This is a genomic window from Lysinibacillus sp. FSL M8-0134 (genome assembly GCF_038069745.1).
Lineage (GTDB): Bacteria > Bacillota > Bacilli > Bacillales_A > Planococcaceae > Lysinibacillus > Lysinibacillus irui.
Map to the genome: position 1 here is coordinate 2,303,628 of NZ_JBBPAJ010000001.1, position 115,343 is coordinate 2,418,970.

A 115,343-nucleotide genomic window follows, 5' to 3' on the forward strand; every position below is an offset into this window, starting at 1 on the left:
TTGTTGCAATCACTTCATCTAAAATGGAAAGGGCTTTAATTAACCCATCCACGATATGGGAACGATCCTTCGCCTTTTGTAAATCGTAAATGGAACGGTTCGTGACTACTTCTTTTTGATGGGCAATATAGGCATCCAATAATAATGGTAAGGTCATCATTGTTGGACGACGATTATGAATGGCAATCATATTAAAATTATAAGCTACCTGTAAATCCGTTGTTTTAAATAAGTATTGGAGAATTCCTTGTCCTGGTACATCCTTTTTCAGTTCAATGACAACACGTAAGCCAGTTCTATCAGATTCATCACGAATTTCCGCAATCCCCTCAAGACGTTTATCTACGCGTTGCTCATCAATTTTTTTCACAAGATTCGCCTTATTGACATCGTATGGTAATTCTGTGATAACAATTTGCTCTTTACCACCCTTAATAGGCTCCACAACCGCTTGTGCACGGACAATAATTTTACCGCGACCCGTTTCATATGCTTTTTTAATGCCGTCAACGCCTTGGATAATACCACCTGTTGGGAAATCTGGCCCTTTAATGACCGTCATTAATTCATCCACTGTCGCAGTAGGCTTATCTAAGCGCATTAATACGGCATCTAGCACTTCATCTAAAGCATGTGGCGGAATATCTGTCGCATACCCCGCCGAAATCCCTGTAGACCCATTCACTAGTAAGTTAGGGAAACGTGCTGGTAAAACAGTTGGCTCCATATCCTGGTCATCAAAGTTCGGTACAAACTCAACTGTTTTCTTGCCGATATCTCGTAGCATTTCACCAGCAATCGCAGATAATCGTGCCTCCGTATAACGCATGGCAGCTGGTGGATCTCCATCGACCGAACCATTGTTCCCATGCATCTCAATAAGCATATGACGTGCTTTCCAGTCCTGACTCATACGCACCATCGCTTCATAGACAGAGCTATCTCCGTGTGGATGGTAATTACCGATTACATTACCGACTGTTTTCGCAGATTTTCGGAACGGCTTATCATGGGTATTTCCTTCTGTAAACATCGCATATAAAATACGGCGCTGTACTGGTTTAAGACCGTCACGTGCATCAGGCAACGCGCGGTCTTGAATAATATATTTACTATAGCGACCAAAGCGGTCACCCATTACTTCTTCTAAAGGTAAATCTTGAAACTTTTCCGTACTACTCATGCTTGGTCCTCCTCTTGTTGGATGAATTCATTCTCTAAAATATTGGCATCATCCTCCATACCGAAGTCTACATTGGCTTCGATCCATTTACGACGGGGTTCTACCTTATCACCCATTAACGTCGTGACACGTCTCTCTGCACGTGCACCATCCTCGATTGTGACACGAATTAATGTCCGTGTCTCAGGGTTCATCGTTGTATCCCAAAGCTGGTCTGCATTCATCTCTCCAAGACCTTTATAACGCTGTAATATGTAACCCTTTCCAACTTTTTTGATGGCCTTTTGTAGATCGCTTTCTGTCCAAGCATATTCAATGACTTCTTTTTTTCCAGTACCCTTAGAAACTTTATAAAGTGGTGGTAGCGCGATATAGACTTTTCCTGCTTCAATAAGTGGGCGCATATATCGATAGAAGAACGTTAATAGCAATACTTGAATATGAGCTCCGTCCGTATCAGCATCGGTCATGATTACTACTTTATTATAAGCGGAATCTTCTACAGCAAAGTCTGTACCAACACCTGCGCCAATCGCATGGATAATCGTTGAGATTTCTTCATTTTTCATAATATCCTGTAGCTTGGCTTTTTCCGTGTTAATGACTTTCCCGCGCAGTGGCAGAATCGCTTGGAATGTACGGTCGCGCCCTTGTTTCGCAGAGCCCCCAGCAGAATCACCTTCGACTAAGTATAATTCATTTTTTGCGGCATTCCGAGACTGTGCAGGCGTTAGTTTACCAGACAGAATGGTACTACCTTTTTTGTTTTTCTTGCCGTTTCGTGCATCTTCACGCGCTTTACGAGCAGCTTCACGTACTTGCTGCGCACGAATGGCTTTACGCACAAGAGAAGCTGATAACTCCGCATTTTCCTCTAGTACATACAAAATTTGCTCAGACACTACACTATCTACTGCAGAACGAGCCTCACTTGTCCCAAGCTTGCCCTTTGTTTGTCCTTCAAATTGCAATAAATGCTCCGGAATACGAACAGAGACGATGGCCGCTAAGCCTTCACGAATATCAGTCCCCTCAAGGTTTTTATCCTTATCCTTTAACAAGCCAATTTTTCGTGCATATTCATTAAATACACGCGTTAATGCTGCTTTCGCACCTGTTTCATGTGTTCCACCGTCACGTGTACGAACATTATTAACAAAGGATAAAATCGTTTCCGAATAACCATCATTATATTGGAAGGCGAACTCTACCTCGATTTCATCCTGGATACCTTCTACATACTTCACCGGATGAAGGACGTCTTTTTCCTCATTCAAATACGCAACGAAAGCTTCAATGCCATTCTCATAAAAGAACACATCACTTTTGCCTTCCTCGCGCTCATCAATTAATTCAATTTTTAACCCTTTTAGTAAAAAGGCTGACTCACGTAAACGCTCTGCTAACGTATCATAATTGAATTTTGTGACAGAGAAAATACTGTCATCCGGTAGGAAATGAACAAGAGTACCTGTTTGCTTTGTTTGTCCTATTTCTTCTAGCGTTGTAACAGGATGTCCACCGTTCTCAAAACGCTGACGATATTTTTTACCGTCACGATGAATGGTAACCTCTAAAAACGTTGAGAGTGCATTGACTACAGAAGAACCTACACCATGTAAGCCACCACTTGTTTTATAGCCCCCTTGTCCAAATTTACCGCCTGCATGCAGCACAGTAAAAATAATTTCAGGGGTTGGTTTGCCCATTTTATGCATACCTGTTGGCATACCACGGCCAAAGTCTCGCACGCTGATACTCTGATCCTGATGAATCTTGACAATAATATGAGATCCAAAGCCAGCCAGTGCTTCATCTACCGCATTATCTACGATTTCATACACAAGGTGATGAAGTCCACGGCCATCCGTCGAACCGATATACATGCCGGGTCGTTTGCGTACCGCTTCTAATCCTTCTAATACTTGTATAGCGTCATCATTATAGACGCTAGGTGACTGTTTATTCGTCAAAAAAATTCCCCTCCAAAAAACAAACACATGTTCTATTTATGTTCTCATCCTAATAATAATAGCATTTCCTGTCAATAGCTAGCGACAGGTCCAATAAAATTTTAAAAATTGCTCACAGTTTTGATTCTTTTTATAGTAAACATCTTCAACAGTTGCTTAAATTTGGAATTTAAGCAAGACAGACTGCTACTACTATCCATTATCGTTTGACGCATAGTAGCCTATTTAGTTTCACTTCCATTTGTTTGGCTACCCATCTCGAGCGATGAAAGTGCTACGATGTATCTCGCGATTAACTGGATAAAGTTAGACTTCTATTCTACCAAAGGAATGAACGATTGACAAAATTGCCTTTATGCCTATATTTTTAAAAAGGCTTTTTTCCACAACTGATCCTCTCATGTCTAAAAGACTACCCTATGGTAATTGAATTCAAGACCCATAATGAAATCTCCTTCATAACATTGTAGATTAGCAAGAAAAAGTGTAAAATACTTGTTACAAACTATTAGTACCAAGTATTGACTATGAATGAAAGGAGTCCAGCTATGATCAATGGACTTATTATTTTATGTGCTTATCTAATTGGCTCTATACCTTCTGGATTATGGATAGGCAAAATTTTTTATAACACAGATATTCGTGAACACGGGAGCGGTAATCTAGGTGCAACCAATACCTTCCGCACGTTAGGAAAAAAAGCTGGTATCGTGGTGACCGTGATGGATGTTTTAAAAGGAACTGCCGCAGTGTTACTCGTGACACTTCCTATTTTCTCTGACAGTATGCTCCATCCTTTACTACTCGGCCTAGTTGCCGTAATCGGCCATATGTTTCCGATTTTCGCCAACTTCCGTGGTGGGAAGGCAGTGGCAACCTCTGCGGGTGTTTTATTAGGCTATTCATGGCCACTGTTTGTCCTATTATTTATTGCCTTTATTGTGACATTAAAAATTACTAAAATCGTTAGTTTAACATCTATGATAGCCGCTTTAGTAGCACTTATTTATGCAATCGTTTATTATTTTGTTACAGGTGACTTTGCATTAGGCATTTTGGTAGCCTTTTTATTCACTTTTATTATTTATCGTCACCGTGCCAATATTTCACGGATTAAAAACGGCACCGAGCCAAAGGTAAAATGGCTGTAGGAAGAGAGGAGCATTCGAAATGAACATTGCATTAACAGATGAAGCCCTACAATGGTTCAAGCAGGAAATGGAAGTAGAATCAGGTGATACCATTCGCTTTTATGCACGCTATGGTGGTTCTAGTCCTTTTCACGAAGGCTTTTCACTTGGCATGACTCGTGAAGAACCGATCGCTATAGGTGTTCAAACAGAAATTGATGGTGTAACCTATTACATTGAAGAGAAAGACCTCTGGTTCTTTAACGATCACAATCTACATGTTGACGTTGATGCAAGTAAAGATGAATTACAATATGATTATCGTACATAAAGCAGTGTTTCCTTTCAGCATATGAAAGGAAACATTGTTTTTTATTTCGCTTCATGGTCCAAGGTTGTTACGTTGAAGTAATCTTTAGCGGTACCCGAAGCTGAGAAGACATCCAGTAGAAATCCATGGCAGATTTTCATGCCTTCTTCGTTTATCTGGTAAAAAATTTGTCCACTCTAATGGTAATGAACGTCCATTTGAGGAGGAAAACACATGTCCACGTCTAACAATATTGATACCTCCCCATCCCATACTATGAACGATTTGTTATACACGTCCCTTGCTAAAAATTTAAAAATCATTCAGAACTCACTCGGTCATAGCAATGACATCATTATACGAAAAATTACTATTGGTGAAACTGAACCTCATCACCTAGCCATTATATCGATTGATGGTTTATCAGATAAAACAACCATTTCCGATTCTGTTATTGATAAACTGATGGCTAACATTGAGGAAGAACAAGATATTGAAATTACAACCATTAATGAATATGTCCGAAATTCCTATTTAACAGTTGGTGATGTAAAAAATATTGAGCACTTTAAAACGCTCTACCAAGCTATTCTCAATGGTGAAACGGTTATATTATTAGATGGCTTTGCTGAAGGGATAGTGACCAGCACAAGAAGTGCGAAAGATCGAGCAGTAACAGAACCATCGACGGAATCGGTTATACGAGGACCTAGGGAATCCTTTACGGAAACACTTCGTACCAATACAGCCCTAATCCGTCGTAAAATAAAAAGTCCAAACCTCTGGATTAAATCACGTATTATCGGTGATGTCACACAAACAGATGTAGCAGTCATGTATATTAATGGCATCGCGAACGACAAAATTGTCGCAGAGGTATTAGCTCGTTTAGACCGCATCAATATTGATGGCATATTGGAAAGTGGTTATATTGAGGATTTCATTCAGGATTCTAAAAATACCATGTTTCCAACTATCTACAACTCCGAACGTCCCGATGTCATTGCTGGTGAATTATTAGATGGGAAAGTAGCGATTTTAGTAGATGGAACACCCTTTGTCTTAGTGGTGCCAGCGTTATTTACATCTTTTTTACAGTCAGCAGAAGATTATTATCAGCATTGGATGATAAGCTCCCTGATCCGCATATTGCGCTTTTTTGGTATTAGTCTAGCATTAGTAGCACCATCACTGTATGTAGCCATTACAACCTTTCACCAAGAAATGCTGCCAACACCAATGTTAATCAGTATTGCATCGCAAAGGGAGGGCGTCCCCTTCCCAGCTGTAGTAGAGGCACTCATAATGGAGATTGCCTTTGAGGTTTTGAGGGAAGCTGGACTTCGTATGCCAAGAACAATCGGTCCTGCTGTGTCGATTGTAGGTACCTTAGTTATTGGTCAAGCAGCGGTTGAAGCAGGCATTGTTTCTGCTGTAATGGTCATCATTGTCGCCTTAACAGCCATTTGTAGTTTCCTCTTCCCTGCTTATGGCCTATCGAATACTATTCGTGTGCTACGGTTTCCATTAATGATTTGTGCTGCGATGTTTGGTTTATTTGGTGTAATGTTTGGCATTATGTTGATTATTCTACATTTATGTAGTATTCGATCATTTGGTGTACCTTATTTAAGCCCTTTTGCACCGTTAGTCCTGAAGGATCAAAAAGATGCCTTTCTATTATTCCCACGTAGAAAGTTACTAACACGACCTCGTTTAGTTAACCAGAAAAACATTGTCAGAGGCCATCAATATAAAGATGTAAAAAAGAGGTAATCACTACTGAATAAATGAGGAAATTAAATATGGCGAAAATAAAAGTGATCGGCTTACTTTGCATCCTCACTTTATTATTAAGTGGTTGCTGGAGTAAGCGTGAATTAAATGAATTAGCCATTGTCGTTGCACTTGGAATAGATAAAATAGACGATGCATATGAGGTCACTGTGCAGATTGTCGATCCTAGTGAAGTGTCGATGAAACAAGCCTCCACACAACGCTCCCCTGTTATTAGCTATCATGCGAGGGGTGAGACTATCTTTGAGGCTATTCGCAAAATGACAACACTTGCAGCACGGAAACCCTATTTTGCTCATCTGCAAGTAGTCGTCTTAGGAGAAGAGCTCGCAAAAGAAGGAATCAGTGAATCACTTGATTTAATTTCGAGGGATCATGAATTTCGAAAAGATTTCGATGTCATTATGTCTTATGAGGCTGCAGCAAAGGATGTGTTAAATGTACTAACACCCATCGAAAAGGTGCCTGCTAATAAAATGTTAAATTCACTTGAGGTTTCTGAAAAGGCTTGGGGCTCCACAATCGCTATTAATATAGATGAATTAGTTAACACATTAAGTAGTAAGGATAAAGGAGCATTAATTTCTGCGATTGAAATTCACGGCGATAAAAAATTAGGCGTCGATCAAGCCAATGTTCAGCGCGTCAAAACACCCGTTTTATTACAATACGCAGGTCTAGCTGTCTTTAAAAAGGATAAATTCATCGGATTACTGACAGAGGAAGAAAGTAAAAGTGTTAGTTTTCTCAGTGACAAAATTAAAAGTACCATTGAAATCATCGCTTGTCCGAAGAAAGGTACTTTATCTACAGAAATCACACATTCCAAAACAAAAGTAAAAGGCTCCTTTCAACATGGAGAGCCAGCAATCGATGTTCAAATAGAAGTGGAGCAGAACGTGGGAGAAGTAGAATGTGATATCGACCTTTCAAAACCTAAATCTATTGATTATGTGAATCAAAAAACAGCTCAAGGTATCAAAGGGCGAATCGAAGAAGCATTAGAGAAAATACAACAACAATATGAAGTTGATGTTCTAGGATTTGGTGATACACTCCATCGGGCAGATGCAAAACAGTGGAAAAAAATCAAAAATGATTGGCCAACTATCTTTCCAGAATTGCCGATTCATGTTCATGTGAAGGTGAAAACGCAAGGTTTAGGTACAATGCAAAACTCATTACTAAACAAACCAAAGGAGGAGTAACGAAGTGGTTCTAGCCGTTGCGATCTTGATCATCTCGGTCATCGTAGGCATTATTTTTATTCCAAAACTAAAAAAACAACAGGATACAAAGGGCATTGTTGTGTTCTCCATTTTGTTACTTATTGGTACAGCTTTAAATATGGCAATTGCCCTTAAAATCCATATTCCGAGCCCATTAGATTTAATAACATTTATATTTACACCGATTAGAGATTATATTTTGTCATTAAGCAAATAGAGAGAATGACTAAAAAAGGAAGGGATTCGATGGAAAAGGAAATCATTAGCTCAAGACAGTTTACAATTATTACCCTCCTTTATTCAATCGGTACAGCTATTTTAATTATTCCCGCTAGCATCACAAGTGCCGCTAAGCAAGATTCGTGGATTGCTGCCAGCATTGGGGTCATCCTCAGTTTACTGGTTATTAAATTATTTATGACGCTAGCCAACCAAACACCTTCTCTTAATTTTATTGAGGCAAACGAAAAAATACTCGGTCCCTTTTTGGGGAAATTCACAGCCATTTGTTTCCTGATTCTAACCTTTCTTTCCGCTGGAGAATTACTCTATTTTATCGGGATATTCATGAAAACAGAAGTGATGCCGGAAACACCGACCATGGCGATTGCCTTGCTATTTATTATTATCATTATGTATGCTGCCTATTTAGGCATTGAAACTTTTGCGCGGTCTGCAGAAATCCTCTTTCCGTTATTTGTCTTTATTTTTATTTTTTTTGTTGTCTGTATTACCCCTCAGATTACGTTTGAAAATATTCAACCTGTACTCGAGGCAACAAAATCATCAATGTTTTATAGTATTATTCGTTTTATGAGTATTTTTTCCTTTCCATTAATTGTGTTATTAATGCTTTACCCTGCTGCGGTTAATGTACAGCAATCCGCGCAGAAAGGGTTTTATATTGGGACCATCTTAGGTGGATTTGTTTTAGTGACATTGATTGTGCTATCAATTCTTGTACTAGGTCCTGAAAATACGGCTTCTAGAACCTTTCCAAGCTATGCCTTAGCACAAAGAATATCGATAGGGAATTTTTTGCAGCGGATTGAGATTATAATGGCCTTTATGTGGATCTCATCCATTTATATTCGAACTTTTATGTATTTCTATACGACCGTTGTCGGCCTTGCCCAGATTTTAAAAATCAAGGATCATCGGCCTCTCATTATACCGATGGGACTAATTGTTATTGGGCTTTCTCAAATAGTTCACCCAAACATTGTCCATTCGAACAAATATAATAATGAAATTTGGCCAATCTTTTCTTTTTTCATCACCATTCTATTACCGATCCTTTTACTGATTGTGGCGATTATTCGCAATCGCAAAGCGAAAGCTGAAACGAGCGAAATGCCCAAAGCAGAAACAAGCAATGACAATCAAAAAGTCTAATTTCTTTTAAATTAGCAAGAAATTAGACTTTTTATTTGAATTAAATATGATACTCAATTTCGTCAACAAAATCCCATTCATATGGTGTTTCTTGGTATACATAGTAGTTCAACCAGTTCGAGAATAATAAATGGGTGTGGGCACGCCATGTATTAATAGGCTCTTTAGTTGGATCATCGTTTGGAAAGTAGTTTACGGGAACGGCGATATCAAGGCCCTTAGCCACATCACGACTGTATTCATCGGCTAGTGTTGTTGCATCATATTCCAGGTGACCTGTAATCATAATGTTTTTATTATCTTTTGATTGTACGATAAATACCCCTGCATCCTCCGAATAAGATAATAAGCGTAAGTCTGGATGATTGCGTACATCGTCAATTGACACAGACGTATGGCGAGAATGAGGAGCGGTAAATAAATCACTAAAGCCCCGCACTAAATCTACCGTTAAATCGGTAATGACATGGGAATAGACACCAGAACATTTAGCTGAAAGCTCTATCTTTCCAATTCCATAGTGGTGATACAAAGCAGCCTGTGCTCCCCAACAAATATGTAATACGGATGTCACATTCTCTTTGGACCAATCCATAATTTCTGAAATTTCTTGCCAATAGTTGACCTCTTCAAAAGCCAATTTTTCTACTGGCGCCCCTGTAATAATCATGCCATCATAGCGTCGATGACGAATTTGGTTGAATGTCGTATAAAATAGCTGTAAATGAGATTTACTAACATTTTTTGATTCATGTGTGGCAGTGTTTAAAAACGTAATATTGACCTGTAACGGTGTATTCCCTAATAACCGTAATAATTGGAGTTCTGTTTTTTCTTTTTCCGGCATTAAATTTAAAATTAATATATTTAACGGACGAATTTGCTGTGTTTTCGCACGATCCTCTTCCATCACGAAGATTTTTTCCTCACGTAAATGTTCTCCAGCTGGTAAATTTTTCGGAATATTAATTGGCATCTTGCGTTCCCCTCTCTGTTTTCGCTCTCTTTTTCTAAAAATTAAAAAATCCCCCTCATTCCATACGAGATAGAATGAGAAGGATTTTTTTCACGTCCACTCTTATCTCTCAAAGGAATATCCTTTGTTGGAATTAGCACCTTTCTAACACATGTTAGAGGTTGCTGAAGCGTCATAGGGCCATATCCCTCAGCTTCTCTTGATAAGATTATTTAATTACCTTGAATTGTAACATGAACTAGTTAGAATATCAATAATTCATAGAATATTTTGTGATTCGCTATGCATGTTCTTTGTCCATTTGAAGTACACTAAGCTTGCTGTTAGTGGCTTTTCGATATTTAAAATTTATGGTAAACATGCCGTATTTATGTTACCATATAGCTTTAGTAAGAGAGAGGAACGTGAATAGTTTGATTAAAATTGAATTTCCAAAACCAGATGTAGTTATCCGTCAACGCGAACAAGAAGTAAAACCAGGTGATGTGCCAATCACACCTTATTTTGGCTTTATTGATTTCCATAAAATCACACGTGATAAAGGCGGCATTTTCTTATTCTATAATGACAAGAATGAGCTATTATTCGTTGGGAAAGCTCGTAAAATCCGTCAACGTATTAAAAAGCACTTTGAGGATAATGTATCACCGATGAAAAACCACCGTGATGAAGTGTTCAAAATTGAAGTCTATGAAGTAGAAGATCCAATGGAACGTGAAATTTACGAAACATATGCCATTAATACTTTCCGCTCCAAATACAATGTTGATAAAGTCTTTTATTAAGACAAATTACAAAAAGCCGAAATCTCATCAAAGTGAGATTTCGGTTTCTTTTTTCACAGGATGGTCATACGATCGATGGGTGTGTTTTGCTTGTTGATGAAGACCTCAATAAGGTTCTGTTCAGGGCTTTTCGATATTTTAAAAACATATGGTTGGGCCTCTTTTCGTTGCTCGCTGCCTTCATTAAGATGAATGATAAGTCTATTTTCCCCTACTTCGATACTTGCTAGTACATTCCCCTTTGAATAATAGACGAGATAATACGTCGCGTCATCTTCATACAATAATTGAATATTGTCCTGAGAAACGATGTTTTTCTGCACATGTTCTGGGACGATAGGTAGTTCACGAATGCTGAGTGGAGTGGTAGGTGGCGTAGCATTACATGCTGCTAACATTAGTAGACACCCTAAACCTAGCAACACTAATTTATTCAGAATGCTCCCCTTTTCTCATCTTTATTCTAAGAAAAAACCTTTTCGCTCTTTCGCAATCCAATCCTCAAGCTCCTGATCATCGCGTTTTACTAGTCTATTGATAAGGACATCATGCCAAATATAATCCTCTAACAAATAGATATGGACAGGGTCATTAGTGATGAAGGCGGTTTCTTGCGCGGATGGCGAGTGACCATAAATCATTTCCTGACCATCTACCGATAAAATAAACCAATGTGGAGTAGACGTTTTTTTCGTATAGTGTGTGGCCCTATGGCGGTCAATAGTCGCTAAGTGTTCGTCTACATACAGTGTAATGCCATGCACAGGAATACGCTGTGACACTTCTTGAAGGTCTTGCCGTAGCGCATCGTACATATCTTCCCACATCGACAGAATCACTTTTTTCTTTGCATTTCTTAAAAGTGACTGACAGTAATTGAGGATGGACTCCTTACCCTTTAGCATCACGACTTTATGCTCCACTTCCTGAACATTTTCCTCTAGCTTTTCTAATTTCATACTTATCGACGAAAAATTTGTTTGCCAGCGCTGCTCCATTTGCTGTAAAAATACGGACACGGGCATGGCTGAATAGGTCGTTTGTTCTGCGGTCTCTTCTTTCAACACGATCCCTTTTTCTACAAGGATATTTAAAATATCATACACTCTTGCACGCGGTATGCCAGAATTTTTGCTGACCTGATAGGCACTAACATGACTTTGTTGAACGAGTGCCGTATAGGCTTTTGCTTCATATTCTGTAAAACCCATATCTTTCAACTGGGTGATTAATTCCTCCATGTAATCCCTCCATTATCTTTATTATAGGCTACTGTTGTGAAGATTTGCCAATAAAAAAGTTAGGGTTTACAGCAGTAAATAAATTAGTTACTATTTCAGTAGTAACTAATTTAGAAGAGGTGTAATCATGGTTTTTGATGTCGATGTACATATTATCATTCTATTAATATCATTTGGATTTCTGGCAGCTTTTGTCGACTCGGTAGTTGGAGGAGGCGGATTAATTTCATTGCCAGCTCTACTGTTTGTTGGTCTTAACCCAGCGGCTGCTGTTGCCACTAATAAACTAGCAGGGGCAATGGGCTCACTAACATCCTCTATTTCCTTCTACCGTTCTGGTCAGCTGGAAATTCGCTCTGTCCTTAAATATTTTCCTCTAGCATTTATCGGATCATTATGTGGTGCATGGACTGTCCATCTCATCAACCCAGCATTACTAAAGCCACTAATGTTAGTCATGCTTGCAGCAGTGGGGATTTATACAATCTTTAAAAAGGATTGGGGTGCTGTCTCTACTGTAAAAAATTTATCTAAAACTCATTTATTTTTATTTATGCTGCTGTTATTTGCTATTGGTTTTTATGATGGCTTTCTTGGTCCTGGAACAGGCTCCTTTTTAATCTTTAGCTTCCTGCTGATAGGCTTTGATTTTTTAAAGGCAGCAGGCAATGCGAAATTTTTAAATTTAGCGAGTAATGTAGCTGGTGTGTGTATGTTTGCTTACTTAGGGCAAATTCATTATGTATATGGTTTAGTCATGGGGATCGCTCAAATTGGTGGAGCAATGCTCGGCTCAAAAATGGCGATTCAAAAAGGAAGCGGCTTTGTTCGTACGCTTTTTATCGTGGTGACGATGACATTATTAGCGAAAAACGCCTATGATTTTATGATGCATTAAATTAAAACACGCCACAGAATTGTAATCTGTGGCGTGTTTACTTTAAATCATTAATTGTTCATTTTTAAATTTATGACTAGTGGCAAGACTCACCATAACAAAAATAATGAAGGATGCTACAATTGGCAGCGTGACTGTATGCATACCAAAGATGGAAGGATAGAAGCGATCAATGACAATGTACAGGGACATGCCTGTAATCATCGAAGCAATTGCACCATATTTGTTCGCCTTCTTCCAATACAATCCTAGGACCACGGTCCAAATAAAGACTGCCTCCAGCCCACCAAAGGCAAATAAATTCAACCATACTAATAAGTCTGGTGGATTTAGGGCAAAGATAATGACTGCTAATCCAATGACCGTTGTGACAATAAAGCTTGCACGCTTAATTTCTGCATCACTTGCTTTTGGCTTCATGTAATTTAAATAGATGTCTTTCACAACTGTGGAGCTAACAAGCATGAGCAGTGCATTAACAGTAGACATCGTAGCGGCCATTGGTGCAGCTAATACAATCCCTGCTAAAAATGGCGGTAATACCTTCAACGTTAGAAGTGGCATCACTTTATCCCCAATATCAATACCAGGTAGGACAGGTCGAGCTAATACACCAATTAAATGCATACCAAACATGATTGTCCCAATCGCAATCGTACCGATAATGATGGCTAAATGCATACTTTTTGAATCTTTATAGCTCATCGCACGAACTGCAATTTGTGGGAGTCCTACGACACCCACACCGATTAAAATCCAAAATGTCGAGACATAAAGTGGTGTTAAATCTCCCTGTGCGCCAAAGGGTGATACAAAATCCGGATTTTCAGCGACTAGTGAGGTCATAATATTATCGATACCACCACCTGCAATAATTGTGCCAATTAATAAAATAACTGTACCAATAACCATAATCGTGCCCTGGACTGTATCCGTTAAAGCTACTGCTCGGAAGCCTCCAATAATAACATACACTAACACCGAAATAGCAAAAATAAACAGTGCCGTTGTGTAGCTTAAGCCTGTCAAAGATTCAATTAAACGTGCGCCCCCGACCCATTGTGCCATCATCGCAGAAAATAAAAAGACAATAATACTGATGGCGGATAAAATCACTATGACATGGCTTTTGTAGCGCTCTCGTAAAAAGTCAATTAATGTGATGGCCTGGTAACGACGAGCAATGATAGCGAATTTTTTACCTAAAATCATGAGGACAAAATAACCCGCCGGAAGCTGTGCCATCGCGAGTAATACCCAGCCAAGGCCTTTTGTATAGGCAACACCTGGCCCACCGATAAAACTACTTGCACTACCATATGTAGCAATCATCGTCATCGCTAGAATGAAGCCACCCATTTCACGACCACCAAGGAAATACTCCTGAAGGAACGAATTAGAGGAACGGATATGCTTATTAGCCCAAATACCAATCCCAAAAATAATAATTAGAAATAATAGCAAAGGAAATACAACTTGCCAATGCATTAATGATCCCCCTCCTCATCATCAAATGGTACCTCTTTGAAAAAGAGTTTCATGACAATCCAGATGAGCAGGATCATAAAGCCTGTCCCTGCGATACAGCTATAGAAAAACCAGGCAGGAAAACCGAATACATACGAATAATTAGCTGGATCTCCTCCGCCTAATCCATAGGCAAAGCCAAACCAAATCGCAAAGTTGACAATGACTAGTCCAATCCCAATAAGCGCCTCTCGATGCGCTATTTTAAAGCGTTGATCTTTCACATGACAATCCCCCTAACCTACTCTATTTTACTGATATGTTGGTCTGATGGGAAGTGTAAGAAACGTTTTTTATCCTATGTAGTCTCGAAGCTATCAATACTTTTGGATTTTTCAATAGGGTTCTAGCAAACACCCAATCGTCAATAACGAAATTCAATCGCTCTAAAAAATAAAAACCCTCGTCCATCGAATGAGACGAAGGTTTTTAGGAATGGTATTTGCTTATGACGGACGTTTTTCCCAAGGCTCCATCGTTCCCACAGTATGGAGTAACCGATCATGCTGAATGGAATCAATGACACCTTGTGATATTTCCTCATTTGTAAGCCACCGTGAATGACTATCTTCAATTTTAAAGCCAAGTTGAACTTGATGGTATTGTAGGGCATCAAGTTTATCGATTTGCCCTTTAACTTCAGTAAGATTTGCACGACTCCCCAAGACATGAAACAGTTTCCATGATCCGCCTTGCCATTGTGAAATTTCACTTGCTATGCGCTCTAATGTACTATCAGCATATGAATGAATCCAAGCAATTACTAATTCAATAGGTCCATTTTGCTGCATCGTTTCTCGTATTTTCTTTAATAATAAGGATTCATCACGATAATCCACTAACAAAGGGGTTCATGGATGAGTTATTTGCCTTGTTTAGCAAACGTTCCATCCGATTGGCATTCCGTCCAATGACTGAAACATGATAACCATTATTTACTAACCATAGGGATGTGTTAGCTAACATCCCTGTTCCACCAATAACTAATGCGTGTGTCATCCATTTATCCCTCACTTCATTTAGATTTAAAGAAATGTGAGAGTCGCTAAGCTACTTATTTACTTAACAGTTCGGCGTATCGACAAGTAGTTGCAATACCTTTTTATCAATTTTACCAACACTTGTTTTTGGTAATTCATCTAGGAAAATGATATGTTTTGGAATTTTATAGCGTCCTAATTGCTGGTGACATAGCTCATTGAGTTCATCTAAAACAGCAGTAGTTTGGTTTTGACAGACAATAAAAGCTGTTACAATCTCACCCCAATAGTCATCCTCTACTCCAATCACGGCAACCTCCTGTACATGCGGATGCTGTAATAGGCATTGCTCCACTTCCTGCGGATAAATATTTTCGCCGCCCGAAATGATCATTTCCTTTCTACGTCCCACGATATAGAAGTCACCATCTTCATCCATCATGGCTAAATCGCCTGTTTTTAACCAGCCATCTTGCAGGATATTGGCAGTTTCCTGCTTGTTATTCCAGTAAAATCGAAACATATGCTTTCCTTTTACGAAGAGCTCTCCGACTTCACGAGGTGCACAGCTTTGCCCTGCGGGGTTGATGATTTTAGCCTCGTTAAATTGCATGCTCTTTCCGACAGCCCCTTTTTTCGCGTAAGCATGCTCTCTAGCTATATAAAAATTATTAGGTCCTGCTTCGGTTAAACCGTAGCCTTCTTTAAAAAATAGCCCCTTCTTGTAAAAGGCATCATAAATAGGATGAGGACATGGTGCACCGCCTGATAAAAATACTTTCATCGAAGGAAATTGATTTTCCTGAAAGTACTTCGTAGCAATCATCGCTTGATACATCGTTGGCACAAAAAGGGAAATGGTCGTTTTGTATTGATTCGTTGCTTGCAGCGCTGTTTCTGCTTCAAATTTATCGCCAATGATGACCGTCCCACCAGCCATGAGTAATGGTATACATAATGCATTTAAACCACCTGTATGAAACATCGGCATATAATTTAATGTACGGTCTTGAGCATGTAAACCCCAGCTAATAATTGTATTCATGGCGTTCCAATTCACCGATTGAAAGGAAAGCACAACCCCTTTTGGTCGCCCTGTAGTACCTCCCGTATAAATCATTAACCATGGATCGTCCATGTCCACTGCTTGCCTACTTGGTACCGTATCCTTCTCTTGCTCGATGCTCTGAAGAGGAAACATCTTTTCTAGTGTCAAGGGACAAGAACCTTCCTCATCATACAACAGAATAGAAGGGGTAGCATCCTTCAAAATTTGTGTTAATTCCTCTTTACTCAAACGCCAATTTAACGGCACATAGATAAGTCCACGTAGCCCACAAGCAAATAAAACAGCAAACAATTGAATGTGATTTTTTGCAAAAACAGCGACTCTACTTCCTTTTTGTAGCTGCTGACGCTCAAAAAAATGACTCCATTTACCAATTTCCTCAGATAATTGCTGATAGGTCCACTGCTCTTCTGTTGCTAAATTAATTAACGCGATGTGATGAGGCGTTAAGGCGGCACGTTTTAAAATCCAAGCTTGCTCGACAAACATCTTAACACCCCCCGATCACATCATGATGGCTCCATCCACATGTAGCGTATGACCGTGGACGTAGGAAGCCTCATCAGATGCTAAAAACAAGTAGGCATTGGCAATATCCCGTGGTGTCCCTAATCGTTGTAAGGGAACGATTGAGCGCATTTGAGCCACAATATTTTCAGGCATCTTTTTGACCATATCCGTTTCTGTAAACCCAGGTGCCACTGCATTGACGTTGATTCCCTTACGCCCTAATTCCTTTGCCCACGTTTTCGTCATTCCTACAATGGCTGCTTTTGTAGCTGCGTAATTCGTTTGACCAACATTACCGTAAACCCCACTTACCGATGATGTATTAATTATTTTGCCACCACCAGCTGCCACCATATGGGGGATAACCTCCTGAGTACAATGAAAAACCCCAGTCAGATTAACATCGATAACCTGCTGAAATTGGTCCTCTGTCATCTTCGTCAGCATTGCATCTCTTGTAATCCCTGCATTATTCACTAGGATATCAATGCGACCTTTCTGTTCGATTACCGCTGCTACTAGTTGTTGAACGCTCTCTCTACTTGCTACATCTACTTGTATAAAGGCCACGTTGTCCCCTAGTTGTTCGGCAGCTTGAATCCCTGCCTGTTCATCAAAATCGGCGATAAACACAAATGCTCCTTCTTCAATAAAACGTTCGGTAGCCGCATAACCAATCCCATTTGCAGCGCCAGTGATAATCGCAACCTTATTGTTTAATAGCATGATTTCTCCCCCCAATTTCTAAAAAAGCCACGATTTCGGCTGTTAGCTGTGCTAAATCATCGATCAGTGGGGAATGCCCACAATTTTTTAAACTAACGAACTGTGTCTCCTTGCCTAAATCATGTAGCAATTCTGCATTCATTTCCTCTGTAATGACCAAATCCCGATCCCCTCGCAATACTAAAATCGGAATATGGAGTAGGAGGGCTTCTTGAGAGCCTTTTGCAATCTCATTGTCAATAGCACTCATATTAAACGTATTGAGTGCGTGGTACACTTCTGCTAAATTCCTTTGTGTCAGCATATCCTCTATATATTCTTGATATTTTTCTGCGTTCGGCTGTTGATGGGTATAAATTAATGCATTCCATATAGACTGTAAGCCTTCACCATTTTTTGTATCATAGAAGCCTTGCACAAGCTTTGTTTTGGATGTATCAATCAACACTTCTTCATAGCTATAGGCTCTTTTAAAGGATGCTGGATTGCCTGTTCCTAAATCCGTGTAGAATGGATAACCACGTGTTGAAGCGGAAGCTAGTAAAATCAGTCGTTGACAATGCCCTGGATAATTAGCGGCAAACTGCATACAGACGGCTCCTCCTGTTGACCAGCCAATCATATCGAAGGTTTGCAACTGCATAGCATCGATAAATAGCTTGACATCATCGCTAAAATCTTTAATGGCAGAGATAGGCTTATGATACGATGATCCACCAAAACCTCGTAAATCGATAGCATAAATTGTATATTTGTCATCTAAAGCATCCATAAGAATATCCCAATGCTTAGAAGATGTCATATTACCATGAACCAATAGTAAAAGTTGGGCTCCCCCTGAGCGCTTACGATAAGCCATCGTTTCACCATTTGCGAGCTGAATTGTTTTTAACATTCCATTTCCCCCTTATCCCCAACGTATTGTGATAGCCCCCCACACATAGCCAATACCTGCACTAACCAATGTAACAATATTACCTTCTTGAATACGCTTTTGCTCCAATGCTAGCTGTAACGACAATAGTTGATCAATCTGCCCGATATGCCCATATTCTTGCAAATAAATCGATTGCTCCTGCTGTAAACCAAGGTCTGCTAAAATATAATCATGGGCAGACCTCTTCATATGCAGCATCGCTAAATAGTCAAGCTGTGCTTCACTGTATCCACTTTTCGCTAAAGAGCTACGAATGACCTTCAAAAAATTCCTTAAAGATTTCTGTTCTAAGCGCTCTTTCATACCAATTGGGTCTAATACGTCAAGCTTATATAAGTTTTCAGTTAAATGGGATGGGGTTAACGGTGTTTTCGTTCCCCCAACTGGAACGACAACATCCTCCGAGAAAGAGCCATCCGTCATAATATCAGCCTCTAAAAGCTGGTTTTTACCCTCATTTTTCCGTAATACTATGGCCCCTCCACCAGCAGCCAAATTGTACATAAAACGTGTCCTAGGGTTGCTATAATCGATAAAATCCACATTCCGATATCCGCCCGCTAGAAGAATAGTTTGAATACTTTCATCTGAGGCCATTAAGCTTTTTGCTACCTTTAATGCCATAATCGTTGTGCCACAGCGCAATTGCACATCAAAGGCCCAAGCATTGACCGCACCAAGCTCCTCCTGCATTTTGATGGAGGCTGTCCAGAGTGGATATTCCTTATGCTCCTCCCCTATATAAATAACAACATCAATATCTTTTGGATCTATATTTGCCTTTTGAATCGCTTCCTGTGCAGCCCATATCCCCATTTGCACTGTATGATCATGTGCGCCAGGAATTGGCTTTTCATGAATGCCCATTTTTTGACGAATAATATCCTCAGGAATATTCGAAAGAGCAGCTATTTCTTGCGCTGTCATTTTATTTTGAGGTAGATAAATACCTGTACTAACAATACCGATTGTCATTCAAATCGCTCCTTTTCCTGTGGCAGGGCAACCGTCGCTTTCTTTTGTTTTAGCTTTCTTCGCCATTTCCAAAACAGTAGTTTTAGTGAGCCAATAATGCCCTTTGGGAAAAAGATGACAGCTAAAATATAAAGAATGCCAAAGAAGATAATCCAGCGTTCAAAAATTGGATAATCTCGTGCCAAGCCGGATAGAGCGTGCTGAGCATATTCAATGACTGTCGCTCCTAATAATGGCCCGACTAACGTGCCGACCCCACCAATTATCGTCATTAAGAGGGCATCGAGTGTAATATCCATTGCCATCACACTTGTATTGACGAAACGCAATGACACTGCATATAAGGAGCCTGCAAAGCTTGCCACTATGCCCGCAACAACGGAGGCTATAACTTTATAGTGCAACGTATTAAAGCCTAATGATTTCGTCCGTAGTTCATTTTCTCGTACAGCAATTAAAATGCGACCTGTCGGCGAGTTCACAAAACGATAAAGTGCTAAGAAGATGAGCACTAGGCTTGCTAGCACAAAGAAATAAAATGTCATCCGATCTCTAAACATATCGGGTGCTCGAAAAGTAAAGCCATCATTGCCATACGTGACAGAGCGCCACTTTTCAGCTAATACTAAAAATAATCCTGAAAAAGCAAGCGTAAGCATCGCAAAGAAATGACTTTTCAGACGCAAGGTCAATAACCCTACTAAAAAACTAATGAACCCTGCCAGAACCATGCCCATCACTATGGACAGCACAAAGATTAACAGTGTGTTATCGATTTGCTTGAGCATGACTGCTGTCGTATAGGCACCGATACCAAAAAACATAGCGTGCCCAAATGAAACAATTCCTGTATAGCCTAGTAAAATATCATAGCTCATTGCTAATATCCCAAAAATAAAGATTTGCGTTAGTAAAATGAGCAAAGTTCTCGAATCATTGACAAAAGGAAGAACAATAAAAATTGCTAGTAAAAGGAAAAAGGCTATATAACGCAAGGATATTTTATTGTTCATGATGTTCGCTCCCTTCGCATCGCAAACAGCCCCTGTGGACGGAAAATTAACACAATGGCCATGAGAATCATATTGACTGCTAGTGACAAGACAGGCACATAATAAGCCATAAAACTACCCGCAAGCCCTACTAAAATAGCTGCAAGCAAAGAGCCCGAAAAACTACCCATACCGCCAATGACCACTACAATAAAGCCTAAAATGGCATACTCCATGCCCATTTCTGCGTAAATAACTCCAGAATAGGGCGCCATCAACATCCCACTAAGTGCCGCCAACGCTGCGCCCACCATAAAAACATATAAAAATACACGCTTAATATGAATACCAAGGGCCTGTGCCATTTCCTTATCCTGTACACCTGCACGAACGATTAATCCAATCTTTGTACGCTTCAGCATGTATTGGAAAATACCAAAAATAACGAAACCTATCACAATGATAAATAAACGATATTTAATAATAATAACGTCGCCAATTTCCCAGCTACCCGCTAAATAACTAGGTGTTTTTACCGCAACACCATTTGGGCCAAAGACCACTTTAATGAGTTCCTGTAGCACAAGCATTAGCCCCAGGGTAATTAAAATTTGCTGAATATGATTGCCATAAACGGGCGTAATAATAATTTTCTCTGTGATTAATCCAAGTAACGCACCCGTCACAATCGTCCCAAGAATTCCAATAAGGAAACTTTCCGTAAACATATAAATAAAAATTCCCGCATAGGCGCCCCAAACAAATAACCCACCATGCGCAAAGTTCAACACATCCATTAAGCCAAAAATTAACGTCAAGCCTGCTGCTAGTAAAAAAATCAGCATCCCCGTTGCCAAGCCATTAATGATTAAATTGACGAAAAGCTCCAAAGATGGTCACCCCCTTCATCCAATTCCAAGATATTTCCGCTTTAGTTCTTCATTATGAATGAGATCCTTCATATGGCCCGAATGCACGGTCCTGCCATCATCTATTAAGGTGTAGGTATCACCAATCCGACTAGCCATGATAAAGTTTTGCTCCACGAGGACAATGGACGTTTTCTTTTTCATTTCCACAATGGCTTCCATTACCTTCTCCACTACAATGGGCGCAAGTCCCTTAGACGGCTCATCAATCAAAATTAATTGACTATCATTGATAAAGGCTCTTGCCATGGACAGCATTTGCTTTTGACCACCAGACAAATGCCCTCCTGCCTTTTTCCAAAACTTCTTTAAGTCCGGAAATAGCTCAAGCACATACTGCTGCCGCTCTAATGTCGCAGAATCCTCCTTACGCATTGCTACTTTCATATTTTCCTCAACTGTTAAATCCGCAAAGATTCCTTGATTTTCTGGCACATAGCCAATCCCTAATTTGGCTACTTTATAGGTTGGGCTTTTTTTAATTGAATGAGAGCGAAAAGCAATGTCTCCCTTTGTCGACGGCGTTAACCCCATTATCGTTTTCAGCGTGGTCGTTTTACCTGCCCCATTGCGTCCCAGCAGTACGGTAACCTGCCCCTCCTTCGCTTCAAAATTAACGCCCTGCAAAATATGATATTGACCGATATGTGTATGAACCTCATTTAATGTCAGTAAGGTGGTCATCGTACAGCCCTCCTAAATATGCATGTTGCACGGTATCATTATTCATGATTTCCTCTGGTGAACCGTCTGCTAGTAGCTGGCCATTAAACAACACCATAATGGAATCGGATACATCTAAAATCATATCCATTTTGTGTTCAATGAGCAGAATCGTTTTATTTCCTTGTTGTTTTATCGTCCGAATGACTTCTAAAATCGTAGGTACTTCCTCTAATGACATACCTGCTGTAGGTTCATCTAGCAGTAAAATTTCCGTATCTAACGCCAATAGCATGGCAATTTCAAGCTTTCTTTTTTCCCCGTGCGATAACATCGTTGTGAGGGCATCACGTTTATTGTCGAGTAAAACGAGAGATAATAATTCCTCTGCTTTAGCAGTAATCGCCTTATAGCTTTTGTAATGTCGGAATAGCTGATAACGAATTTTCTCCTTGGATTGGACGGCTAAACGTACATTTTCGAGGACCGATAAGTTTGGAAATACATTCGTAATTTGAAAGGAACGACCCAACCCCATACGAGTTCTTTCAATGGCTGACTTATTGGCCAGCGATTGTCCTTTAAAATAAACATCGCCTGTTGTTGGCTTTAGCTCTCCGCTTATCAAATTAAAAAAGGTTGTTTTACCAGCTCCATTCGGCCCAATGATCGATTTCAAATGCTTTTCTGGCATTTGAAAATTGACGCGGTCTACAGCGGTGTGTCCGCCAAAACGAATCGTTAAATTTTCGGTGTAAAGTATCGGCTCCATCTTCTACTCCCTTCATCTCTAGTGATTATGTAGAGAGACAGCGTGACGCCGCCTCTCAAAAGTCTAATTCATAACAGGAGGTGCTGTTTCCTCAGGACTTAATTCACGAATAAGTACTGGTACAGGGTAATCCACGCCATCTTGCTGCTCTAAGCGAATTGAATACATTGACTGAAGTGCCTGATGGTCCTCTTCGCGGAACGTCATCGTGCCTTTTGGTGTCTCAAATGACATCCCTTCCATAATGTCAATCAGCTTGTTAGCATCCGCATCCCCATCCGATTGTTTCAATGCCTCCACAATGGCAATCGCTGCAGACATACCACCAGGTGTAAATAAATCTGGTACTTCATTGAAGCGTTTTTGATGCTCATCAACTAACCATTTATTGACATCATTTTGTGGAAGCGTATGGTAATACACTGAGAAGCCTTCCATGCCAATCAACGGATTCATAAATTGCAGCGCAATAATATCAGGCGCCCCAGTTGAAATTTTTATGCCCTTTTCTTGAATTTTAAGATCTGCAATTTGATTCCAAGGTGAATTAGCCCCCGCCCAAACCACAAATAAATAATCAGGCTTCGCATCAATTACCTTTTGTAAATTGGACGTAAAATCAGTTGCTGCTGGATCGGCATATTCCTCTAAGACAATCTCAGCCCCCAATTTCTCCGCTGCTGTTTTAAAGGCATTTACACCATCCCAGCCAAACGAATAATCCGGTGCAAACGTAGCAATCTTCACACCCTCTCCAGCAATGGCCGCTGCTGCTGCATAGGCATCCTGTGAGGAATTCCGACCCGTACGGAAAATATACTCATTAAATTCTGAACCCGTAATACTATCAGCCACCGCAGGCTCTACCACCATAATTTTTTCATACTCCTCAGCAAGTGGTAGGACAGCCAGCGTATCACCAGAGCTGGAAGAACCTACTAAAAAATCAACCTGATCATCTTCTAATAGCTTTGTAGCCTTCTGCACAGCCACCTCAGGCTTCGTTTCGGTATCTTCATAAACAACCTCTATTTTCTTCCCATTGACCTCCATCGTACCGCCGGTTGCATACTCAATCCCTAAATCAAATCCCCGCTGTGTTTGCTTCCCATAAGACTCAAGCGCCCCAGTTAACGAAGCAAGCACCCCAATCTTGATCGTGCCCCCTTCTGCCGTCACCGCCTTCGTCTCACCATCAGAAGTATCCGCACCCGCTCCTTCATCCTTTGCCTCTTCCCCATTACATGCCACCAACAATACAGCTACTATCACAAAAAGAAACCAATACCAATGCCTCTTCATCCCAAATCCCCCTTTAAGATAAGCTCAATAGAAAGCGCTTTCTTGCTATGACAACAATATATAAAAGTCCAGTTACAAATTAGTTACAAGCTAGATGGCTCATATTTGGGCCATCTAGCTCTGTCCCGAAAGTGCAGCGAAGCGCAACGGCAGGGACAAAATGTTCTCTTAAATCTGCCGAAATGGCAGATTTGTTTTCTGTCCCGAAAGTGGAGTGCAACGCTACGGCAGGGACAAAAAGCTCTTTTAAGATCTACCGAAATGGCAGATTTGTTTTCTGTCCCGAAAGTGCAGCGAAGCGCAACGGCAGGGACAATGGCTCTTTTATTATGTGCCCACTAAGACAATCACTTGCCTGTGACAACCATTTGCAAATGGGTATTTATGGTATTATAATTTTACGAATTAATAAAAGAAGAATGAATAGTGCAGGTTTTTTTATTTAGCAACACGAATTATCTATACTAAACACCATGTAAAAAAGAGAGGGAAATTTAATGAGTAATTACTATTCCAGTCATTTTAATCTTGAAAAAGTAAGTGAAGGCATTTATGCTGCTATTGCGAAAGATGGTGGTGGCGCGTTTGGCAATGCTGGTTTCATTGATTTAGGCGATAAAACGATTATTTTTGATACATTTAACACTCAGCAAGCTGCTGAAGATCTAAGGAATCTAGCTGAAAGTATTACGAGCAAACCCGTCTCTTGGGTAATTAATAGTCATTTCCATAGCGATCATACGAGAGGAAACCAAGTATTTAAAGATTGTCATATATTATCTAGTCAAACAACACTTCAACAAATGAAGGAAAACCATCCAGCAAAAATAGCCGAACAGAAGGCCGATTTGAAAGGGTTAAAAAAGTACATTGCCTCACTTGAACAAAATGCTCATCCAACTGATACACAGAAATTGAATGAAATAAGTTTTTTAAAGGAGATGGAAATCTCAATCCCTCGCCTGGAATTAGTTTTGCCGCAATATACTTTTACGCACGAGTTTACTATTATCGGAACCAAACGTACTGCAAGAATAATGACACTGGGAGGTGGTCATTCTCCCTGTGATTCGTTTCTTTATATTCCTGAAGATGAAATCATTTTTATGGCTGATCTTCTATTTGTCGGTATGCATCCATCATTCTTCCCATATTCCAATCCAACACAATGGGAAAATATTTTAGAAAAAGTAAATAACTTAGCCATTCAAAAGGCCATCCCTGGTCACGGATCCATAGGGACTAAAAAAGATATCATCAAGCTAAAAAACTATATTAATGAAATGAAATTGTTATCGAAAAAGGTAAGTAACATGGAAGACGTTTCAATTCCCCCCGCATATCAAGATTGGACAACGATCAATATTGATGTGATGGAGTTGTTTATTAAAAATTTAAACATACTAAAAGAATTGTAAACAGCTAAAAAGAAAGACAAAAACGTTGAATGAGCAACATTTTTGTCTTTTATAGTATTAAACTATTCATTCGGTATTCCTGATTGCATTTTGTAATTTCTCATGAGCATCCCATTGGATCTGATCATCCCAAATTTTTCATATAGAGGAATTAAATCATCGTCACAACATAAATCAATCATATAAATATTACTCAGCTCATCCAGCATTCGCTTGATTAATTCCTTGCCAATGCCTCTATTTTTATATGCTGGAAGTACTTCAAGGAATGGAATATAAGCCGATAAAACTCCATCACTAATTGCTGTTATAAATCCTACTACCTGCTTAGACTGTTCATCAACCGCAATGACGACGTTACTACTATTTTCCAATAATTTTAAGTGTGTTTGCGGGCTAGGTGGATTGGGCCAATCTACAAAAAAGCCTCTCAACATATCCGATGAAATGTCATCTAGATTGTATTTATACCGCACTAACAATCAACTCCTTTCAATGAAATAGTAATCTACGTAATATCTCGCCAAACTGTTTCATTGGCAAGTATCATTTTAACCCATCTCTCCCTCTACTCGGTCCAACCACTCACTCATTAGATTTTTAAATAAATCAGCTTGTTCAATTTGTAAATTATGACCAGCAATATCTAAAATTGCAAAGGTTGCTCTTGGATACATCTCTAGAATCGAAAACGCGTCCTTATAGCCAACTACTGAATCTTGTTTTCCCAGTAAGAAGAGGCTAGGCATGCCAAAGGACTGTTGATCAACGGCAAAGGAAAAATGATAGCTTTGCTGAATTTTTTCTAAAAAATCTTGATCTGCTCTATTACATCCTGCTAGCACCTCTGTCGTGTAGCGTTGCCAGTTATAGGCATCCAGTACAACTTGATGCGCCTTAAAATCGTCTTTCTCCTGCTGGCTTAATGTTGATAAAAATATAGGATCTTCTCTCATCACAAGATGCTCTGGCACTGTTCGATGTTGTTTCTCAGGAATAATTAGAGGACAGATAAAGGCTGCCCCCAATAGTTGTTCCATAGAGTTTCTCATAATGCCACGCGCTAAATAGCCACCATACGATTCCCCCACCAACAAGTAGGGTTCATTAGGGATAATTTCGTCTATAAATTCAATGACCGCATCTAGCATTTCATCTGAATTCTCAATAGTTAAATAATCTGTCGTTCTGCCCATACCAGGAAGATCTAAATAAATACGTTTCCACCCCTCACGCCCATCAAAAATAGGCTCCATGCATCCTTTCATCAATCGATGATCAGGAGAAAATCCATGTAGCATGATAATCGGTGTTCCTGTTCCAATTACTTCATAATAAATATTCGCTTTCTTAATCTGACAAAATGGCATTGTTGTTCCCCCGGATACATTACTTTTTATATTATTTTAGAAATGGATTATGTTTGGCTCCCTTGTTTGAGCGGTTTGACTCACGTTACGAGCGGCTCACCCTATTTACGAGCGGTTCTTGCCTTGTTATGAGCGCTTTTTCACTTTTTTGGAGCGGTTCCACCCTATTTATGAGCGACTTCTACCTACTTTGGAGCGGTTCCACCCTATTTATGAGCGACTTCTCCTTACTTTCGAGCGGTTTCACCCTATTTAGGAGCGTCTTCTCCTTACTTTGGAGCGGTTCCACCCTATTTATGAGCGACTTCTCCTTACTTTCAAGCGGTTCCACCCTATTTATGAGCGCTTTCTCACTTTTTTGGAGCGGCTTCACCCTATTTATGAGCGACTTCTCCTTACCTTCGAGCGGTTCCACCCTATTTATGAGCGCTTTCTCACTTTTTTGGAGCGGCTTCACCCTATTTATGAGCGACTTCTCCTTACTTTCGAGCGGTTCCACCCTATTTACGAGCGACTTCTCCTTAATTTCGAGCGGTTCCATCCTATTTATGAGCGACTTCTACCCACTTTGGAGCGGTTCCACCCTATTTATGAGCGACTTCTACCTACTTTGGAGCGGCTCACCCTATTTAGGAGCGACTTCTCCTTACTTTCGAGCGGTTTTGCTTATTTTTGGCTCTCTTTGCTCCTACCATTTAGAGATAGTGTAGGATTGCTCCCGTCTTCGACCATCTGGCTACCCCATAATCAAATCATAGACAGCCATGGTGGATTCCATCGGCGTTGTGTTTAATTCTTGCTGCAATTGATGGACACATTTTTCATACCATTTTAATGCAAGGGAACGATTTTGCAGTTGATAGTGACTGTACATGAGCAAGCGATACCCTTCCTCCCAAAGGGCATCCTCTCGTAGAATCTTCTCTGCGTAGTTGATAGCTTTTTTAAATTGCTGTTGTCGCGTTGCATTTTGTGCTAACCGTTCAAGCACTTCAATATATAAAAATTGTAGCTTTTCGCGATCCTGGGCAAGCCAGTCAATTTGCTTTTTTTCAGCGTACAAGGTATCCGTATAACTCGCTTCTGCTAATTGTAGCCATTCATTGGACAGCTCTGGATCAAATTCCTCCATACCTAACTGGTAATAATAGAGGAACCGCTCCACATCAATGTGGAGAAAAGAGATATGCTGTAGCTGATACATACTATTTTTTCGCTGAATAAAAAAACTATCCTGTCTTGCATTCCGCTGTGGTTCCAACACTTTTAATAATGTATTTAACACTACCTTAAAATCTCGGTCTAAGGACTCGATACTGCGTTCAGGCCATAATGCCTGGGCAATTTCCTCCTTTGGTGTAAAGCGATGACGGTGACAATACAGATAGACAAATAATTCCTTTGATTTATCGCGTTGCCATTCTTTATCTTCCAGCTTTCGTTGCCCTCTAATTAAACTTAAACTCCCAAAAAGTTTGATTTGAACTTCATCATGCGGATAACTGATGCTACCCTCCACTTGAAAATAATGTCGTAATGCTTGAATGGCTGGATGTTCCTCCTCACCATTTTGACTAAATTGCAATAGTTCGTAGAAAATCATGCGATTACTTGGACCAAGAATCATCTTCTTTTGCAAAAAATATTCATAGCTATTTGCCAAACATAATTGCGCAAATTGTTGAAAATATGGTTGAAATTGCTCGACATTCTGTTCTTGAAAAGCAATGACTGCTTGATAAAACAAAACATGCATCAAGCCATTACGATCACCGCATTCGTGAAATAAATGCTGAGCTTTTTTTAATAATTGCTTTGCTCGTTCTGTTTCTTGCTCAGAAAGAATGATTTTCACTTCTGCTATAAGAATAAGGGCCGTCATCCATGCATCTTGTACCTGCTCTGTTTCCTGTAAACCAAGCGCTAAGTATTTTTTCGCTGCGACCATATCCCCTAACGTATGTTTGACAATGGCTAACCCCATATAAGGCTCAGCTTTAACCCGTGAGATATTGATCGTATTCATTAAAGATAAGGCTTTTTCATAGGCCTTACATGCACCTTGATGATCAGGATAATCCATTAACAGCAATGCATGCGCCTTTCTGATATAGCCAACAGCCTCAATGAATATGGACTTTTCTCTTAACCCCCGCCGAATGCCGTGCTGTGCAGCATACCAAGCATCCTTCCCTTGGCCTAACAATGCATAGACAAAAGATGCAAGTAGTTCACTTTCACGATGTGTCGCCACAAGCTGGGGTGGTAATTCAAGCCGTTGCGTTAATAATTCCTTCGCCTCTTGTAATTGTCCTGTACGTAATAAAACACGTACATCAACATTGGCTCGTTGAACGACATCCTCAGGCAATGCCACATCCTCGATAAAAAGTTGAGCACCTTTCGCCTTTCCTAAATTCACTAGATTTTCTGCGTATTGTCGTTGTAGTTCTAATAATTCCTCTTTTAATAATGGTGTATGTTGAGCTAGCTCTAATGCCCGTTCTAAATAGGGCTCCGCTAAGGCAGGTTGAATGGTGTCTAAATATATATGCGCTAAGCCTGCTTGGGACTTGGTCATAAATAAATGATCCTGCTGTTGCTCGGCAATTTCTGCGCATTTCTCATATGATTGCTTTGCTTTTTCATAAAAAGCACGATAGCGATGACATTCACCTTCAAAATAATATAGCTTATAAAAATTGTTTTTCTCCTGTGCTGTAAACCGATTGATTTTTTCCAACAACCATTCAAACTGACCAGCACGTACTAATGGTTCTGCATGTTGCTGTAATAGCTCCCCACAAAAATCATGGTCATTTGTTTTAAAGGCATGATAGAGGACAGCCTGAATATTATGATGCTCCACATAATACAAAGCAGCTTGTTTATGTAGCGCTTTATACTGGCTTGGAAATTGTCTCCACTTCAATTCTAAAAATCGGCTAAACAATGCATGGAACCGATATAAACCATCAGTTGTTACTGGTTGAATAAATAAATGGCGCTGTGTTAATGGATGTAGCATTTGTGCGGTGTCAAGGCCATAAAATTGCTTCAATAGCTCCACTGAAAAGGTAGGAAAAATCGCCAACTTCAAAATCATCTCCTGCTCAGTCGAAGTCATCGTACTATACACTTCCTCGGACAAAAATGTGAAAAGGTCGTTTGTTGAAATTGTTAACCAATGTTCTAAAGACGCATGGTGCCATTGCTCAGCTAATAAAGAAATACTAATAGCCCAGCCTTCGGTAATCTCTAGCACCTTCTCCATTTCAGTAGCTGTTAAATGCACATCCACATATTCTTCAAAAAAAACGGCAATTTCCTCGGTTGAAAATGCAAGTTCTTCCTCTTTGATGATGAGCAATTTTTTTTGCAGCTTTAATTTCCTTGTAATATCCCAATTAGGTAATGTTCTAGAAGCAATAATAAAACGAACCGTGGGCGGAGCAAATTCAATCATTTTTTCCATTATATAATTAATGTGAAAAACATGATCTACATGATGAAAATCATCAATAACAATCAGTAGAGGCTCATCCATATCACATAAGCAGTTCACAAAAAGTTTGTACCAGCGATTAATTTCCTCCATTTTTGGAAAGCGAGATAATTGGTTCCACGCAGCAAATGAATGCCCAAAATTCGGTACTACTCGCTGTATACTAAAAAAAAGGTGCCTTAAGAAAGGTAATAGATTATCATCTTCATCGGAGACACTATACCAAGAAAATTTACTAGTTTCGTTATGAAGGAATTGAGTAAGGGTGGTCGTTTTACCATACCCTGCTCCACTATGAAGAATTGTGCAAGTATGCTGATGACTTTGTTTTAGTGTTTTCATCAGTGCTGCTCTATTAATGCAATGATTAGACGGGCTTGGAGCTATACATTTGGATTGAATAATAATATCTGTTGTCACGTTAAATAACCTCCATACTTTGTAAGGTTACTAAAATCTTCTCGAAAATTCAGATTTTTAAATTATTGACAGTTTACCATATTTTTAGAGAAATAATGGCTTAAAATAAAAAATCCCGATTATCAAATCAATGATAACCGGGAAATTGCCATTATGATTATAGTAATTCTTTACGTAAATCTGCAGCTGATTTTGGTGAAAGCAGTCCGAATGGGATATCAAATACTGTTTTCGCGCCTTTTTCACCTGCTTGGCTTAGACGATGTGCAGCACGCGCATAAGCTACTAATACACTCGACGTGAAGTTTGGATTACTTTCAAGTTTTAATGAGAATTCAAGAATTTGTTTGTCGTTTGCACCACTGTCACCACTGCGAATGACAAAACCACCATGTGGCATACCTGTATGGTTTTCTTTAAATTCTTGTTCAGAAATAAAGTTAACTGTTGTGTTATATTCATCGAAATAGTTAGGCATTGTGACAATTTCTTGTTCCACTTTTGCTGCATCTGCCCCCTCTTCTAACACAACCCAACATTCTCGTGCGTGCTTTTCACGAGTTGTGAGTTCAGGGTTTTCCCCATTACGTACACGTTCTACAGCTTCTTTAATTGGTAATGTGTATTGAACCGCGTTTTTAACACCTTCGATACGACGAACGGCATCTGAGTGACCTTGACTTAGACCATCTCCCCAGAATGTGTATGTTGTACCAACCGGTAAAACGGATTCCCCTAATAGGCGATTTAATGAGAATAAACCTGGGTCCCAGCCAACTGAGATAACCGATACTTTACCAGATTTTTGCGCAGCAGCGTCTACAGCATCAAAAAATTCAGGAATTTTCGCATGTGTATCAAAGCTATCGATTGTATTAAACCATTGTGCAAAGTGAGGACCTTGCTCTGGTAAATCCGTTGCAGAACCACCACATAAAATCATGACATCAATGTCGTTTTGGAATTTTTCAGCGTCATCTACTAAGTATACGCTAGCATTGCTTGCTACGTTTACCGTTGAAGGATCACGGCGTGTGAACACCGCTACTAATTCCATATCTGGATTTTGTGAAATGGCATACTCCACACCACGTCCTAAATTTCCATATCCTACAATACCTACTCGAATTGCACTCATCAAAATTCCTCCTAACGATTACGTGACTTTGTGAAAACTTTCACGTTAAATCTAACTTCAATAATACTTTGTGTTAGAAAAATTCACAATAGTTTGAGTATGAGTTTTTTTAAAAGAATTTATATCAGTTTTCTATGGTTTTTATCCCATAATGGTATGAATACGGTTACAAATTACTAATTATTCCATGAACCTTAAAGTTATTGTAAAAGCCTTGTAAATGACGGCTATTTTCCCAATGAGTCTTGTACAATAAATGTAACGACAAAAGGGGGCATGTTGAATGAAAAGTATTGGTTACTCACCAAGCACAACATTGGCACAAGGAGAACTACTTGCATTCCATATGACACAACATTTAATGAACGATGAAGCATTGCAAACCGGTAGTAAGGATGAAAAGTTTGTACCTAATCAACATTTATGTATCGGCGTTTTACCTTTTGACGTTATGGTAGATACATTAGACATTTCCATCCAAAAAAACAAGGTGCATGAGGTTGACTTTTACCAAAGTGGCAAGGAAATCGCACGCTGGCTCATTAAAAAAAGTGAATACAACAAGCCATGTCCAGACTTCTATGTGTGAAGTCTAAATAATCATTGGTCGGACTGTTTAGGTTGAGCACATTAATGAAAATTATGTGCGAGCGTTTTCTCCGGCTAAAGATTATCTTACTCCTCATTTTAAGCGTTTCCCTTCATTTATAGATCGCTTTCTCCTCTTTCTAAGCACGACTTTTTAAAGAAAATCAACAATTTCCATCATACTATTGAATTTCCTGTGCTAGCTGTGCAAGGCGCTCCTCATCAATTATATGGTAACCTGTCTTGCGCTTTTCTAGTATTTTCTCTTCGCAAAACTGTGCCAATACATATAATAAATGGCGATAGGAAACTCCTAAATACTCACAGATTTCCGTATGTTTCTCCTTATAGACACCTTGGTCGGCAGATAATTGGATAAAGGCTGCTAAACGATTTTCAAAGGGATATGCCTGATTTTGTGTATATTTAGACGTCATTTTTGTGGCTTTTTCCCCTAAAAACACACAAAGTCTGCGTAAAAATAAAGCATCCGCGAGTAACTTTTCCTTACACGACTGTGTAATCGAATAACAAATGGTTTTTGTTACGGTTTGGATCCCCTTCGTATACCTTGCCTCATTTAGTAATTCAATTTCCCCCATAAAACGTGGTGCTTCCAAATATTCAATGAGTGAAACCTTGCCGTTTTTATGCGTCATATAGAGCTTCGCCTTTCCTTCGATCATGTAATACAATGTATCTGGAAAGGAGCCCTCCTGAAAAATCCATTCTCCTTTGTCAAATTGACAGACTTCCAGATAGGGATCAATTTCAAATGAGAAAAAATCATTGATCGGATAGTTTCCAAGATAATGGTTCCGCGCTTCAGCTGTTAGTATATGCATTTTTTTATTCTCTCCTATAAAAAATATGAGATATCTCACATTATTGTAGCGGTGAACGTGCTATTATTCAACATAGTTAATGGAGGTACGGTAAATATATGAACAATCAACGATGGCTTTCTCAAAATTTCTTTACATTTTTCATTACTTGGGGCATTTTCTTACCCTATTGGACAGGATGGCTTGTTGATGCAAAACATCTGACAGTATCACAGGCGAGTGTAGTCATGGGCTGTGGTCTACTTGCTCGTGCAACATCCAATCTTTTCTTCTTCCCAACACTTGCAAAATATGTAAACAACAAACGACTCATTACGATATTAGCAGTAGGAGCTCTTCTGACGGCATTACTCTACATACCAAGTACAGGATTTATCGCATTATTAATCGTGACGATTTTATTTAGTATTTTTTATCCGGCACTGTTACCTGCTGTCGAAAGTAGTGCAGCAACACTTGTCCAGCACGGCAATATTCACTATGGCAAAAGCCGCTCCTACGGTTCCTTTGGTTTTGTCATTGCTGTATTGATCATTAGTATGCTGACTGGGGTTTTCGGTAAAAACGTGATCTTTTGGAGCATGATTATTGGTCTTATTGGCATGTTGCTCATGCAGCAATTAGCAACACCAAAGGAATTACTCGTTGTGCCAACAAAAGATCAACGCGCAAAATCTTTATCAATGAAAATGTTATGGAGTATCAAAGGCTTCCCTGTAGTATTATTCATCGTTATTTTGCTACAGGGCGCCCATGCCTCCTATTATAGCTATGGCTATATTTATTTAGAGGATTTACATGTAGACCCATTTTATATGGGGATGATTATTAACATTGCTGTTATTTGCGAAATCCTCTATTTTATGAAAGCTGATACGTTTTTGACAAAGTGGCGCTCTTCGTCTTTATTACTTTTAGCAGCAAGCGGTTCTTCCCTACGTTGGTTACTCATCTTTATGTTCCCAAATGTATGGGTATTTATTGCCTCACAAACCTTGCATGCATTATCTTTTGCTTTAGCGCATTATGCATTTATTCGTTATCTAACACAAACCTTACCAAAGGAACAAATTCCAAATGCACAGGGTCTATACTCTGCATTAGCCATGGGCTTAAGTACGGCCATCCTGACGTTTTTAGGAGGCTATTTATATGAACTATCGCCTGGACTATCCTTCGCAGCCATGCTCATATGTACAGTGCCCGCTATCGCCATTTTGCTGTTAACACGCACAAAATATCAATATTAATCAAAAAGCAGGTGAGAATTTTTTCACCTGCTTTGCTATTTCGGATAATAGGAAAAACCAGGATATTTCACCACCGGCCATTTTTCCTTTCTTAAGGCATGTAACAACTCAGGGCCGACCCGTAAATTACTTTGCACCAATTCAGTTGGCGTGAGAGCCATCCATTGATTTAAGGATACATCCTGGAACCGGTCACTTTTAAACATTTCTAAAAACCATAATTGTTCTGTGCCTGTATTTTCAATATAATGACCCGTAGCAAATGGAACATACCCAACATCTCCCGCTCGATAATCGAATGTTCGAGCTGTACCATTCCCTGTAAAAACAGTCATCCGTCCTTTTCCTTGTAAGTAATATTGCCATTCATCGTTATTAGGATGCCAATGTAATTCCCTCATCGCACCAGGCTCAATTTCTACCAGTGCAGCCGCAATATTTTTTGAAATGGGGAAATTAGTCGAATCAACTATGCGCACACTGCCTCCCGGTGTTTTCAATGGAGGCTGAGCTAACAAACGATGTTTAAAAGATTGTGGAACCTTTCCATAGGGAGATTGTACTTTTTGTGAATCTATGGGTCCTGGAACCTTATCTTGATATATATACACTTGTTCGTTCGGAATATGTTGGAAGGCACTCAGAGGAACACCAAAATTAGCCGACAATACTTCTTTTGGCGTATGGGCAAACCAATCCGAAATCGAGAGTGTATTGAGATCAGAGAAATTCCCATCATCAAACACTAATAAAAATTCACAACCGCCCCCTAGTCCCTGAATAGAATGAGGGATTCCTGGCGGGAAATACCATAAATCACCTGGTCCCACATCAGCAATAAAGTTACAGCCATTTTGATCGACTGCGGTAATGCGTGCATAACCAAGGAGCATATAAGACCATTCTGCCTGCTGATGCCAATGCAGCTCACGCACGCCTCCAGGTGTCAAACTCATATTAACACCCGCTAATGTCGTAGCAATCGGCAATTCACGAACCGTAATTTCCCGAGACCATCCCCCCTGATTTAAGGTCATATGCGTATCCGAAAACGAAAAGCGCAAATTAGGAATCAACCCCGCATCAGTCGTTGGCGGTACCAGCATATCAGGATTTTCTAAATCCCGCATAATATCTCGTGGCCCCTTATCCACCCCTCCTGCTCCATCACTCCTAACAGGCTGTGGCACCTGAAAATAACCTGGTGGCAAATTCTCCAAACGTTCACCTCTTTCCGCTATGATTCTTCTAAAATGTATGGGTGCAATGCTTTGATTATTCACTTTTCTTTATGTTGGTGAAGTGACTCAGGTTGGAATTATTAAAAGGATTTGTAGATTAATTCGTTGTTTAGAAGCTAGTTACTTCGTGCTACTCAATTTGGAGTGGTTTCCCTACATTTTAGAGCGCTTTCCCCGCGGTTTGGATCACCTTGCATCCTATTTGGAGCGGTTTCCTCTCTTTTTGGAGCACTTTCTATCGAATTGGGAGCGGTTCTCTCGCTTTTTGGATCACCTTGCATCCTTGTTGGAGCGGTTCTCTCGCTTTTTGGATCACCTTTCACTCTAGTTGGAGCGGTTTCCTCTCATTGTGGAGCGCTTCTCATCTATTTTGGAGCGGTTCTCCCGCGGTTTGGATCACCTTGCATCTTATTTGGAGCGGTTTCCCCGTTTTTTGGATCACCTTTCACTCTAGTTGGAGCGGTTTCCTCTCATTGTGGAGCGCTTTCCATCTATTTTGGAGCGGTTCTCCCGCTTTTTGGATCACCTTTTACTCTAGATGGAGCGGTTTCCTCGCTTTTTGGATCACCTTGCATCCTTGTTGGAGCGATTCTCCCGCTTTTTGGATCACCTTGCATCCTATTTGGAGCGGTTTCCTCGCTTTTTGGATCACCTTGCATCCTACTTGGAGCGGTTTCCCCGTTTTTTGGAGCGCTTCCCATCTATTTTGGAGCGGTTCTCCCGCTTTTTGGATCACCTTTCACTCTAGTTGGAGCGGTTTCCTCTCTCTTTGGAGCGCTTCTCTTCTATTTTGGAGCGGTTCTCCCGCTTTTTGGATCACCTTGCACCCTAATTGGAGCGAATCCCCCTAAAATAATACCTATTTCACTCAATATCTCACTTTCCCATCCCGTCGACGACACAGTCATGCAAGATTTGTAGGCCTTCCTGTAATTCCTCATAGGATGCATATGAGTAAGATAATCGAATATGGTGATGGTCTTGAGGATCATAAATATAGCCTGGGTTAATTAATACTTGTTGTTGCAACAGCTTTAGAAAGAACTCTTTATCTACAAGAGGCTCATGAAACTTAAGCCAAATATAGAAGCCTCCCTTTGGTTTATCCCAACTTGCGATATCCTTAAATTTTTCCTGTAAAATACGTTCTGTAAAATCGGCTCGATCTTGTAATTGTTGGCGTAAACCTACGATATGTTTGTCATATTTCCCTGATTGCAACCAATGCAATACTATTTCCTGTGAGATGGCACTTGAGCCATAGTCTGTTTGCATTTTAATATCTGCCAGTCGTTCGATGACGGTTGTTGGGCCGATAAGCCAGCCGATGCGGAGCCCAGGACTTAAGGTTTTAGAGACGCTCCCCATATAAAGGACTTGCCCGCTTCGATCCATTGCTTTAATCGGTGGAGATGTAGCTTCAAAAAGCAAATCTTGATAGACATCGTCCTCGATTATCGGAATTCGCGTTGCTTGACAGGCTTCATACAGTAGCTTTTTTTCCTGTGCTGTCCAAACATATCCAGTTGGATTATGTAAAGTAGGAATAGCGTAAAAGACGGCTTGTTTTTTTCGTTTCCGTTGAGCTAATGTTTGAGCAAGTTGATTATCACGGTGAACGCCAATCATCTGCATACCGACTGATTGAAATGGATGGACAGAGTTTAGATAGGAGGTTGGTTCCTGAAATACGATCGACCCTTGTTCTAATAAACCAACGGCAATTAACTGCAATGCCTGCAGCGCACCCGAAACAATACAGACATGCTGGGGCTCAGCATCGATTCCTCTTTTTTTAACATAGTGACAGATTGCTGCACGAAGTTGATCATTGCCCTGTGGTGAAGAATAACCTAAGCTTTTCGGCTGAAATGATAGTTCTCTAAGTGAAGACTCCATTTCCTCAGTTGGTAACAAGTCAGGAGCAAGCTCACCCGTTCCTAATCGAATGACATCATCACGCTGCTCGTATTCATTTATCAATTGGATGGTGTGGTAATTTGGCTTATGAATACTTGTTTCGATATAGGTTTGCCAATTCGGCTGTGTTTGCTGAAGTAATGCATGCCAGGAATTGTCAGTAACATAAACACCAGAGCCTATCTTTGCCTCAAGAATGCCCATAGCTTTTAATTCCTCCAAAGCCTGTTGAACTGTACTTCGATTTACTTCAAACTGCATAGCCAATTGTCGTTGGGTAGGAAGTTTTGTCCCTGCCACCCAGTCCCCTCGTTCCACTTGAGCGATTACCCAGTGAACAATTTGTTGCTGTAACGTGGAGTCACTTTGTCTATTTGGCTGCCAGCTCATGATTCATCCCCTTCCATTCTAGAAAATTGGGTGGATAAAAAACCATCCAATTGGTCGTTTTCTTTTAGTTATACCATAACTAAAATGAAGAGTGAAAGGAGGGATTGTCGTTGGAAGCTTTTCTTCATGGTATCATTTTAGCATTTGGTCTTATATTGCCATTAGGTGTACAAAATGTTTTTGTTTTTTCGCAAGGTGCTACACAACCAAATGTATTCAAAGCATTGCCTGCAAGTGTGACAGCAGCTATCTGTGATACAATGTTGATTTTACTAGCGGTATTCGGTTTATCATTAATTGTCCTACAATTTGAGTGGTTACGAATTACGTTAATGACGGTTGGTATCGTGTTCTTACTTTATATGGGCTATAGTATTTGGCGTTCAAATCCGTCATCTACCACTAATAGCGAAGCACTGCCTGTAAAAAAACAAATATTCTTTGCACTCTCTGTGTCGCTCCTCAATCCACATGCGATATTAGATACAATCGGTGTTATTGGGACGAGCGCATTAAAATATAGTGGTACAGAGCAAATCATTTTTACCCTCGCCTGTGTCTTAATTTCCTGGCTGTGGTTTTTCGGACTTACTTTGACGGGAGCCTCGTTCAAAAAACTGGATCGCTCTGGAAAACTAATGCGATTATTTAATAAATGCTCTGCCATCTTTATATGGGCAACAGCCTGTTATCTTGCAAGTGGCTTCCTGTAGCATACATAGAAAATGCTCAGGCGGTAACCTGAGCATTTTTCTTACAGCGCAACAAAAATTGTAAGCTTTTCATTAAACAGGGCTGTATCTATCGATGTTTCTTCGTCCCATTCCACACCATAATGCAGAGCTTTGACCAACACATTTGCTTGTAATAAAGTTTCGTGCTGCTGGATGATAGATAAGACTTCCGAGCTCCCATTAAAGGCAATCGACACATATTGCTCCACTGGTAGCTGCCATTTTTTACGTGCATCTTGAATTGTACGGATCAATTCTCGCATTTGCCCCTCTTGTAATAAGCTCTCCGTTAGTTGTACATTGAGCAAGACACGACAAGTGCTATCCTCTGCTTTTATATAATGCTCCTTCACGACGGATTCTGCGGCCACATGCGTTGACAGCAATGTAAGCTGTTGATCTTCAATTACGATATCTAATGCCCCTTGTTGCTGTAACTTATTTTTCTCTTCATTTGTTAATGTCGTTACATAGTCTTTTACCTGATTCACCTTTGAACCAAATGCCGCTCCTGCTGTTTTAAAGTTCAGCTTATAATAGACAAGTTCATAGGCTGAAAAGTCATGAGTCCATCTACAGAACTTGATATTTAACTCATCTTGAATGAGCTCATTATAGACTTGGTAATCTGCCAACTCACCATTTACTGCAACAATGAGTTCACTTAAAGGTTGCTTAACCTTCATCCCCTGGCTATTGCGTATACTACGTCCTAGTTCCACTACTGTTAACACCATTGTCATTTCTTGTTCCAGCCTCACATCCATTAGCTGCTCGTTACATATTGGATAGTTTTCAAGATGGACACTTTTCCCACATAATTGTCGGTAAATATCTTCTGCTATAAATGGAGTAAACGGAGCTAGTAATTGACAAATAGATGTTAGAAGCTCGTAAAGTGTACTAAATGCTCCTCGTTTATCTACAGTCAGCCCATTTGCCCAAAATCTGGCGCGAGAACGGCGAATATACCAATTGCTTAACTCCTCCACCAATTGGGCAATTTCCCTAGTCGCCTGCGTAAATTGGTAATCATCCATGGCAGCTGTCACAACTCGGATAGTGTGATGTAAGCGAGACAAAATCCAATGATCTAAATGTGACCGTGTACCAGTATTTGAGGCATCATACGTAAACCCATCGATTGTGGCATACATTTCATAAAATTTAAACGTATGATCAAGTGTATCTACTAGCTTTGATTTCGCATCCAATACAATTTTCTTGGAAAAGCGCTTCGGATTCCAAGGGGAGCTATCTACTAGAAAGGCCCAGCGTAAAGCATCCGCTCCATACTGCTCGATTAATTCAACTGGTTCTAAAGCATTGCCTTTACTTTTAGACATCTTCTGCCCATGCTCATCTAACACATGCCCTAACGATAGGACATTTTTATAAGGTGGCTTCCCTGTAAACAAGGTCGATACGGCTAATAAACTATAGAAAAAACCTCGTGTTTGGTCAATCCCTTCAATAACGACATTTGCTGGAAATTGATTGTGAAAAGTCGCCACATCTTCAAAAGGATAGTGCTGCTGCGCAAATGGCATCGAGCCACTATCAAACCAAACATCAATTACTTCAGGTGTACGCTTCATGTCTCCCTGACACTGAGGACAAGTGCAGACAATGTCATCGATAAATGGTTTATGAAGCTCTATTTGCTCATCAACAGCCCCTTTGGCTAATTTTATTAATGCTGCGATACTGTTTGGAGCCTCCTCATGACCGCAACCCTGACAAACCCATACATTGAGCGGTGTCCCCCAGTAGCGGTTTCGGCTGATGTTCCAATCCACTAAATTTTCTAGGAAGTTGCCAAATCGACCATCCTTAATATGACCTGGATACCATGTCACTTGTTGATTATTTTGTAAAAGCTGCTCCTTTAAGGATGACATCTTGATAAACCAGCTATCTGTTGCGTAATACAACAATGGTGAATCACAGCGCCAGCAATGTGGATAGCTATGCTCATATTTTTCTTTTGCAAATAACAGCTCTTTTTTTGCAAGCATTTTTATAATATCGACATCACAATCTTTCACGAATCGCCCGACAAGCTCTGGTACTTCATCTGTATAGCATCCTTTCAAGTCCACTACGTTAATAAAGGATAAACCATGGTGCTGAACTGTTTTATAATCGTCCTCGCCATAGGCAGGTGCGATATGCACAATCCCTGTACCACTGTGCTCTGTCACATAATCTGCCATGACAACAACATGCCCTTTATCGACCTTTACATAAGAAAATGGTGGGTGATAGGAAACACCCGCAAACTCATGCCCATCATGCTCACTTACTATTTCTACAGGCTCTGAAAATACCTTTGCTACAAGTGATTTAGCCAGGATGTATACGTTATTTGCATGCTTTACACGTACATATTTAAGTGCAGGATTCATTGCCAAAGCAACATTGGCAGGTAAAGTCCACGGTGTCGTCGTCCAGCCTAAGAAATATTCGTCGTGATCCTGTCGCTTAAACATGGCTGTCACAGATAAATCTTTGATATCCTTGTAGCCCTGTGCCACTTCATGAGAGCTTAAGGACGTTTGACAGCTAGGGCAATATGGTGACACCCGATGCCCTTTATATAAACGATTTTCCTTGTGAACATGACTTAAAATATGCCAGACGGACTCGATGTAATCATTACTTAGTGTAAGATAAGGATCATCCATATCGAGCCAGTAACCTAGCTGTTCTGTAAAGGATCGCCACTTCTGTTCGTAAGTAAAAACGCTATTTTTACATGCTTGGATAAAACGCTCTACCCCGTAATTTTCAATCTCTTGTTTTCCAGAGATACCTAATGTCTTTTCTACCCCTAACTCCACAGGCAATCCATGTGTATCCCACCCTGCTTTTCGTTCAACGAAAAAGCCTTGCATTGTTTTATAGCGAGCTACAACATCTTTAATTGTTCTGCCAAATGCATGGCCGACGTGTGGTAAACCATTTGCTGTCGGTGGTCCTTCGTAAAATACAAATGGCTGCTGTCCAGCTCGATTGGTTACGGATTTTGCAAAGGTATCCTCTTGTTCCCACAAAGCTCGAATCCGTGTTTCTCGTTCAACCGTTGTTTCTTTCTTTTGTTCTACCTGCATATTAGTTCCTCCTATACAATCAAATTTGTATAAAAGGCATACAAAAAACCCCGTCCCAAGAAAAGGGACGGGGTTAACCGCGAATACCACCCTAATTCTATTAACACAATGGTCAATAGCACTCAGCAACGTACAATCATACGTGTTCTTTTTAACGGTAGACACCCGGGTTAGCTTACTTTCTTCAGCTAACCTTCTCAGAGAGGATTTTCATGTAACATCTGCACACCGACTTCCACCAACTGCCGGCTCTCTGTAGAACAAAATGAAACACTACTCTTTCTCATCAACGAATTTGTATGCTTTTATTGCATGTCATCGTATCAAATTAGCCAATGTTTGTCAATCATGTTTCGCCTATGATAACTCGTTAAGACAAGTGGCGATTTGTTGATGAAGGGTCGCATATTTTGATTGATTATATGTTTGGATAAAAAAGCTTTTTAGCAATGTTTTGTAATTGAATACTGCGTTTCTGTAATGCTCTTCAGCTAATTGACTCTTTAATGTAACTACTGTTGATGGCATTTTCTGCACTAATTGAATTACCTCATCTTGCTCTAATCCTTGCTCCAGCATCGCAAAAAAATGCCATTAATTTATTCTTTAACTCATCTTCCTTCAAACGTATTGTAGCAACTGGTTGACTCCCCTTACTTAATCTTTTTGATTCTCCCAATTACTTTCTTGGTATAGCCCATCTAGCCTCCAACCATTATAAAAACGAACATATGTAAATTCCTTTTGCCAATTATCCTGATGCACAACAACCTTGCTTCGCCAAGGCAAAGTAGATGCATAAACCTGTCCCTTTCGAACCTCAGCTATATGATCAGCTACATCGAGCAGTGTGGAAGGTGCAATCGTATTGTTTATCAAATAAAGCTGACGATCCGGGCTGGCCTCGAGCTCTTGCATTACCTGCTGGTGAAAAGCAACTACCTGTTGATTTGCCAGAAAAAGTGAATACACGAGAGAGCTCGCAAATAGCGCCATTAATGCTGCCACAAAAACAACATGCTTTTTCTTCAAACCTATGTAAAACGACCAATTCTTTTCCTTTTTGTATAAATGAAGATATATTACTAGACTAATTGGCCATAAAAATAGTAGCTGCCAGCAAAGGACAACCCAAAATAGCTCTCCATCTGAAACGAAATATCGAATACTCAGGTAATTGAATAACCATAGAGGAAACGACCAACGCCAAGGAGTCTCTTGCTGCGACCTACTCTTAAAATAAATTAGTAGAAGAGGTAAGCTTAGGAAAAAGGCTGTTGTAAAATCTACTATAGCAAATAACAACCCAACACCTCCATTTAAGGAAAATATTACAACTATTGTAACGGAATTTAAATTAAAGGAAAAGGCTATGCATCCTATATTTTTGAATGGTAGCCTTTATTTTATTAATATTCTTCTACTATTCTCAAACCCACGATATCTTTAAAATCGATTATAGGTTGAGAACCATCATACCCAATTGCCTGACTATATTGTACTTCAACACGATCGCCAACTGATAATGTTTTCGGGACATCCACTAGAGGGAACCACGTACCATTGCTATGTTTTTTCACTAATTCATCTACAGATAATTGACCAATCTCGCTATCCAAGACGCCAGAGACAACTAAAAATTCATGTTCCTTGATGGCTAAGACTGTTCCACTTCTTTTCCACATCATTTGACTTTCCTTCTCTGGGATTCTATATTTTTCTTGTAAAGAAGCAACGTCTTTATGATAGTGCTGCTTTAAATAGTTCATAGCTTTTTGTTCAACGAACCACATCCGGATTGGATCACTTGTATTTTGATATTCGACTCTGCTTACCTCCATTAATAAGTTAACTGTAGCCATTTTATAAGCGATTGGCTTTGCATATTTTGCAGAAAAATCTTCTTTTGTAATTTGCAGCATTTGTAATCGTTCCTTCATCGTTGGCTGAGTTTCATTGCTAAAACCCTCCATAATCAGTTCTAACTCTTTATCTACTTGCTCCCGTGAGGGGATTAACTTCATTGATTGCGCATAAGCAAAAGTCGATTCAAGATATAAAAAACTATCAAAGCTTGCCCTATAGAGTCGATTTTTTCCATTCATATAAGCATCCTTTTGTAAGTGAAGCTCTAAAATTCGTTCATCTAATACTGGTGGTATCATAGAGGTTTGTTTTTGATGATCATTGTATTGCAAATATACAAACAATCCTATACAGACGCTCAAAATCATGGCCAAAAGCCCATATTGCCAGCGTCTAGTAGATTTTTTAACAGGACGCTGTTCTAAATGCTGAATGACATTTGCCATCACACGCTTTTTGCTTTCTGATAAATCCCGTACGACACGAATATCCACTTTACTCATGCAGAAGCACCTCCCATTCAACATGCTGTAGCTGTAGCTTTAGTAACTCTCGCCCTCGACGTAGCCTTGTTTTTACTGTACTTTCAGGAATATTTATCAGCTGCGCAATGTCGACTACAGACAATTCTTCAAAATAAAAATGAATAATGACCTCACGCTGCTTGAATGGGAGAGCTAGGATTGCATTTTCAATCAAAGTTTGTTCATCTTGCCGGACAAGCATATCCCTTCTTGTGATCGTCTGCTTGGCAGCAATTTTTTGTTGTACTTGGATTCTCCGATAAGTCCAACTTCGTAAATAATCTTTACTTCGGTTACTAACTAATTTCGATAAATAAGCCTTAAGCTCACCACGTTCCTCATAGTTCTGCTGATTATCGTAGAACTTTATAAAGACATCCTGAACGATATCTTCTGCACTTTGTAAATCTCTTACATAGTAAAAGGCAAGACGGATAAGTCTCTCTGTATGCTGTTCCATTATTTTTTCCAGTTCATGAATTAGCAACATGATTCCCCCTCTCTACCCTTTAAACGGTGCTCACGTCTTTAAGGTTTGCTTTTTTTGTCATTTATTCAAAATTATTGTCATTAAATGGTGTAATCACCTTTTTTTCCATTGAAGATAATACGATATTGGTAGAGGGAGTACCATAAGGCATAGCCGCATCTATGAATTCCTCTAATGTTTCTACTGAATAGGTTGCTAGCTTGACGATATAGCTAATTTCCCCTGCCACTCGATAACATTCAAGAACATCGGGATGGGCATTACAAAATGCAGAGAGACTTTTACAATCAATAGATTTAAATAAAATAATCGCCTGAATAGTGCGCTCCATTTTTTTGATGTTTACTTTTGCATGATACCCTTCGATTACCCCTTGTTCCTCTAGCTTTTTGACACGTTCAATAACAGCTGGAGAAGATAAATGGACAGTGGTCGCTAACTCCTTCATCGAAATTTTTGCATTGTGCTGTAACTGCTTTAAAATTTGTGTATCAATTTGATCCATCAGACTTCACCTTTCATAATCAACTTTTTTTCACATAATACCTTTTCAAATAAAGCCATATGTCTAAAATACATTATACAACTTCTGTTATCAGTCCGTCCTATTGATTACAATAGAAGCAATAAAAGGAGGATTAATAAATATGAAAAAAATATTATTACTATTAGCAAATGGCTTTGAAGCGGTAGAAGCAAGTGTTTTTACAGATGTTCTTGGCTGGAATAAATGGGAAGGTGATGGTACAACTGAGGTTGTGACTGTCGGTTTGCATGAACAGCTGCAATGCACATGGAATTTTAAAGTGACTCCTGAAAAATTGCTCCACGAAATTACATTAGAGGATTTTGATGCATTAGCGATCCCTGGTGGCTTTGAGGAAGCAGGCTTTTATGAGGATGCCTTTAGTGAGGAATTTCAAACGGTTGTACGGCATTTTGACGAACGTAAAAAACCGATTGCAACGATCTGTGTTGCTTCTCTTATATTAGGAAATTGTGGTATACTCCAACATCGTCAAGCAACGACCTTTAATCACCCAACGAGTAAACGTTTAGCACAACTGGAAAGCTTCGGTGCAACCATTGTTAATGAGCGCATTGTACAAACAGATCACTTAATCACCTCATCCAATCCAGGAACGGCCTTTGATGTTGCCTTCCGCTTACTAGAAACCCTAACGTCTAGCGAAAATACAATGAAAGTAAAAGACTTAATGGGCTTTCGCTAAACATAGAAAAAGTAGGCTTGCACTAAGCCTACTTTTTTAAGCGTTTTTATTATTTGCCTATAGGTGCTGTTTCTGTTGTGCTAAGATCTATTTCTTTTGCACTTTCTAGCACTTCTTTTGGAATGGTAATCGTTGTTACAGCATTGAAATCATGGTATTTGATCGTTGTTTGCTGTCTTGTTTTTATCGAATTACCTTCTACTTTCATACTTAACGTCATATCCATCGCAATTTCTTCTACATCAAATGTTTCTTTATTAATCAATAATTTGTATGTGAGATTGTCAAAAGACATATTGCCTAATTGTCCCTCTAAATCAGCGTCCATGCCTAAATCCATTACACCAAGCTGTTGCTTTACTAGCTCTGTGAATTTTTCACCTGAACCTTTTAGTGTTAATTCGTAGCGGCTTGCTGTTTCATTTAAAGTGAAGTCTTCAGCAAATGATTGCAGCATCTCTAATTGCTCCGCTGCATCTGGCTGCATGCCTGTTTGACTAAGTACATCATCAAATAGTTGTTTCGGGAATTTTACCCAAGCTTGTTGGTCTGCCTCATACATATACATACCATCTTTAGCTGTCATGTACATTTTAATTGGTAAATTAATTGCTTCACCACTTGTTGGATCTGTTAGGGACATTGTTCCATCCGCAAAGAACTGCATTGGCTCTGTAACAATTTCCATGTTCATATTGCCTTTAGAATCCATTTTCATGGTTTCCTTACCATCGTTAGCTTCTACTGACTGTGAAATGGTCATAGTAGCCTTCATGCTTTTTAGCTCTTTTTGCTTAGCTAATGTTTTGGTAAATAATTCCTCAAGTGCAGCACTATCCTTTGTTGTAGTAGGCTGTTCTTCACTCACCTGTTCCTCTTGAGGCTGCTCATCTTTTTCATCTGGTATAGGCATTGTATCTACCGGTAAGTCTAATGCGTTCACAATAAATGTCGCTAACTGACCACGAGTCACATTTTTATCTACACCAAATTCCGTTGCAGTAACGCCTTTTGCAATACCTGCCTCATATAATGCCGTTACGGCTTCTGCAAATGGGCTATCTTGTGGTACATCTGTAAATGGACTTTCTCCTTTAGCTGTTAAGCCTGTTGCCTGTGCCACCATTACTGCCATTTGACCACGTGTAATCGTTTCATCTGGGCGGAATGTATCATCCTCATAACCTTGTACTACGCCAAGATTAACTAATGTGACAATTGCGTTGTAATATGGGCTAGTTGCGTCTACATCCTTAAATTTCGGATTTTCAGCACTCTCTAAATTTGTTGCAAGATCAAAAGCACCTGCAATCATCTTAGCCGCTTGTCCACGTGTTACGTCTAGTGATGGCTTAAATGTGCCATCTGGAAAACCATTAATAATGCCTGCTTCATGTAGTGTTAAAATACTGCTAAAATGTGCATAATCTTTGCTTACATCTGAAAATGCACTAGCAGCCGAAACTGGTACTACTGCTAAAGCTGTAATGGCTATTGCTGTTGTGGCCGCTGTGTAAAGTTTATGTTTTCTCTTTGTCATAATCATCATCCCCCATTTATGTAATTGTAAAAAGGCTTACATTCTAATTCTATATAAATAGTTAGGAAAATGCTAGGATACTTGGAAAATAAATTAGGAATATTTACATTTATCCAATTCATTATCATATAAAAAAACCGACCTCCTAAGAGATCGGTTTTTTAAGTTGATGATTACTCAGCAGCTTTTGCGCGTAGAACCATTTGTAGGATACCACCGTGACGGTAGTAGTCTACTTCTACTTCTGAATCGAAACGAGCTAAAGCTTGGAAAGTTTTAACTGTGCCGTCTTCAGATTTAGCAGTTACTGTTAAGATTTCACGTGGTTTTACATTGTCAGTAATGTTAACAGAGATTTCTTCTTTACCAGTTAAGCCTAGTGTATCAGCAGATTCACCTGGCATGAATTGAAGTGGAAGAACACCCATCATTACTAAGTTAGAACGGTGGATACGCTCGTAAGATTGTGCGATAACAGTTTTCACGCCAAGTAGGAATGTACCTTTCGCAGCCCAGTCACGAGAAGAACCCATACCATAGTCGTTACCAGCAAGTACTACTAAGCCAGTACCTTGCTCTTGGTATTTCATACATGCGTCATAGATGTACTCTACTTCGCCTGTTGGCCAGTAAGTAGTGAATCCACCCTCTGTACCAGGAGCAACTTGGTTACGGATACGGATGTTTGCAAATGTACCACGCATCATTACTTCGTGGTTACCACGACGAGAACCATAAGAGTTGAAGTCACGGATTGCAACACCGTTTTCAATTAAATATTTACCTGCAGGTGTATCTTTACCGATTGCACCAGCTGGAGAAATATGGTCAGTTGTGATTGAGTCACCGAACTTCGCCATAATGCGTAAGCCGTCTAAGCCTTTAATAGCTTCTGGCTCTTTTGCAAGACCTTGGAAGAATGGTGGGTTTTGGATGTAAGTTGATTTTTCATCAAATGTGTATAGAGACTCAGTTGATGTTTCAATTGCATTCCATTTTTCGTTCGCTGTGAATACAGTTTTGTATTCTTTTTGGAATAATTCACGGTTAACAACAGTACCTAATACTGCGTTAACTTCTTCAGTTGATGGCCAGATATCAGCGAAGAATACTTCGTTACCATCTTTGTCTTTACCGAATGAATCTTTTTGTAGATCGATATCCACTGTACCAGCAAGTGCATAAGCAACAACAAGTGGTGGAGAAGCTAAGTAGTTAGCTTTTACAAGTGGGTGTACACGACCTTCAAAGTTACGGTTACCAGAAAGAACTGAAGTTACGAATAAGTCATTTGCTTTAATTGCATCTTCGATTTCAGGTAATAATGGACCTGAGTTACCGATACATGTTGTACAACCGTAACCTACAGTGTTGAAACCGATTTGGTCAAGGTATGTTTGTAAACCTGAATCTTCAAGGTAACCAGTTACAACTTTAGAACCTGGTGCTAAAGAAGTTTTTACCCATTTAGGCACTGTTAGACCTTTTTCTACAGCTTTTTTCGCTACTAAGCCCGCAGCAATTAATACGTATGGGTTAGATGTATTTGTACAAGAAGTGATAGCAGCAATTGCAACAGCACCTGTTGGAATTTCTACATCGCCTTCAGCGAATTTCGCTACAGAAGTTTTTGCGAATTCATCTTCTGTTAAACCGAAACCTTGTGTACCTTGTGGTGCCACTACTGCTTCTTTGTAACGAGAACGCATTTGAGATAGTGGAATTAAGTCTTGTGGACGTTTTGGACCAGAAAGGTTTGGTTCGATTTCAGCTAAGTTTACTTCTAATACGTCAGTGTAAACTGGCTCTAATGTTGGATCGAAGAACATGTGGTTTGCTTTTAAGTAAGCTTCAACAACCGCGATGTGCTCTTCGTCACGACCAGTTAAACGCATGTAGTTTAATGATTCTTCGTCAATTGCGAAGTAACCACATGTAGCACCATATTCAGGAGCCATGTTAGAGATTGTCGCACGGTCAGCTAGTGGTAATTTAGATACGCCAGGTCCGAAGAACTCAACGAATTTACCAACTACGCCACGTTGACGTAATACTTGTGTTACTTTTAATGCTAAGTCAGTAGCAGTTGTTCCGTTTGGAAGATCGCCAACTAATTTAACACCGATAACTTCTGGAATTGGGAAGTATGAAGGTTGACCAAGCATACCTGCTTCAGCTTCAATACCACCTACACCCCATCCAAGAACGCCGATACCGTTGATCATTGTTGTATGAGAGTCAGTACCAACTACTGAATCTGGGAATGTTTCGAATGTGCCATCAGCATTTTCGTTAACGTGTACAACTGGAGCTAAGTACTCTAAGTTTACTTGGTGAACGATACCTGTTGCTGGTGGTACAGCACGGAAGTTATTGTAAGCAGTTTGAGCCCATTTTAAGAAGTTATAACGCTCAGCGTTACGTTCGAATTCAAGGTCCATGTTTGCTTGTAATGCAGATGCATTACCATATTTGTCAACTTGTACAGAGTGGTCAATTACAAGGTCAACTGGAATAGCAGGGTTGATTTTGCTTGGGTCTCCACCCATTTCTTTCATTGCAGAACGAAGAGATGCAAGGTCAACAACTACTGGTACACCAGTAAAGTCTTGTAATACAACGCGAGAAGGTTTGAATGGTACTTCAGCTTCTGGATCAGCACCATTGCCCCATTTTGCTAATTCGTTTACGTGCTCTTCTTTAATTACATACGCATCATATTGACGTAAAACAGATTCTAATAATACTTTGATTGAGTAAGGAAGGTTTGAAACTTTTGCAACGCCAGCTTTTTCAATCGCAGCTAAGTCATAGTAATTGTAAGTTTTACCATTCACTTCGAATGATGCACGGCTATTGTGTAAATTACCTTGTGCCATTTGCGGATCCCCCTAATTTATCTTTTTGAAAAGGCTTTAAAAATGTGTAGCATCTTTTCTCCAATACCCATGATAGCGCATTTATATTCATAAGTAAATTACATTAATATTATCTTTTTTGATAAGCATAACTTATGACCTTGGTTTCTATCCTGATGTTTTTAATTTTTTGATGTGCATAATATCAAGGTTTTGTATTAATGAAGGTTTCTATACCTGTCTAACGAAGCCTATTTAAATGTATTTAACTGTGGTACAGATTGCGGTACGAGCTGTGGTACGCGGACTTTTTGTAAAAAGTGTACCGCAGTATTAAATATTAAATACTTCACCCGGACAGGTATATATAAAAAAGTAGAAATCATAACAAAAAAATTATGTAGAAATACTTACCTCTACTGTAGGATTATAATTAAATTCTTCGCAATTAAACAAAAAGTTTCATCATACAGATGGCAATTTAAATACAATATTAATCTACATATACAATACTGACAATACCATCCAATATTGATACAATTTTATTATTTACAACTCATACAAGGAGCAAATATTTATATGAAGAAACTCATTTTAAGTGCATCACTTATTTTTACACTAGCACTAACTGGATGCGGTGAAAGTGAATCCTCAAAACCAAAAGAAACTGTGAAGAAAGTATCATTAGAAGAACAAAGTAAACAATTTATAGATGAAAATTTAGAAGGGAAAACAATAGCGGATTTTACAAATAAACTACTAACTGTAAAAGATGATAAATTGGTGGATATGATTATTCTTGGTCATAAAAACGGAAAACAATTTGAAGATGATTTTGATTTACTTGGTAGGAAAGCAACCGCTTCTGGTGTAATCACAGAATTTGTATTTGAAAGTTCAAATATTGGTCAAAAAAGAAGAAGAGAAGGTTCAACTACTGCTGTACGTGCTGATAAGTTTATTATCTATATGGGCAATAGAGACATTGAAAACTAAGAGTTCATTGATTACGATGAGCTCTTTGATAAAGATAAGAATAAAGAAGATTTTTTTCTTGGGGTTTATCCAGAAGAAATAACAAACTTTGCAGTAATTGATTTAGATCAAGAAGCTGAACTAACAGTTGAACAACAAATAACAGTGGAAGGGATTATTTCTAACTACGTGTTAAAGAAAGACTATTCAGATGAAAGTAAAGTCGAACAATTTAATGTCTTGTTAAATGATGCTGTATTAAAATAAAAAAATTAACCAGGTACTCATTCGAGCGCCTGGTTTTAGTTTATAGCTTCTGGAACTTTATCAAAATCAAAACCCTTAGACGATACAATTCTTAATGATCCTGATGCGGTTTTCTTTAAATATTGAACTTTACAATGTAGCATTGGCTCCATCCACGTCACGTCTCGCTCAACCTTGATAACGATTTGTTTAGCGATTTCTTCTTAAATAGAATATTAACTTTTATTTCTATATACAAAACATCCTGATTTTCCTAAAATGGGAAATAGCAGATATGAGCAGAGAGGAAAATGTAATTGATAAATTGCCCTAATTGTTTAGCCAATAATTCATTTGAAGAAGTAAATAAAGATGGTTACTGTTTATATGTATGTGAATATTGCAATTCTGTAATTGAAAAAACACCAATTTCGAAGGAGAAAATTGTTGATGAGGCTTTGCCTTCACAAAAGATTTTTACAACTACACTCGAACAACCTCCAGAGTATAATCAAAAAAATATAGATACCTTTAATTTAATATTTATTGGTGTATTTATTTTTTGTTTTTTACTACTTTTATACTTCTTAATAGTATAATGTTAAACAAAAAGACCAGCTCGGCTAAATTTTAGCTTTGCTGGTTTTAGCGAATTTACGGAAACGAGCATTATTTACTACGCTGCTCAATAATAATCTTCAAACCTTCAAAATCCCCACCTGTCATAGTACCCGCATCGAATTTATCAAGCCAAGACTTATCAATCTTGCCTTTATCTACAGCTTGTTTAATGTAATCACGAACTGCTGCTTTAGTTGTCTCATTTGAGAATTGCATTTTATCATCATCCTTTTCTGTTGGTTTTCCTATTTCCATCGGATTCATTGCTTCTTCAATTCGTTTCAAAAAACTATTCCAACGATTTTCTGTCAATATACGGTGGGGACAATACTTGCTGTTCCAGTCCTGATGTTTCTTCACTCGCTCAATGCCCCAGCCGTATTGCTTCAATAATTTTGCAATGTACTGAACTGCATTTTCTTCAGCCACTCCATAACGAACACCACCACTTTTGCTGTAGCAGATTTCTATTCCAATAGAAATACGGTTGCCTTTCTTTGATGCCTTAGGATCCGAACTACCTCCACCATCTCCACAATGCCAAGCGTTACGATTAAACGGAATAGCTTGAATCACCTCTTTATCATCTACCGCAACATGATAAGATACTTGATTATTGTTATTGATCATATAAGCAATTTCGTTAGCAGCTGGTGCATCATTTGCTGTATTGTGCACAGTGATAAATTGAGGCACCATGGTGTACGGCGTCTTGATTGAATATTTGTTTGCAGGTAGAAAGGTTTGTTTGAACGTATAAGCCATTACTGTTCACCTTCTTTTTTAGCTGCCTTTAACAAATCAAATGTGCCTGACGCTGTTAGTCCTGCAATAAACCCAGCCATTAACATGACATACACTGGATATTCAGCTAACGGCCATAAAACCAAACCAATAAAAATACCAATCACTACCGATGTGATTGGCATGTACTGTGTATTAAGGTTAAATGTCTTTTTTAGTATCTCTGAAACTGCTAATACAATTGCAACCATTATTGCTGCTACAGTAAAAATGTTTGTTAAATCCATTATTCATCATCCTTCTCTTTGTTTTTATAAGTATGTTTTTCCATGCGGTCCATACGGCCTTCTAACGATGTTAAACTACGACTAATTCCCTGCATTGCAGTTGCTTGCTTACCTTGCGCTGCAGTTAAAGCTTCTAAATTTTCCGTTAGTTTTTGTTCTCTTTTTGCTGAATTCCAAAATACATAAACGACCAAACAAATACACAAGATTGACCACACCACCTGTGAGTTTGCTATATGACTTGCTGTTGTTACTGTAGATACAATATCCATTCAATCACCAATCCTTTACCCTATAATAAAAAGCCATGAGAAGTATCGAGATTCAGTAACTTGTACCGTTGCCCATCTCGATTACTCTCATAATAAAAAGCACCCTCGATCGAGAGTGCTCATTCATTCTTAACTGGTTCTTTTCCAACAAACAAAAACTTTTGCACGGTTCTTCCTGTTGCATTTAAAATTTCATTTGCAAGTTTATTTGCTATAACATTTGGATTAGTAAAATTCTGACTGACCTTTGGTGAAATGTACGTAGCTGATTTTTCTACACCTTTTCTTAAGTATGTGTAACCACACTTTAAATGTACTTTTTCATCATCCATGTACACCACTCCTTCAAACTAAATGAAATGTAATCTATTTAACTTGCATTTTCCGTTGCATTGCTATTAGCATTGTTATTAAAATCTTTATGGTCTCGGTAATTCCTGATAAGTAGCGTAGTAATAATTATTCCCAAAAGAGCACCAAAAAAGTAGAAAGTAGAGATTAGAGAATCACTATTGTATATGAGAATAAACATCAAAATAGAAAAACCTAAAAAAAGAGTTGATATTATTATTAAATTGATAGGAATCTTCCTGTTTTTTATTTCTTTTTCATCAAATAACCATGCACATGGTAATTGATCACTTCTTTCTATTATTATTTCCCTTCCTCTCCAATTTTCTAATACCATTTGAAGATTATCATTATTTTCTTTATAAATAATTAAACTGTCTTTTGGACCCATCTTAATAATTTTCCATCTATCTGTTGTACCTTCTAATTGGATAAAATAATTTATAGGTCTAGATAAGATTTTATCTAACCACATTACAAATGTCATAACTAATTGCGAGGCTACCACTACATATACCCATATAAATGCAAATGCAAAAATTAAAATATTAAGGTGCTCTTCAAAAATGTTCTTATATTCTTTGGGATTTGCGATCATATACAAAATAATAATTAAGTATATTACTATAATCACTAAAGATAATTTCAAAAAATCAACCTTAATTTTCTCAAAATCATTCATAAATTTCTTTTCGAGCTCAGATACTTTCCAATAATTAATAGCTCTGGGTACAATATAAATTACAATTGAAATAAAAATTAAAAGGTACCCATTATCTGTTACTTCTTTCAATAGATTAACCATATTGTCAACACCCTCTCACCCTACTATCATTCGACAAAAGGAAAGGATTTCCTGCTTCTTTAGACAATAAATAAAACACCCTCATAAGAGAGTGCTCATTCATTCTTTAACTGGTTCTTTTCCAACAAACAAAAACTTTTGCACGGTTCTTCCTGTTGCATTTAATATTTCATTTGCTAATTTATTCGCAATAACATTTGGATTAGTAAAATTCTGACTGACCTTTGGTGAAATGTACGTAGCTGATTTTTCTACACCTTTTCTTAAGTATGTGTAACCACACTTTAAATGCACTTTTTCATCCATATACATCACTCCTTTATTTATCTTTCGACATAAAGGTTGGTTTTCCTCTACTTAAGATTCGAATACTTTCCAAACCATATCATCTTCCTCAATTGATCCATATGATAAAAGTTCAACGATTTTGCCACTTGGGACATCCTCATATTCCGACAAAAAATTGGTAACTTCATCACTAAAAAAATACTTTTCTCTTATGAATGCTAGAAAGAATTTAGTTTCTTTAAATGTAAATTTATTTGTATAAGCCAATATTTTCTCTACATCATTAATAAAAAACTTCTCAGGGACATATTGTCCTTTATATTTCATTTCTACAATTGCAATTATTTCTTCAACGCAATTCCCCAAATAATCATTTTTTGCTTTTTCTACATCTAATTTAACAACAACTAAATCTATCTTTTGGTTAGTATCAATAGCATATTCCGTAAAAATGGCTAAATGATTATCTTTTATAAATGTATCACCCAACCGGTTTCTAATATGATAATACATTGCATTTTTTAACGTATCTTCCTTTAATAAAAAATGAAGATTGTAATCACTTTTTATATCATAACGCCATACTTCTATTATTGTCTCATGTATTTTTTTATAAATTGACTCCACTGACAAAACCCCCATTTACTTTTCTATTACTTATTATTGAGTTTAATGTAGGTAAAGTCAGTAATTTATTTTTGACAATAAAAATAACGCTAAGTCTGTGCTTGCGTTTAGTTTGTATTACTGAACAATATGGAACGATTAAACACCTTCAGTATTTTCAATTTGCTCGATATCTGCTCTAAAAGCATAAATTTGTGCAAGTACAAGATTTTCATTTTCTTCGGATAGTTTATAGCTGTTTAAAACTTCTAGTATATCCGTTTCGCCTCTTGTGTAACGTGTAATACATGCGTTTGCAATAATTCTAACTTTGTAATCAGCTAACATCATCTCCGCCAACTCCTTTTATTTAAAGTACGATTAATTCAGCAATCATTAGTTCTAAATCTGCTATACGTTGGCTCATTTTATCTACATATACATACTGGTCTTTTATATCAACGACCTCTGGAACTTCATCACCAACTACATAGGCATTTCCTGCAGCATCCTTCATTGAGTAAATTCGATGTGTATGATTTCCAATCTCCTCACCGTCATCATTTAGGATTTTCTCCACAACAATCTCCATATCTAGCGTGAGATCTTCTGTGATGATTACGCCAATTTCTTCATCTTTCCATCCTTCTACATAACCGCCATCAAATTCTAATCTGTTGCCATCTAACATTACAATATTGTCGTAAAAATCATGGATAATGTTACTTTCTTTAAGGTATAAAATTGCTACTGCCATCATTGAGCCTCCTTCCTTATAGAATCTGACCACCATGGAGGGCTCGTGTTGGTGTCGTACCCGTGATTGACGATGCCCGTCTCCTACATATTGATAATTCTACATCGATCCCAATTTTGTTACCCGAACCAGACACTGTATCTAGTACAACATTTGACCCATTATCTAGTTTGATTCCAGCACCAGATGTCTTGCTACTGTAAGTAGACATAGAAATCATACCAGATGATGCCAAGCAGTAGACCCCGTGACCATCCGTTCCATATGGGCTGTTGACATTTTGTATAGAAAAATTATTTACTACTCGTAAATCAAGACCCATTACGGCATTGAAGTCCCTTAATTGTAGATTGTCAATATGAGAGAACATAATCCAGTCTATCACTGTAGTTGCCCCAGCGCCTCTTACAGTAAGAAGCCCACCTCTATAATTAGAGAGGTTAAGGGTCGAATACGTACCTGCGGCTAGTGTTAGAGTCGTTTCATATCCTGACAATCTAGGTAATTTGCCCAATGCATACCCTAAGGTCTTATATGCATTGGCTCCATCTGACCACCCTTTACCGTCTTCGTCTACGCCATTCACTGGATCGACATAGATGTTGTACAGAGCATCAGTTACCCTAGTCCATGGGTTCCAGTTACCGTTGGCGAATCCTTGTCTGAACCATGTAACTTCTGGTTTGTTTGAAGAACGGGCGAATTGAGTGACCGAGCCTTCATTATATCCACTCCATGCTATTACTTCTACTAGATATGAGGCTGGTCCTGTTGGCGGTAGATTTTTTGCTCCCCACGATTGCGATCCGTTGTACCACCCAGATTTTCTTAGTAAATTATAGTCACCGTTGTATTCGATTGCCTTTCCATTGACTGTCATTTGTGAATCAGCTATTTCTTCCAATGCTGTTTGTAGCCCATCAATGTTTCCAATCTTATGGGCGTTGATATTACTTTCAGCCGAATGTTCAGTAAGCGCTTTTTGTACCTGTGCCACTTTCCCATCTACATAATTACGAGAGGCAATAATTACTGTAGGATCAATAGTAAGTTTCACAACATCAGCATTATTCGTTTCAATGACAAAGTGAATAATTGTTTCTTCTGACACGCCCTCGCTTAATTGAGGTTTATATTTCTCTGGATACTGTCCTATGGCTATCAAGTTATTCTTGTCATCGAAAATACCGATTTCTCTAATTGTAAATCCTCCTGCTGTTACAGGGACCACAGCATCAATAATAATTCGATTACTGTTTGTTGGATCAATTGAAAGTTCAGCAATTGGACCTCGCCAAACTTCGTGAACGAGTTTAGTTTGGTTTTGTGTAGGTACATAATGAGCACCGTTCCCATCACCAAGCGCAATGTACTCTAATCCAACCTTCGTCTGTGTGATTTGGGCATTGGCGATTTGAGCAAGCCCGATGTTTGTAATTATTGTTCCATATTGAGCCACAATATCGCTCCTTTCCTATAGTGGTGTAATGGTGATTGTTGATGATGTTTTAACACCAACCAAGTTATTACTCCTTGTTTCAGTTTCAATCTTTCCTATACTCATTGGATGTAGCGTGATTTCTGAACCTGTTGCTAGGTAGCTTGGTAAATATAATTTAGTCAATAAACGTCTTGCCACTTTTAATCCCATGTTTAAAGGAATAATTCGCTCTAGTGTAAGATCAATTTCACGATTTAACATGGTATCTGTCGCTTCAAATGTAAATGTTGCTGTGCAGTTTTCTACATCTAAATGCTCTTCAAAATTGGAATGACCAACTAGTTCCGTTAATATTTCATGTACTTTGCGTTGAGTAATTGGCAACCTAGTTGATTGTCTCGCTATGATTCTACGTCTACGAAAATCCAATGTTTCTACAGTTGGATCAGCACGTATGTCATATCCACGTTCACGCATTCTTATAAACTTTTCACTGGCTGTCATAATAAACTGTTCAATTTCTACTTGTTTACGTGCTACATCTAAATTGTCTAATTCAACTGCTACTGTTTCTGTAAGTTCGTCTGTTTCTTTAATACCATCATAAATATCTGGTAAATTTCGTGCGACTCGATTATCAAGCATCCAAAATCACCGTCCCAAGTACCGGTACTTGATTGTGAGCTAAATTGAAATTACTATCTTGTCCATTAATTGCTGATTCCAGTACATCACTAATTCCAACAATATCTAGTAATCTTGATTCGATTTGTAGCTGCCTAATAATTAGAAAATTTGAGTTTTGCCAATCTTTTCGAAGAGAAAAGAAATAATCACTAATCGTATCTTCCACTTCATTTTGTAGCTGCCCTATCGTTACATTAGAAATGACTAGTTTTAAGGAAATATCAATAGTAACTGTTTCAATCCCACTCACCGTTACCCGATGACCGTATGGAGCAACTCCAAGTCCTTCACCACTATTCACAACTGGATCTAAAATAGTTTGCACTTCCTCGATTAATGAGGCTGTTGGAGGGTTAAAATCAGAATCAATAATGGTTATTCCAACTGTTCCTCCACCTGCTGGAGTACGATATGGCTTAACTCCTCCAACACCATGAATGCTCATAACTTTTTGAATATAATCATCCCGATTGCCACCATACGGTATTTGCTTACGAGTGAGGAAAAAACGTCTACGGAAATCCTCCGTAGGTTCTTCATCCTCACCAGGAATGAGTAGCTCTGTTAGTTCTGCTGTCTCAAGACCATCAATATATTCAATTGGAATTAAGGCACCGAACTGTGTATTACCAATAACACCTGTAGTTTCACATTGCATTTCATAAACACCTGGAGCAATTCGTTGGATGGCTATATAATCTAATTCACCAAGAGAAAATCGAAACCCAATAGGAATATCTTTGTTGAAAACACCTTTTAATATGGCATTGGTTGCTTCATAAGGATAGACACCGTATTCTTCTGCTCGTCTTATTAAATTTGGACGCGATGCTGTTTCAGGAAATGTCTCTAAAATGATACTGTCTAACGCTATATACATCTCTTGAAGTTCTTTCGCTGTCATTGCTCCTGCATCATAGATAATGGCACCTTCGCGTTTGTCTACATCATTACTGATTCGTTCTAACATACGTTCAACAATCACTTCAAAACTTTGATGCTCAAACATTATGAAACCACCACCTCATTTGTTATTTCAATTTCACCTGCTATGGTATGAGCTGTAAATTGCACATGCACTTTATTCTTTTTATGACTAAAAGAAAAAGCATCAACACTCTCGATGCGATCATCATGTGTTAATGCTTCGGTTATAAGTCGTTTTAATTCACTGTATACATACGGAATAGGCTGACCAAACAATTTTGCTATTTCAGCACCATAGTTCCATGTGTAAATTAAATGTTCATATCGCTCTGTGCTTAATGCTTTATATATAGCCTGCTCAATAGCTTCTCGTCCATCCGTATACCCCACGATGCGCTTTCTTTCCAAGTCTAATTTGTAAGTACGAGATGGTTGAGCGACCTCTTCAAAATCAGCCGTTAACTCTTCTTCAAAATTATTTTGCGGAATCATCCAACCACCTCTTTGTCTATGATTAAAAATTGTTGACCACCATGAGCACGAATCATAGTCACCCTATCACCTGCAATTAGTCCATTGTGGATTAAGAATTTTTTTCGCCCTTTGTAATCATGATTGTGCGCTTCGAATGACGCTTCACCTGAACCACCAGAGCGAACTTCTGTGACATGATCTACAGTCATATCTACTTCATAATCCATCACAGCACGAGTAAGCTTTATTTGTTCCTCTTTTAAAGTAAGTTTTTGGTCAACTTGAATCTCCAAGGGACTTACACTTAACACTGTGCCATAAACAACCGTAGAAAGCTTTTGAGCATTAATGACCCCAAGGACTAGTTTTTGAATCTCTTTTAAAATGTCCTCCATGCTACGCAATAAAATCACCGCCAATCAATTTTAAATCCATTCGATGATCAGATTCTTTGAAAACATGCTTCACTGATTCTACCATCATGAAATTTGCTACAGTCAAATCACCCACATACAACTGGACAGCTACTTGGCTGCCACCACGAACAGTTGGTACACCGAATACTTTATTAATGTGGAGTTTCCTAGATTTACGGTTGTACAGCTTTAGCATGCCATCAGCTTTTGCTTTACCATTATCTTTCTCTCCTAGTTTGTCAGTGAGTTGTAGAACGCCCCATTCGTTGATCTTACTGCTGTCTTGGGCAATATAAATTTCACGTTTACCTTTCTTTTTATCTTCACGTATCAGCTTAATTTTGTTGTACGTATTTTCGTCAATTGATGTCGTGTACTCAAATGATTCCCCTGTGCTTTCGTCAATAAGTAAGTCCGTTTTAAGTATCCTAGCTTCACGTAAATTAAGAGAGCCGAAGTCATCGTAAAGTACGTATAAACTTTTAGTATGAAGAGTGGTTTCAGCTAAGGCATTTGCCATAATGGTAAACAACTCTTGATTATCTTCAACCATAGAGGGAATGACATGCTTTGTGTTATCTATAGTGCCTGTTTTTAATCTAAAGTCCTTAGCAATCATTTGAAGTACTTGAGCAGCCGTTTTTTTAGAATACACATACGTGTCTTTATTTTTAAAGTAGCGCAGCTGATCATAGCAGGTAACAGTGATAACCCTGTTATTTGTACGTTTCTTGGTAAAGACAAAACCATAAAATATCTTATGTCCGTCATATTCAAACCGAACGGCATCTCCCTCATGAAAATTAAGTACATCATCCTTAACCACTTTGAATGTGAGCTTTCCAGGTGTGCCTTTTCGATGTGTTTCCCACTCAATCCCTTCCTCTACAGCACATTCGTATAGTTGCCCTCTACTCATGATATATAGTTTTGATTTAACCAAGTTTTATCACCTGCCCTGCTTTAATGTCGTTGGGATTGCTGATGTTATTGATTTTTGCTAGTTGGGTATACTTCGAGCCATCACCTAAATACTTTTTAGCAATCGCCCATAGTGTTTCTCCTTTTTTAACGGTATGAGTTTTCGGTGTCGTCTTACCTGTTGTTGGCCGTTTTTGCTCTACTACAGCTTTAGTTGCTGTCTTAGCAGTACTCGTTGAATTACTAGCCTTTGTAGCAGCTTTCAAATTGATCTTTTTATTACCGTAATCTTTATACTGTTTTAATTTTATTCGTACATTGACATCAAAGCCGTTTTCAGCGGATTCTAATATCTCGTAATCTTCAATTGATACGGTCATGTTGGTGTCGAAAAGCAAATTACCGTTAGGCATCATGCGATTGATGATAAACTGAAATGGTTTGGTATCAACCTTCAATTTTTCTAGTTTTTCAAGATAAAAGGTAGCTGGCTGAAAACCGTTTGGATAAACAGAAAACGGATATTTGACGTTTGGGAGTAATACCTCAAACTCAATATCCGTTAGCCCTGTTTTCTTTATTACGTTTACTTCGCCTTCATTCATTAGTACTATCGTTTCGTTACGTCCATTTATCTTTGTACTAAGTTCAGCTGGGGCAACAGGAAACTGTACACCATCTACAAAAAAGTTATACATCTTCTGTTGGCCCTCCTTCAGCTAGCATTTCTGCTACTTCTTCAACTCGTTCTCCGAATTTATCAATAACACCATCGATGTCCATTTCACTATTTATGTGGTTTTCGTTTTTCATGTCCACTTTTATTTCAGCTGTTGTGTATCGGTTAATGGCTTCTCGTTCAGCAATGTCACGAAGATATTTTAAATCCTCATTCATCATCTTAATGCCATCTGCAGCTTTCTTTGTATTGTCTGCTGTTTTCTTACCTGCTTCATTGCCTTTGTCGAGTTTGTCCCCTAAACCAAGAGAATCGTTAATAGACTTCATAAGTGCATCAGTATTACCACCTGTACTGCCTTTGTCAAAATTAAAGAGATCAGCACCCCACTTGTAACCTGTGTCCCATGCAGCACCTAGTGATTTCATTTCCATCTTTGGAGCTTCCCAGTAATCAGCTGGTGTATCACCTACCCAGTCTTTTAAACCTGATTTTAAACCTTTTAAATCACTGGTAATTGATGTTGTATGAGCGATTTCGCTACCTTTTCCAATACCAATTTTCGCTGCTATATCCGCAGGCAATAAATCAACGAACCAATTCCAAGCTTTAATTGCTCCATTTACTGCAGTAACTATTGCATTGACAAAATTGGTTGCAAAACTGTCCCAACCATTTGTCATTGAAATTATTACGTCTAATATATTCGTGGCTAAATTGTAAAACAATCTTTTCACAGAATACATCGGATGTTTCCATACATTCACAAAGAACTCTACATAGGAAGCCCACATATTCCATAGATAGGCTATTACATTATAAATGGCTGAACCTAATACCATGAATGCTCCAGCGATAATGCCTGTTGCACTGATAGACGTTCCTGCAAAGTGATTTATTGCAGCAACAGCTAAGTATATTACTGCAATTAAGGCTACAATACCCATTACTACCCATACAATTGGGTTTGCCAATTGTGCCGCATTCCATAGCCATTGAACTACGGTTATAGCTATAATCGCTGCTCTAGCAAGAGTTAAATATGTTATCAGTACACCAATGATTCCTGCTACTCCTAAAATTACTGGTTCAATTAAAGACCAATTGTCGTAAATAAAAGCTCCTACTGTAACAATTGCGTTAAAAACAAACCCTATAACTCCAGCAATTAAATACAAAGCCTGTGTTGCACTGGAGACAAATTCTTTAAATCGATCACTATTTGCAACATTATTTATTTGTTTTAACATTGGACCAAATGCACGTAAGGCTTCATTTTTAAAATAAGTCCACATTTGTGACCACGTTACTGGCATACTATCAAACTTTTTATTTATTTCATCTGTGGCCGCAAACATTGCATTTTTTACGATATCAGCTGTAATCATTCCGTCAGCAGCTAAATCACGAATAGCACCTAGAGGTTCCCCCATATAATCTGCAATGGTTGATATTAAGTTTGGTGCTTGTTCAAAAATCGAGTTCAATTCATCACCACGTAGAACTCCACTGGCTAGTGCTTGTGATAATTGGATTGTTGCATTACTTGCTTCAACTGCACTAGCTCCCGCAATACCAAATTGCTTTTGCACAAGCTCAGTAAATGCTACTACTTCACCCAAGTTGCTAAATGAATCACGAGCATTAGTACCGATTCTCGAAACCATGTCTGCGGTATCTTTAAATGACGAATATGACCTTTGCGCAGCATCATGTATAAGTTGTTGTGCCAGTTCTATGTCACTCATATCACCGAGTCCAAAATCAACTTTAGCCAACTGATTAGGAATTACAGGCATGTCTTCTACCAGCAGTTGTACGCGGGCTTTGGTATTAGTTAACTCATCAGAAATCTGAATTAAATTACCCAAACCCTGTAGTGACAAATAAGCCCCAATTAAAGCTCCTACTTTACTAAGTAAACCATCCATTTCGCTTGTACCGTCACGTATTCGGTTGTTTAATCCTAATTGCGCGTTATCAGCAGCACGAATTTGTTGTTCAATCTGATCCATAGAGTTGGCTGCAGTAGCTAGTTCTCTTCGCATCAACGCAATTGTAGAAGTGTCGAACATAGTTCCAGAAGCAGTATGCATCGCCTCCATTTGATTGACCATCATAGATACTGCATTATGCATAGCCTTGATAGGTTGGCTCAATCGATCTTCAATTTGTATCGCGGTACGAATTGTTGCCAAGAACTCACCTCATTTTTGACATAATAAAAAGCACCCATAATTGAGTGCTATTCCTTGATTCGATATGTACCATCAGCATGTTTAAAATATTTGGTTTTGCAAAATGGACATTTCACAATGTTTGTTACCATTTTTATTTTCCTGCCGCATGTTGTACATTCTTTTGATTTAGATAGTGCAACTTTTATAAAGGCGAACGGTATTATTAAAACAAATGCAATTACAAATAGTACAATAATTATTGTTATCATAAATCACCCTCCTCACCATAAATTTACATAAGATGGAGAGATATCACTATACCTTTATATTTAATTTGATGGAAAAACATACTACTTGAGTATTTTATATAAACCATCATCAAAGTATGTATACTCTTAGAAGTAAGAAGGGTCATATGTGATTTTAGCGATTCCGAAAGTTTTATCCTCTATTTCTTGAATCCACACATCATCAATCTTATCAGAGACAGGACTGTATCTTAAAGCGAAATTTGTATCTGCTACTTTCTTTATTTGATTATTATACTCTATACCAAATAAAGGGAAAATATCGTCTTTTTCTTCAAAATTAAATGTTGATTCATCATATCCCCAGTATTGCCCTGAATATACATTTAGCCTTGTAACAACATCATCAAATAATATAAATTCAAACTTATTCTTTTCGTAAATATACAATTTACCTACAATACTTTGATTAGTTTTTGGCACTGTCCATTCAAAGTCCTCAATCTTTTCAGGTTCTCCCATAATTCCAACTAATTGAGTACTATTGATTTTACTAAATTGTGTAGCATCAATTATAGGTTCAATTGGCTTATCTGAACTTGTATTCGTATTCCCCGTAGAACATGCACTAAGTAAAACCAAGATAACCAATGTCAATATTACATTTACTTTTCTCATAGAATCCCTCCTTATACACAAATATACATAATATGGAGAGTTTTCACTATAGCTGTTGGTAAAAAAACACTTATAAATCTAGTAAATGCTTTTAACCAATGGCTATAAAATGTTCATCTGGAGCATTCTCTTTACTAATAGTTCGCCATAAATGCGGATAGAACCATTCAACTCCTCTTTCGGTATCACCACTCGCTAATTTGATGCAATGGAACGTTTTAGTTTCTCTATCAAATGCAATTTCACCATCCAACTCATCGCTTTCCCGACTATATCTGTAGACAATTTGCTTTTCATTATCAGTAATTTTCTTTAGTTTCCACCACATGGTTGCACCTCTTATCCACTTCGTTAAGTTTTTTGTCATATTTAGTATAAGTTTTTAATTTTATTTATAAAGAAAAAGCACTCTTTATGCCCTCATTATCAGATTTTACAAAACTTGTTAACCAAATTGAAGTGAATGGTGTTTCCCATCTAGTTAAATGTATTAAGTGTAGAAGGTGAATTTGAATGTCCTAAGAAAACGTTTCAAGCGCCGACTGTAGTTTCGAAGTAAATTCTTTTAGTACACTATCTGTTACTGAACCCACCGATGTATCAAGTAATTCATCGTCGGGGTTTTTATCAACACAATTTAAACTTTTAATGCAACGAAGAGTTTCTTCAAGTTCATTTGTTAGAGTCTTCACCCTATTAAGGAGCTGGAGAAGCTCTTCAGCATTTTTCAACGGAACTTTAGATAACACCTTTAATCACCTCACTTTAATTAACTATCGTTTCTTCCCTTTCCTAGATCCTCGTTTTGTTTCACGTTCTTGCTTTTTATCTTCTTCAATCTTGATCTGTAGCGAAGCAATAATACAAGACTTATCTGCTAAAGATAGAGACATATATTCAGACGGTAGGCGATGCATTTTATGGACCCACCAATGCATGATATTAGCGTCACCATCACCGTCCTCAATTAGTTTTTTACTTCTTCAACCAAATCCTCCAAATCGGCTTCATAACCGTTGGCTTCTTGTGCCGCAGCTGATGCATCTGCAATTTCACCAATTGTCAGCATCTTACCAAGAAGTGCATCTGCACCCATTGCTTTATAAGAATCTTGTAACTCTTTGTCGTTCAGATTTGGAAATACAATAGATTCAACCGTTAATAAACGTTGGTATTTAAAATGGTCAAAGTCCGTGTTAAATTGTCCTTTACGTTTTCCTTGAGTAATCATTGAACGCTTTGTACATTCAAACTTTAATTCAGCATCCCGCTCTGGCGAAACTGGCGCAAACTCCCATTCAATAGGTTTTCCTTGTTCATCAACGAAACTTTTAGAAATAGCACGCTTAATATTTCCATTTTGCTTTTTATTGTGTGCAAAGAATGCAGCTAAGTTTGACATTTATAATCACCTTTTCCTTTTCAATAAAATTAAAAGAGCCCACAATGTGAGCTCTTGTCTTATAGCATTTCTGGTAAAACAGTGAACTCTTCTGGCATTTCGAATCGTTCAAATGTGAAATCAAATGAATCCTCTAAATACTCTGCATCTGCATCTAATAACGCAACTATACCGCCATCAATATTACAATCAACTAGAATTGTTGTTTGTCGTCCAACTTGAGAAGAACCATCTTCATTTGTCACCTGAATATCGAAATAAATATCCTCGCCAGTCTCTTGATAGTGCAACAACATTTTTCGGAAAATAGACGTATTAAAATGGAATGTAGCACTACCACTATATTCAAGACCAGTAGCTTTATTTCCCTTTGCTACTTGACCCATGATTGGGATTTTCGTTTTCGTTTTTTCTGATCGTGCCTCTAAGTTAATTAACTGTGCAAATTTATAACGATTCCCCTCAAGTGTGACCCATGCCACACCTTGCGCCCCATGAATAGCATCACGAGCATGCATGGTAGCTTCGGCAAAATACTGTAGATTTAGTGGAATCAATATTTTGTTTTTATTCAATTGTTTTACCTCCTTACGCTACCATCGTCGTCACGTAAAGTTGTGACATTGTTAGTGTATTTATTACTTCCTCTTGTACGACTACAGCTCTTTTCGACTCACCTTGCCCAACTAACAGCTTTTCTTTATCGTAATTTTGGATAGCTCGAATACGCTGCATTTCTCCGCGATGTTTACCAATATCATTCCACAATGAAATACGTCCATCTGTATCATTAGGCACTTTACCAAGATAACGAGTATTAAATAGATGAGCTGTATCTATTGCAAGCTGATCTAGAACCCGAATTGTTTGGTTATATGAGAAGTCCTCATTTTTATCTGTTCTGAATGATGTAAATGTATTTACATCTTCTAACACATTAAAGTCATCACCCACTCGATGGAAAACGTATTTTCCTTCGTTAAGTAATAGTGTTAATTGTGGTTGAGTCTTTGTTTCTGACATATCAAGCTCATGTTCACCATCATACGTACGGTTTGTATTTGATTGATTAACGGCTACTCCTGCTTGTACACCTGTAACCCAATATACAGCTCCAAAAACTTCCTCATCAGCACCAATTGCATCATTTTGAATATCTATAATACCTTCATGATCTGCTTTTCCAAGTTTATGGCCGATTAATTGGAACTTACCTCCTACCTCATCTCGAATACGCTTTGTATACTCCATATATAGCGATTTAATAATCGAGTCCTCTGATAGACAACCCAAGGTGTTAAAACCATATGCCTCTAATTCATCTAAGGCCATTTGGTGAGGTGTTCCTGCTGTTAATGCAGTTGCTCCGTTATTTCCGCCTGTTAGTTTTGTACCTGCTGTTGCAGCTAGGGTAGCATCCTTTTTAAAATCAACGAAATCATTATTTTTTAAATCAGCAGCTGTTGAAATAGCATTTTGTTCATCAATTAAAGTGCCAGCAATAAGTGTTTTAACGTCCCATTTTGATGGTTCATCTACATTTGCTTGAATAACAATAGTAATGTCATTTCCTCGTACACCTTTGAATTTAGCAGTAGCAAATTCATTTGCTGCCTTTGAGCCACCAAGGTTTAGTTTGTAGAAGAATACTGTAAGAGCACCTTTAAATAAATCCCTAATACCTTTTAGCTTTGGATGAGTGTAATCGTAGCCGAAGATTTTTAAAGAGTCTTTCTGCATGTCTTCCTTAGTCACTGTCATTACTGCATCGTCTACTCCCCAATCAAGAGCAATTGGCAACGCTGCATAACCTCGATCAGATAAATTTAGGTATGCTCGTGCCTTACTAATAAAATTGTGATACGTACCAGGCAACACTTTATTTTGCGTTAACCAAAAGCCTCCACCTAATGCCATTAAGCTTTCCCTCCTTCATCAAACTGTTTTAAAATGCCATCCACCTCGGTGAATGAGTACAATTTGTTGTCATGCAACAACGCATTCAAAGCATCACGCCGATGAACGTATTTTTTACTTTTGACTAGCTGTGCTTTTGTGAAAGTTTGCAATGTTGCTGTTATAGCCTCTTTTACATCTTCACTTTTTACAGATTCAATTTTTTCCTGTATCTTATTTGTCGCCATTTGGAATCACCCTTTGTTTATTGATGTATTGCTCTAATGAGCCCATGAAAATCTTTTCTTCAACTTCCTGTAGAAAGAAATTAAAATGAATAAAGTTATGTCCAATACCGTCAACAACTTCGCTGTTTGCTCCTGTACCAAGCATTAGAGAACCATTTAACAGCGTTATTTCTTTTATGGCTTGCTGTATTTTCAAAGTCATATTAGACGCCTCTGACAAGCCGTTTTTAGGGAAATATTGAACATCAAATAATGTTGTTATTTTCCACCGTTTACCGATTTGTCTGATCTGCTCTAGGTTTAAAAATTGAATAAAAAAAGCAGGAGTCACGAACCCCTGCGGTACTTCATCGATATATTTTTTGTAATCTGCTCCGAAAGCTTCATGGAGCTTAACTGATATTGCATTCTGAATATCATTAATTTCCATCGAAAGCCTCCTTTAACATATTGAATAGCTTTCGTTCTAGAATAGCTGGTGCTTGCTGATCAACTTCATCTGCTGAAATCGTCATCATAAATCGGCCAGCTATCCATCCTTCGTGATTTCTCGTCCTATGTCCAAACTCAACATATTGTGCATACTCTACTGGGTTTATTACTGATAATTCATAAACATTACCTTGTTTTTGAACACTTAAAGACTCTGCGTATTCTTTAGCATTTTTCCCTGAACCTGATTCTGCCTCTGCATGTGTTTTAGCTGTCCATCCACGTCGTAAAGTTCCTCCATCCACTTTTGCTACTGGAGTACGTCTAATTACTTTACCTAACAACCTAGCTGCTAATTCCTTGGCGGCTGCCTCACAGAACTTTTCGAAATCACCCCTTGCTAGTTTAGCTAACTTTCGCTCAAATGCCTTCAATTGCTGAAAATTAACACTCATTATGCATACCTCTCGAATGCTTCAAGCATTATTTCTTGATGGTCTGTATAGATAGCTGGTTTGCCACTTCTGGCAAATTCAGAGGTTTTACCATGTTGAGTCACTATGATTTTAGAACCGGCTGGAATATCTAATTCAGGTGCGATAAATAGTTTGGTAGTCTGAGCAATCAATGCAGGACCACCAGCTGGCGTTGTTGATGTTTGTTTTTCATATGACAGTTTGCACTTTTGATTAGTGAAAAGTGGTACTTCTTTATGTTCTGTGGCATGAGTAACAGGATTTTCTACCTCTGCCCATACAGTCAATGTACATAATCCTGTGTACAACAACTCTACAGCCTTTCTACGAGCACTTACCATGTGAGTACCCTATACTTCGAAAAGTCTGTATTACCGTGCTGTAGATATAAGATGAAAGCATCAAACTGAGCTTCAGGTGTTCTATTTGCCTCAACAGCAAACACTACATTCGTGTCACCATCCTGCACTTGTTTAGTAACTGCTTCAAAGTTCAGTTTTTCAACATCCAATAAGCCCATTGCTTTTTTGGTAAGTAAGAACTCTCCAACTACCATATCGATAGCAATTTCATTTAAACCTGCTGGAATTACCGTTAAATTAGTTTGGTTATTAACATGGTTAGTTACTTTATCGATAGCAAATTTGAGTAACATATCATCAGGACTACTTGGAGCACTAGATAACGTCACTCCAAGCGCAGATAAACGCATTACTACATCGAGATACATGCGCATCACTCACTTTCCGACGTTTTACTAGATTGGGCTGCCTTCTTCGGTTCCTCTAATCGTTCCATCATTGATTTATTTAAATGTTTTTCGTCGATTGTCAATTCTTCACCAACTAAATAACGCTCTCCCTTATAACGTATAGGGAAAGCGCCGTTTTTCACTTTTACTTTAATGTTCGCCATTTCAAATAGCCTCCTTATGCAATTGGTTGCGCTTGGAATACATTTTGCGCTTCTGGGAAAGAAGGGATTGCTGTAGCTGCTGCTTTTGCCCATGTTGAAACAGGATCTTTTCCTTCTTCATACACCATACCGATTACCTTTCCGATGGAAGTCATTTCAACATCAGAACCACCACGAATAAGGCGTGACTCTTCTGGTGTTGGACCGTATAACGATTCACCAAGTGCTCCATCACCAAACATAACGAATTTATTGTCTGGGAAGTAACTCTTCGTTGTATATGTTCCATCAGCGTTTTGCTCACGATATTTGGTATTAGAAGTTGATTCATATACAGCAATAGTAGGTAATCCCTGTTGTGCAAAGAAGGCGTTTAAATCTGTTAAATTCGCCACACGAGCAGAACCAGCGCCGTATAGGTAACCGATAATCTTCGGATTGCGTAAAATAAGAGCTGCAATTTTTTTGGAGGTTAACGCACGTGTTGGCGTAATATCTAACGCATCAGACCATCGTTCTAAATCTCCAAGAATATCCTCTGTACCTGTTCCCCATTGGTCAGTTCCAGCAAGTGCCTCTTTATGATCTGCTGGTACTCCATATCCAACCGTAAGAGTCTTAGGTGTACCATCTGCTGTATTCAAAGCTAATTTCAATTCACCTGTACTAAGTGCTTGCATACGCATTAATTCAACGCTAGCACGAACATCATTTGCTGCTTTGTCGATTAAATTAAATACTCGTTGCATTAAATATTGTTGCTCCTGTGCTGTTCGTGGGAATTGTAATGCAATTAGATCCTTTTCGGTAATCTGATATTTCTTCTTGATATAAGCTGCCTCTAACACCTGTTTAGCAGCATCTAACGAGCCAATTTCTGCCTCTGTATCAAATGAATGCACCTTTGCGATGACAGGTAATTCGTTAGCCCCTACAAGATACTCAAATTCAAGCGTGTTATGCTTCGTTTCTGGGAAAAGCGCTTCACCAATACCGTAAGATTGGTACTTTCGCTCTTTCATATAATCTAATACAGTTTTTTGATTAAATAACTCTAAAACATCTGGCATATTGATTTCCCTCCAATTATCGGAATTTAATTTCTTTTAGTGCTGTTTTCGCTGCTGCATCTGGTGCAGTAGGTAGACGATCTTCTAAAATGTAAGCTTCAACAATCAATGAACCTGGTTGTGGTCCATTTGTTACATCAGTATCGGTGTACAAGATGCCCTCTGCAGTAGCGTCATTCACCGGTAAGATGGTACCTGCCTTTACGATTTTCTTTCCATTCGCATCAGCTGCTACACCCACATCACTCACTAAATACGTAAATGCTTGTACCTTAGATGATGCTAAAAAGTTTACTCGTTGGAATTTTTCAATTGGTTTTACATACGGCATATATAGCCCTCCTTTTATTTAGTCCCAAGGGTTGTTGTTTGTATCACTCGACCCTTTTTCATTAGCCATTTTTGCGAAGTTAGATCCCACATCACTTGCACCTGCACCATTGTCAGCACCACCAGCAGGAACCCAACCTTTGAATGTCGGTTGTTGCTTTTCTGGCACAAATAAAAAGGACTTTGATTCTTGCAACATTTTTCGTTGCTCATCAAGTCCTTTTGTGATATTTCCCTTTTCATCAAGCTCAATCTGTTCTTTGTCAATAAGGCTGACAACTAAATCAACATCATGTACTTTACCTGTAAATTCTAATTTCAATGCAGTAGTTAAACGCTCGTTTTTCAACTGCTGTTCGTACTGTTCTGTCGCTTGTTTATGGGATTCTTGTAGTTTTGTGATTTCAGCCTGTAACTCCTCATTGCCTTTTGCCTTGTCTTGCAAATCCTTTAACTGTGTTTCATGATTTTTCACTTGATCTTCAAGTGTTTTCTTCGCCTTGTTGACCTCGTCAAAGCGTTCTTTAGGAATCATTGTTCCGTATTTACCAACAACAGCATCAGCCTGTTCCTCACTTAATCCCATAGCAATTAAATCTTCTTTTTTCATCTAAGTAGCCTCCTAATTCGTTTTTTACAGGTAACGACCTGTTAGGTATTAAATACTTGTTCTTTAACGTCTGCAAGTGCTAAAAAGACGAAACTATAAAATATAACATATCCACCAAATATTTAATTATCACTCTCCCTCCTTTATAATAATTTCAAGGAGGTGATAGTTATGTTTGAAGTAGAAGTTGAAATCTCTTTTTCTAATGGAGAAAAGATAACAATAGGTAAAGATACTTTAATTTTTCCAATTAGGTTAACAGAACATAATGGAGAAAGATTTTGCTCAAAAGTTGCTCCAATAGTATTGGATGATTACTTTCATATCCATGATGGATACATTCCAGAACTAACAACAACTTTTGCATTAAATGACTTCTTTACAATAAATGACGAAGATTCGTATGATACAAAGGTATATAAAACTAGTTCTATAGTTTCTATGAGACAGTACGAAAAATAGTTTTAAATGATTTGGCAGTTATACAGAATAGTAGACTGCCTTTTTTATGCCACAAACCTTTCTTCCCACTCAGGATATTTAATTTTTGAATCAATGTAATACACCTTACCATCACGATCACGAGCAATACGTTGACTGTAATCATCTTCAAAGTATGGTGCTGTAGTTGTTCGACAATTCGGATGAAACGGATTAGCAGTCACCCCAGGCATGAAGTCAGCTAGTTTGAACACCTTACCGTCCATTGACTGACAGATGCTGCTTGTACGACTGTCTAATGTAGCGATAATCTCATACTTTTCAACATCAAGCTCACTGAATGCATCCTTTTGAGCAGAAGCACTAAAAAACGCTGATTCGGTTAAAACAAGCCGAGTAGCGTTAGAACGTGAGGTATTCATTTTTCTAGCTATCGTACTAATCATACGGTCAGGAGCTTCACCGCGAGCCATTGATTGTATTAGTTCAGTATGCAATGTATCTAGCAAGAGGTTACGATCACGCCATATCTTTTGACTAAATGTTTGACCATCAGCAGTCCATGGTTTACTGATTATTTTAGTTAGCTTCGTTTCGTCTAGCGCTTGAAGTGTGAAACCAATTTCAAAAGCTTTTTGTACCTCAAATGCTGTGTGATAGTACTGCTTCTGATATGCAGCTTTCATCAATCGCTCAAAGCCCTCAATTTGCTCACCATACAGTTTTTCTACATGTTGCTGTAATTGTAACTGTAAACTCTCTAAACGGCTTATATGAACACGAGAAGAGGCATTTTCAAGTTGTTTCATCCACTTTTGATTAACAGCGTTCTTTTTGCCATATTCGATGTATTCCTCTACTGTCCACCTGAACTCTCGCAGTTCATCAGTTTTAAGTAACTGTTTAGCTTCATCAAGACTGATTTCGTTGTTTTCAGCAAAGCGTTGATACCATCGAGCTATATCCTTCTCAATTTCTTGCATGGTTCTGATATAGGCTCTTTCAAGATCTCTGTAGTATGCCTCACTTTTCTCATGCTGTGCTTGCTCCAACATCTCGAAACGTCCGCGCCAGTAATCTCTACTCTTGGCCATTATCATCACCAGACTTTGCATTCATTGCTTTAAAATGGTCATCAAAGCCGTCAAACTCATTCAAACGTTCCTGACGCTCCTTCTTATTTCGCTGCATCTCTTGTTGAACATCTTTCACATATGGATGTTGTGCAATCTTTGTTTCTTCAGACAAGTAAGGTGATTTATTTAATACATCAACAACTTCCATCTCATTAATAAGAATGTCACGGTTAAAAATGATATTTACACTTTCACCTTCAAAATCACCTTGACCTGAGTTAGCTAAATGCACATTGATAAACCATAGCAATTCCTCAAATGAAGCCTGAAACTCTGTTTCAATACCATCTGCATCGAGATCAATCTCGCTGTACATCGCTCTAATATTTAACTGATTTGGGTTATTTGCCATACGTTCGTCTTTAGCGTCATAACCACGCCCATTTTCAATAAGAGCCTTTTTAAATAGCGATAAGATAGATTTGTAGTTGTCTGCGTTGACTTCAATTGTTAGTGTTTCAACGCCACCCTTTGCCCCATCCGCTGATCTTACTTTAACGGTGCCGTATATAGATAAATTACGTCTAAACTCACCTAAGTCCTGCCCATCATAGTTATGGAGAACGAGAATTGTATTTCTGGCGTCCTCCTGCATGTTGTTTTCAAAGTCACTTAACATGACGTTAATGCCGTCTTGTAGTGATTTCACACGCTTGATAAGAGGGATTTCCTTGTTATTGAATTTAAACGGAATTAATGGTGTTCGCTGCCAGTTCATAGCTAATTCATTTTCACCATCACGTATAGTTATATAAGAGGTTTGGGATCTTGTTACATCCTTTACAAGATGTCCAGCGAACCACTGATAATGTTCCACGCCATTGGCACTATAAACTTCTGCTTTCTCCACTACAACTTCTCTATCACCCTCGTACTCTTTTACAGCATATAAGCGAATTGCGAAGTCTAGAATTGTTTGTTCTGAATCCTTCCAGAACGGTATGATTTCATATGGAGGAAAACGTTTGATAGCAAACTTACCATTTTCATCATAATACGGATAAAGCCAGCCAAGCCCACCATTCAATGCATCCTGTCCAACACTTTTTAACGTGCGGTGGAAACGTTTATTGAAAATGTCCTGTAATTTTTTTAGATACTCTTCGCTTTTAGTTTCAATTGTTATTGGTTTACCTAGTTGATAGTTAACCTTTTGATCTACAAGTTTGGCATACTGGTTATCTAGTATCTTGTTATTTGGGAGGTTTCTATTTACCTCTAGCCTTCCACCTTTACCAATGACCCATCGTTCACGTTTTAATATGTCTTGTTCACCTTCATAATAAGCCTCGCCTATCAGTATCCACTTACGTTTCTCCGACTTTTTAAACTTATTGATTTCGTTTTCAAGCCATTTGATATCTGTTATGACATTGTTTGCACCAGCTGTTATGTTTTCATTGATGACGTCTGTGTCTGTAACAGCACCTTGGTACGGAAAAAAACTCATGTTCTCACCTCTTTCTAATCAAAACTGTATGTGCTGCCACGCATATCTTCTTCGAACGCATAGCGTGTGGCATCGATAGTGTGGTTATCCTTATCCTCTAAACGAGCAAGAGGATTACCGTCTTTATCAGTCTGGTAGTCAATATTTTCGAACTCTCGTGCTACGTCTGGTGTACGTAGAGGATCGATGCAAATGAAGTCTAAATCATCTAGCCATTCCTCACCATATTCAACACTATCAGGACCCTTTTTAACACCATAAATACGTGGTACACCTTGTTCATCACGTAATTCAGCTATTGACTTTGGTTCGGCTGAATCAGCTGCTATACGGTCAGATTGATAACCTTTGGCTTTCAATTTCTCTGCTAACTTTCGGTTACTGATTTTCACACCATAGATTTCATCAATAGCGTAGATACCATTCTTCTTTTTGTCGTAATGCCATCGAACAAATGCCAGTGGATCAGTCGCATAACCGAAGTCGACTCCATTGCGGATATTGTCAAAGGATTTAACCATTTCATCAGTGATTGAGCCTTTTTTAATTTGTAAGTTATCAAATGGCACAACACCACTGCCTATTGCTTCACCAAGGTATTCCCAACGGTATTTTAATGGCTTATTTTTCTTTACATTTTCTGCTTCTTCTATAAACTTTTTCGAAAGAAAAGGATTACCTAAATAAGTCGAATGATGTACGTAAGTATTGGCATCAATCATCGAACTCTCATATTTCTTATTCACCCACGATTGCTTACGTTTCGGTGGATTGTAGGAATAATAAAAAGAGTAGTCAAAAGGGTACGCTTGCTGTCTGTCAGCTTGCGAGAATATCTTCCCTTCCAACTCCTCACGTAGGATCGAGTTTTCAATTGTAGTTACTTCATCTTCTGACTTAAACTCTGCTAATTCCTCGAACCATACGATGGCTAATGGGAAATCAGCATCTTTGATAGATTTAATTTTCTCTGGATCATCGGCACCAGCAAAATAAATCTTGTTTCCTCTGCCTAAGTGAGTGATCTCTAGTTTCGAATCTACAAAACGGAATTGATCACGTACTCCCATTATATTTGCGGCAGCTTTAAAGTTAGCGTACACGGACTTTAAGATGGTGTTCTGCACTTTCCTGATGCCAAGTGCTGACACCGGATATTCCATGATGTCTAACAGGATACGCATAGGAATGTGAAACGATTTTCCAGAACCACGACCACCCTTTAGTACATACCGTAAATGTTCCTTTGCTCTAGATGCTCGCCAAAACGGTTTGAACTGCTCTGTAATGATACTAGCTAAGCTGATACGTTGTTCTGCCATTACACATCATCCACAATAACCACTTTAGTTTCACCATTCGTTTCCACCTTATCAACCCACATTCGATAACGCTTACCAAGTAATTCAGCAGCCTTAATTCGCTCGGCAGTAGTTGGAGGCATATCTTCGTCAATTGTTTGAGCACCTTCTCCGATGCCACGTAAAGTTGCTGAAGTTGTTTCGCCCCTTGCAATAGCAGTTAGTAGCTCTAATATTTCTTGCTGATCTGCTACCTTTCGGGACTTCAACTCCTCCATACGGTCGTCTATATAAGATTTAACGCTAACATTTGTTAACATGCGACTTCCTGCTGCCCTCGCTGTCGCTTCTTTCTTCACATTCGGATATGCCTTTAAATAAGCTTCTGTGGCATTTCCTAATTCGATATAGTAATCAGCAAAAGCTTGTTGCTTCACTGTTAACTTAGGTTCAATCAATGGCATCACCCCATTACGCTAGTTGCTTTGTAAAATAAAAAGCATTCGTCTATAAAAACGAATGCTTAAAAATCATTTGAAGCTATCTATAAACAAATGTTTTAACAATAAATCAATACTCTCTTCTGTCACATCTTCAGGAGAAGAATCGCCATATTGAATTTTTCCACCATTTTTACTTAGAAGAAATTTGACTGATAACTCTTCTTCCTGAGTTTCTACATTCCTTTTCGAAATACGTAAAGTATCAATATTTCGTCCTGGAAGTTCAAATTCAGTGAAGATTACTATCTCAATATTCCCTACACGAACTATTGAATAATCTTCAATGTTGTATAAATTATCGTCAATTCGATTTAGTGGTAACAAAACTTCCTCAAATTTCTCAATTAAATATTTTTTTGCCAGAATAAAATTAGACATAGAATTTTTTAAACTATAGTCTTTTGCCGATTCATATAAAAAGCTTTTCCAATTTTCCATAACCTCACCTCCCAATCTATCATAGAACATAATTGATATACAAAACCTCAATAATTTTTTGCTCTCAAAAGTAAGTACCGTTGCCCTATCTGTTAAAGGTGATACTGCTCGTTACTTACTTTTGAGGGGAAAAGAAAAACACCCCTGAAGGATGAGTTTCATCTCCTTTTGTCCACCATGTGTAGTTGTAATCTTAAACCATATTTAGCTATAAAATTCTTAAGTTCAGTGTATTTAATTTCATTATCATCATAAAAGTCAACTGTTAATATATCTTTTATTAAATTATAAGAAATACCTCTCACATTAAATTCATTATTAAAATCTTTAATAAACGTAGGTATCTCATTTTGATATTTTATAGGGGCAAATATTTTTAAAGTGTTTTTCATTCCATTAGACATCTCTTTGATATAGTAATCTTCTAAATCTTGATTAATTGAGTTAAACTTTTCATTAATTTTTGAATTAATTTCATCTATTACTTGAGGATTTACTTGAGACTCTACATTATTAATAATCTTTTTGATTTCTTCTTTTAATTGATCTTCAACTGGTTCAGTTACAGTTCTAGGATCCAATCTATCGATTTTACTATCCATCCCTTCTATTTTACCAGTAATAGCATTAAGTAATATTGAAGTTTCTTTTGAGATAGCACGACTATCCCTGTCTTGTTTCAAAGCAATATATATCGCGATAATTGCTAAGGCTATTGAAATAGAACTTGATATAAATGAAAACAAATTAATTACTTCTAAATTATCACTTAACCTAAAGGTTACAACACCATAAATACTAGCTAATAAAATAAATGTAAGCCAAAACCAATCTCGATTACTCCAATTTTTAAACATTTGTACAACCTCCCACTCAATAATAATCTGTGAGATAACAAATTGGAACAATTTTCTACAAATTCCACTCTCAAAACCACACCAAACTCTGCCCTCTCAACTCGTAGCGTTTTGGCTGTTTGATGCAGTTTTCAAAGCAAAATAAAAACACCTCGATAAGAGATGCTTTAAGGGGGCAAGTCGTCAGTAGCTTCTTCAAATCTTAATACAACACCCTCATTTTTCACTTTTTCTAGTTCTTCAATATAGTCTTTTTTACGTTCATCGAGTCTGGAATCTAGGGAGTCTTGATAGGCTGGAAATAGATTGTAATCTACTGGTTTATCACCTCAAATTATCAAATTTTTACTCATTATAGAATATATTGATATTTTCTGACAATTCTTTTAGATACATTTGATTATTAGGGCTGACAAGACAAATAAACTTTTTTCTTATAAAAAAATCTAAACATACCTCATTACCTATGTATAGTAAAAAACGGATAAAGAAAAAGCCTCATCACATTGATGCAGGCTTGATTTCTTAAACTAGACAAACAATATCAGTAGCATCTCCTAAATATAATTCTTTAGGTAGCCCATATTCTTCCGAGTCATTGCATAGAAAAATACTTCCGTTAGTCTCTTTAAAAACTATTTGCTCCCAATACCAATTGTCTTTCCCTGTAAACTGCAGGACTTGTTGAATTTTTGATTGTAACATTTTATCAGCAAAATCTGGTGGTATATTATATTTTTCCTTCAAATGACTAATGGCACTTTCACTAAAATACGCTTTTTCTGGTTTTAAAAGCTGCATGTAATCACCTCTCTTTTACTTTATGATAAAGCGAAAGGTATTTCTTGCATAATAAAAGCCTCTCTTGTAACGTTTGGCTCTTATTTCTTTTTCTCAACGGACTCACAAATTGCAATTACAGCAATGGCAATCCATATTGACGATAGAGCATAAACATCACGCTCATACCCTAGTAATAGAGAAAGTACATAATTGAACATGTTTCCTATTACATATAGTCATAACAATCTTTTTGCCATTAATACACCACCTCTATAAGTAAAAGCAAAAGCCCTGTGAAGGGCTCTTAATTACGTGCAATTGAAGCGTTTGCCCACATAACAGCAGTTTCAAGATTAGTCATAGCTACTGACTTCTCACGGCTGTTTGGACACTCTGCATCGATTAAATAAGCAAACTCTTTCGCCTTTTCACGAATAGCCTCATACTTCTGTGGTTGCCCCTCTTTTGGTGCATGGTGCATAAAGTTGTTTTCGATTTGTGGATTCACTGGACGAGGCTTAAAACCACCATTTGCTAAACACTCTGGACAAAATTCTGTTTCTGCTTGGTTATTGCATTCAGTTGAAAAGCATTTGTTTTTGTTACCCATTAATTACATCCTTCCTTTTCTTTAACATAAGAAAAAGCCTCCATCCGAAGATGAAAGCTTTGATATTGTGGTAAATTGTCGAGTGCTCTTTTCCGACTCGTGGTAGAGCGACACCACGTTGTTTTGTAATGAATTGTGTTCTATTTTTATAGTGCATTTCCGTGCACTTTGTTGATGTAGTAAGTTTGACTGAAATTATGGAAAGTGGACGAAGATCACATGATAACACTCCTTCAGTTTTATTAGCCTTTTATATTAATTAAGATACCTAATCTCTTAAAAAAATATGGGCCGGCCATGTATGTCGTGCTCCGAACAAGTTTGCTCAGCGCAGGTCGGTCGTCGGTCTGTCTTTCCCTAATATTTAGGATTTTATAAATACCAAGAGAGGAAAACCTTACCGCGCCGACCTACCTCCGAGTTTACATCATATTTTTTCTATCACAAAACATGCTACATGTTTTACATTTGTTCCTTTTGTTACATCTGTTCCTTTTGTTCCTCAATCGCGCCCGATTGTTGAAGATTGTTTTCCAACTAAAGCCCTCTTTAGTGAAAAAAATCATTTCTGTTCATTTTCCTCTTTAGCCTTTTGTAATACATTCTGGATAAATGGAGCTTTATTTGTTGTATAGGAAGCTCTATCAAAACGAAACTTTTCTGCCAAATTAATCTTTAATTTTTGATATTCTTTTAGAACATCAGGATTCACTCTTAAATAATTTCTGAACAAAATTTGATTGTTCCAATGTTCTCCATGATATTGATAAAAATGTATATGATGAGTCCCAGATCCCCATTGTTCCTTTCTAAAGAAACTCCTTTGAGGAAATTCTTTATGATATACAAATTCATACCCAATTTGTTTTAAAGGCTCAATGAATTCACTCACAATTTCTAAATCATTTACTCCAATAGCGATATCTAAAATTGGTTTTGCACATAAACCTTCAACAGATGTACTTCCTATATGTTCAATTGATATATATTTGTCAGTTAATATTTCCTTTAGTTTTTCTTTTTCTTCATCAAATTGTTTGGACCAATTCGGGTTGTAATCTTCGATTGTTATTTCCTTTTTCATACTATGTCTCTCCAACTATTATTTCTAATGTTCAATAGAATTTCTCTTATATTTCAAGTGTACTCTTTAAAAATCTTGAATGCACTATATAAATATGTGTTTATTTACTCCACAATCTGGTCTTTAAATGTAAAAAAGACCCTTTCCTTTTTCAAGGAAAGCGCCCGATTGTTGAAAATCGTTATTAAAGTAAAGCACCCATTAGTTTAATAAGGGATAGCGAAAAATATAACTTGCGAAATTACTATGTCTATTTTATAGTTGAAGTACTATTTTATTAAAGGGTGAACTTTTTGTTACTGTAGAATTCTAATCTAAATCAACGTTATAGCTTAATTTTGTTGAACAAAACCACCTTATATGGGTGTTATTTGTTGTGCAAAAAAAAAAGCAAGATTAGAATTAGTAGGCTAGTATAAACCTTTAGCGCGACTAATTTTAGTCGCGCTTTTTCTATTCGTTGATTTAGACAATTTTAATTTTTTACTTATTAAAATTGAGAGGACGAATCTACAATGCAAAAACTATTACAACAAATTACAGCTGATATGCAGCTTGAAGAACATTATCATACATTAGAGAAAGCTCTACTTGCTTTATATTTCCATAATAATTGTACAACTAAATCTTTAGCTTATATGACAGCCTTACCAATACCTATCGTTTCAGCTATGAAAAAAGAATTTGCCAAACAAGGTTGGGGTAAACATAGCTTAACGAAAAAAGGCCAGCTAGCCGTTATGCAATATTTCCAACTCTCAGGTGCCGATGCCGAACTCTACCTACAATTAACGACAGATGATACAGTTCGAATAGAATGGATTTCACAAAATATAAGCGAATTAACCACTATTTATGAGGCTAGACCTTCAGCTGACGTGGCAATTGATCAAGCAAAATGTACAATTGAGACAGCCTTAAAACGTGCATTGCTCGCACTAGACTATACGATGCTACTCAATAAGCATATTTTGTGTTTAGGCGATGATGATTTCATCAGTATTGCATTAGCATTTTTAATAAAGAAAATCGCTCCACACTCTGCAACTAAAATTGTTGTATTAGATATTGATAGACGAGTTTTAAATACTATTAGCAAAATAGCTAAAGACTATGAGCTTCCGATTACAACAGATTATTATAACGTTCAGGAGCCTTTGCCCGAAACATATGCTGACCAGTTTGATTGCGTATATACAGATACACCGTATACCTTGATTGGCGCACAGCTCTTTTTATCACGTGCAATTAATGCACTAAAGCCAGAAGCAATGCGGCATGTGTTTTTTTCCTATGCCAAACGTAGCTATCAAAAGCAGTTGGAGCTACAGCAAAGCTTATATGCAATGGGCTTCGTGATTAATAATATTCATTACGACCTAAACAACTATGAAGGTGCGCAGATTTTAGGTGCTACAAGTCAGTTATTCGTATTACAAACTACAGAGCAAATGAATCCATATATTCCTAATCAGCGTAAATTTACGCGACCAATTTACACAGGAGAGGTTAAGAAGAAATCTGTTGTTTATCAGTGTAATCATTGTAAGAACTCACTTACAGTAGGCACTGGCAACGAATACACTACGATTACACAGCTTCAATCCAGTGGTTGTCCGAATTGCAAAAATAACAAGTTTTCACAAATTAAGAGAACAGTAAAAAAATCACAATCCCAGCACGCATTAGGGCATCATATTTTATTAGAGTTACATGATTGCAATGATGCATTGCTCAATGACGTACAACACATTAAAAAGATTATGTGTCAAGCTGCCCATAAAGCAAAAGCAACAATTGTGACCGAACATTTCCATCATTTTTCACCTTACGGGGTTAGCGGTGTTGTCATTATCCAAGAATCACATTTAACGATTCATACGTGGCCAGAGTACGGCTATGCGGCAATAGATGTTTTCACTTGTAACAGTAAATTAGCGCTACAAGAGGCTGTACAATATATTACTGATCAATTTAATGCAGGAAATACCACACAACATTATGTACATCGAGGTAAATAGATTACCCCCCAATTAGCATATGTATTGTTGCTTTTTTTGACAAAGTAAATGGCTTGATTCACTAAAAGAATCAAGCCATTTTAATTTATTTCAGTATTAAAATCTTCAACCAAAAGCCATCATTAGTTGCACAAGGATATACTTATTCTTCTTCAACTTTAAGATTTTTATAAAAGCTATCAACTATTGGATAAATATCAGGCTCTGTATAATAGTAAAAATCAGTTACTTCATTTTCCGTAAATATAAAAGTCATTTGTTCACCTTCATAAAGGGTAATAGCATAAAGGAATCCAGCTCTATCTTCTTGATTTTCTTCAGGTATAAATTGTACATCCTTGATTTCACTCAAAAATTCACTAATTACTTTTTTATCTGTTATGATTTTTGAATAACCTGTACTTCCATCTTGTACTTGAATTTTAGTGACATCTTCAAGGTTATTTTTATAAAATTCAGTCAATGTTTTCGTTTCTAATCCGCAGCCTGTTAAAAGAACAATAAATAAAAATAAAGTTAACATTAATTTTTGAGTTTACATTTCAACATCTCCATATCAAAATGGTTATATTTTTAAATTATAACATTCTCAAACCATCGTTTGGTACTTGTCAAAAAAAATGATATTCAACAATCTTGGCCCGATTGTGGAATAAATGTTTTAAAAAGAAGCAGCCTTTCGGCTACTTCAACATCTGACTCAATATATTATTTCTAACCCTAAATATTGTCGTACTGGATAATTTCATGTGCTTACCAATCGCTCTCATACTATCACCATCTAGCAGTCTATGAAGAACTTCAATCTCTCTATCCCCATGCACTAACGGAATTCGGTTCTGCACCTCTGCAATCTTTTGCTCATATTCCTTAATTCGATAATTTAACGAATATACACGACGTTGCACTTCTGTATACACTGGATCACTTGTACCACCACTAGCCTTCGGTAATGTCGCTTCAATGCCATACATAGCTGTTTTAGCTCCAATGTAGCTGTTATTATCCATCTTCGCTACTGGCTGTCGTGCTTCCTCAATGGTTTCAACCATCCATCGATAATTCTCAATCCACTGAAGTAAATTCTCTTTCGTAACTGTTGTTTGCCCTTTTAACATACGTTTGCCCTCCTAAGTTGTGGTATAATTACTTATCTGACTAACCTAGAAGGGCATAAACAAATTCAAGCTGTAGCTTCTGAGACGCTGCGGCTTTTTCAAAAAAGGAATGATGATGTGAACCAATTAATTCTATATGTCAGCTACAAACCAAGCTTGTAGGGAGTGCCGATACTTCCCTTGACCGCCCTGCAAGCTTGGGTTTCTCAAGGGAGCTGATATTGATGAAAAACCGTTCTAAAGCCTATATTCGCCATCAGAGAGAGCGAATTATCAGAAAGAAATGGTCAATTTTAAAAGATGTAATGTTACGTGAAAGTGAGTTCATGCCTGTACGTGGTACATTAAACAAAGGAAAAATTCATTGCTCTTGTAGAATGTGCCGATACGAGCAGTATCACTCAATTCCAAAAGCCAAACATAAAGCTAAATTAAAAGCTATGAAACAGGAAATAGACGATTATGTCTGTTTCCTTTTTTAGTATTTCCTTATATCCCTTTTAGTTTGCTTTACCAGTTACGACACTGTAGCTTTTTTGTGTTACAATTTACAAAAAATACATAACGAGGTAATTCAATGGACATATTTACAGATATATCGAGTGGCGGCAGTCTGTTGTTTTTTATACCACCACTGATCTTACTGCCAGTTGTTATGATAGGATGTGCAGTGATTTATAAAATCCTATTGGGCAGTATATTGCCAAATAAAGTTTACAACTTTTTGCTTGGCCCAATTGCCCTTCTTGGATTCTTTATTTGGGCTATCCCAATGAACATGGGATTTTATGAGTTTTTTAGAGCGATATTATAATCGCTCTATTTTCATTTAATCCTCTTATTGTGAAGTAAACTACTGTTGAAGCTACATACTTTTAAAGGGATTGTTAATAATAAATTTATAAAATATTTTTAAAGAGGTGTATTTTATAAATGAAAAAGGGTTTATCTGCTTTAATAATATCAATTACTCTTGTTTTATTTTTCCTTCCAAAGACAGGAATTGGGATAAATGAACCCACTCAAGACTCTAACGCACTTAGAATGCAGGATATGCTCATGCTTACTCCTTATATTGAAAAAGATTTGTCTAACTATTATTATCCAAAGATTTTAAATGATTTTTCACCTCAGGTTATTCCATGGAAAATTGAAGTTATCGAAACTAGAAGAGTAAATGATTTTCGTGGCTTTATATTGCAAATTACATTTGAAATTGAACCTACAGGCATTCAGTATAATCCCGTAGGCAAGGATCGAATGACCTATGAAATATCTTATGGACCTGAAGTTAAATTGATAAATCACACTCACCTAAAGACTTATAAATATCCACCAGAATAGTCAATTCTGTCAATTTAATAAATCTCTCCTGGATGAATTATTGGCGGACATAGAAATTTGTTTTTTTTCATTCTTCAACCTCCTGAACAATATCTTTCTACTATTCCCAATTTCACTCCCTTTGATTTAGCTTTCCTAAGTATGTTTGTTTTCATATGTCTATCCCATTTTCAAAACAAACTCAACTGCTCATATTTTTGCTTCTTGACAGGTACTTTCACTGTTTCAGATATTTCGCACTCAATTGTTGCCGTTTGGTTCACCATTTCCTGCTTATTTTTCACCATAACCGCTTCTAGTACGGTTCTCGATCCAACTTTTCTAATAGCCTGTAGTTCCTCTCCTACTAAAAGCACGCTACCTATGACCATCCTATCTATGGGCTCATTTCTTTGAATTGATATACAACCATAAAAATTCTCTATCACTGTTGCTTGCACACCATTTTCATAATGTTTACGTTTAATAATCGATGCGTCTATAATTTCTACAATGTCACCCACCTCAAATATGGTAGCTGTGTCTTTTGCTGATTCTTCATGATTTACAATACGCTCAAAACATTCTGTACGTTTATATGCGCCGATTGGAGGACCATCTGGACGATGCTTAAAAAACACACTGTAGTAACCATCTGCTCTTGGCTCCGTAATGATGTATTCTTCGTCAATTTGATAAAAATGTGAGGGTGGCTTTACTACACGAGCCAAATATTTATTAAGTACTCGTGCTGGTGCATCAATAGCAACATCCACTAGCTCAAAGTGATTCTCTTGGTAGGCCCCAAAGTGAGACCCAGGTCTAGGGAAGCGGCTAGCACAATATGCATGACCGCCATGTGGGAAAAGATAGTACACTTCACCTTTTGTAAGATTAATAGAGCCGCCGTTATCAATACATTTTCCCTGTAACACCCTCACCACCTACTTTCGATAAATGGCAGCAAGTAGTGCAAAGTATAGCCGTCCATCGATATGGCTTCGCTTGCATGTTCCACAAATGTTTCAAGTGGAATCGATTTACGCCCACCATTTTTAGCTGTCTGCCAAGCTGCTTGAAGCGGTGGAAATGGTAAACGATAGTATTTATCTAACTCGCTGAAATACACAAGCAAAAAGGTGATAGCGCCTTTTTCGTACCAGGAGCGGAGCAATTCGTATTGATGATCATGTAAGTTTTGGAGCGGAAAACTTTTGCCCTTCGTTTCCTTTGCATCAAATACCACTGCTGTTCCATTACAGACACCTGCATAGTCCACCCATTCAGGCTTTTCCTTCCGTCCTTCTACTTGGGAGCCTTTATCTTTTGTAATTTGTACAGGCGTTGGAATTTTACGAATGTCAGCTAATCCCGCATTACGATATTTTGTGTTGGCCATATCAATGACACGTTCTAAAAACTTGCCACGGTTAGCATGTGTTACTGATTTCGCACGCTGCTTAGTTGATTGATTATAAAACATTCTGCGCCCTCATTTCTTCATGATTTTCTGCCTCTAGCACGTCAAAAATGGTGAGCTGGTTCTTCAAAAACTCTTGCTCAAGATCATTCAAGTGCCGCTTCCAGCAAGTAACCCCATACTGTCTTACAATGGATTCTCCATTTTTTAAGGGTCTGTTGCATCTTTTACAACGCCTCATCCTATCAGCCTCCTAAAATGGCAAATCATCATCAGACACTTCTATCGGTCCTCGACTATTCGCAAATGGGTCCTCATCTACTCTTGTATAGCTAGATTGATTCATAGGCGGCTGATTTTGCTGATAAGCACCTTGCCCTGGCATAGGACCAGCGAATTGTTGCTGTGATTGCCCGCCGGCATAGTTTGGCTGGTTGTTGCCGTAAGCTTGTCCGCCATATTGAGGTTGTTGCTGTTGTGATGAATATGAATTAGGCTGCTGTTGACCACTAGCTTGACTACGTGACTCTAAAAATTGGATACTGTCCGCTACAACCGTTGTGGTATACACTCTTTGTCCATTCTGATCCTCGTAACTATGTGTTTGAATACGTCCCTCTAAACCAATCAGTGCCCCTTTGCGCTGATAGTTTGCTAGATTTTCAGCTGCTTTACGCCATGCTTGGCAGTTAATAAAATCTGCATCACGCTCACCATTTTGATTGGCAAATGTACGGTTAATGGCTACTGTGAAGCGGCAAGATGCAATCCCGTTCGGTGTGTAACGTAACTCAGGATCTTTTGTAAGACGGCCAACTAATACAACACGATTAATCATTTGTTTGAATCCTCCCTTTTTTTGGCGATACCAGCATGCACATTGTTTTCTAAATATCTAAGTTGTTGCATTGCATAATGGGGGCAGTTGCTGTCACTTAACCGCTTCTGTACGTCTTGTAGGACTGGAAGCGGGAACTGATACTCACTGACAAGCTGTTAATACGCTTCGCTACTTCATCATGTGTCACTGCCCGTACCAGTGCTTGGTCAGTGCCATTAGTAAAAGTACCTTTTGCCTGAGCAACCTTGGCGAAATGGTCACGCATTTTCATATGCTCTTCATGTCTGCTCAAATTTTTCTTCCACCTTCCCTAACGTTGCTAAGATTTTTTGTCGTTCTGCTTCAAAGTAAGCTTTCTGTTCTTCCGACGGCTCCGCCTCTACATCCGTAATAAGTTTTGATGATTCGATGATTTCTCCATTTTGTGGTTTTTCAAGTTGCCGCTCTTTAAACCATTGTGGAACAATCTCTCTCCGCACCCGTTGATATTGCGGAGGAATACTTCCGTTAGCTTTCTCCCTTTCCCCTTTGATTTGAAGGATTAATGTGGTTGCTTTTTCACGTAGTTTTTTGGTTGAAAGAATATTTGATTGCCAGAAGCTGTTGTTTTGTGACCAGTCAATTAAGTATTCAATTTGTTGAGCAGTCCGTTGATCTCGTTCCATCATGAGACGAATATGATCAGCCCAGCTATTCAAATTTGGCTTTTTAAAATTGGCATCGTTAGCAAGAATTCTTTCATAAAGCCTACTTGCTAATTGATATTCAACAGAAGATTCGTCGTAAACCCGTTTGCGACTAGTATTCTTTTTAGTAATCTCTGTATTTGTAATCTCTGTAGTAATCTCTGTATACGTATTACCCTCAGGGGCAATAGGTATTTCCCGTTTGGGTAATACCCTGTTGCCCATATCGGTAACACCCTCTTTCCCATTTGGGCAATACCCTGTTACCTTTTTGGGTAACACCCTATTACCTAAAAAGGTAATACCCTCTAAAAGTCCTATGTTCAAATCGATAAATAATACATTGGATAAATTTGTTCCATTGGATGTGATTGTCCGAAAATCACGAGTAATTAAACCAAGTTGCTCCAAACGATCCATGGCTTCTCTGACTTGTTTTTTGCTAAAGCCAAATTGTTCAACAAAGCTATCATAAGAACGTTGTAGCGCATCCGCTTTAAACTTCTTTTTTATGCCCAGTAAACGCCCTGATGCCTCTTCTTTCACATGTGTAGGGCGATACCAATAAACAATTTCACTGAGCAATGTGATAGCAATTAAATCAGGCTTACCTGTGCTTAATCGGATGCTTTCATACCAAGTATGTGGGATGACATTCCCTTCTAAATGCATCTGTCCAATCGCATCTACTGTTGTATTTCCTGTTGTAAACATTTGGTTTGCCCTCCTTATAAAAATCCATCTGTTCGCTTACAAATGGCAAAACTGCCTTTGATTTCTATCAACTTGTAATCAGGGTAGCTCTGCCATATGTACCGGCGTACAAGGCGATATAATTCCTTTTCATCGTCTGCCGCCTGTTCAAAAATCCAATGTGGTAACAACACTCTGTGCGGTACAGAATTCATTGAAGCACTTGCATCTTGATAGCGCGTAAATATTGAATTAAGCTATCTGCTTCTTTCATTGTTAATAAATCTGAATTCTTATCAGGGATTTTGCATCTCTGCATAGCACCGTTATAAACTGTGTTAGGATCGGAACCATATGCTGTGGCAACTTCACTCAACAATTTTGCTATTTCATTGAACTGTTCCTGAGTCCTTAAACCTGTGTGATTTGATTGATTTTTTTGCTGCTGTGGCTGACCAATGTTACTTGGTTGTTTTGGAGGAGCCTGATTCATATATTGATAATCGTTTCCGCTCGCTCCATTTGCATCATCATCCTTCTCGGTAGCCAGCCCTAACATAGCTGACAAGCTATAGCGCTTCATATAAGTAATCTGACCACCGAAATCTTGCATGCTGTTGGCTGCTGGAAATTTTAGTGGATAAGATTTCACATACTCTCCTGATTCATGCAGGAATATGGTTTCTACACAAGCCATTGTTAAATTGCCTTCAACGGTTGTATAGCTATTCTGAATAATGGATAAATGATTTTGAACAAATATAGGTCTGACAGCATCCAAAATGCCATTGAGATCAGTGTATTCAAACGTATATGAGCCACCATTTTTGGTGCGAACATTTACTTTTGCATTATGTTTTGGTGTTTGAATAGTAGCCCATGCTTTAGCTAATGCTGCCGAAATATTTACATTACTCTCGGAAAAAAGCATATTCTTCCTCCTAGCTAGTTGATTTATTGAAGTCTTGGGCGTAAAATACAAAGTAACTATCATTTCGAATAATTTTTTAGACCACTGTTTGCGGCAGTGGTCTTTACTTTGTATAGGAATGAGAATAAAGAGTGGAACGTTCTGCAAATTTCAATGTCACAACTTCTCCATCTTTAGCGACTCCTTCAAGGCCTGTGTTCTTGACTTGTAAAAATCGAATTTCTTTCTGATCTGATAAACGCTTGAAGTAAACAATACGCATTTCAATCACCTACTTTCTGATGGTATCCCATCAAGCAGCCTATAACTGCAAAGCAATCCGTCAAGGGGAGGAACGGGTTATAGACTGCTTGACGAGAGCGAGTATCGTACTCGCAATCATCTAGTTTTGTGATATAATTATCGAGACTAATTTAGTTCTGCTGTTTAATCGCTCCAACGATTAAGCAGCTTTTTTATTGCCAGTAAGCAATAATGATTGGTACACCAATAGCAATTATGACAATTCCGCATATCACACAGAACTCCTTATGTTTTTGATCACGGCCGTCATCTGGCATATACAAATAGTTCACTAACCATTTCACCATGCTGACCACCACTTCCCAACAGACACTAAGCGTTCTTGCAATGACAAATTACTCCATTTATTAACTTTTAATATTTTCATTAGCAAGTTTCTTCACCACCTTTAGGGAAATACCTCGCCTACTAAAATCTTGAATTAACCCACCAAAATTTTTGTTATCTTGTAGCTGGACTTCTAAACGTCTAATAGTATGTTCTGCCTTTTTAATCCGCCAAGCACATTCAGCTGCTAAGTTGTATGTACCGTGCTGTCTATGAAATGCCATGGCTCCTTGTAAATCCTCAATGCATGCTTTCTTTGCGGCTATCTCTAGCTCCAATTTCTTTACATGATCCAATTGATAATCCCTCCTCCTATAAACATTGGTACTGTCTGTAAAAACTGCACTGCTGCATCTGCGCTAAATAATGCCGCTATTACTGTGTCTTGAGAATTTGTAATAGCTGCTGCTCGAGCTAAAAATTTAGCTTCACAAGCAATGAGATTTTGCTCAATTCGACTTATCGTAGATTGCGTAGTGTGCATAAGCTCCGCGAAGGCTTCCTGCGATAATTTTGCTTTCTTGCGGCACTTTCTGATTAACTCTCCAACATCTACATGCAATGAAATCACCTCCTTATGCAGAAAGTGCATATTATGCTTACCATGCATGGTTTCTCTATTAAGTTATCTTTATAGTTGAGATATGAGATTGTTTGCCCCAATCTCTTCTACATACCTGTCCGGGTAGTTATTTTTTAGTAATCTTTATTCAAAATTTCATCGAGCACTTTAGCTGTGGGTTCTGCTAACCAAACCCTTTTGTATCTAGAGCCTAATTGTCTTTGGTGCTCCCTAATTCGAGGGTCACAAAGAATATATTTTTCTAAGGACGCCTTACTAAATCTAGTTTCTCGAACTAGATCATCGATATCCCAATACAGTGTTCGTTTCCTAATGGTGGCTTGTACTATTTGGTCGTACCTTTCTAACAGTTCTTTTTTAGAAAGGCCAGCGTTCTCCAGTACTAATTGAGTAATGTCCATATCATTTTTAATCACAGTCACTTGGCACCACCTTCAACAAGTTTTAATCCCTGTTGATTGTACGCGTTGATTTCCATTCGTAGAGTTGTAGATGGCTGCCACATTGAGATAAATTTGATACTCTCAGCAAAACGTGTTTTAGGAATTTCTCCATACCGTGGGACTTCAAAGTGATTTTTGAAATCTCTCCAAAAAGCTGAAAATACTTGACGGCTTATTTTTTTGTAGGCAATCGATTCTTTGCCACCTAAAGCAGCGATTACAACTTCTCGCCCACGTTTACTGATTTGAGACTCTTGATTGCCATCAATACGCATCGTTTTATAGAGTGATTGAACGGTTTCTTTCACTTCGCTCACCTCGACCTTTAATGTTTCGATCTCTTCTGATGTCTCAAGTGATAGTCTCATCGAAGCTTTCAACTGTTCTCTTTCTGATAACGGCGTTGGATGAAGCTGTTCCTCCAACGCATTAAACGCTTGGATGTACTTCAATTTGAACTCTAATGACTTCGGTCCAGTGAAGCCCATTGCTAAGAGCGTAAAGCCATCTCGATTCATGTAATACATTTTGTAAGTCTGCTTATTTTGCGGATGCTGATATGAACTTTCAAAGAATAAATTCTGGGTCTGCTCATTTTTGAGCAACCCTTCAATATCCCGTAAAACATTGCGATGCTCTTTGTTAAACGATTCCGCAATTTGCAAAGATGTTGTAACAGCTTGGCGGTTTTGAATGACGACTAATTGGTTCATGATAAAACCTCCCTTGTAACTTATATACAAATTTATGGGTAATTTAGAGACATGTTTTAGCCTATGATAACTAAATACAACATTTTGTTGTTTTTATATCTAAAAAAATTTCTGTTGTTCTAACATCAAATAATTCCGATATTGATAGTGCTACTTTTAACGAAGGCGTCCTTACACCCTGTTCTATCATGCCATAGTAACTTTCAGAAATAACTATCCCATAATCATTCTTTAATTTTTCAACAACATCTTTTTGCACCCAGTTTTTATTTTTTCTAAGAGTTATTAAAACGTTTCGGCGAATTGGTGTAGCCAAGAAATCACCTCCCAACTTTTTGTTGTTTTTATGTTACCCAACAAAAAGTTGTTTGTCAACAAAAAATCGGATTTTTTGTTGTTTTAAATAGACTATAGGCAACAAACCCAACAAATAGTTGTATAATGTCAATACATCCAGTAAAAGAGGTGTAAACTATGCCTAGTGTTCCACAAAGATTAAAGGCGCTTAGAAAAGAAGCTAAGTTGACACAAGCTGATGTGGCCAAATATCTAAATATTTCAGAAAGTGCATATGGATACTATGAACAAGGAAGAAATGAAATTTCCATTAGTGGTATAAAGCAACTTGCAGAAAAATACAACGTGAGTGTTGATTATCTGCTAGGAAGTACTGATGATCCTGCTCCCCTTTCTCAACAGGAAAAAGACGAAGCAGAGTTTCAGGCTTTTGCCAATAACCCTACCCTTGAAAAATGGTACAAAGAATTGCCGAAATCGAAGGAAGAAGATTTGGAGAAGCTGCGTAAGATGTGGGAGATTTTAAAAGATAATGGGGAATTGTAATCGTTATTTAGAGAGAGCCAAATAAACGATTTTTAATTAAGACTAAAAGTAACATAATGATATCTATGAAAAGGACATGCTATAATCATGTCCTTTAATAGCACCATTATTGGAAAAATTACTTATTTATGTTATATTATTTTTTTGTCATTCTTATAGGTATATTTACGCAAGAATTATTGACTATTAATAAAAAAATGGATTCAATCCAACGGGAGATTTTAAGTCTAATGATGGAGCAATATACGTTTAAACTGAACTTGGCTGGGCTTTTTAAAGATAGCCAATTTATTTGACTATAGTATGCCTTGTATTAATTCAAACACAAAGGGAGAGTGTACAAATGAATCTTAAAGAAACTATAGAAGTATTAAACAACGTAATATCCGAGAATAGTGAACTGATTAAAAACGAAGAATCTACAAAACAATTTCTTGTTTTACCATTACTTAAAGGGTTAGGTTACGATACCTATAGCCCCCAAGAAGTTACTCCAGAATTCACAGCTGATTTTCATAAAAAAAATGAAAAAGTAGATTATGCTATTTCTATCAATGGGCAACCTCGAATTTTTATTGAGGCAAAATCGATCAATACGAAAATCAATAAAAGTGCCCCACAATTAAGTAGATATTTCAGTACTTTTCCAAGTGTTAAATTAGGGATTTTAACAAACGGAATTGAGTATCACTTTTTTACTGATTTAAATAACTCAAATATAATGGATTCTAAGCCCTTTTTTATCTTCAATATTATAAATCATAATGAAGAGGATTTTGAAAATCTAATTAAGTTTTCTAAAAATTTATATGATGAAGAAACAGTAAAAATCCTCGCTGAATCGTTAATATATTTTCAATCATTTAAATCTGTAATTAAAGAAATTTTTGAATCCCCAAATGATGATTTTATCAAATTTGTTATTAAAGAACGGTTTAAATTTAAGGTAACTCAACAATTTATTAATACTTCTCGCCCTTTAATAGTAAAAAGTATTCAAGAAGCGATATCTGAAGTAATTAGTGAAAAATTTAATATTGATCCATCACGACCTTCTCAAGAGATTGCTGCTACTAGTATAGAGGATATTACAAAAGAAGAGAAAAAGGTTTACTATACTCAAGAGGAAATTGACTCACTAGGAAGATTTGAAGAGTTTGAGGGAGTAACAATTGTATTACCTAATCCAGATTCTTATATGAAATTATTAAAGATAACATCAGGAGAATACTCTGTTGAAAAAGGTAATCCATTAAGTGATTTCTTTATTTCATCGGTTGTAACACAAGGCACAACAATAGTTGGCTATTTAATTGGTCAATATGTTAATCAAATGGAAGATATAAAACTATATACAGTTAAATCAAATGAAATAGAAAAGTTTTTGGATGAAAACCCTATTCTTAAAGAAACTGGCTTTATCAATGCACGATTAGGTTCTAGATTAAATAGAAAAAATAATGAAACTACATACTTTTTGAAAAGTTGTCTACACAACCTATCATTTAGAGATATACCTAAACTTATTTCTAAAATAGAAGACACAGAGAAATTTTTTCAAACAAATTAAATAGTAAATTTTTTATTTCAACAATATTTGATAAATAAGATAAATGAAGGTGACTGCAATGGAAACATTATTAGAGTATTCGGGCAAATTATTAAGGAATTTCCAAGTAAATATTTTAGATAGTATTTTAAATGATTACCATCCAGATCCAAAAGAATATAGAAGAATACGTAATCAATACCCTGGAACACGTGGTTGGGAAGTTATTAGTGATATTATAAATAAATTAAAAACTGAAGACGGTTTTGATGATTCAAAACTTGAAGAAAGACTTTTTACGGATCTGACTGAAAATATTCCGGATAACTACTACATATATGATTTTGTACATTCAAAAACATATGAAGAAATAGTTGCTGAATTCAAAAAAAATACTGCCCTTTTGAATACTCCAATCTATACATTTGATATTAGGGACAGAGATTCTTTACAAATTGTTTCAATCAGATTAAAAGAAAAAGAAAAAAAAATAATAATATTATTACGCTATGGATATACATATGGAGAGGAGTCGAACACTAATAGTTTGATATTCTTTATCCCTTGTGTTTTAGATTTTCACAACAAAATGTTAATAATAAAATTTCGTGAAATCCACAGAAAAAAAAGCAAAAAGAAAATTAATAAATTATTGCCACAAGTTATCAATTGCATAAAAAATTTGAATGACGATTTTACCTTTAATGGATACGGAAAGAAAAAAATACACTCTACACTATACGAAATGTTTAAAGTAGAATCAGCTAGAGCCGAAAAGTTAATAAAATCTTCTTCTGACAGTCATACAGATGAAGAACTAAACAACAACATTAATACTTTTTTAACAAAACAATTATCTATACCTGCAAGTTCTAAAGAGATTGAGTCATATACCAATAGGATAAAATCCATATACTATCAAAATATCGCATCTCAATTAGAAGAAATTTCATTTGGAAATAGGTATATGTTTGCTTTTGCCTTTTTTGATGGGTTATCTACTAAATCAACAACACGAGACGCAGGCAGATTTAATGTTTATAATAAGAAATTATATTGGACTCTAAAGGACTTAATCCATACTGAACAAAAAATAACCGAACTTTCTATGTATTATAAATTTAATCCAAAAAATTTTGATGCTGAAATTGAAGGAGAAAACTTCTATTTTGTCGAAGCTACATTAAAAGAAAGCTATGGTTCATTAATGATTGATTTTTATAAAAACAAATTTGATTCTACAAGGGGCATAAGAAATGGATACGTTATATCAGAAATTAAAAAGTATTTATAAAGACGATTCTAATTTGGAATTATTATATCCTTTTGAAGAAACATATATACTTATTAGAAGATTTTTAATTGATAATATAAATGGAAATAAAAAATACGTAGAAGCTGAAGAATATGCGAATAATTTTGCAAAAGATTACTATGAAACTTTTAATCTATTTTTTTCTTTATCTAAAACAAATGGTGTTTTCAAAAAGTTATATTTAATTACATGCACAGAATGTGGCGAACTTACAATTACTACGAGTTTATCAGAAGATTATGAATGTAGTATTTGTAAAGAACCATTAGATTTAGAAGAAGATTACACCAGTATTTTCACAAATATTAACTATGCATTTGAAATTCAACCAGCCATTATAAGGGACTTAAAATCAAATTTAAAAGTTCCCCCCTCCTCGCCATCTAAATTAGGTGGGGAGGGATCCGAGGAGATTTCAGCTACAGTAAACAATGTATTGAATGCACCAGATAATACAGATCTCCCAGAAATTCAAAATGAAAAACAAAATATTATTGACCAATTTAAAAAGGTTATGATGAATAATGAATAATAATGGTACCAAAATACATTCCATATTGATAAGTATAATAATATTCTTAAGTATTTTTTTATTCATTAGTATATCTTTGCTTATAAATTTAAAATTCCCTTTCGGGGAATTGGGAAATATGCAAGTCATTATTAAATCTGTTCCTCCATTATTAGGTGCTACTTTATCCGGCTTAATCGCATTACTAGTTTATTATTTAAATAAACAAAAAGAAATAGGTGTAAAAAAAGCTTCTTCTTATATGGCACTTAGAATGATTCAGCTAGAGCTTACTGAAAATTATAAAGTTCTAGCCGAATTAAAAAATGCTTTTGAGAAAACAAATTTAGATTCTTTAACTGAAATGCTTTCAGATGATCCAAAATTAGGGAATGTTGAATTAAAAGAAATGTTTATTGTAATTCAATCTAAATTTACATTAGAGATAACTGATAAACTTTTCTCTAATTTGTTGGACTCAGATTATTTATCAGTTGCAAAAGATATAAAAAGTATTCGTTCTTTAATCAATATGCTAAAGTTAATTAATACTGATATATCTTCAAAAGAGAACAAAAGAGCTTTATTACAGATGATTGAAACTACAGTAAATGGTGTTTCACCACTTAAACACACACAAACTTTAGATACAACTATTATAAACAAAGAATACTTAAAAAATTTGTTAAAAACGGATATTCAATTATGGCAGATATTCAGTGTAATTTTTATCCTAATTGTAACAATACTTTTTTTCTCCCCCTCTATTAAATAGTGGGGTTTTATTATACAATAAATAGGAACACACGTTCTTTTTATAGTCTTTTTAGGGGTTGATTTACATGCACTATACACATCTTGAAGACTATGTCCAGCAGTTCTACACTCGTCTGGGCATTACAGACCCTACCCTGCTGTATGTTGAAGAAGTGGCTTTTAGAATGGGATTAAAAGTTTTTTATTGGCCAGATAAGAGTCAGGCCTTATTTATTAATGGACGGCATTATATTTTTCTTAATGAAAATCAATCGCCACAGCTACAATGGCAAGACTTTTGCCATGAGCTATCACATGTCCTATTACATACAGGTGATCAATTTCATATGTATCCCTTATTTCGTGAGTACCAGGAATTCAAGGCCAACAATTTTATGTACCACGCTTGTATTCCTACTTTTATGTTGGAGGCTTTGTCAATAGACGATCATACACCACAAACAATTAAGAAAGTAATGCAAATCTTTAACGTAGAATACGATTTTGCTTTCAGGAGATTAACACAATATAACAATAAGCAGATTATGCAGAGGTTGCATAATATAACCTTTCTAAATATGAGATGATGAGTGATAAGGACGGGTCATAAGTGAGATGTTAACCGCTTTAGCTACCACTGTGAAAGGAGTGATGTAAATAGCTGTCCTATACGCTAATGTACCTGTCCGGGTTAGTTAGATAGGAAGTGGACAAAATGGCTAGATATCAATTAAACGCTACAAAAAAAGAGGATATTTATTGGTACATGGATGCCGATAAAGAAAAGAAATATGCTTACCGTTACAATTATTACGATCATAACGGTAAGCGTAGAGAGAAATCAAAATATAAATTTGATACAATCCTTGCCGCAGAAAGAGCTCTAATTGCTATTAAAAGTACCATTTTAAATGGTGGAGAAAAGATTGCTTTAAATGATAATATGACGGTTTCACAATGGGTAGAAATTTATTTTGATCGCAAAAAATCAAAATGGAAAGGAACTACCCCTAAAACTTATCGTAATATCATTGATTCTTATATTCACCCATTCATTGGTCATCATAAACTTTCACGTCTAACCAAAAGTATTTATCAATCACAATTTATTGATAGATTAATACCTATCGCTGCACCAAAAAGTATTGTAACATATCATAATTTTTTTATAGGTTGTATAAATGCCGCAGTGGAAGATGAAATAATAGATAAAAATCGAATTGCAAAGGCTGATATACCACGTGCGGAGAAACAAAATACTGACGAAGTAGAAGGAAATTATTTAACACCTACTGAGTTAGCATATTTATTAAGCTGTGTAAAAAAATCTTGTGATATTACTAGATATACTTTAATTTCCCTACTTGCAGCGACAGGAATGCGACGAGGCGAAGCCGGTGCTTTACGTTGGTCAGAAATTGATTTTAAAAATAAATTAATAAATATTAGTCGCACTAGAGACGTTCATGGAGAGCGATCAGCAAAAACGTTAAATAGTATCAGGACAATTGATTTGACTGATGACTTGGCACAACAGCTGGAACAATACTGTAAATGGTGTATTGAAAGGAAGCTAGCGTACGGTATACAACATGCAGTGGATGATTTAGTCTTCATTAGTAAAACATGTCATCCACTGAATCAAAATGCTGCAGCATTAACTTTGTTACGGATGCATGAGTTACATGGGGCAAAATTTATTTCCCCACATGGATTACGACATACCTTTGCTACAATTTCAATTGCATCTGGTACACCGCCTACCACGATTGCCAAAATTCTTGGTATGACTACATCTACCCTCTTGAAAACATATGCACATTCCTTCGCTGAAAGAGAAAAACAAGCGATGCAAGTAATGAGTCAATTCTTACATTTTGATAAATCTCTCTAAAACTATTAAAAGTGGGGTACGAATTGAGGTACGGTTTACACCGAACCTCCCCCACCCCTTTGATATCAAGGGGTTTCAATACATAGTGTTGATAAGCATAACTTATGACCTTGGTTTCTATCCTGATGTTTTTAATTTTTTGATGTGCATAATATCAAGGGTTTGAATTAATGAGGGTTTTTATACCTATCTAACGAAGCTATCTAAATGTTTTTAACTGGGGTACTTTTTGGGGCACTTGCTAGGGCACCTGTAACTTTTTCTAATGGTGCCCCAGTTCGTAAAATGTTGATAAAGAAGGTTTGGACAGTACTATTTTATAAGGAAAGAACAATAATTCCTTTAAAATTAATAGTATTTCTTTGGCACAATCTGAGGCATTTTTATTTTTTAATATACAAACAACATTCTACTATATTTTATTATTACAAATAACTACCAAGAGAGTAAATACATTATGAAGATATTCTTTTTTAATTCGACACTTTTTAAATTAGGAATAGTATACTTTTTCTACTTTATATAATGTATCCTCGATAGTCGAGCAGAGAACGGCATCCACTTTGTAAAATTTAACTCGAAAGTATAAACTTTTTAAAAAGTTCTTTATATTATTTTTTTGCTTAAAGGCAGGGAGGAATTCTGAATTTTTCTCCACATCACCAAAACTTTGAATCCATTGCTCTACATAAGTCTGACTAAGTATTTTTCTATTTAAAACACTAATTATGGATTTTACCATTCTCTCATCTTCCCCATCGGAGTAAATTCGATCTGTTATGGTCATCTTTTCGTAAACCAAATCGAGGATAGTTAAGAGGTCATTTTTATCCAGTTCGGAACATTGTGCCAAATCTTCTAAAGCATCTGCTGCATGGGCTATGGCATGAGCCCAGCCTTTTTCTTCGTCATACCCACGGTAATCTCGCTCTTCTTGTACATTGTAAAATACTATCTCTTTTATCTGATGAATTTGCTCTCTTGAGAGAAATGGTGATTCTCTATGCCTCCTGAAGAGGAGCGGTATGACTAGCATGGAGAAAGATCGAGTGAAGACAGAGTCTGTATTTGTTTCACCAAGCTTAAAAAGCAAATGGTTTTTATCCAAAACAATCGGTAGAATTTGTTCTAGTTCGTTTGCTGTTAGAGAATTATCAGGAATCCAATGTGATAAGGTTGTATAAATTAACTCATCACGTAATTGGGCATCCAAAGAACCGATGTTATTTATCATTTCAAGTATCAACTGGAATCTATCGGGAGGTGCTTGGTACCCACTCTCTTTTATTAATATCAACTTTTCTTTTAAATCCATTTTACACGCTCCTACTAGAAATTTTCTGAACTAACTTTTTCAAGGCTTTCTACTAAATTCCGTACCACTTCTTCCCTGACTATAAGGTATAGATAGGATCAGAGACATACACTTTATTGATCTTTAATAAAGTCTATTCTCCTTTATAATAAAACATCCGTTTTACTTATTTAATTATAAGCGAACAGATAATGAAATTCCCATATTTAAACAGCTTCGATATTTTTAACTACTTTTTGGCTCATTTTGTTTCATTCTACTTTGTAACAACTGGTATGATATTTTTATCCATCGCGGAATCTGCATATCCAACTTGAATTGCGCCTCGGTAATCTCTATGCTTGCTAAATAATCATAAGGATCTCTATGTGTAGTACCCTTTAAATTATCAGTAATCCAGCGATGTGACTTGATGCGGTTACCTGCCCCATCCAACACAACAGGTATTCAAGCATCTTTAGCAAGCTCTCTCAACAACCAAATATACGTAGCATAGTCCTCTTTAAATTGTTCCTTTCAGCAGTCCGTGCCAATTCCACCTGGGCATAGCTATACTGATTTCCCTACAAAATTCTTGGAATGACTACATCTACCCTCTTGAAAACATATGCGCATTCCTTCGCTGATGAAAAGTTTTAGAGAGTATAAATTATTATAGGAGAAACTACAAAAATCAATGCTAAAATAATTTCCTTGCCACAGTTTACCTAAGGACTTGGCTAATCTACTTTATAATTGGAAAGTCAAAAGCAACATTTCTTATTTGAATTCTATCTATATCATCATTAAATTCTTTAATACTATAAATGATAATCTGCTTTAACATTTGTCTCTTCTGTTCCATCTGTTTCACCTACTCTTATCCAACTAAATCGACCTTCACTGATAAAGCAATATCTGCTGGTGGATTTTCTTCTACAACCACATAAGATATTATGTAAGAGCCCTCTGGTAAATCATTTATTACAACTTCATAAGTCTCATTCGTATTTAATACTCCGGTCACTATTTTCTTTGTATCATTTACATTTCTAATACTAAATTGAAAGCTTTCCGTACCAGTATTTAGAATGTAAATTTTTACCTTTGAATCCCCTTTGTTATCAAAGTATGATTTACTTTCACCAATAGAGGATGCTATCTGTTCATCAATTAGACGGGCATGAGTAATTCCAATTTGTTCATCAATCAAATGACCACGAATTACTTCAATTTTATTCTCGTTTTGATTTACCTTTTCCTCTTTCAAGTTTTGAATGGTACCAGATTCAGCTGGCTCACTTTTAATTACTTTCGACTCTTCTTGAGAAGAGGTTTCATCTGTTTGAGTTAAGGTCGTTGTGCATCCAGATGAAATTATGCAACAGGACCATATCAGTGCAAATTTATTAATTTTCATCATTTTCTCCCGTGGAACATTATTGTATTTATTGGTAATTATACCAAATTTACAAAATAAAAAGAAGCAACCTTTTGGATACTCCACCATTAGAGCCAATGATATGTATTTTTCGAGGAAATTTATTGTTCAAATAAACCCTCCTATTCATTTTTTGTAGAATGATTATTTGTGGCTCACTACTAAAAATCAGGAATGACATTTTTTAAACATATGAAATGTATATAAGCTAAGCAATCCACAAAAATGTAGAAGAAAAAAGACTGAACAAAATTTAGTCCCACCGTCGTCGAATATAATAAACATCTGCACCCAATACCATGATCCCGATTAGGAAGAATCATTAAATCAAATTATATAGTGTTTACGAGTTAACAGCTTCAGGTGTTAATCATTACTAAACAAAGGTTTGTAAACTCAGAATTACACAGATTCTTTAATATTAGGAAAAATCATGATCTGATTTTCAATTAATGTATTGAAGATAATTCAACGCTTCCCTTTATACCCACGCGAAATTTTTAAATATTATAGAAGAAAGTCACTCATTTTTTTCAAAAATGAGTGTCTTTTTATTGTTCTAGAATGATTTCTTTTCCACCTGCTTACTTATCTAAATATCCCCAATTGCTTAGATAATCTTGACGCTCAAGTCATTTCGTCTTTTTGTGAAAGTTCCACACTATATAATTTTTATTCATTTTGGCGTATACACGTTCCAAGTCATACCACTCCTTTCTATTAATACTATTTTGTAATTTTTTGGGTATTCAAAACATATAATATTAATTAATATATCCGGTATACATTCATCGAATAAAGAATATAATTCTGGAGGGTGTTAAATGAATACAATAAAATCTTTAATTTTCCCCCAAGACTTGAATAAATTGACCAAAACTCTACTTAAAGAGGTTTGTAGTGATATGACTTTAGAAGCGACAGGTAATGTAAATGAATTAGCAAGTAGAGTATGGGACGCTTTTGAACTTATTGAAGGAGATGTTCTTACAACGATTAGTAATAATATTTTTACTGGGCCCGTTTCTTTAGTTTGGTATCGAACTACAAATCCAACTGGTTTAACTGGACTTAAACAAAGTATTATTAATAAAATGCCATTCAACCCTTTCGAAACAGTAATTACACCAAATAGCGAAAATGTTCCCATTGAACCTACTATTATAGCTGCTTCTGAAATCGAAGGTTCACAAGCATATTATTTAAGGTTTATTCATAGAACAGGGGTTAATGTAGATTACTTTTTAACCAACCGTAGAGAATACATTAAACATGAAATTACTACAGTTTATATTGATGAAGTTAAGGGAATAATAGAAGTACGAGCAAGTTCAGCTGTTGCAAAGAAAATCATAGCTGGATTAGCTAAAATTGTAGATGAAGAATATGAATTCAAACAGTATGATTTCTTACAGAAGTATGGCGGAACTCTTGAGCCTTTAGCTGATGTTCTTCAAGGAAGGCTTATTGATGCTACAGGAAGACCAGCAGGAATAATAAATTCATTTGAAGAAACACAAGGTAAATCCATTGTGAGAATACTTTCTGCAATTGATGAATACTATACTAATGGTGAATTATCAGCTCTTGAGCAAAACTTAAATAGCGAAGATATTACCAGCATTTTAGAAACAACACCTTTTTCTTTGTTACTTTTAAGTGGTCTCGAAACAATTGGATTAGGTAGCATTAGAGAGTTAAGAGGCTTACCATTGTATAATTATTTAGAGCCTTATCTATCCAAACAAAAAGGATCAATACTATTTGAATATAGTGTTGGTGGAGTGGTACAAGAATATTCTATTCGAATTGGCGTAACTACAAAGACATTTAAGTTCAATGTATTTGCGTCTGAACATGTATTGGATTATATTAGAGAAAAATTGATTCTGCGAGGTAAAAGTTGTGAGCAATTTAAAACCATGGGAAATTTCTCAAAAAATAGATAATGCACTCGAGGCAATTGCTATAAGTAAAGTTGATAAATTTTACCATAGTTATATTGCAGAAATAACTGGCTTACCTCTTGGAGTAGTTATTGAGAAATTATCTGAATTAGAAAAACAAGAAGCGCTCGTTATAGAATTAGAATTCCACTGTGAGGAATGTAGTAGAAGTATTTTAACTGCCAATAAATATGAATTGGAAAATATGGATTCACTTACTTGTAAGTATTGTGGGGCCGAAAATTGTTTTGATCCTTTAAACGCAATTCCAATCATTAAATTAAGTGAAGATTTCAAACAAAGTTTTTCCAAAAAAAAAATAATAACAAAATGGCTAATGTGGGGTTAAGTAAACAAAATAAACCTGAGAGTTTAAGAGAAATTATAGATATTTTAGAAAAAGAAAATTCTGGTCAATTATTAGATACAGTATCGAAACTCGGGCAAGTAACTATTATTTTAGGAGATGGTTATATGGGTGAATCTAGTAAATATGGTGGTTTAACTTTTGGAGAAAATAAAGGTAATATCACGATTGAAAACAACGGTACACTGAATCAAGGGATCTCTAGCCGATCTGATGATATTAGCGGTGCGTTAAAACAACTTCACGAAGATATTCAACGCCTATCAGGTGAACAACATGAAATTGCAGAAGCGCATTTTGAACTACTTCAAACGCACATAAACAATGGAGATAAAGAGAAAGCTAAAAAACCATTAGAGAAATTAACTGCAATACTTGGTGTTATTACCTCTCTTGTAACTATTGCTTCTGCCTTAGGACTTGGAATCCCTTTAAAATAATTCAGGTGTGTTGAATAACCGTTTTTATCCACCCCTCAATTAAAATGCTCTCATATCCTATAGAATTATAAACCTGGCGAACCAGCACTTCCCCAGTATTAAACTGGGGTTTTTTGATCATTTCCCACTTTAAAATTTACCTTCAATCGTTTTCATTGATATTAAATCCCTTTATCTATTAGTTTCGGGATAGCTTCTTTAGCATCGCCCCAAACTGAAATCGTATTTGGCTATCCCACCACTATTATTATTTCCCTCAGAGTCTTCGGTAAAGATTTTTAAAAAACAACTACCCTTAATCCATTTCTGAGCTGTAACATCGCTGCCACAAATTTCGAATCACGCGATGCGGCGAAACCTTCAAAGAAAAAAGTACCTGCATCACCACAAAAACGTGAACGAAAATCAAAAGAAGAATGGGAGGATTGGCTTACGAAACAAGCAGAAATCAAAGCCAATCAGTCGACTTATGAAAAAGAAATCATGCATCAACTCGATACTCCACTGAAGACACTGTGGCAAGATGCGCCAATCGAACCAAATTGGGGCATCAAAAAGAACAGTGACGGCAAAAATACGTTTTGGTTTGGCTTTAAAGGGCATCTCGCAGTGACAACCAAGAGCCAATAAGTTTAAGGCTATTTCTCAGTCTTTTATTGTACTATCTGAAAAAGCTATCTACCCCTAAATTTTATGGCCTGAAACAGCTTCAATCCTTCATTAAGGATCCTCCAGTAGTAAATAGATGTTCATCATCAACGGTTTCCATATAGCCTCTTAATTTAATTTCAGGATGATCTATACCAAACAAAGTTTTATCACCCAAGCCTTCAAATGGCATAAAAACAGTCAATGTAATTTTTTCCCCTGGTTGAATATTTAATTTATTTCCAGTCGCTTCAACATGATATTCATTCCCTTTATAGCCACTTTCACCGTGTTTAATAGGAAAAGAAACATACACATTATTTTGCTTTATAGTATAATCACTGCCATTCACCAATTGGATAGTATAGGATATTCCTTCTTGAAGGGTTTCCTTTTCTAGTAATTCTAGCTTTACTTTTTTTACATCATCTACAGTAAACTTTTTTTCGCTTGTGCATCCTGCTAATACGATCAATATTAGCAAAAAAGAAAATAATAATTTGAATTTCAAGTACTTCCCCCTCACTTACCATTATTGTTTAATATTAACACACATTTATTGTAAGTGAAGAGGCATTGTATATCTACAGCCTCGAGGTTTTTTGGATATTATTATTTAAATCTACCATAATAGAATCTCCAAAACTGCGAACATCTGCCAAGTAATCATACCCCTCTGGAGAGCCAAAACTATTAAAAGACCTAACTGCCACGATTTTTTCACTTGGAATGACAAGCAGTGTGACGGTAGTGTATCCCAAAATTTGAAATGCTCCATTTGGTACAAGTGCTCCTATTTCTGAACGCTTGGCCATCGACCCTTTTACATACCAGAAGAAGCCGTTTTCTGGAAGGTCAGGATTGGAGAATGCAGGACTATGTATCGTTGTGGCTAATTTTAAAATATCCGGAGGAATCATTTGTTTGCCATTCAAATTCCCTTCATTTAGGTGAAGTAACCCCCATTTTGCGAATTCTCTTGCGGAGACATACATATTCATTTGACTGCCATCCAAATTTGAAGAAGCTGACCAAAAACGGTCATTCGGTTGCCGAATCACTTCAACAAAGGTGTCATCAAATGTATGATACCAATTCGTTTCGGAAAAATGTAAAGGTTTGAATACCTCTTCATTGACAATATCAGCAATCGTTCACTTTGTGGAGAATTTTACAATGTCGGATAGTAACTCTATATTTCTACCCCGATAAGCCCAGCTCGTACCTGGAGCAAACGTCTGAACATCCTCCCCATCTATATATTCAAGACCATGTGAATGCGTTACTAAATGGCGTATCGTAATACCATTGTATACATCCTTTTGGCGGTCGGGTAATAAATACAAAGATATCTCATCATCCAATGACTGAATATACCCATGATAGATGGCATAGGCAACCGCAAACGCAATATAGCTTTTACGGCATGAGGCAAGATGAAATTTGGTATCTGCTTGGATAGAACGTGCATTTTCTTGATTTGAATGCTTCCCCCAATATTGCTCGACTTGTAATTCATTATTATGGAATAAAACGAGAGCTGCTCCTGTACAATGAAGTGTTTGAAAAGTATTTTCTACTGATTTTTTCACATGATCAAATGATTGAGCTAACACTGAAAACTCCTCCTTTTGTAGTTCGCAAGATTTCTATATGCCTTTTATACATCTTTTGCAAGGGCTCGCTCATCTTGTTCAATTCTCTCGTCTACCCTCGTAGAAAGCCTCCTTCTGAATGGATGATTTGTCCTGTCATCCATTGAGCTTCCTCACTCGCAAGAAAACTAATTACTCTTGCGACATCTTCAGGTGATCCAATACGTCCCATCGGAAACTTTGGTAACAGGTACTTTCTAATTTCATCATTCATCCACGTCGAGTCGGTTGGCCCTGGATTCACTGCATTGACCGTAATTCCTATTGGAGCTAACTCTTGCGCTAATGTTCGTGTGAAAGCTGATATGGCTCCTTTTGTTGCTGCATAGGCTAGCTCTCCCACCATAGGACCTAACTCTTGTCCTGATGTCATATTTATAATTCGACCAGACGTGAAATGGGCTTTTTGAAAAAGACGAGCAAATTCAACACAAAGAAGAAATGTTGATCGCATATTTACAGCGTAATGTTGGTCAAGCGTCTGGGCATCTAACTGTACATAGCCATCCTGTGTGGAATGGGCTGCATTATTAATTAAAATGGAAGGGACGCCTAGTTTTTCTTCGACCGTCTGAAGAATCGTTTGTGCTGCTTGGGTCTCTGATAAATCAATTGTCATTTCTTCACACATGATCCCCATACTGAGAAGTTCATCTTTAAATTCACCAATCCAATTATGATCAGCATGCCAGTGCGTGAAAAAAATATGTACACCATCAGCAGCTAATCTTCTACAAATGGCTGTTCCAATATCTCGTGGATGGCTCGCACCTGTAATGACTGCAATTTTGTTTTTACTCATGTTATCCCTCCATTTTTTAAGAATTATTTAACCATCACGTTTAAGCAAAAAAAGGAGCAAAACCACAATGGTCTGCTCAGCCTTTGAAAATAAGTGCTCGACTAATTGCTAATGAATAGCAATCTTATTTTGTACTTCAATTTGAAATGCCTGTACATCAAATCGATGCTGTCGAATTATATCTTCCGCTAACTGTTGAGCTTTCTTTTGCATCCCTGCATTTTTATCTTCCGTTAAATTAATCATTACTTGAATAGATTCTGAGGTAATGCTGTGCTCGACACTAAAGTCACCATAGTTTTGATCAATCATCGTTTCAAATAGATTAGCCATAACGTCATTATAGCTAAGTCGAGTCGATTCTGTTGCTGCCGGTTCATAAAGGTCCTTCAATGTCAGCTGAAAAGAGATTGGATTTAAATCATTTTTCTGGATACAATTTAACATAATCTCCTCCATTTTCTTCTTCGCCACTATGTCCATCTCTTCCGGTAAGGACACTAGCAGTTCAATCTTTCCGCTGGGCAGAACACCATAGTCTAATTGAAAGCTAAAAGATTCTTTACAAAGGGCATTAAAAATATCACTAATTAAAAAATGATATTGTTGAATATAACTTAATAATTCATTATTACTAGTTCGTGACATAGTAATAGTTGATTTTTCAACATATTGAATAGGTGCATTTGCTAACAAAACAAATGCACCACAAACAATAAATGCAAGTAGAAACCATAAAGAAAATATTCTATTAATAAACATCTATAGCCCCCTTATTCGGGACTATATGCAAATTCTGTAAAGTTAATTACGGTAGGATCTTATAAAACAACACACGGTCTTGATTTTCACCGCCATAATTACTATGAATGGAGATAGCATCCACTGTCTTGTCACCTTTTTCCATTCTAAACCCCATATTAGTATGGAAGGCAATGGACACTTCATTAATAGGAGACGTTACACATTTGACAATATTTCGATGATATTGCTTTACCACATGAAAGAAAACATCATACAGTCTTTTGGCAATATTCTGTTTTCTGTAATCAGGATGGACTCCAACAAAGTGGATAAACGCTTCATTTGAGTTGGATTGCGATAAAAAGCCGACTAGAAAACCAATAATTTCGCCATCCTTTTCCATAATGAGGCTCGTATTCGTAAAATGATCGAAAAATAATTTAGGTAGTTTATCTGACATATTCCTTCCGCCCCACCAGTCATTAATTAACGGGGATAAAGTATAGTAATCTGAACTTTGTAAGCTACGAATATTCATAGAAAACCTCCTTATTTTCAATTCTTACATGATATTTTGGCTATGGTTCTGAAGGGGCGAACGTTTGCACCGCTACCACAATTAAATAAATGGTGACAATCACCATACCAAACACACTACCAATGCGTATTAATTTAATTTGCAATTCGGAAACCTCTGGCGTCTCTTTGTAGCGCCAGCGCTCAAAAAATAAAAAGCTTTCCTCTGGATCATACAAACTCCATATACAGTAGCCATATACCGGTATGGATAAAACAATACTGATGAATAACAACTCTATACCCTCCATCTAGGATGTTTAATCCTATTATTATTTTACCCTACCATTTATTTCAATTTCAATAATTCGATCAAGCCTTAGCTATGACTAATGACTTTAACGTCTCACTTAACGTCTGAATGCGGTTTGTTGAATCTGTCATCGTCACTAATAGGTGATTTTCTTCTTCCACAGAATGCAATATGTCAACCGTAGACGTTGCATTTTGCTCGGTCATTTTATTTAGCTTTTCAATTTGCTTTTGAATTGACTCGAATTGTGTGATGGCATTGCTTAATTCATTCATTCCTCTAGTTAAATCTGTATTTGTTTGCGTAAATGAATCCTTTAAAACATTGAAGAAATGACTAACATCTCGTAACAGTTGTTCCCCGTACTGAAGCGCTTTTTCACCGTCTTCGGAACGCTGATGTGCCTCCGTTGATTTTTCAAACAAGGTTTTCGTTACATTGGTAATGCTTACAGTAATAGCGGCGCTTTCTTCTGCTAGCTTACGCACCTCATCTGCAACAATGGCAAATCCTTTCCCATGTTCCCCTGCTCTAGCTGCTTCAATGGCTGCATTAAGTGCCAATAAATTTGTCTGCTGAGCAATATGTGTGATGCCCTTTAACAAGCTATCCACTGTTTGCAAACTATGCTGAAGCTCGTTTACCGTTTCCGCCGTTGAGCTCATCGCGTGACTCATCACACTCATTTGTGTCATCGCATCCTGCATTTTGTCCCACCCAGCCAATACTTCTTGCTGAAGCTGAGTAGAGCTTGCCACTGTATCCTTCGAGATGGTCAATGTTTCATTAACAAAGTGAACCGAATCGCCCATGGTGCCATGAATCATTTGTAAACTAGATGACTCTTGCTGGATACTGGCAGAAATATCTTCTGTGGCGATTAATATTTGTTTACTTGAACCTGAAATCCTTTGCATTGTTTGTTGGAACTGTGTCACATGCTCGTCCAGAGCCTGACTACTTTTTTCAATTTCTTGAAAGGTCATTTGTAATTGATTGTAGGATGCTTGCATCTCATTTTGCTGAATTTCTGCATGTTCAATCAGCTCATTGCCCCATTTTGCAATTAAATAAAAGGCAATAATCACTCCATTCATAATCGCCAAAAGTGTCACAAAAACAACGATATCATCAAATGGCCCCAGTAAAGATGGTGAGTTAACCATATATAATATGAAAAAACTGATGTTTGTTAAGATCCCAAAGAATACGATTAATTCCTTTTTAAAATACAGGGCAATAATAGCCACCGTACAAAGCAAAATATAATGTTTGTTTAATGAAAAGCTATCAAGCAAAAATAAGGTAAAGACAACACTAGACGGAATTAAGCCAAAAATAAAGCCTTTGACATAGGTTTTGATTGGCAATAAATAGTTACATACTGCCAACGTGATGACGGCTAGTCCAACAAATAAAAATAATATGCCTTTCGATAGGATTAGAGGTCCACAAATTAAAATAGCTAAGATTGAAATAATAGCTAAATTTACACGGTGGACCTTCCGCGTGTCGTAACGAATTTTATGCTCCATTGTAATCCCCCTAAAAAATGAATGGACATTCAGTTTAATTTTCTATTATTATATAGTATAACTACTGCTTTTTGTAGCTAAATATTGTATATTTAAGCATATTTTATACATCTTTGAAATTAAAGGAGGAAAATGAATTGAGTAGAGTTCAACAAATTGCATCAAATTTTTATTGTATTGATACACATGATTTAAATCGGGAACAACGAACGAGCTCCTATTTATTAATCGACGAAAAAATTACTCTAATTGAAACTTCTGCAAGCCCATCCGTTCCTTACATAATGGAAGGATTAAAGGAGTTAAATATTGCATTAGAGGATATTCACTATGTCATCGTGACACATATTCATTTAGACCATGCAGGAGGAGCAGGGTTATTTTTGCAAAGCTGTCCTAATGCAAAATTAGTTGTCCATCCACGAGGGGCAGCTCACATGATTGACCCAAGCCGACTTATTTTCAGTGCAAAAGGAGTCTATGGAGCTGAATTTGATCGCCTCTTTGATCCGATTGTGCCAATTGATGCTGCACGAATTATTGAAGTAAGTCACGAGCAACGTCTAGATTTAGGCCAACACCATTTAACGTTCTATCATACAGAAGGCCATGCAAAACATCATGTATCTATGCTCTATTCCGCTACCAATGGTCTTTTTGTAGGGGATACAACCGGGGTTCGTTATCCTGAAATGGATGGAGAAGCAATTGATTTAATTATTCCATCCACTTCGCCTAACCAATACAACCCAGAAACAATGGAGCAATCCATTCAGTTGTACGAAAAACTTCAAGCAGCTGAGTTATATTTTGGGCATTATGGTGCCTATAAAAATCCAGCTGAAGCTTATCGCCAAGTGCGCTATTGGACACCCCTCTTTTTAGCAGAAGGTAAAAAAGCCCAAGCCGCATCAAGCGACTTCCAGGAGCAAGTCCACTATTTAGATGCTCGCTTAAAGGAGCTTTTATTCAGCTATTTACAGGAAAACGGCATTCCAACAGATCATCCAGTCTATCAAACGATTCCTTTCGATACCATTGTGTCGTCAATGGGAATACTAGATTACTTAGAAAAAGTCAATGCACAAGTGCCTCTATAACAGTAAAAAGAGATGTCTCCATGATGAGGAGACACCTCTTTTTAAAAGGAATGTAAAGTTTCTCTTTTGAATGTTGATGCTTTTGACTTTGATGGATACGCTTCTATTTGGGACTGAGGTTGATCATCCTATTGATTGAAGCGCTCCTTCTTGAGTCAAAAGCGCTTGACATTGTGATTGGAGTATTCCCATTGCAGGCTTAAGTGATCATCACTTTGCTAGAAACGCTCCTAATTTAGACAAATGTGATCATGACTCCGCTCGAAACGCTCATATCTCGGTCAAAAGTGATCATATCTCTCCTCAAACCGCTCGTATCTCGGTCAAATGTGATCGTAACTCTCCTCGAAACGCTCATATCTCGGTCAAATGTGATCATAACTACGCTTGAAACGCTCATACCTCGGTCAATAGTGATCGTAACTCTGCTCGAAACGCTCATATCTCGGTCAAAAGTGATCATATCTCTCCTCAAACCGCTCATACCTCGGTCAAATGTGATCGTAACTCTGCTCGAAACGCTCATACCTCGGTCAAATGTGATCATATCTCTCCTCAAACTGCTCGTATCTCGGTCAAATGTGATCGTAACTCCACGTATCTTGGTCAAATGTGATCGTAACTCTGCTCGAAACGCTCATACCTCGGTCAAATGTGATCGTAACTCTCCTCGAAACGCTCATATCTCATCCCAAAGTGATCATCACCATTCTCAAACGACTCCTACTCTGCCTTTCTTTTCGCTCCTATAAATTGGTATTATAATTAACGAAAAAGGAGGTTACTTATTATGTGGCCAAAACTTGCTTTATTTTTCACTGTCATTGCTGTTTTACTGCTTAGTCTCGCCTATTTCCTTGCTCATGGGTTAGAGTGGCTAATGTTTGTTGGATTTGCTTGTTTATTATTGAGCTTTGTTATGAGTATTGGAGCCTTTTTAAAAAAGGAGCAAGGTTTTCTAAAGCTTATCCCGATCACTATGTTTTTCCTTGTGAGTTTCATTCCTTCAGTAGCGGAGCCATTTCAAATTGTTCGTGTCCTAAGCTGGTTAAAAAATTTATAAGGAAAATTATTGTTTTAATTGAGCCAATACAGCTCGAAAATCCTGCTTCTCCCCTACCTCTCGAAATGTTTGAAAGGGATTCCCTATTTTTTTCATGCGCTCTATGACAGCGGGAATCGTGAAGAACTCTGGTTTTAAGTTTTCATTAACTTCATCCCAATTTAGAGGTGTTGCGACTAAGCCCTTTGGATTGCCTCTCGTAGAATAGGGGGCAATGATGGTCTTCCCCTCTGCATGCTGCACGTAATCTAAATATAATTTTTCATGGCGATTCTTTTTTAATCGCTCAATTGTATACAAATTTGGCTTTTGCTCACATAAAAATCGACAAACAAATTCTGTAAACACCCGAACCTCCTCATAGGTAAAGGTGTTGGTTGGTAGCGGTATATAGAGCTGTAAGCCTTTTCCACCTGATGTTTTGACAAATGATTGTAGCTGAAAATAGTCAATGATATTTTTTAAATCCAGTGCACCAGCTACAGCTAATGAAAAATGTTCAGCTGAGGGTGGGTCTAAATCGAAAACTATTTCTGTCGGGTACATGGATTGGAAAGTTTGAAACGGAATATGCAGCTCCAATGCCAGTTGATTACCTAGCCACAGCAGAGTTTCTAAGTTGTTACATACAATATAATCAATCGTATCCATCACCGCCGTTGCCACAAAGTTAGGCATTTTATCTGGTTTACTTTTTTGATAAAAGCTTTCGCCTGGCACACCATGTGGAAAACGAATTAAAGTGAGAGGACGGTCTTTTAGAAAGGGTAATAAATATGGTGACATGCTTTGTAAATAGGACAAATAGTGATCCTTCGTTATGCCAATTTCTGGCCAAACAGGTTTGTCTGGGTGAGTAATAGGCACAGAATCGGGAATCGGAAAAAGCTGTCGTTGCATGTGCTGCCATTGACAATCCTCCGGTGTTTGTTCCAATCGAAAGGCATGAAATCTAGGTTCCCGGAGCTTACTACCATCAAAATCAATACAAGCAACGTCGATACAAATAGATGGTTCTAGATGCCATAACTCTTTTTGGCGCTGTCCATTGGTCTGAAAAAATGTAACAAGTGTTTGGTGCTCTTCTTCTGTCATACCATGTTTAAACGTCACAACCTCGCGCAATTGACCATCCTTATAAATTGAGCCATGAAAAAAGCCATTGCTATGGTTATATTGTGTGACTACAACCGTCACATATCGCCAATTTTTAATTTTTAACCAATGATTTGAACGAGTGTTTTCCAGCCACTTACTTGTTTTCTTCTTTGCCACCATGCCCTCGCCATTGTAAACCTTTATTGCCTGCCATAAATTCTCGCTCTCTTCCTCCCCCTCTACAATTTGAATCGAGCCTCTATCCTCAAAGTCGACGCTCGGTAATAGTACCTTTGAAGCAAACTTCGTCAATTGCTCCTTCCTTGTTTTTAAATAGCGATTGTGAAGGGACTCCCCCTTAAAAATTAATACATCAAATACGAGATAACGAAAAGGAAAGGTCTTTGCATGTGCCTCTATGACGTCCTCATTTTGCATTCTCCCTCTTTTTTGAACAACTGCAAATTCACTTTTATAATGATTGCTTAAATAAACAATCTCTCCATCCAAGGTTATTGGCAAAAAAGCCTTTACAGATGCATATATTTGCTGACAGAAAGCTAAAATCTCAGGAAACAAGTAGTTTAAATTGCGACCATTTCGGCTCATGAGTATCGGCTGTTCATCCCATATTAATAGGCAACGAAAACCATCATATTTCGTTTCATATAACCACTCATCCCCATTTGGAATATCGTTTGATTCCGTTAAAAGCATTGGTTTCATTCAACACTACCTACTTTGTTTTTTATCTACAGTGTTTGACGATTTCAATTTACAATACA

The 115,343-nt window shown here is 37.4% G+C and carries 131 protein-coding genes, 3 pseudogenes, 1 riboswitch and 1 other annotated feature (1 of these 136 only partly in view); of the genes and pseudogenes, 32 read left to right on the forward strand and 102 right to left on the reverse strand.

Translation table 11 applies throughout. The features are described from left to right. Positions 1-1,183 carry the 5' end (the start) of a DNA topoisomerase IV subunit A gene (gene parC, locus MKY49_RS11705; RefSeq protein ID WP_322605173.1) on the reverse strand. The gene continues 1,247 nt to the left of window position 1, outside the view, so the window shows 1,183 of its 2,430 coding nt (coding positions 1-1,183); its start codon is at positions 1,181-1,183; the stop codon falls past the left edge of the window. Next, on the reverse strand, positions 1,180-3,156 hold the full coding sequence (gene parE / locus MKY49_RS11710; RefSeq protein ID WP_274793194.1) for a DNA topoisomerase IV subunit B: 1,977 nt from the start codon (positions 3,154-3,156) through the stop codon (positions 1,180-1,182). The genes parC and parE overlap by 4 nt, the downstream gene beginning before the upstream one ends. Before the next feature lie 548 nt (positions 3,157-3,704). Here parE and plsY point away from each other — a divergent pair. From plsY to MKY49_RS11740, 6 genes are all read left to right on the forward strand, one after another. Further along, positions 3,705-4,307 carry a glycerol-3-phosphate 1-O-acyltransferase PlsY gene (plsY, locus tag MKY49_RS11715; protein WP_274793195.1) on the forward strand — a complete coding sequence of 201 codons (603 nt, stop codon included), beginning with the start codon at positions 3,705-3,707 and terminating at the stop codon, positions 4,305-4,307. Between the two features lie 19 nt (positions 4,308-4,326). Further along, entirely contained in the window at positions 4,327-4,617 is a 291-nt protein-coding gene (locus MKY49_RS11720; RefSeq protein ID WP_274793196.1) for a HesB/YadR/YfhF family protein, read from the forward strand. 213 nt (positions 4,618-4,830) lie between these two features. Further along, on the forward strand, positions 4,831-6,372 hold the full coding sequence (locus tag MKY49_RS11725; RefSeq protein WP_274793197.1) for a spore germination protein: 1,542 nt from the start codon (positions 4,831-4,833) through the stop codon (positions 6,370-6,372). A gap of 29 nt (positions 6,373-6,401) precedes the next feature. After that, positions 6,402-7,601 (forward strand): Ger(x)C family spore germination protein, encoded by a 1,200-nt coding sequence (locus MKY49_RS11730; protein ID WP_322605175.1) that lies wholly within the window; start codon positions 6,402-6,404, stop codon positions 7,599-7,601. Positions 7,602-7,605: 4 nt separating this feature from the next. After that, positions 7,606-7,839 (forward strand): hypothetical protein, encoded by a 234-nt coding sequence (locus tag MKY49_RS11735; protein ID WP_274793199.1) that lies wholly within the window; start codon positions 7,606-7,608, stop codon positions 7,837-7,839. A gap of 29 nt (positions 7,840-7,868) precedes the next feature. Continuing rightward, positions 7,869-9,017: a GerAB/ArcD/ProY family transporter gene (locus MKY49_RS11740; RefSeq protein WP_274793200.1), complete on the forward strand. Its 1,149-nt coding sequence runs from the start codon at positions 7,869-7,871 to the stop codon at positions 9,015-9,017. A 40-nt stretch (positions 9,018-9,057) separates the two neighbouring features. Here MKY49_RS11740 and metA read toward each other — a convergent pair whose 3' ends face one another. Then, positions 9,058-9,993 (reverse strand): homoserine O-acetyltransferase MetA, encoded by a 936-nt coding sequence (metA, locus tag MKY49_RS11745; protein ID WP_322610786.1) that lies wholly within the window; start codon positions 9,991-9,993, stop codon positions 9,058-9,060. A 99-nt stretch (positions 9,994-10,092) separates the two neighbouring features. Then, positions 10,093-10,202: riboswitch (SAM riboswitch) on the reverse strand. A gap of 204 nt (positions 10,203-10,406) precedes the next feature. Between metA and MKY49_RS11750 the strand changes: the two genes are divergently transcribed. Then, complete coding sequence (locus MKY49_RS11750; protein WP_274797331.1) at positions 10,407-10,778, forward strand: nucleotide excision repair endonuclease; 372 nt, start codon at positions 10,407-10,409, stop codon at positions 10,776-10,778. A gap of 53 nt (positions 10,779-10,831) precedes the next feature. Here the strand turns inward: MKY49_RS11750 and MKY49_RS11755 are convergent, their stop codons facing one another. Both MKY49_RS11755 and MKY49_RS11760 read right to left on the reverse strand, forming a co-directional pair. Continuing rightward, positions 10,832-11,176 (reverse strand): hypothetical protein, encoded by a 345-nt coding sequence (locus MKY49_RS11755; RefSeq protein WP_341386288.1) that lies wholly within the window; start codon positions 11,174-11,176, stop codon positions 10,832-10,834. A 60-nt stretch (positions 11,177-11,236) separates the two neighbouring features. After that, a complete protein-coding gene (locus tag MKY49_RS11760; RefSeq protein ID WP_341386289.1) occupies positions 11,237-12,019 on the reverse strand; it encodes a TrmB family transcriptional regulator in 783 nt (260 codons plus the stop codon). A 127-nt stretch (positions 12,020-12,146) separates the two neighbouring features. Between MKY49_RS11760 and MKY49_RS11765 the strand changes: the two genes are divergently transcribed. Then, positions 12,147-12,917, forward strand: coding sequence for a TSUP family transporter (locus MKY49_RS11765; protein WP_274793204.1), 771 nt, complete (start codon positions 12,147-12,149; stop codon positions 12,915-12,917). Positions 12,918-12,959: 42 nt separating this feature from the next. On the opposite strand, the gene panF is transcribed toward MKY49_RS11765, so the two are convergent. The 13 genes from panF to MKY49_RS11830 all read right to left on the reverse strand — a co-directional run bounded on the left by panF (position 12,960) and on the right by MKY49_RS11830 (position 24,299). Then, on the reverse strand, positions 12,960-14,405 hold the full coding sequence (panF, locus tag MKY49_RS11770; RefSeq protein WP_274793205.1) for a sodium/pantothenate symporter: 1,446 nt from the start codon (positions 14,403-14,405) through the stop codon (positions 12,960-12,962). Then, entirely contained in the window at positions 14,405-14,668 is a 264-nt protein-coding gene (locus MKY49_RS11775; RefSeq protein WP_274793206.1) for a YhdT family protein, read from the reverse strand. The genes panF and MKY49_RS11775 overlap by 1 nt, the downstream gene beginning before the upstream one ends. Positions 14,669-14,890: 222 nt before the next feature. After that, positions 14,891-15,283 (reverse strand): short-chain dehydrogenase, encoded by a 393-nt coding sequence (locus MKY49_RS11780; RefSeq protein ID WP_341386290.1) that lies wholly within the window; start codon positions 15,281-15,283, stop codon positions 14,891-14,893. Next, positions 15,270-15,443: a hypothetical protein gene (locus MKY49_RS11785; RefSeq protein ID WP_341386291.1), complete on the reverse strand. Its 174-nt coding sequence runs from the start codon at positions 15,441-15,443 to the stop codon at positions 15,270-15,272. Before MKY49_RS11785 ends, MKY49_RS11780 begins: the two co-directional genes overlap by 14 nt. Before the next feature lie 63 nt (positions 15,444-15,506). Next, positions 15,507-16,982, reverse strand: coding sequence for a class I adenylate-forming enzyme family protein (locus MKY49_RS11790; protein WP_341386292.1), 1,476 nt, complete (start codon positions 16,980-16,982; stop codon positions 15,507-15,509). Positions 16,983-16,997: 15 nt separating this feature from the next. Beyond that, positions 16,998-17,729 carry a 3-oxoacyl-ACP reductase FabG gene (fabG, locus tag MKY49_RS11795; protein ID WP_341386293.1) on the reverse strand — a complete coding sequence of 244 codons (732 nt, stop codon included), beginning with the start codon at positions 17,727-17,729 and terminating at the stop codon, positions 16,998-17,000. Then, positions 17,713-18,624 carry an intracellular short-chain-length polyhydroxyalkanoate depolymerase gene (phaZ, locus tag MKY49_RS11800; protein ID WP_341386294.1) on the reverse strand — a complete coding sequence of 304 codons (912 nt, stop codon included), beginning with the start codon at positions 18,622-18,624 and terminating at the stop codon, positions 17,713-17,715. Before phaZ ends, fabG begins: the two co-directional genes overlap by 17 nt. Before the next feature lie 12 nt (positions 18,625-18,636). Then, a complete protein-coding gene (locus MKY49_RS11805; RefSeq protein ID WP_341386295.1) occupies positions 18,637-19,641 on the reverse strand; it encodes a 3-oxoacyl-ACP synthase in 1,005 nt (334 codons plus the stop codon). Next, positions 19,638-20,654 carry a branched-chain amino acid ABC transporter permease gene (locus tag MKY49_RS11810; RefSeq protein ID WP_341386296.1) on the reverse strand — a complete coding sequence of 339 codons (1,017 nt, stop codon included), beginning with the start codon at positions 20,652-20,654 and terminating at the stop codon, positions 19,638-19,640. The genes MKY49_RS11805 and MKY49_RS11810 overlap by 4 nt, the downstream gene beginning before the upstream one ends. Then, complete coding sequence (locus tag MKY49_RS11815; RefSeq protein ID WP_341386298.1) at positions 20,651-21,523, reverse strand: branched-chain amino acid ABC transporter permease; 873 nt, start codon at positions 21,521-21,523, stop codon at positions 20,651-20,653. The genes MKY49_RS11810 and MKY49_RS11815 overlap by 4 nt, the downstream gene beginning before the upstream one ends. A 15-nt stretch (positions 21,524-21,538) precedes the next feature. After that, entirely contained in the window at positions 21,539-22,246 is a 708-nt protein-coding gene (locus MKY49_RS11820; RefSeq protein WP_322605190.1) for an ABC transporter ATP-binding protein, read from the reverse strand. After that, the gene (locus tag MKY49_RS11825) at positions 22,221-22,997 is read right to left on the reverse strand and encodes an ABC transporter ATP-binding protein (protein ID WP_341386299.1); all 777 of its coding nucleotides are present in this window, start codon (positions 22,995-22,997) and stop codon (positions 22,221-22,223) included. The genes MKY49_RS11820 and MKY49_RS11825 overlap by 26 nt, the downstream gene beginning before the upstream one ends. Before the next feature lie 63 nt (positions 22,998-23,060). Next, positions 23,061-24,299: a substrate-binding domain-containing protein gene (locus tag MKY49_RS11830; protein ID WP_322605192.1), complete on the reverse strand. Its 1,239-nt coding sequence runs from the start codon at positions 24,297-24,299 to the stop codon at positions 23,061-23,063. Between the two features lie 497 nt (positions 24,300-24,796). Between MKY49_RS11830 and MKY49_RS11835 the strand changes: the two genes are divergently transcribed. Further along, positions 24,797-25,717 (forward strand): MBL fold metallo-hydrolase, encoded by a 921-nt coding sequence (locus tag MKY49_RS11835; RefSeq protein WP_341386300.1) that lies wholly within the window; start codon positions 24,797-24,799, stop codon positions 25,715-25,717. Between the two features lie 62 nt (positions 25,718-25,779). Here MKY49_RS11835 and MKY49_RS11840 read toward each other — a convergent pair whose 3' ends face one another. The 5 genes from MKY49_RS11840 to MKY49_RS11860 all read right to left on the reverse strand — a co-directional run bounded on the left by MKY49_RS11840 (position 25,780) and on the right by MKY49_RS11860 (position 32,150). Next, positions 25,780-26,193 carry a GNAT family N-acetyltransferase gene (locus MKY49_RS11840; protein ID WP_341386301.1) on the reverse strand — a complete coding sequence of 138 codons (414 nt, stop codon included), beginning with the start codon at positions 26,191-26,193 and terminating at the stop codon, positions 25,780-25,782. A gap of 75 nt (positions 26,194-26,268) precedes the next feature. Next, the gene (locus MKY49_RS11845) at positions 26,269-27,087 is read right to left on the reverse strand and encodes an alpha/beta fold hydrolase (protein WP_341386302.1); all 819 of its coding nucleotides are present in this window, start codon (positions 27,085-27,087) and stop codon (positions 26,269-26,271) included. A 181-nt stretch (positions 27,088-27,268) separates the two neighbouring features. After that, on the reverse strand, positions 27,269-27,628 hold the full coding sequence (locus MKY49_RS11850) for a hypothetical protein (RefSeq protein ID WP_341386303.1): 360 nt from the start codon (positions 27,626-27,628) through the stop codon (positions 27,269-27,271). A gap of 195 nt (positions 27,629-27,823) precedes the next feature. Then, on the reverse strand, positions 27,824-31,012 hold the full coding sequence (locus MKY49_RS11855; RefSeq protein WP_341386304.1) for a BTAD domain-containing putative transcriptional regulator: 3,189 nt from the start codon (positions 31,010-31,012) through the stop codon (positions 27,824-27,826). Between the two features lie 157 nt (positions 31,013-31,169). Beyond that, a complete protein-coding gene (locus tag MKY49_RS11860; RefSeq protein ID WP_341386305.1) occupies positions 31,170-32,150 on the reverse strand; it encodes a diaminopimelate dehydrogenase in 981 nt (326 codons plus the stop codon). Positions 32,151-32,433: 283 nt separating this feature from the next. Here MKY49_RS11860 and MKY49_RS11865 point away from each other — a divergent pair, with 283 nt between their 5' ends. After that, entirely contained in the window at positions 32,434-32,739 is a 306-nt protein-coding gene (locus tag MKY49_RS11865; RefSeq protein ID WP_341386306.1) for a hypothetical protein, read from the forward strand. Between the two features lie 181 nt (positions 32,740-32,920). On the opposite strand, the gene yeiL is transcribed toward MKY49_RS11865, so the two are convergent. Beyond that, entirely contained in the window at positions 32,921-33,583 is a 663-nt protein-coding gene (gene yeiL, locus MKY49_RS11870; RefSeq protein ID WP_341386307.1) for a transcriptional regulator YeiL, read from the reverse strand. A gap of 98 nt (positions 33,584-33,681) precedes the next feature. Here yeiL and MKY49_RS11875 point away from each other — a divergent pair, with 98 nt between their 5' ends. Next, positions 33,682-34,833: an MFS transporter gene (locus MKY49_RS11875; RefSeq protein ID WP_274793224.1), complete on the forward strand. Its 1,152-nt coding sequence runs from the start codon at positions 33,682-33,684 to the stop codon at positions 34,831-34,833. 35 nt (positions 34,834-34,868) lie between these two features. Here the strand turns inward: MKY49_RS11875 and MKY49_RS11880 are convergent, their stop codons facing one another. From MKY49_RS11880 to MKY49_RS11890, 3 genes are all read right to left on the reverse strand, one after another. Further along, on the reverse strand, positions 34,869-36,053 hold the full coding sequence (locus MKY49_RS11880; RefSeq protein ID WP_341386308.1) for an oxalate decarboxylase family bicupin: 1,185 nt from the start codon (positions 36,051-36,053) through the stop codon (positions 34,869-34,871). Between the two features lie 550 nt (positions 36,054-36,603). After that, positions 36,604-36,810 carry a hypothetical protein gene (locus tag MKY49_RS11885; protein WP_341386309.1) on the reverse strand — a complete coding sequence of 69 codons (207 nt, stop codon included), beginning with the start codon at positions 36,808-36,810 and terminating at the stop codon, positions 36,604-36,606. 140 nt (positions 36,811-36,950) lie between these two features. Beyond that, on the reverse strand, positions 36,951-38,384 hold the full coding sequence (locus MKY49_RS11890; RefSeq protein WP_322606494.1) for an aminotransferase-like domain-containing protein: 1,434 nt from the start codon (positions 38,382-38,384) through the stop codon (positions 36,951-36,953). Between the two features lie 110 nt (positions 38,385-38,494). Between MKY49_RS11890 and MKY49_RS11895 the strand changes: the two genes are divergently transcribed. After that, a complete protein-coding gene (locus tag MKY49_RS11895) occupies positions 38,495-39,097 on the forward strand; it encodes a LysE/ArgO family amino acid transporter (protein WP_322610767.1) in 603 nt (200 codons plus the stop codon). Between the two features lie 41 nt (positions 39,098-39,138). Here the strand turns inward: MKY49_RS11895 and ileS are convergent, their stop codons facing one another. The 6 genes from ileS to MKY49_RS11925 form a co-directional block, all read right to left on the reverse strand. Further along, complete coding sequence (ileS, locus tag MKY49_RS11900) at positions 39,139-42,231, reverse strand: isoleucine--tRNA ligase (RefSeq protein ID WP_341386310.1); 3,093 nt, start codon at positions 42,229-42,231, stop codon at positions 39,139-39,141. A gap of 60 nt (positions 42,232-42,291) precedes the next feature. Beyond that, positions 42,292-42,530, reverse strand: a binding site (T-box leader). 58 nt (positions 42,531-42,588) lie between these two features. Next, positions 42,589-42,810, reverse strand: a complete 222-nt coding sequence (locus MKY49_RS11905) for a hypothetical protein (protein WP_274793229.1) — start codon at positions 42,808-42,810, stop codon at positions 42,589-42,591. 78 nt (positions 42,811-42,888) lie between these two features. After that, complete coding sequence (locus MKY49_RS11910; RefSeq protein WP_274793230.1) at positions 42,889-43,536, reverse strand: hypothetical protein; 648 nt, start codon at positions 43,534-43,536, stop codon at positions 42,889-42,891. A gap of 104 nt (positions 43,537-43,640) precedes the next feature. Next, complete coding sequence (locus MKY49_RS11915; RefSeq protein WP_341386311.1) at positions 43,641-44,600, reverse strand: DUF3221 domain-containing protein; 960 nt, start codon at positions 44,598-44,600, stop codon at positions 43,641-43,643. Beyond that, positions 44,593-45,111, reverse strand: a complete 519-nt coding sequence (locus tag MKY49_RS11920; RefSeq protein ID WP_274793232.1) for a sigma-70 family RNA polymerase sigma factor — start codon at positions 45,109-45,111, stop codon at positions 44,593-44,595. The genes MKY49_RS11915 and MKY49_RS11920 overlap by 8 nt, the downstream gene beginning before the upstream one ends. Before the next feature lie 61 nt (positions 45,112-45,172). Next, entirely contained in the window at positions 45,173-45,616 is a 444-nt protein-coding gene (locus MKY49_RS11925) for an Lrp/AsnC family transcriptional regulator (RefSeq protein WP_313470934.1), read from the reverse strand. 142 nt (positions 45,617-45,758) lie between these two features. On the opposite strand from MKY49_RS11925, the gene MKY49_RS11930 reads away from it, so the two are divergent. Continuing rightward, complete coding sequence (locus tag MKY49_RS11930; protein WP_341386312.1) at positions 45,759-46,343, forward strand: DJ-1/PfpI family protein; 585 nt, start codon at positions 45,759-45,761, stop codon at positions 46,341-46,343. Positions 46,344-46,392: 49 nt separating this feature from the next. Here MKY49_RS11930 and MKY49_RS11935 read toward each other — a convergent pair whose 3' ends face one another. Both MKY49_RS11935 and acnA read right to left on the reverse strand, forming a co-directional pair. After that, on the reverse strand, positions 46,393-47,883 hold the full coding sequence (locus tag MKY49_RS11935; RefSeq protein ID WP_341386313.1) for an S-layer homology domain-containing protein: 1,491 nt from the start codon (positions 47,881-47,883) through the stop codon (positions 46,393-46,395). 173 nt (positions 47,884-48,056) lie between these two features. After that, positions 48,057-50,762 carry an aconitate hydratase AcnA gene (gene acnA / locus MKY49_RS11940; RefSeq protein ID WP_341386314.1) on the reverse strand — a complete coding sequence of 902 codons (2,706 nt, stop codon included), beginning with the start codon at positions 50,760-50,762 and terminating at the stop codon, positions 48,057-48,059. A gap of 558 nt (positions 50,763-51,320) precedes the next feature. Between acnA and MKY49_RS11945 the strand changes: the two genes are divergently transcribed. Next, positions 51,321-51,737 carry a hypothetical protein gene (locus MKY49_RS11945; RefSeq protein WP_341386315.1) on the forward strand — a complete coding sequence of 139 codons (417 nt, stop codon included), beginning with the start codon at positions 51,321-51,323 and terminating at the stop codon, positions 51,735-51,737. A gap of 894 nt (positions 51,738-52,631) precedes the next feature. Here the strand turns inward: MKY49_RS11945 and MKY49_RS11950 are convergent. From MKY49_RS11950 to MKY49_RS12100, 31 genes are all read right to left on the reverse strand, one after another. Next, positions 52,632-53,282: a peptidoglycan recognition protein family protein gene (locus tag MKY49_RS11950; protein WP_412758633.1), complete on the reverse strand. Its 651-nt coding sequence runs from the start codon at positions 53,280-53,282 to the stop codon at positions 52,632-52,634. A 65-nt stretch (positions 53,283-53,347) separates the two neighbouring features. Beyond that, on the reverse strand, positions 53,348-53,614 hold the full coding sequence (locus MKY49_RS11955; RefSeq protein WP_341386318.1) for a hypothetical protein: 267 nt from the start codon (positions 53,612-53,614) through the stop codon (positions 53,348-53,350). Further along, on the reverse strand, positions 53,614-53,886 hold the full coding sequence (locus tag MKY49_RS11960) for a BhlA/UviB family holin-like peptide (RefSeq protein WP_341386319.1): 273 nt from the start codon (positions 53,884-53,886) through the stop codon (positions 53,614-53,616). The genes MKY49_RS11955 and MKY49_RS11960 overlap by 1 nt, the downstream gene beginning before the upstream one ends. Positions 53,887-54,005: 119 nt before the next feature. Further along, a complete protein-coding gene (locus MKY49_RS11965; RefSeq protein WP_341386320.1) occupies positions 54,006-54,218 on the reverse strand; it encodes a hypothetical protein in 213 nt (70 codons plus the stop codon). A gap of 38 nt (positions 54,219-54,256) precedes the next feature. Then, on the reverse strand, positions 54,257-55,042 hold the full coding sequence (locus tag MKY49_RS11970) for a hypothetical protein (RefSeq protein WP_341386321.1): 786 nt from the start codon (positions 55,040-55,042) through the stop codon (positions 54,257-54,259). Between the two features lie 99 nt (positions 55,043-55,141). Then, the gene (locus tag MKY49_RS11975; protein WP_341386322.1) at positions 55,142-55,348 is read right to left on the reverse strand and encodes a hypothetical protein; all 207 of its coding nucleotides are present in this window, start codon (positions 55,346-55,348) and stop codon (positions 55,142-55,144) included. A gap of 51 nt (positions 55,349-55,399) precedes the next feature. Beyond that, positions 55,400-55,957: a hypothetical protein gene (locus tag MKY49_RS11980; RefSeq protein ID WP_341386323.1), complete on the reverse strand. Its 558-nt coding sequence runs from the start codon at positions 55,955-55,957 to the stop codon at positions 55,400-55,402. Between the two features lie 138 nt (positions 55,958-56,095). Next, a complete protein-coding gene (locus MKY49_RS11985; RefSeq protein WP_341386324.1) occupies positions 56,096-56,287 on the reverse strand; it encodes a hypothetical protein in 192 nt (63 codons plus the stop codon). Between the two features lie 19 nt (positions 56,288-56,306). Further along, positions 56,307-56,693, reverse strand: coding sequence for a hypothetical protein (locus MKY49_RS11990; protein ID WP_341386325.1), 387 nt, complete (start codon positions 56,691-56,693; stop codon positions 56,307-56,309). 16 nt (positions 56,694-56,709) lie between these two features. Then, positions 56,710-58,152, reverse strand: a complete 1,443-nt coding sequence (locus MKY49_RS11995) for a phage tail-collar fiber domain-containing protein (protein WP_341386326.1) — start codon at positions 58,150-58,152, stop codon at positions 56,710-56,712. Positions 58,153-58,167: 15 nt separating this feature from the next. Then, entirely contained in the window at positions 58,168-58,779 is a 612-nt protein-coding gene (locus tag MKY49_RS12000; RefSeq protein WP_341386327.1) for a putative phage tail protein, read from the reverse strand. After that, complete coding sequence (locus MKY49_RS12005) at positions 58,772-59,830, reverse strand: baseplate J/gp47 family protein (RefSeq protein WP_341386328.1); 1,059 nt, start codon at positions 59,828-59,830, stop codon at positions 58,772-58,774. The genes MKY49_RS12000 and MKY49_RS12005 overlap by 8 nt, the downstream gene beginning before the upstream one ends. Beyond that, positions 59,830-60,240: a DUF2634 domain-containing protein gene (locus MKY49_RS12010; protein ID WP_341386329.1), complete on the reverse strand. Its 411-nt coding sequence runs from the start codon at positions 60,238-60,240 to the stop codon at positions 59,830-59,832. The genes MKY49_RS12005 and MKY49_RS12010 overlap by 1 nt, the downstream gene beginning before the upstream one ends. Beyond that, a complete protein-coding gene (locus MKY49_RS12015; protein WP_341386930.1) occupies positions 60,237-60,617 on the reverse strand; it encodes a DUF2577 domain-containing protein in 381 nt (126 codons plus the stop codon). Before MKY49_RS12015 ends, MKY49_RS12010 begins: the two co-directional genes overlap by 4 nt. A 1-nt stretch (position 60,618) precedes the next feature. Continuing rightward, positions 60,619-61,581 carry an XkdQ/YqbQ family protein gene (locus MKY49_RS12020; RefSeq protein ID WP_341386330.1) on the reverse strand — a complete coding sequence of 321 codons (963 nt, stop codon included), beginning with the start codon at positions 61,579-61,581 and terminating at the stop codon, positions 60,619-60,621. After that, positions 61,574-62,257, reverse strand: coding sequence for a LysM peptidoglycan-binding domain-containing protein (locus MKY49_RS12025; RefSeq protein WP_341386331.1), 684 nt, complete (start codon positions 62,255-62,257; stop codon positions 61,574-61,576). Before MKY49_RS12025 ends, MKY49_RS12020 begins: the two co-directional genes overlap by 8 nt. Then, positions 62,250-64,436 carry a tape measure protein gene (locus MKY49_RS12030; protein WP_341386332.1) on the reverse strand — a complete coding sequence of 729 codons (2,187 nt, stop codon included), beginning with the start codon at positions 64,434-64,436 and terminating at the stop codon, positions 62,250-62,252. The genes MKY49_RS12025 and MKY49_RS12030 overlap by 8 nt, the downstream gene beginning before the upstream one ends. A 377-nt stretch (positions 64,437-64,813) precedes the next feature. Beyond that, positions 64,814-65,344 (reverse strand): hypothetical protein, encoded by a 531-nt coding sequence (locus MKY49_RS12035; protein ID WP_341386334.1) that lies wholly within the window; start codon positions 65,342-65,344, stop codon positions 64,814-64,816. Positions 65,345-65,435: 91 nt separating this feature from the next. Further along, entirely contained in the window at positions 65,436-65,672 is a 237-nt protein-coding gene (locus tag MKY49_RS12040) for a hypothetical protein (protein ID WP_341386335.1), read from the reverse strand. Between the two features lie 639 nt (positions 65,673-66,311). After that, the gene (locus tag MKY49_RS12045; protein ID WP_341386336.1) at positions 66,312-66,746 is read right to left on the reverse strand and encodes a phage tail assembly chaperone; all 435 of its coding nucleotides are present in this window, start codon (positions 66,744-66,746) and stop codon (positions 66,312-66,314) included. 59 nt (positions 66,747-66,805) lie between these two features. Continuing rightward, positions 66,806-67,321 (reverse strand): phage tail tube protein, encoded by a 516-nt coding sequence (locus MKY49_RS12050; RefSeq protein WP_341386337.1) that lies wholly within the window; start codon positions 67,319-67,321, stop codon positions 66,806-66,808. A gap of 13 nt (positions 67,322-67,334) precedes the next feature. Continuing rightward, complete coding sequence (locus MKY49_RS12055) at positions 67,335-68,663, reverse strand: phage tail sheath subtilisin-like domain-containing protein (RefSeq protein WP_341386338.1); 1,329 nt, start codon at positions 68,661-68,663, stop codon at positions 67,335-67,337. Then, the gene (locus MKY49_RS12060) at positions 68,663-68,890 is read right to left on the reverse strand and encodes a hypothetical protein (protein WP_341386339.1); all 228 of its coding nucleotides are present in this window, start codon (positions 68,888-68,890) and stop codon (positions 68,663-68,665) included. Before MKY49_RS12060 ends, MKY49_RS12055 begins: the two co-directional genes overlap by 1 nt. Beyond that, positions 68,877-69,320 (reverse strand): phage tail terminator family protein, encoded by a 444-nt coding sequence (locus tag MKY49_RS12065; protein WP_341386340.1) that lies wholly within the window; start codon positions 69,318-69,320, stop codon positions 68,877-68,879. Before MKY49_RS12065 ends, MKY49_RS12060 begins: the two co-directional genes overlap by 14 nt. Further along, entirely contained in the window at positions 69,310-69,777 is a 468-nt protein-coding gene (locus tag MKY49_RS12070) for an HK97 gp10 family phage protein (RefSeq protein WP_341386341.1), read from the reverse strand. Before MKY49_RS12070 ends, MKY49_RS12065 begins: the two co-directional genes overlap by 11 nt. After that, on the reverse strand, positions 69,777-70,139 hold the full coding sequence (locus tag MKY49_RS12075) for a hypothetical protein (RefSeq protein WP_341386342.1): 363 nt from the start codon (positions 70,137-70,139) through the stop codon (positions 69,777-69,779). The genes MKY49_RS12070 and MKY49_RS12075 overlap by 1 nt, the downstream gene beginning before the upstream one ends. Further along, a complete protein-coding gene (locus tag MKY49_RS12080) occupies positions 70,133-70,534 on the reverse strand; it encodes a hypothetical protein (RefSeq protein WP_341386343.1) in 402 nt (133 codons plus the stop codon). Before MKY49_RS12080 ends, MKY49_RS12075 begins: the two co-directional genes overlap by 7 nt. Then, positions 70,534-70,713: a hypothetical protein gene (locus tag MKY49_RS12085; protein ID WP_341386344.1), complete on the reverse strand. Its 180-nt coding sequence runs from the start codon at positions 70,711-70,713 to the stop codon at positions 70,534-70,536. The genes MKY49_RS12080 and MKY49_RS12085 overlap by 1 nt, the downstream gene beginning before the upstream one ends. Before the next feature lie 14 nt (positions 70,714-70,727). Then, on the reverse strand, positions 70,728-71,783 hold the full coding sequence (locus MKY49_RS12090) for a major capsid protein (protein WP_341386345.1): 1,056 nt from the start codon (positions 71,781-71,783) through the stop codon (positions 70,728-70,730). Between the two features lie 16 nt (positions 71,784-71,799). Then, the gene (locus tag MKY49_RS12095; protein WP_341386346.1) at positions 71,800-72,114 is read right to left on the reverse strand and encodes a hypothetical protein; all 315 of its coding nucleotides are present in this window, start codon (positions 72,112-72,114) and stop codon (positions 71,800-71,802) included. Positions 72,115-72,132: 18 nt separating this feature from the next. Then, positions 72,133-72,723, reverse strand: a complete 591-nt coding sequence (locus MKY49_RS12100) for a phage scaffolding protein (protein ID WP_341386347.1) — start codon at positions 72,721-72,723, stop codon at positions 72,133-72,135. Positions 72,724-72,894: 171 nt separating this feature from the next. Between MKY49_RS12100 and MKY49_RS12105 the strand changes: the two genes are divergently transcribed. Next, complete coding sequence (locus MKY49_RS12105; RefSeq protein ID WP_341386348.1) at positions 72,895-73,185, forward strand: hypothetical protein; 291 nt, start codon at positions 72,895-72,897, stop codon at positions 73,183-73,185. A gap of 44 nt (positions 73,186-73,229) precedes the next feature. On the opposite strand, the gene MKY49_RS12110 is transcribed toward MKY49_RS12105, so the two are convergent. The 9 genes from MKY49_RS12110 to MKY49_RS12150 form a co-directional block, all read right to left on the reverse strand. After that, entirely contained in the window at positions 73,230-74,258 is a 1,029-nt protein-coding gene (locus tag MKY49_RS12110) for a minor capsid protein (RefSeq protein WP_341386349.1), read from the reverse strand. After that, positions 74,245-75,750, reverse strand: a complete 1,506-nt coding sequence (locus tag MKY49_RS12115) for a phage portal protein (RefSeq protein ID WP_341386350.1) — start codon at positions 75,748-75,750, stop codon at positions 74,245-74,247. The genes MKY49_RS12110 and MKY49_RS12115 overlap by 14 nt, the downstream gene beginning before the upstream one ends. 14 nt (positions 75,751-75,764) lie before the next feature. Continuing rightward, positions 75,765-77,072, reverse strand: a complete 1,308-nt coding sequence (locus tag MKY49_RS12120) for a PBSX family phage terminase large subunit (protein WP_341386351.1) — start codon at positions 77,070-77,072, stop codon at positions 75,765-75,767. Further along, positions 77,072-77,515 (reverse strand): terminase small subunit, encoded by a 444-nt coding sequence (locus MKY49_RS12125; RefSeq protein ID WP_445928404.1) that lies wholly within the window; start codon positions 77,513-77,515, stop codon positions 77,072-77,074. Before MKY49_RS12125 ends, MKY49_RS12120 begins: the two co-directional genes overlap by 1 nt. A 66-nt stretch (positions 77,516-77,581) precedes the next feature. Continuing rightward, entirely contained in the window at positions 77,582-77,992 is a 411-nt protein-coding gene (locus MKY49_RS12130) for a hypothetical protein (RefSeq protein ID WP_341386353.1), read from the reverse strand. A gap of 158 nt (positions 77,993-78,150) precedes the next feature. Beyond that, positions 78,151-78,849 carry a hypothetical protein gene (locus MKY49_RS12135; protein ID WP_341386354.1) on the reverse strand — a complete coding sequence of 233 codons (699 nt, stop codon included), beginning with the start codon at positions 78,847-78,849 and terminating at the stop codon, positions 78,151-78,153. A gap of 525 nt (positions 78,850-79,374) precedes the next feature. Further along, the gene (locus tag MKY49_RS12140) at positions 79,375-79,650 is read right to left on the reverse strand and encodes a hypothetical protein (protein WP_066037346.1); all 276 of its coding nucleotides are present in this window, start codon (positions 79,648-79,650) and stop codon (positions 79,375-79,377) included. A gap of 286 nt (positions 79,651-79,936) precedes the next feature. Continuing rightward, complete coding sequence (locus MKY49_RS12145; RefSeq protein WP_341386931.1) at positions 79,937-80,140, reverse strand: Acb2/Tad1 domain-containing protein; 204 nt, start codon at positions 80,138-80,140, stop codon at positions 79,937-79,939. 664 nt (positions 80,141-80,804) lie between these two features. Then, positions 80,805-81,326, reverse strand: coding sequence for a GrpB family protein (locus MKY49_RS12150; RefSeq protein WP_341386355.1), 522 nt, complete (start codon positions 81,324-81,326; stop codon positions 80,805-80,807). A gap of 515 nt (positions 81,327-81,841) precedes the next feature. Here MKY49_RS12150 and speD point away from each other — a divergent pair. Continuing rightward, entirely contained in the window at positions 81,842-83,347 is a 1,506-nt protein-coding gene (speD, locus tag MKY49_RS12155; RefSeq protein ID WP_341386356.1) for an adenosylmethionine decarboxylase, read from the forward strand. Positions 83,348-83,489: 142 nt separating this feature from the next. Here the strand turns inward: speD and MKY49_RS12160 are convergent, their stop codons facing one another. Both MKY49_RS12160 and MKY49_RS12165 read right to left on the reverse strand, forming a co-directional pair. Then, positions 83,490-83,870 (reverse strand): hypothetical protein, encoded by a 381-nt coding sequence (locus MKY49_RS12160; RefSeq protein ID WP_333880735.1) that lies wholly within the window; start codon positions 83,868-83,870, stop codon positions 83,490-83,492. A 160-nt stretch (positions 83,871-84,030) separates the two neighbouring features. Next, positions 84,031-84,465 carry a LuxR C-terminal-related transcriptional regulator gene (locus MKY49_RS12165; protein WP_341386357.1) on the reverse strand — a complete coding sequence of 145 codons (435 nt, stop codon included), beginning with the start codon at positions 84,463-84,465 and terminating at the stop codon, positions 84,031-84,033. A 224-nt stretch (positions 84,466-84,689) separates the two neighbouring features. Between MKY49_RS12165 and MKY49_RS12170 the strand changes: the two genes are divergently transcribed. The 3 genes from MKY49_RS12170 (at position 84,690) to MKY49_RS12180 (ending at position 85,809) form a co-directional block, all read left to right on the forward strand. Next, positions 84,690-84,947, forward strand: a complete 258-nt coding sequence (locus MKY49_RS12170; RefSeq protein WP_341386358.1) for a hypothetical protein — start codon at positions 84,690-84,692, stop codon at positions 84,945-84,947. A gap of 95 nt (positions 84,948-85,042) precedes the next feature. Then, the gene (locus MKY49_RS12175; RefSeq protein WP_341386359.1) at positions 85,043-85,279 is read left to right on the forward strand and encodes a hypothetical protein; all 237 of its coding nucleotides are present in this window, start codon (positions 85,043-85,045) and stop codon (positions 85,277-85,279) included. A 119-nt stretch (positions 85,280-85,398) separates the two neighbouring features. Further along, positions 85,399-85,809 carry a DUF3888 domain-containing protein gene (locus tag MKY49_RS12180; RefSeq protein WP_341386360.1) on the forward strand — a complete coding sequence of 137 codons (411 nt, stop codon included), beginning with the start codon at positions 85,399-85,401 and terminating at the stop codon, positions 85,807-85,809. Positions 85,810-85,979: 170 nt separating this feature from the next. Here the strand turns inward: MKY49_RS12180 and MKY49_RS12185 are convergent, their stop codons facing one another. The 15 genes and pseudogenes from MKY49_RS12185 to MKY49_RS12245 form a co-directional block, all read right to left on the reverse strand. Continuing rightward, complete coding sequence (locus MKY49_RS12185; protein WP_341386361.1) at positions 85,980-86,723, reverse strand: hypothetical protein; 744 nt, start codon at positions 86,721-86,723, stop codon at positions 85,980-85,982. Between the two features lie 2 nt (positions 86,724-86,725). Continuing rightward, on the reverse strand, positions 86,726-87,271 hold the full coding sequence (locus tag MKY49_RS12190; RefSeq protein ID WP_341386362.1) for a Holliday junction resolvase RecU: 546 nt from the start codon (positions 87,269-87,271) through the stop codon (positions 86,726-86,728). Beyond that, positions 87,261-87,449, reverse strand: a complete 189-nt coding sequence (locus MKY49_RS23020; RefSeq protein ID WP_312130982.1) for a DUF6011 domain-containing protein — start codon at positions 87,447-87,449, stop codon at positions 87,261-87,263. The genes MKY49_RS12190 and MKY49_RS23020 overlap by 11 nt, the downstream gene beginning before the upstream one ends. 12 nt (positions 87,450-87,461) lie before the next feature. Next, complete coding sequence (ssb, locus tag MKY49_RS12195; protein WP_341386363.1) at positions 87,462-88,046, reverse strand: single-stranded DNA-binding protein; 585 nt, start codon at positions 88,044-88,046, stop codon at positions 87,462-87,464. Then, positions 88,043-88,192: pseudogene (locus MKY49_RS23025) on the reverse strand (DUF6877 family protein); the annotation flags it as partial. The gene ssb and the pseudogene MKY49_RS23025, both read right to left, overlap by 4 nt. Before the next feature lie 135 nt (positions 88,193-88,327). Then, the gene (locus MKY49_RS12200; RefSeq protein WP_341386364.1) at positions 88,328-89,449 is read right to left on the reverse strand and encodes a DNA replication protein DnaD; all 1,122 of its coding nucleotides are present in this window, start codon (positions 89,447-89,449) and stop codon (positions 88,328-88,330) included. Positions 89,450-89,463: 14 nt separating this feature from the next. Next, positions 89,464-89,643: a hypothetical protein gene (locus MKY49_RS12205; protein WP_341386365.1), complete on the reverse strand. Its 180-nt coding sequence runs from the start codon at positions 89,641-89,643 to the stop codon at positions 89,464-89,466. Next, on the reverse strand, positions 89,640-90,359 hold the full coding sequence (locus MKY49_RS12210; RefSeq protein WP_341386366.1) for an ERF family protein: 720 nt from the start codon (positions 90,357-90,359) through the stop codon (positions 89,640-89,642). The genes MKY49_RS12205 and MKY49_RS12210 overlap by 4 nt, the downstream gene beginning before the upstream one ends. A 103-nt stretch (positions 90,360-90,462) precedes the next feature. Then, complete coding sequence (locus MKY49_RS12215; RefSeq protein WP_341386367.1) at positions 90,463-90,621, reverse strand: hypothetical protein; 159 nt, start codon at positions 90,619-90,621, stop codon at positions 90,463-90,465. Between the two features lie 193 nt (positions 90,622-90,814). Then, entirely contained in the window at positions 90,815-90,949 is a 135-nt protein-coding gene (locus MKY49_RS12220; RefSeq protein WP_341386368.1) for a hypothetical protein, read from the reverse strand. Positions 90,950-91,009: 60 nt separating this feature from the next. Continuing rightward, the gene (locus tag MKY49_RS12225; RefSeq protein WP_315058858.1) at positions 91,010-91,285 is read right to left on the reverse strand and encodes a hypothetical protein; all 276 of its coding nucleotides are present in this window, start codon (positions 91,283-91,285) and stop codon (positions 91,010-91,012) included. Continuing rightward, entirely contained in the window at positions 91,273-91,551 is a 279-nt protein-coding gene (locus MKY49_RS12230) for a helix-turn-helix domain-containing protein (RefSeq protein ID WP_322610712.1), read from the reverse strand. Before MKY49_RS12230 ends, MKY49_RS12225 begins: the two co-directional genes overlap by 13 nt. Before the next feature lie 134 nt (positions 91,552-91,685). After that, positions 91,686-91,994 carry a hypothetical protein gene (locus MKY49_RS12235; RefSeq protein ID WP_322610711.1) on the reverse strand — a complete coding sequence of 103 codons (309 nt, stop codon included), beginning with the start codon at positions 91,992-91,994 and terminating at the stop codon, positions 91,686-91,688. After that, a complete protein-coding gene (locus MKY49_RS12240) occupies positions 91,991-92,728 on the reverse strand; it encodes a Rha family transcriptional regulator (RefSeq protein WP_322610710.1) in 738 nt (245 codons plus the stop codon). The genes MKY49_RS12235 and MKY49_RS12240 overlap by 4 nt, the downstream gene beginning before the upstream one ends. Before the next feature lie 70 nt (positions 92,729-92,798). Next, a complete protein-coding gene (locus MKY49_RS12245) occupies positions 92,799-93,044 on the reverse strand; it encodes a helix-turn-helix transcriptional regulator (protein ID WP_341386369.1) in 246 nt (81 codons plus the stop codon). Positions 93,045-93,202: 158 nt separating this feature from the next. Between MKY49_RS12245 and MKY49_RS12250 the strand changes: the two genes are divergently transcribed. The 7 genes from MKY49_RS12250 (at position 93,203) to MKY49_RS12280 (ending at position 99,596) form a co-directional block, all read left to right on the forward strand. Then, entirely contained in the window at positions 93,203-93,571 is a 369-nt protein-coding gene (locus MKY49_RS12250; RefSeq protein WP_341386370.1) for a helix-turn-helix domain-containing protein, read from the forward strand. A gap of 343 nt (positions 93,572-93,914) precedes the next feature. Further along, positions 93,915-95,141 carry a type I restriction endonuclease gene (locus tag MKY49_RS12255; RefSeq protein WP_341386371.1) on the forward strand — a complete coding sequence of 409 codons (1,227 nt, stop codon included), beginning with the start codon at positions 93,915-93,917 and terminating at the stop codon, positions 95,139-95,141. A gap of 58 nt (positions 95,142-95,199) precedes the next feature. After that, positions 95,200-96,414: a hypothetical protein gene (locus tag MKY49_RS12260; RefSeq protein ID WP_341386372.1), complete on the forward strand. Its 1,215-nt coding sequence runs from the start codon at positions 95,200-95,202 to the stop codon at positions 96,412-96,414. After that, positions 96,377-96,967 (forward strand): hypothetical protein, encoded by a 591-nt coding sequence (locus MKY49_RS12265; protein ID WP_341386373.1) that lies wholly within the window; start codon positions 96,377-96,379, stop codon positions 96,965-96,967. Before MKY49_RS12260 ends, MKY49_RS12265 begins: the two co-directional genes overlap by 38 nt. Before the next feature lie 118 nt (positions 96,968-97,085). Continuing rightward, positions 97,086-97,721 (forward strand): hypothetical protein, encoded by a 636-nt coding sequence (locus MKY49_RS12270; protein WP_341386374.1) that lies wholly within the window; start codon positions 97,086-97,088, stop codon positions 97,719-97,721. 67 nt (positions 97,722-97,788) lie between these two features. After that, on the forward strand, positions 97,789-98,289 hold the full coding sequence (locus MKY49_RS12275) for an ImmA/IrrE family metallo-endopeptidase (RefSeq protein ID WP_341386375.1): 501 nt from the start codon (positions 97,789-97,791) through the stop codon (positions 98,287-98,289). A gap of 128 nt (positions 98,290-98,417) precedes the next feature. Continuing rightward, positions 98,418-99,596, forward strand: a complete 1,179-nt coding sequence (locus MKY49_RS12280) for a tyrosine-type recombinase/integrase (protein WP_341386377.1) — start codon at positions 98,418-98,420, stop codon at positions 99,594-99,596. A gap of 493 nt (positions 99,597-100,089) precedes the next feature. Here MKY49_RS12280 and MKY49_RS12285 read toward each other — a convergent pair whose 3' ends face one another. Both MKY49_RS12285 and MKY49_RS12290 read right to left on the reverse strand, forming a co-directional pair. Beyond that, positions 100,090-100,911: a DUF2785 domain-containing protein gene (locus MKY49_RS12285; RefSeq protein WP_322606500.1), complete on the reverse strand. Its 822-nt coding sequence runs from the start codon at positions 100,909-100,911 to the stop codon at positions 100,090-100,092. A gap of 859 nt (positions 100,912-101,770) precedes the next feature. Further along, positions 101,771-102,310: a hypothetical protein gene (locus MKY49_RS12290; RefSeq protein ID WP_341386378.1), complete on the reverse strand. Its 540-nt coding sequence runs from the start codon at positions 102,308-102,310 to the stop codon at positions 101,771-101,773. Between the two features lie 845 nt (positions 102,311-103,155). Between MKY49_RS12290 and MKY49_RS12295 the strand changes: the two genes are divergently transcribed. The 4 genes and pseudogenes from MKY49_RS12295 to MKY49_RS12310 all read left to right on the forward strand — a co-directional run. Next, the gene (locus MKY49_RS12295) at positions 103,156-104,280 is read left to right on the forward strand and encodes a hypothetical protein (protein WP_274793239.1); all 1,125 of its coding nucleotides are present in this window, start codon (positions 103,156-103,158) and stop codon (positions 104,278-104,280) included. After that, positions 104,237-104,626, forward strand: a complete 390-nt coding sequence (locus MKY49_RS12300; protein WP_274793240.1) for a hypothetical protein — start codon at positions 104,237-104,239, stop codon at positions 104,624-104,626. The genes MKY49_RS12295 and MKY49_RS12300 overlap by 44 nt, the downstream gene beginning before the upstream one ends. Then, positions 104,608-105,084, forward strand: a complete 477-nt coding sequence (locus MKY49_RS12305) for a hypothetical protein (RefSeq protein ID WP_322606503.1) — start codon at positions 104,608-104,610, stop codon at positions 105,082-105,084. Before MKY49_RS12300 ends, MKY49_RS12305 begins: the two co-directional genes overlap by 19 nt. A gap of 318 nt (positions 105,085-105,402) precedes the next feature. Further along, positions 105,403-105,711, forward strand: a pseudogene (locus tag MKY49_RS12310) (IS5/IS1182 family transposase); the annotation flags it as partial. A gap of 82 nt (positions 105,712-105,793) precedes the next feature. Here the strand turns inward: MKY49_RS12310 and MKY49_RS12315 are convergent. The 7 genes and pseudogenes from MKY49_RS12315 to MKY49_RS12345 all read right to left on the reverse strand — a co-directional run bounded on the left by MKY49_RS12315 (position 105,794) and on the right by MKY49_RS12345 (position 111,297). After that, on the reverse strand, positions 105,794-106,243 hold the full coding sequence (locus MKY49_RS12315; protein ID WP_274793242.1) for a hypothetical protein: 450 nt from the start codon (positions 106,241-106,243) through the stop codon (positions 105,794-105,796). A 73-nt stretch (positions 106,244-106,316) separates the two neighbouring features. Continuing rightward, positions 106,317-107,348: pseudogene (locus MKY49_RS12320) on the reverse strand (serine hydrolase domain-containing protein). A gap of 91 nt (positions 107,349-107,439) precedes the next feature. Further along, the gene (locus MKY49_RS12325; RefSeq protein ID WP_274793244.1) at positions 107,440-108,189 is read right to left on the reverse strand and encodes an SDR family oxidoreductase; all 750 of its coding nucleotides are present in this window, start codon (positions 108,187-108,189) and stop codon (positions 107,440-107,442) included. 108 nt (positions 108,190-108,297) lie between these two features. Then, positions 108,298-108,951 (reverse strand): hypothetical protein, encoded by a 654-nt coding sequence (locus MKY49_RS12330; RefSeq protein ID WP_341386379.1) that lies wholly within the window; start codon positions 108,949-108,951, stop codon positions 108,298-108,300. Positions 108,952-108,997: 46 nt separating this feature from the next. Next, a complete protein-coding gene (locus tag MKY49_RS12335) occupies positions 108,998-109,471 on the reverse strand; it encodes a GNAT family N-acetyltransferase (RefSeq protein WP_274793247.1) in 474 nt (157 codons plus the stop codon). A gap of 40 nt (positions 109,472-109,511) precedes the next feature. Then, positions 109,512-109,745: a hypothetical protein gene (locus tag MKY49_RS12340; RefSeq protein WP_322606507.1), complete on the reverse strand. Its 234-nt coding sequence runs from the start codon at positions 109,743-109,745 to the stop codon at positions 109,512-109,514. A gap of 76 nt (positions 109,746-109,821) precedes the next feature. Further along, on the reverse strand, positions 109,822-111,297 hold the full coding sequence (locus tag MKY49_RS12345) for a methyl-accepting chemotaxis protein (protein ID WP_341386380.1): 1,476 nt from the start codon (positions 111,295-111,297) through the stop codon (positions 109,822-109,824). Positions 111,298-111,434: 137 nt separating this feature from the next. On the opposite strand from MKY49_RS12345, the gene MKY49_RS12350 reads away from it, so the two are divergent. Further along, a complete protein-coding gene (locus MKY49_RS12350; protein WP_274793250.1) occupies positions 111,435-112,397 on the forward strand; it encodes an MBL fold metallo-hydrolase in 963 nt (320 codons plus the stop codon). Between the two features lie 790 nt (positions 112,398-113,187). Further along, positions 113,188-113,460 carry a hypothetical protein gene (locus MKY49_RS12355; protein ID WP_341386381.1) on the forward strand — a complete coding sequence of 91 codons (273 nt, stop codon included), beginning with the start codon at positions 113,188-113,190 and terminating at the stop codon, positions 113,458-113,460. Between the two features lie 6 nt (positions 113,461-113,466). Here MKY49_RS12355 and MKY49_RS12360 read toward each other — a convergent pair whose 3' ends face one another. Then, positions 113,467-115,284 (reverse strand): DNA ligase D, encoded by a 1,818-nt coding sequence (locus tag MKY49_RS12360; protein WP_341386382.1) that lies wholly within the window; start codon positions 115,282-115,284, stop codon positions 113,467-113,469. Positions 115,285-115,343: the final 59 nt, after the last annotated feature.

Excerpts from the sequence above, each read along its gene's own strand:
- MKY49_RS11820 (WP_322605190.1), bottom strand. The coding sequence starts at position 22,246 with ATGACCACCTTACTGACATTAAATGAGGTTCATACACATATCGGTCAA.
- MKY49_RS12065 (WP_341386340.1), bottom strand. The coding sequence starts at position 69,320 with ATGGAAATTAATGATATTCAGAATGCAATATCAGTTAAGCTCCATGAA.
- MKY49_RS12110 (WP_341386349.1), bottom strand. The coding sequence starts at position 74,258 with ATGGCCAAGAGTAGAGATTACTGGCGCGGACGTTTCGAGATGTTGGAG.
- MKY49_RS12220 (WP_341386368.1), bottom strand. The coding sequence starts at position 90,949 with ATGGTGAAATGGTTAGTGAACTATTTGTATATGCCAGATGACGGCCGT.
- MKY49_RS11825 (WP_341386299.1), bottom strand. The coding sequence starts at position 22,997 with ATGGAGCCGATACTTTACACCGAAAATTTAACGATTCGTTTTGGCGGA.
- MKY49_RS11785 (WP_341386291.1), bottom strand. The coding sequence starts at position 15,443 with ATGACACACGCATTAGTTATTGGTGGAACAGGGATGTTAGCTAACACA.
- MKY49_RS12170 (WP_341386358.1), top strand. The coding sequence starts at position 84,690 with ATGAAAAACCGTTCTAAAGCCTATATTCGCCATCAGAGAGAGCGAATT.
- MKY49_RS11960 (WP_341386319.1), bottom strand. The coding sequence starts at position 53,886 with ATGGATATTGTATCTACAGTAACAACAGCAAGTCATATAGCAAACTCA.
- MKY49_RS11835 (WP_341386300.1), top strand. The coding sequence starts at position 24,797 with ATGAGTAATTACTATTCCAGTCATTTTAATCTTGAAAAAGTAAGTGAA.
- MKY49_RS12165 (WP_341386357.1), bottom strand. The coding sequence starts at position 84,465 with ATGTTAAAAGGGCAAACAACAGTTACGAAAGAGAATTTACTTCAGTGG.
- ssb (WP_341386363.1), bottom strand. The coding sequence starts at position 88,046 with ATGATTAATCGTGTTGTATTAGTTGGCCGTCTTACAAAAGATCCTGAG.
- MKY49_RS12135 (WP_341386354.1), bottom strand. The coding sequence starts at position 78,849 with ATGTTTAAAAATTGGAGTAATCGAGATTGGTTTTGGCTTACATTTATT.
- MKY49_RS12055 (WP_341386338.1), bottom strand. The coding sequence starts at position 68,663 with ATGGCATTAGGTGGAGGCTTTTGGTTAACGCAAAATAAAGTGTTGCCT.
- MKY49_RS12095 (WP_341386346.1), bottom strand. The coding sequence starts at position 72,114 with ATGCCGTATGTAAAACCAATTGAAAAATTCCAACGAGTAAACTTTTTA.
- MKY49_RS12360 (WP_341386382.1), bottom strand. The coding sequence starts at position 115,284 with ATGAAACCAATGCTTTTAACGGAATCAAACGATATTCCAAATGGGGAT.
- MKY49_RS11790 (WP_341386292.1), bottom strand. The coding sequence starts at position 16,982 with ATGTTTGTCGAGCAAGCTTGGATTTTAAAACGTGCCGCCTTAACGCCT.
- MKY49_RS12270 (WP_341386374.1), top strand. The coding sequence starts at position 97,086 with ATGCAAGTCATTATTAAATCTGTTCCTCCATTATTAGGTGCTACTTTA.
- MKY49_RS11985 (WP_341386324.1), bottom strand. The coding sequence starts at position 56,287 with ATGATGTTAGCTGATTACAAAGTTAGAATTATTGCAAACGCATGTATT.
- MKY49_RS11730 (WP_322605175.1), top strand. The coding sequence starts at position 6,402 with ATGGCGAAAATAAAAGTGATCGGCTTACTTTGCATCCTCACTTTATTA.
- MKY49_RS12080 (WP_341386343.1), bottom strand. The coding sequence starts at position 70,534 with ATGCGCATGTATCTCGATGTAGTAATGCGTTTATCTGCGCTTGGAGTG.
- MKY49_RS12010 (WP_341386329.1), bottom strand. The coding sequence starts at position 60,240 with ATGATTCCGCAAAATAATTTTGAAGAAGAGTTAACGGCTGATTTTGAA.
- metA (WP_322610786.1), bottom strand. The coding sequence starts at position 9,993 with ATGCCAATTAATATTCCGAAAAATTTACCAGCTGGAGAACATTTACGT.
- MKY49_RS11970 (WP_341386321.1), bottom strand. The coding sequence starts at position 55,042 with ATGGTTAATCTATTGAAAGAAGTAACAGATAATGGGTACCTTTTAATT.
- MKY49_RS12205 (WP_341386365.1), bottom strand. The coding sequence starts at position 89,643 with ATGAATTCTGTACCGCACAGAGTGTTGTTACCACATTGGATTTTTGAA.
- MKY49_RS11920 (WP_274793232.1), bottom strand. The coding sequence starts at position 45,111 with ATGTTGCTAATTCATGAACTGGAAAAAATAATGGAACAGCATACAGAG.
- acnA (WP_341386314.1), bottom strand. The coding sequence starts at position 50,762 with ATGGCACAAGGTAATTTACACAATAGCCGTGCATCATTCGAAGTGAAT.
- MKY49_RS12215 (WP_341386367.1), bottom strand. The coding sequence starts at position 90,621 with ATGCGTATTGTTTACTTCAAGCGTTTATCAGATCAGAAAGAAATTCGA.
- MKY49_RS12260 (WP_341386372.1), top strand. The coding sequence starts at position 95,200 with ATGGAAACATTATTAGAGTATTCGGGCAAATTATTAAGGAATTTCCAA.
- MKY49_RS11810 (WP_341386296.1), bottom strand. The coding sequence starts at position 20,654 with ATGAACAATAAAATATCCTTGCGTTATATAGCCTTTTTCCTTTTACTA.
- plsY (WP_274793195.1), top strand. The coding sequence starts at position 3,705 with ATGATCAATGGACTTATTATTTTATGTGCTTATCTAATTGGCTCTATA.
- MKY49_RS12070 (WP_341386341.1), bottom strand. The coding sequence starts at position 69,777 with ATGAGTGTTAATTTTCAGCAATTGAAGGCATTTGAGCGAAAGTTAGCT.
- MKY49_RS12060 (WP_341386339.1), bottom strand. The coding sequence starts at position 68,890 with ATGGCGACAAATAAGATACAGGAAAAAATTGAATCTGTAAAAAGTGAA.
- MKY49_RS12040 (WP_341386335.1), bottom strand. The coding sequence starts at position 65,672 with ATGTGGTGGAAACTAAAGAAAATTACTGATAATGAAAAGCAAATTGTC.
- MKY49_RS12090 (WP_341386345.1), bottom strand. The coding sequence starts at position 71,783 with ATGCCAGATGTTTTAGAGTTATTTAATCAAAAAACTGTATTAGATTAT.
- MKY49_RS12120 (WP_341386351.1), bottom strand. The coding sequence starts at position 77,072 with ATGGCAGAACAACGTATCAGCTTAGCTAGTATCATTACAGAGCAGTTC.
- MKY49_RS11850 (WP_341386303.1), bottom strand. The coding sequence starts at position 27,628 with ATGGAACCGCTCGAAATTAAGGAGAAGTCGCTCGTAAATAGGGTGGAA.
- MKY49_RS12240 (WP_322610710.1), bottom strand. The coding sequence starts at position 92,728 with ATGAACCAATTAGTCGTCATTCAAAACCGCCAAGCTGTTACAACATCT.
- MKY49_RS11830 (WP_322605192.1), bottom strand. The coding sequence starts at position 24,299 with ATGAAGAGGCATTGGTATTGGTTTCTTTTTGTGATAGTAGCTGTATTG.
- MKY49_RS11845 (WP_341386302.1), bottom strand. The coding sequence starts at position 27,087 with ATGCCATTTTGTCAGATTAAGAAAGCGAATATTTATTATGAAGTAATT.
- yeiL (WP_341386307.1), bottom strand. The coding sequence starts at position 33,583 with ATGCATATACTAACAGCTGAAGCGCGGAACCATTATCTTGGAAACTAT.
- MKY49_RS12280 (WP_341386377.1), top strand. The coding sequence starts at position 98,418 with ATGGCTAGATATCAATTAAACGCTACAAAAAAAGAGGATATTTATTGG.
- MKY49_RS12035 (WP_341386334.1), bottom strand. The coding sequence starts at position 65,344 with ATGAGAAAAGTAAATGTAATATTGACATTGGTTATCTTGGTTTTACTT.
- MKY49_RS12330 (WP_341386379.1), bottom strand. The coding sequence starts at position 108,951 with ATGTTTATTAATAGAATATTTTCTTTATGGTTTCTACTTGCATTTATT.
- MKY49_RS11950 (WP_412758633.1), bottom strand. The coding sequence starts at position 53,282 with ATGGTGCCTCAATTTATCACTGTGCACAATACAGCAAATGATGCACCA.
- MKY49_RS11935 (WP_341386313.1), bottom strand. The coding sequence starts at position 47,883 with ATGACAAAGAGAAAACATAAACTTTACACAGCGGCCACAACAGCAATA.
- MKY49_RS12125 (WP_445928404.1), bottom strand. The coding sequence starts at position 77,515 with ATGCCATTGATTGAACCTAAGTTAACAGTGAAGCAACAAGCTTTTGCT.
- MKY49_RS12085 (WP_341386344.1), bottom strand. The coding sequence starts at position 70,713 with ATGGCGAACATTAAAGTAAAAGTGAAAAACGGCGCTTTCCCTATACGT.
- MKY49_RS11955 (WP_341386318.1), bottom strand. The coding sequence starts at position 53,614 with ATGGATTTAACAAACATTTTTACTGTAGCAGCAATAATGGTTGCAATT.
- MKY49_RS11975 (WP_341386322.1), bottom strand. The coding sequence starts at position 55,348 with ATGGATGAAAAAGTGCATTTAAAGTGTGGTTACACATACTTAAGAAAA.
- MKY49_RS11740 (WP_274793200.1), top strand. The coding sequence starts at position 7,869 with ATGGAAAAGGAAATCATTAGCTCAAGACAGTTTACAATTATTACCCTC.
- MKY49_RS12265 (WP_341386373.1), top strand. The coding sequence starts at position 96,377 with ATGGATACGTTATATCAGAAATTAAAAAGTATTTATAAAGACGATTCT.
- MKY49_RS12000 (WP_341386327.1), bottom strand. The coding sequence starts at position 58,779 with ATGCTTGATAATCGAGTCGCACGAAATTTACCAGATATTTATGATGGT.
- MKY49_RS11720 (WP_274793196.1), top strand. The coding sequence starts at position 4,327 with ATGAACATTGCATTAACAGATGAAGCCCTACAATGGTTCAAGCAGGAA.
- MKY49_RS11890 (WP_322606494.1), bottom strand. The coding sequence starts at position 38,384 with ATGAGCTGGCAGCCAAATAGACAAAGTGACTCCACGTTACAGCAACAA.
- MKY49_RS11925 (WP_313470934.1), bottom strand. The coding sequence starts at position 45,616 with ATGGATCAAATTGATACACAAATTTTAAAGCAGTTACAGCACAATGCA.
- MKY49_RS12175 (WP_341386359.1), top strand. The coding sequence starts at position 85,043 with ATGGACATATTTACAGATATATCGAGTGGCGGCAGTCTGTTGTTTTTT.
- MKY49_RS12130 (WP_341386353.1), bottom strand. The coding sequence starts at position 77,992 with ATGGAAAATTGGAAAAGCTTTTTATATGAATCGGCAAAAGACTATAGT.
- MKY49_RS12250 (WP_341386370.1), top strand. The coding sequence starts at position 93,203 with ATGCCTAGTGTTCCACAAAGATTAAAGGCGCTTAGAAAAGAAGCTAAG.
- ileS (WP_341386310.1), bottom strand. The coding sequence starts at position 42,231 with ATGCAGGTAGAACAAAAGAAAGAAACAACGGTTGAACGAGAAACACGG.
- MKY49_RS11860 (WP_341386305.1), bottom strand. The coding sequence starts at position 32,150 with ATGAGTGCAATTCGAGTAGGTATTGTAGGATATGGAAATTTAGGACGT.
- MKY49_RS12140 (WP_066037346.1), bottom strand. The coding sequence starts at position 79,650 with ATGCAGCTTTTAAAACCAGAAAAAGCGTATTTTAGTGAAAGTGCCATT.
- fabG (WP_341386293.1), bottom strand. The coding sequence starts at position 17,729 with ATGCTATTAAACAATAAGGTTGCGATTATCACTGGCGCTGCAAATGGG.
- MKY49_RS11965 (WP_341386320.1), bottom strand. The coding sequence starts at position 54,218 with ATGGATGATGAAAAAGTACATTTAAAGTGTGGTTACACATACTTAAGA.
- MKY49_RS12115 (WP_341386350.1), bottom strand. The coding sequence starts at position 75,750 with ATGAGTTTTTTTCCGTACCAAGGTGCTGTTACAGACACAGACGTCATC.
- MKY49_RS12290 (WP_341386378.1), bottom strand. The coding sequence starts at position 102,310 with ATGAAAATTAATAAATTTGCACTGATATGGTCCTGTTGCATAATTTCA.
- MKY49_RS11990 (WP_341386325.1), bottom strand. The coding sequence starts at position 56,693 with ATGGCAGTAGCAATTTTATACCTTAAAGAAAGTAACATTATCCATGAT.
- MKY49_RS11905 (WP_274793229.1), bottom strand. The coding sequence starts at position 42,810 with ATGCTGGAGCAAGGATTAGAGCAAGATGAGGTAATTCAATTAGTGCAG.
- speD (WP_341386356.1), top strand. The coding sequence starts at position 81,842 with ATGCAAAAACTATTACAACAAATTACAGCTGATATGCAGCTTGAAGAA.
- MKY49_RS11760 (WP_341386289.1), bottom strand. The coding sequence starts at position 12,019 with ATGGAGGAATTAATCACCCAGTTGAAAGATATGGGTTTTACAGAATAT.
- MKY49_RS11945 (WP_341386315.1), top strand. The coding sequence starts at position 51,321 with ATGAAGAAACTCATTTTAAGTGCATCACTTATTTTTACACTAGCACTA.
- MKY49_RS11915 (WP_341386311.1), bottom strand. The coding sequence starts at position 44,600 with ATGAGTAAAGTGGATATTCGTGTCGTACGGGATTTATCAGAAAGCAAA.
- MKY49_RS11805 (WP_341386295.1), bottom strand. The coding sequence starts at position 19,641 with ATGACAATCGGTATTGTTAGTACAGGTATTTATCTACCTCAAAATAAA.
- MKY49_RS12210 (WP_341386366.1), bottom strand. The coding sequence starts at position 90,359 with ATGCTTTTTTCCGAGAGTAATGTAAATATTTCGGCAGCATTAGCTAAA.
- MKY49_RS11755 (WP_341386288.1), bottom strand. The coding sequence starts at position 11,176 with ATGTTAGCAGCATGTAATGCTACGCCACCTACCACTCCACTCAGCATT.
- MKY49_RS12305 (WP_322606503.1), top strand. The coding sequence starts at position 104,608 with ATGGCTAATGTGGGGTTAAGTAAACAAAATAAACCTGAGAGTTTAAGA.
- MKY49_RS12100 (WP_341386347.1), bottom strand. The coding sequence starts at position 72,723 with ATGAAAAAAGAAGATTTAATTGCTATGGGATTAAGTGAGGAACAGGCT.
- MKY49_RS12255 (WP_341386371.1), top strand. The coding sequence starts at position 93,915 with ATGAATCTTAAAGAAACTATAGAAGTATTAAACAACGTAATATCCGAG.
- MKY49_RS11865 (WP_341386306.1), top strand. The coding sequence starts at position 32,434 with ATGAAAAGTATTGGTTACTCACCAAGCACAACATTGGCACAAGGAGAA.
- MKY49_RS12015 (WP_341386930.1), bottom strand. The coding sequence starts at position 60,617 with ATGGAGGACATTTTAAAAGAGATTCAAAAACTAGTCCTTGGGGTCATT.
- MKY49_RS12325 (WP_274793244.1), bottom strand. The coding sequence starts at position 108,189 with ATGAGTAAAAACAAAATTGCAGTCATTACAGGTGCGAGCCATCCACGA.
- MKY49_RS12005 (WP_341386328.1), bottom strand. The coding sequence starts at position 59,830 with ATGTTTGAGCATCAAAGTTTTGAAGTGATTGTTGAACGTATGTTAGAA.
- MKY49_RS12180 (WP_341386360.1), top strand. The coding sequence starts at position 85,399 with ATGAAAAAGGGTTTATCTGCTTTAATAATATCAATTACTCTTGTTTTA.
- MKY49_RS12285 (WP_322606500.1), bottom strand. The coding sequence starts at position 100,911 with ATGGATTTAAAAGAAAAGTTGATATTAATAAAAGAGAGTGGGTACCAA.
- MKY49_RS12105 (WP_341386348.1), top strand. The coding sequence starts at position 72,895 with ATGTTTGAAGTAGAAGTTGAAATCTCTTTTTCTAATGGAGAAAAGATA.
- MKY49_RS12200 (WP_341386364.1), bottom strand. The coding sequence starts at position 89,449 with ATGTTTACAACAGGAAATACAACAGTAGATGCGATTGGACAGATGCAT.
- MKY49_RS12150 (WP_341386355.1), bottom strand. The coding sequence starts at position 81,326 with ATGAAAAAGGAAATAACAATCGAAGATTACAACCCGAATTGGTCCAAA.
- phaZ (WP_341386294.1), bottom strand. The coding sequence starts at position 18,624 with ATGTTAAAAACAATTCAGCTCGCAAATGGTGAAACGATGGCTTATCGT.
- MKY49_RS12275 (WP_341386375.1), top strand. The coding sequence starts at position 97,789 with ATGCACTATACACATCTTGAAGACTATGTCCAGCAGTTCTACACTCGT.
- MKY49_RS11930 (WP_341386312.1), top strand. The coding sequence starts at position 45,759 with ATGAAAAAAATATTATTACTATTAGCAAATGGCTTTGAAGCGGTAGAA.
- MKY49_RS12345 (WP_341386380.1), bottom strand. The coding sequence starts at position 111,297 with ATGGAGCATAAAATTCGTTACGACACGCGGAAGGTCCACCGTGTAAAT.
- MKY49_RS12335 (WP_274793247.1), bottom strand. The coding sequence starts at position 109,471 with ATGAATATTCGTAGCTTACAAAGTTCAGATTACTATACTTTATCCCCG.
- MKY49_RS11725 (WP_274793197.1), top strand. The coding sequence starts at position 4,831 with ATGTCCACGTCTAACAATATTGATACCTCCCCATCCCATACTATGAAC.
- MKY49_RS12160 (WP_333880735.1), bottom strand. The coding sequence starts at position 83,870 with ATGTTAACTTTATTTTTATTTATTGTTCTTTTAACAGGCTGCGGATTA.
- MKY49_RS12190 (WP_341386362.1), bottom strand. The coding sequence starts at position 87,271 with ATGTTTTATAATCAATCAACTAAGCAGCGTGCGAAATCAGTAACACAT.
- MKY49_RS12075 (WP_341386342.1), bottom strand. The coding sequence starts at position 70,139 with ATGGTAAGTGCTCGTAGAAAGGCTGTAGAGTTGTTGTACACAGGATTA.
- MKY49_RS11875 (WP_274793224.1), top strand. The coding sequence starts at position 33,682 with ATGAACAATCAACGATGGCTTTCTCAAAATTTCTTTACATTTTTCATT.
- panF (WP_274793205.1), bottom strand. The coding sequence starts at position 14,405 with ATGCATTGGCAAGTTGTATTTCCTTTGCTATTATTTCTAATTATTATT.
- MKY49_RS11765 (WP_274793204.1), top strand. The coding sequence starts at position 12,147 with ATGGTTTTTGATGTCGATGTACATATTATCATTCTATTAATATCATTT.
- MKY49_RS23020 (WP_312130982.1), bottom strand. The coding sequence starts at position 87,449 with ATGAGGCGTTGTAAAAGATGCAACAGACCCTTAAAAAATGGAGAATCC.
- MKY49_RS12045 (WP_341386336.1), bottom strand. The coding sequence starts at position 66,746 with ATGTCAAACTTAGCTGCATTCTTTGCACACAATAAAAAGCAAAATGGA.
- MKY49_RS12025 (WP_341386331.1), bottom strand. The coding sequence starts at position 62,257 with ATGTATAACTTTTTTGTAGATGGTGTACAGTTTCCTGTTGCCCCAGCT.
- MKY49_RS12355 (WP_341386381.1), top strand. The coding sequence starts at position 113,188 with ATGTGGCCAAAACTTGCTTTATTTTTCACTGTCATTGCTGTTTTACTG.
- MKY49_RS12295 (WP_274793239.1), top strand. The coding sequence starts at position 103,156 with ATGAATACAATAAAATCTTTAATTTTCCCCCAAGACTTGAATAAATTG.